This window comes from Streptosporangium vulgare (assembly GCF_042428775.1).
Taxonomy (GTDB): domain Bacteria; phylum Actinomycetota; class Actinomycetes; order Streptosporangiales; family Streptosporangiaceae; genus Streptosporangium; species Streptosporangium vulgare.
On record NZ_JBHMBS010000002.1, the window covers coordinates 337,762 to 453,104 of the forward strand.

Genomic DNA, 115,343 nt, shown 5'->3' on the forward strand with positions numbered 1-115,343 from the left:
CGAGCCAGTCGACCTCCGCGATCACGATGAACAGCAGCGCCGCGGCCGCGTTGACCAGCAGCGCGAGCACGTTCTTGGCCGCGTTGATCCGCTGCAGGCGGTCGTCGAGGAAGGTGCCCATCAGCCCGATGAGCAGCACGCCCTGGGCCGCGCCGAAGTAGCCGCCGTAGACGCCGGACGCGAGGATGCCGCCCCAGAGCCAGGGGCCACCGTGCGGGCGGGCGTGCTCCCGCCGGGCGCTCAGCCATCCGTTGAGCCTCGGCTGGATCACCACCAGCACGCACGCCACGCCGATCAGGACGGGCACGACGATGTCGAACGTCTCCGCGGGAAGGTAGAGCAGGAGCACCCCGCCGGCCAGCGCGCCGACCACCGCGGGGACCGCCAGCCTGAGCAGCCTCCGGCGCTGCCCTCTCAGCTCCACCCGGTAGCCGAGCGAGCCGGTGAGCGAGCCGGGGACCAGGCCGACGGTGTTGGAGACGTTGGCGACGACCGGCGGCATGCCCAGCGCGACCATCGTCGGGAACGTGATCAGAGACCCGGAACCGACGACGGCGTTGATGCCCCCGGCCCCGATGCCGGCCACGAAGATCGCGACCGCCTCCCACGGTGTCATGCACTTCCCCTCACTGGTAAGGCTCGCGCCCATGACAGGTGCACGGCACTCACCGGATGGTAGGAGGAGATCGACGGTCATCCGGTGGCCGGGGTGTCCTCAGCGGATGTCCCCGACAGGAGCGTCCCCGGCCGCGGACGCCTCTCTGACCGGGAATCCCTCCGTCTTGTCCGGCCTGTTCGTGGCCGGGGACCCGTCCTCGCCCGAGAATCGGCCCATGTCCGAGAGCCCACCCTCCCCCGGAGACCTCTCCGTACCCGAGGATCGGCCCATGGCCGGGGACCCGCCCTCGCCCGGAGACCCCTCCGTGCCCGAGAACCCGTCCTCGCCCGAGGACCGGCCCATGCCCGAGAGCTCGCCCTCCCCCGGAGACCCCTCCGTGCCCGAGGACCCCTCCTTGGCCGGGAGGAGGTCCGCCAGTCTTTCGAGGACCCGCCTCAGGTCCGGCGAGGCGCTCCCCGGTTCGCCGTCGTCCCCCTTGGCGATCTCGCGCAGGGCCCGCAGGTACTCGTGGACGAGAAGCTCCGAGTCGGGCCCGCCCTCGTGGACGGCGCGGAAGAGCATGTCGATCGCGTCGGCCTCCCCCCTGGCCCGCGTCGCCCTGGCCTCGGCGTCGGCCCGCGCCCTGAGCACCGTGGCCTCCGCCTCGCCGCGCGCCCTCAGCACGACGGCCTGCCGCTCGCCCTCGGCGGCGAGGATGGCCGCCTGTTTCCGCCCCTCGGCCGCGAGCACCGCGGCCCGCCTGTCGTGGTCGGCGCGGGCCCGCCGCTCCATGGACTCCTGGACGGAGACGGGCGGGTCGACCGCGGTGAGCTCGACCCGGCCGACGCGGAGGCCCCACGCGCCCGTGGCGGCGTCGAGCGCCGCGCGCAGCTCGGCTCCGATCTCCTCGCGGGAGGCCAGCACGCGGTCCACGCTCATCCCACCGGCCACGTCACGCAGCGTGGTCGCGACGAGCTGCTCGACGGCGACCAGGAAGTTGGCGATCTCGTAGGTCGCCGCGCGGGCGTCGACCACCTGGAAGGAGACGGCCGTGTCGACGGAGACGACGAGGTCGTCGGAGGTGACCACCGCCTGCGGCGGGAAGGCGACGACCTGCTCGCGGAGGTCGACCGTGTCCTTGATCCGGTCGATGAACGGCACCACGAGGTTCGGCCCGGGAGCGAGCGTCCTGTGGTAGCGCCCGAACCGCTCCACGACGCCCGCCGTGGCCTGCGGCACGACCTGGACCGTCCGGTAGGCGGCGAAAACCGCCACGGCCACGACGACGAGTGCGGCGACAAGCCATTCCATGAGCCATCCCGGGTGGTCGAGTCACGTGGAACTCTTGACCCGGCAGGATATTTGCTTTTCCCTTCACCGGCCTTTGAACGACCGAAACGATCTCGGAACCGCCTCGGAACCGGCGCGCGCCCGGAGTCTCGGAGTCAGAGCTGGTGCGCCCGTGCGTACCAGCGGCCGTCGCGCCCCCGGTCCAGGGTGAGCGGGACGCTGAAGGTGCGCGACAGGTTCTCCGCGGTCATCACCTGGTCGATCGGGCCCTGGGCCACCACGGAACCGTGCCGAAGCAGCAGCGCGTGGCTGAACCCGCTGGGCACCTCCTCCACGTGGTGGGTGACCAGCACCATGGTCGGCGCCTTCGGGTCGTGCGCGAACGTCGCCAGGCGGCGGACCAGGTCCTCGCGCCCGCCCAGGTCCAGGCCGGCGGCGGGCTCGTCCAGCAGCAGCAGCTCCGGGTTGGGCATGAGCGCGCGGGCGATCTGGACCCGCTTGCGCTCCCCCTCGGACAGCGTGTTGAACCGGCGCCGGATCAGGTGGGCGCAGCCGAGCTGGTCGATCAGCTCGACGGCGCGCGTGACGTCGTGGGAGTCGTACTCCTCCGTCCAGCGGCCGAGGATGGCGTACGAGGCCGTGAGCACCAGGTCGATGACCTTCTCCTCCGGCGGCACCTTCTCCGCCAGCGCGGCGCTCGCGAGCCCGATGCGGGGCCGGAGCTCGAAGACGTCGCTCTGACCGAGCCGCTCGCCAAGGATCTCGACGACGCCCTCGGTGGGGAACAGCATCGCCCCGACCACCTGCAGCAGCGTCGTCTTCCCGGCACCGTTGGGACCGATGACGACCCACCGCTCGTCCTCGTGAACGGTCCAGTCGATCTCCCGCAGCAGGGCCGCTCCGTCCCTGCGGACGGTGACGTCCTGTAGCCGAAGCACCTGACCGCCCATCCCTTATGCCTCCTTGTGAATCGCTGGAACAAAACCTATTGCAGGACAAGCGCATATCGTGGATCGGTGCACCCTGATTCACCGATCTCGGCCACCCTCGTCTGCTGGGGCAATGCCTGGCTCGCCGGACAGGTCGGCCTCGACGAGGCCGCCGACCGCGTGGAGCGGCAGGCAGGCCCCCAACTCGTCGCCGGTGAGACCGGCGACCTCCCCCTCCGAGCGTTCCTCGCCGACCTGCGGATCGAGGGCATGAAATCGCTGCGCCTCGCCCTCCCCATCGCGGGCGACCCGCTCGGGCTCACCGGACCGCCCCCCTTCAACTCCGCCGCCATCGAGGCCGGACAGGCGGCGACAGCCGTGCTTCCCAGCAGGTGCCTCGGCCTGGTCCCGGTAAACGACCGCCGCGGGTCATCGTACGCCGGGGTTCGCTGGACCGTGCTGGAGGCCCGTACCGCGGCCCCCGACCTGCCCTCCCTCGTCGAGGCCGAGCACGAGCTGACCCGCGCCATGCGCGTGGCCACCGACGCCCTGCTCGGTGTGGAGGGCCCAGCCCAGGGTCACCGGAGGCTGGAGATCGTGGACGACGGCCTGGCTCCCGGCTACCCCGCCAGGGCACACCGGGTCGCCGCCCTGGCCGCCCGCCTCGCCGCGGTGCTCCGGGTCGCCGACGACCGCGGGCTCACCTCGGGCCAGATCGCCGTACGCGGTGAGGCCCTGCGCGAGCTCGACCGCGCGGTGCGCCGGGCGCGGGTGGTCGCCCACCACGCCATCACGGAGCTGGTCTGACGGTCGCGGAACTCCGGAGGCGGGTCACCGGGCGGAGGTCAGCTTCCAGAGCTTGACCGCGCGGTCCCTGCCCGCCGAGACGGCCAGGGTACGGCCACCGACGGTGATGACGCCCACCGAGTAGACCCCGCCCTTGTGGGCCTTGACCGGCTTGCCGAGGGGCTTGCCCTCGGCCGGGTCCCAGAGCCGGACGGTCCCGTCCGTACTGCCCGACACCAGCACGGTGCGGCCGTCGACCTCGCCGAACGCCAGCGAGTAGACGTTGCCGCCGTGACCCCTGAGCGGCTTGCCGATGGTCTTGGACGTCTTGGGGTCCCAGATCCTGATCTTCTTGTCCTTGCCGCCCGAGGCGATCACGGTGCGGTCGCCCAGCTTGCCGAAGGCCACCGAGAAGACCGGCCCGCTGTGCCCCTTGTAGACCTTGCCGTACCGCTTCCTGGTGACGAGGTCCCAGATGCCCAGCGTCTCGTCGGCGCTGGCGGACACGACGACGGACCGCTTGCCGATCTTGCCGAAGGCGAGCCAGTTGACGTCGTTGCGGTGCGCGGAGATGGTCTTGAGCAGCCTGCGGCTCTTCAGGTTCCAGAAGTAGAGCGTGCCGTCGCCGTCCCCGGTGACGGCCAGCGGTGAGCCGTTCACGGTGCCGGCCGCGGCGGCGAAGACCGCGATGGGGTGGTGGCCCAGGGCCTTGCTCTTGCGGGACTTCAGGCTCCACAGGCGGACGGAGTGGTCGTAGCCGCCGCTCACCGCGTACGGCCGGCCGCCGAAGGTGACGGTGGCGACCGCGTAGACCTCGCCCCGGTGGCCGCGGAGCCGGTGGAGCCTCTTGTGTTTCGCCGGGTCCCAGAGCCCGAGCGAGCCGTCCTGGCTGCCCGAGACCACCGTCGGCCTCTTGCCGATCTTGATGACGGCGAGGGACTGGACGGCCTTGGTGTGCCCCTTGAGCGTCTTGCCGTCCTGGCCGTCGAAGGTCACCACCGTGGCCGGCGGGCTGGGCGGTTCGGACGGCCCGGAGGTGGGGGCGGTCGTGGGGCTCGCCGTGGGCGCGGGGGTCATGGCCTGCGTGACGGCGCTGGGAGCCTGCGTGACCTGCGCGGGAGGAGCCTGGGAGGCGGTCGCCGGGGACGGGGTGGAGGGGACCGGGGATGGCTTCCCCGTACCGTCGCCGGCCAGGGCCTCCCGGGTGGCCGGAGCGGCGCCGGGGGTCACGGTGTCGTCCCGCAGGTTCGGCACCGCCACCAGCGCGGCGGCGGCCAGGGTGAGGGCCCCCGAGAGCACCGCGGTCACCAGGACGGCCCGCCTGCGCCGCGCGCCGCGCTCGCCGGGCGCCGCGGGGGCCACGTCGGCGAAGAGGTCCGGGCGCTGCGGGGGCGGCGGGGGGTAGACCCCCTCGGGCGGTACGGGAGACGGAGCGGGCCGCCGGCCCACGGGCGTCAGGTTGCCGGGGTAGCGCACGGGACCCGCGGGGGAGGCGAAGGGGTTGACCACGGGCGCGGGACCGTCCGGCGCGCCCGGACGCCCCCGGGAGGCGTCGGGGGCGGCGCCGGGCCCGCCGGGCGGAGCGCCGCCGGGACGGTCCCCGGGAGTGCCCGCCCGGCCGCCCGGAGTACGGCCGGGGGTGGCGTCGGGCCTCCCGCTCCTCGGGTCCTCCCCCGACGGTCGCACCCACAACGTCTCGGGGGCGACCGGCCGCTCGTCGGCGACCGGCCCCTCGTCGGCGGACGACCGCTCACCGGAGGACGGTCGCTCGTCGGCGGACGACCGGTCGTCGGCGGGCGTCGGGGACACGGGCGGTACGACCGGTACGGCCGCTGGGGCCGCTGGGGCCGGTACGGCGGGAGCCTCGTCGGACTGGGTCTCCAGGAGCGCGAACAGCACCTCCGAGGCGCTGGGCCGCTCCCCGGCGTTCTTGCTGAGGCAGGAGGCGACGATCGGCCGCAGGGTGTCGGGGAGCGCGGACAGGTCCGGGCTCTCGTTCATCACCCTGTAGATGACCGCGGGCACGCTGTCCTGGCCGAACGCGGGCCGCCCGGTCGCGGCGAAGGTCATCGTCAGCGCCCAGCTGAACATGTCGGACGAGGGCTCGACGCGATGTCCCGAGACCTGTTCCGGCGACATGTAGGCGGGGGTGCCGACCACACCGCTCGTCACGGTCATCGCCGAGTCCAGGGCCCTGGCGATGCCGAAGTCGATCACGCGGGGTCCGTCGGGGCCGAGCAGCACGTTGCTGGGCTTGAAGTCGCGGTGCACGATGCCCGCCCGGTGGATGGCGGCGAGCGCGGTCACGGTGCCGACCGCGAGCCGGTGGAGCACGTTGCCGCGCCGGGGCCCCTCGGACTGCACGACCCGCTGCAGCGACACGCCCTCGACCAGCTCGCTCACGATGTAGGGGCGGTCACCGTCCATGTGGGCGCCCAGCACCTGGGCCGTGCAGAACGGCGCCACCCGGCGGGCGGCGGAGACCTCACGCAGGAACCGGTCGCCGTCCATGCCGGTGTCGCTCAGCCTGGGGTGGAGCAGCTTGATCGCGACCATCGCCCCGTCGGGTCCGCGGCCCGCGTAGACCACGCCCTGCGCCCCCTCGCCGAGGCGGCCGAGCAGCCGGTAGTCGCCCAGTGACTCGGGGTCCTCCCTGCGCAGCGGGTTCGTGTCCGGCACGTGAGCCTCCCCGTTGTCCAGCCGTGAGTCGCTGGTGTCCCCGAGTAACCAAAGATACGCAAACAAGTAATGTTCAGGTAGATCATTCACTATTCCGGCGAGTCCTGCTTACGCCATAATTCATGAAACAAATGGTGACTACGATCACCCCTAGCTCGTGCGGAGACGCCCATGCGCCGAAGCTTCGGCACGCTTCTAGGTCTCAGCCTCATCGCTCCGCTCGCGATCGTCCCCACCGCCTCGGCCGCCGCCGTGAACGCGCCGTCCCTGGCTCCCTCCGCGGCCGCGGCGGGCGCTCTGGCCGCCCCGGCCGGAGTACGGCAGGACAAGCCCTGGTCGGCGTTCAAGGTCTCGGTGAAGGCACCGAAACGGGTCAGGAACGGCCGCGAGTTCATGTACGAGGTCAAGGTCACCAACCGGGGACCGAGAGAGGCCGACTACTTCTACGTCGGCGGGACCGTCCTACCGAAAGGCATAAACGACACCGTTTACTACAAAGGCCCTAAAGGCACTGATTGCGACTTCTACGACGACGGCTTCTGGTGCGTGACGCCGTGGATCCTGGAGAAGGGCGAATCCGAGACGGTACGCATCTGGGTGAAGCTCAAGAAGCGGACCAAGGGCACCGCGGTCGCCAGGCTCGGCGCCGACACCTGGAACGTCCCGACCGGCGGCGGGGAGCTCGGCCGCTCGGAGTGGAAGCGGCTGGCCTTCCCCCACTGGTACCACCTCAAGACGGTCAAAACCAAGATCGTCCACCCCACGCCACCCAAACCCAAGTCCAAGGGCGGAGGGGGCGGCTACAATCCGCCACCCCCACCACCTCCGCCGCCCCCGCCCCCGCCGCCGCCGGACCGGCGCGAGGAGAAGAAGGACACCTGACGCCGTAGAGGTCCCACGCCGTCAGGCCAGGCCGTTCCGTACCGCGTAGAGGGCGGCCTGGGTCCTGTCCTGCACCCCCAGCTTCATCAGCACGTTGGAGACGTGGGTCTTCACCGTCTTCTCCGCCACCGCGAGCTGCCTGGCGATCTCCCGGTTGGAGCGGCCCGACGCGATCAGCGCGAGCACCTCGCGCTCCCGGTCGGTCAGCGCCGCCACGGGCCTGCCCTCACGACCGCCCTCCCCGGCGACGGGACCGGGACCGGGCCCCGACAGCATCGCCTCGGCGGCCTCGGGAGCGAGCAGCACCTGACCGCCGTGCACCGCCCGGATCGCCCGCACGAGCGCGGCCGGTTCGACGTCCTTGTAGAGGAAGCCCGCCGCGCCCGCCCGCATCGCCGGGGCCACGTCCCCCCTGTCGCTGACCGAGGTCAGCACGAGCACCCTCGGCGACAGCCCTCGTTCCCCCAGCAGGAGCAACGCGCCGAGCCCGTCGAGGACCGGCATCCTCAGGTCGAGCAGCAGCACGTCGGGGGCGAGAGAGCCGACCAAAGCGACCGCCTCGGCGCCGTCGGCGGCCTCGCCGACCACGTCGAGGTCCTCCTGCAGGTCCAGGAAGGTGCGAAGGCCCTGCCGGACGACCGGGTGGTCGTCGGCGATCAGGACGCGGATCATCCGGGCACCTCCATCCGGACGAGCGTGCCCCGCCCGGGTTCCGATTCCACCCGCACGCTCCCTCCGACGGACTCCGCCCTGTCGCCCATCGAGGCGATACCCAGTCCCCGTCCCGCCGCGGCGGTCACGTCGAACCCGGCTCCGTCGTCACTCACCTCAAGGAACACGCGCCCGCCCTCGCATCCCAGCCGGACCTCGACGGCACGCGCCGCCGAGTGCCTGGAGGCGTTGTGCAGCGCCTCCTGGGCCACCCGGAGGACGGCCACCTCGACCGCCGGTTCGAGCTCGCACACCGGCGACTCCTCGAACGAGAACGCGGCCGGGTGCAGCCGGTCGAGCAGTCGGACGTGCTTGCGGAGCGTCTCGGCCAGGCCGTGCCGGTCGAGCTCGGCCGGGCGGAGCTCCACGATCACCGCGCGCAGCTCGGCCAGCGCCTCCCCCGCCAGCCGCTCCACCCGGTCGAGTTCCCGCAGCGCCCGTACTGGATCGCCGACGACCAGCGACGCCGCGGCCTGCGCGGTGAGGCGCAGCGAGAACAGCTTCTGGGTCACCGCGTCGTGCAGCTCCCTCGCCATCCGGGTGCGCTCCTCGACCAGCGTGAGCTCCCGGCCCCGCTCGTACAGGCGGGCGTTGGTGAGGGCGATCGCGGCGTGCGCGGCGAACATGGTGAGCAGCCGCTGGTCGGCCTCGGTGAAGCCGCCGGGGGCCCGCTTGTTGGACAGGAAGATGATGCCGAGCACCTCGTCCCCGTCGCGGATCGGCACCCCGAGGAAGTCCTTGAGCACCGGATGGGCGCGCGGCCAGTACTCGAACCTGGAGTCCTTGCGGATGTCGGGCAGCCGGACCGCCGCGCCCTCGCGCAGCATGGCGCCGAGCATGCCGTGCTGGCGGGGCATCGGCCCGATCGCGTCCCACTGCTCGTCGGAGATGCCCTCGGCGACGAACTCGGCGAACGCCCCCTGGTCGTCGGGCACGCCCAGCGCGGCGTAGCGGGCGTCCAGCAGCCGCCGCGCCGACCGCACGATGACCTGGAGCACCTCCCGGACCGACAGGTGCCTGGTCACCGCGAGGACGGCCGAGCTCACCGCGTGCAGCACGGCGTCCCTGTCCTCCCCGCCCTCGCTGTCCTCCCTCTCGTGGCTCACGAACCGACTCTAGGCGGCGTCGGGCGCCCGCCGCGTACGCCATCGGTCCTAGGCCCATCAGCCCACCCCGGGCCCGGTCCGGCGGCCGATGTGCGGCGGGCGGGCGATTCCTAGCGTCGAGGCATGACGAAGACCGCACTCATCACCGGCGCCTCCCGCGGCCTCGGCCTGGCACTGGCCCGCTCTCTCGCCGCCGACGGCTGGCGGCTCATCCTCACCGCGCGGGGTGAGGACGCGCTGCGAGCCGCCGCGGCCGAACTCGGCGCCCTCGCCCTGCCCGGAGACGTCGCCGACCCCGCCCACCGCGACCGGCTGGCGCTGGCCGCGCAGGAACACGGCGGCCTGGACCTGCTGGTCAACAACGCGTCCGGGCTGGGCGCGGTCCCGCTGCCGCCGCTGGCCGGATACCCGGCCGACACGCTCGAGGAGCTGTTCCGGACCAACGTCCTGGCTCCGCTGGCGCTGATCCAGGCGAACCTGCGCGGGCTCAGGGAGCGGCGCGGCGCGATCGTGAACATCTCCTCCGACGCGGCGGTGGAGGCGTACGAGGGCTGGGGCGGGTACGGCGCGACCAAGGCGGCCCTGGAGCAGATCTCGCACGTGCTGGCCGTCGAGGAGCCGGACGTCGCGGTCTGGTGGGTCGATCCGGGGGAGATGTCCACCGCCATGCTCGCCGACGCGGTCGGCGCGGGGGAGGCGGCGGGGGCCCCGGGCCCGGAGACCGTCGTCCCCACCCTGCGGCGGCTGATCGCCGACCGCCCGGACAGCGGCCGGGTGAGGCACGAATGAGCGGGCGAGGAGAAGGCGTGAACGGGCGGGACGGGGGCGCGGGCGGGCTCGTGGCGGACGCCATGGCCGCGGACTTCGTGCTCCCGCGCGAGCTGGAGGCGCACGAGCCGCCGGAGGCCCGGGGGGTGGCCCGTGACGGGGTGCGCCTGCTGGTCTCGGACCGGGGCACCGGGGAGGTCGGCCACCACACGTTCGCCGAGCTTCCCGGCCTGCTCGGCCCCGGCGACCTGCTGGTGGTCAACAACTCCGGCACGCTCCCCGCCGCCGTCCGGCTCGACCGGCTCGCGGTGCACTTCTCCACCGAGCGCGAGGACGGGACGTGGCTGGTCGAGCTCCGGCGGCGCCGGGGGCCCGGAAGCGCGGGGCCCGGAAGCGCGGAGGCGGCCGGTGAGCCCTACCGGGGCGGCGCGGACGGGGAGTGGCTGCCGCTGCCGGGCGGGGCGACGCTGCGGCTGCTGGGGCGCGAGACGCCCCGCCTGTGGCGGGCGAGCCTGGACCGCGAGGTCACGGGCTACCTCCGCCGGTACGGCGTGCCGATCCGCTACTCGTACGTGGACAGGGACTGGCCGCTGGCCGACTACCAGACCGTGTTCGGGGTCCGGCCCGGCAGCGCGGAGATGCCCAGCGCGGGACGGCCGTTCACCACCGGGCTGGTGACCTCCCTGGTGTCGCGCGGGGTCGGGATCGCGCCGATCACCCTGCACACGGGGGTGGCGTCCCCCGAGAAGGACGAGCCGCCCTATCCGGAGCGGTTCGAGGTGCCCGAGGCCACCGCGCGGCAGGTGGAGCTCGCTCGCGCGTCCGGCGGCCGGGTGATCGCGGTCGGCACGACCGTGGTCCGGGCGCTGGAGACGGCCGCGCTGGCCACCGGCCGGGTCCGGGCCGCGGGCGGCTGGACCTCGCACATCGTGACCCCCGAGGTCGGGGTGCGGGCGGTGAGCGGCCTGCTCACCGGACTGCACGAGCCGCGCTCCAGCCACCTGCTGATGCTGTCGGCGATCGCCGGCCGCGACCTGCTCTCGCGGTCGTACGCGGAGGCACTCGGGGAGGGCTATCTCTGGCACGAGTTCGGCGACGTCCACCTGATCACCGGTTAGCCGGCCAGTCAGTCACAAGGGGTTTCCAAGTCGGGCCCCGCATGCTGGGCGCAGTAATCGACGGGGATCACCGAATTCCGACTGGAGTAAAGAAATGCGCCGGCACCTGACCGCCTTCGCCGCCATCGCCCTGGCGGGAGGCATGCTGCTCACCCCCGGAACCGCGAACGCCGCGGCTCCCCGGACCACCGCGACGCAGGGAGCCGCGGACCAGCCGCTCGCGCCGCTGAAGACGACCGTCTCCTACCCGCGCAGGGCCTGGGCGGGCGACTCGTACGTCTACACGCTCAGGATCAAGAACGTCGGCGAGTGGTACACCGACATCGCCTACGTCGGCGGATACCTTCCCTCGCAGGTGTCCAAGGTCCGCATCATCGGCAAGCCCTCCGGCTCGTACTGCGAGGTCTCGGGGCGCGAGGTGGGCTGCCTGCTCGACACCCTGAACCCCGGCAGGACGGCCACCCTCAAGGTCAGGGTCTGGCTGAAGAACAGCGCCCGGGGCACCGCGACCGCCGATTTCGGTTCGGCCTCGATCGACGTCCCCGCGGGCGGGCTGGGCACCCTCGACATCCACGGCATCGACGTCGGCACCGACGTCAAGTACGTGCGGGTGAAGACCCGGGTTCTCCGCTAGCCGCGCTTTTCACCTGCCGCCCTCGACCGGAGGCGATTACCGAAAGCACCTTTGACCAGGAGCGATTACCGAAAGCAATGGAGATTTCAACGCCGGGAAACGCCCTGGTCGGCGGCGGGGCGGCACACGCCGGGCGTGCGGGGCGGGGCCCGCGCCGTCCGGTAGGGCGCCACATCAGGCCGTTCCCTTCAATTCCTATAGCGGAATATAATTTCTCTCCACATCTTCATATGTGATAAAACGCTGAGACTTTATGGGACGTTCCACACGTCCCCTTGACTCTTCAGCTGGGAGACGTTTGATGCGCCACCCGATCTCCAAGATCGTTGCTTTTGCTCTGGTCACCCCGCTGGCCGGGGGCATGCTCCTCGCCGCCCCCTCCTCGGCCGCTTCGGCGCAGGCACCGGCAGTGGCCGTCAAGGCGGAGCCGTACTCCACCTTCGCCGTCACCGTCTCCGCGCCGAAGAAGGTCAAGGCGGGCGGGAAGATCACCTACAAGATCAAGTCCGTCAACAAGGGCCCCTACCAGGCCGACTACTTCTTCACGGGCGGCCTACTGCCCAAGGGCTCGAAGGTCGTCAAGATCGCCGCCCCCAAGGGCACCACGTGCGACAACTACGAGGACGGGTTCTGGTGCTGGACCCCTGACATCATCGAGGTCGACGACTACGAGGCCATCGCGATCACGGTGAAGCTCGGCAAGAAGTCGGGACGGACCGCGCAGGCCATCCTCGGCGTCGACAGCTACGACATCCCGACCGGGGCCGAGAACCTCTCCAGGGACGAGCTGGAGCGCATGGGCATCAAGAACTGGTTCTTCGTGAAGCGGGTCAAGACCAGCATCGTGCGCTGACCCCGTTTTCCGATGGATTCTCCGACGGGCCCCGTCCTGCCACAGGACGGGGCCCGCTCCTTTCCACGCTCCGGAGCCGTGTCCGGGGTCCAGGGTTACGCCCGGGGCCGCGTCCAGGGTCCAGGGTCACGTTTGGAACCATGACGCGGAACCACAGGGTGCGGGCAACCTCATATGCGCGGCGCCCGCGTACGGGGCAGGATCTCCCCATGCGAGTTCCGGGCGGTGCGCGATCCATGGCCGAGATCCATGACTGGGATCCATGGCCGAGATTCAGGGGTGGAATCCACGGCCGGGGTCCATGGCCGGGATTCAGGGCCGGGATTCAGGGCCGGGATTCAGGGCCGGGATTCAGGGCCGGGATTCAGGGCCGGGATCCATGGCTGAGCTGAGAGTCGTCCTGGCCGAGGACCACTACCTGGTGCGCGAGGGCACCCGCAGGCTCCTGGAGACCTCCGGCGAGATCGAGGTGGTGGCCGCCGTGGGCACCGCGGACGAGCTGCTCGACGCCGCCGGGCGGCTGCGCCCCGACGTGGTGGTCACCGACATCCGGATGCCGGGCTCGGCCGATCTCGTCCGCCCGGGGATGGAGGGCATCGACGCGGCACACCGCATCCGCGCCGCCTCGCGGGACATCGGGGTCGTGGTGCTCTCCCAGTTCTCCGACGCGATGTTCGCCCTCGACCTGTTCAGGGACGGCACCGAGGGCCGTGCGTACCTGCTCAAGGACCGGGTCGGTGACATCGACGAACTGCTCGGCGCGATCAGGTCGGTGGCCGCGGGCGGCTCGGTGATCGACCCCAAGGTGGTGGAGGGCCTGCTCGCCAAGCGCGGGGTGCGCGGCGGTCCCCCGCCCGCGGAGCTGACGCCCAGGGAGCTGGACGTGCTCAGGGAGATGGCGCATGGCCTGTCCAACGGAGGCATCGCCCGCGCCCTGCACCTGTCGGTCTCGGCCATCGAGAAGCACGTGAACTCGATCTTCATGAAGCTGGCGCTGGAGAACAGCCCCGACACCCACCGCCGGGTGGCGGCCGTCATCACCTATCTGGGCTCGGCCTGAGCCCCGTTCTCCGCTCCTCCCGGCTTCCGGGACGGGCCGCGTTTTCCGGGAGGGGCCGCGTTTTCCAGGACGGCCCTCGTTTTCCAGGACGGCCCTCGTTTTCCAGGACGGTCAGCGAGCCCGGTACCACGAGGCGGTGTACGCCCTTCGGAAGGGATCCGGAGTGTCAGGCGGCGACGGGGAGAGCGTGCGCGGCCCCGGCGACCACCACCGAGGCGACGGACGACTCGGCCGCCCAGGCCAGCTCCCTGCGGTCACGTCCCCACACCGCGGGCAGCATCGTCACCTCCACCCTCAGTCCCCGGACGGCCACCACGCGGCGGATCGAGGCCCAGAGGGGATCGTCGCCGACATAGGCGGGTCCGGTGGCCGGGACGTCCTCCCCCTCCAGATACCTGATCGCCACCGGCCTGACCGGGGCCCCCGCGTCCAGGGCCGCCTGGAACACCGCGGGCCTGAAGGAGCCCATCCCGCGTCCGCACCAGGTCGTCCCCTCGGGGAAGGCCGCCACCGGGTGACCGCCCGCGAGCGCGGCGGCCACACCGCCGACGGCCTCGGGCAGCGCGGAGAGCCGGTCCCTGTCGATGAACAGCGCGCCCGCGCCCGCCGCCAGCAGGCCGATCACCGGCCACACCTGTACCTCCCGCTTGGCGAGCGGGCGGCACGGCAGGACCGCCGCCATGACGAGCGGGTCCAGCCACGACACGTGGTTGGCCACGAACAGCGGGGCGGCCCCGGACGGCCCGTCGCCGGCCGGGCGGAGTCCGGAGACGGAGCCGGCCATGAACGCGAAGCCCTGTCGCACCTCGACCCGTACACCGACGGCCCGCAGTACCAGCCGGGACCAGGCTCTCGTGAGCCGGACCCTGCCCGCCGTGCCGAGCCCGCGGCCCGCGAGCGCGAGCACCGTCCCCGCCAGGACGGCCAGCGCGATCGCCACCAGCCGCAGCGCCCTGAGCGGCCAGGCGGCCCTCGACCCCGGTGGGAGGAGGCAGCCTGCGGGCCCGCACGGCGCCGTGGGCATCCACGGGTTCACGAGGTGGCTCCCAGGAAGTGGCGCAGGTAGCGGGGGTCGGCCTCGGTCATCGAGAGCAGCACGAAGAAGTCGGCCGTACCGAAGGCGGGGTCGTGGGCGGGCGGGCCGCAGACCCAGGCGCCCAGCCGCATGTAGCCGCGCAGCAGGGGCGGCAGCGCCCGGCCCGGCCTCGCGGCGGCCGCGGAGGCGTCCTCCCGTTGCGAGGGCACGGCGGAGACCGGATCCGCCTGCCAGGGGCGGCGCGGCGTGACGTGGTAGCCCGGCGGGGAGAGCGGCACCCGCTCCATGATCCCGGCGGCGTCGGCCACCGGCACCGAGCAGCACCCGGCCAGCCAGCCGTACCCCCCGGCCTCCATGTAGCGGGCGATTCCCGCCCACATCAGCCCGAGCACCGCACCACCCCGGTGGCCCGGGTGCACGCAGGCCCGGCCAGCCTCCACCATGTTCCCCCGGATGCCCGCCAGCGCGCCGAGGTCGAACTCGGAGTCGGAGTAGAGACGATCGGCCCGGCGGGGGGCGAGCAGCCGGTAGGTGCCGACGACCTCACCCGTGTCGTCGCACCTCACCAGGAGGTGATCGCAGTAGGCGTCGAGCGGATCGACGTCCAGGCCGGTGATGGGACTGTCCAGCCTGGCGCCCATCTCCTCGGCGAAGACCCGGTGGCGCAGGCGCTGGGCCTCGCGCATCTCGACGGCGGTGGCGGCCAGCCCGACGCTGTAGCGGGCGAGGCGCGGCTCCATGGGAAGGGTCGTCATGAGTTCATGAAGACAGTCGCAGGTGACGCGGGACCGGAGTGCCCCGCGAACTCCAGGCGTCCGGATGATGAACCACATTCACGGTCCGATCCCGAGCCAAGTACCGTAGGAACCGATGAACCAGCGCACGCTTCTGATCACGTTGAACGGCCCCGACCGACCGGGCGTGACCTCACGCCTCTTCTCGGTCCTGGCCGGCTTCCCCGTCATCGTCGCCGACGTGGAGCAGGTCGTCATCCGCGGCCGGCTCACCCTCGGCGTCCTCGTCTCGTACGCGGGCGACACGCCGACCGGCACCGGCGGCACCCTCGGCGCCCTCTGGACCGCCGTCGAGCGGACCGCGGAGGATCTCGGACTGCAGGTGGAGCTGTCCACCGGCTCCGACCCGAAGGAGAAGCGGCGCAGGGGGCGGCTCAACGTCACCGTGCTCGGCTCGCCGCTGCAGCCCGCCGCGATGGCGGGCATCGCGGGGCGGATCGCCGCGGCCGGTGCCAACATCGACCGGATCGAGCGCCTGTCCAGTTACCCGGTGACCTGCATCGAGCTCTCCCTCTCCGGCGCCGACCCCGACACCCTCAGGGCCGAGCTCGCCATCGAGGCGCACGCCCAGCAGGTCGACGTGGCCGTGCAGCGGACCGGCCTGCACCGCAGGGCCAAGCGGCTGATCGTGATGGACGTCGACTCGACGCTCATCCAGGCCGAGGTGATCGAGCTGCTGGCGGCGCACGCCGGCTGCCTGGAGGAGGTCGCCAGGGTCACCGAGGAGGCGATGCGCGGCGAGCTCGACTTCGCCGAGTCGCTGCGCCGCCGGGTCGCGCTGCTCAAGGGCCTCTCGGCGGAGGTCTTCGAGAAGGTGCGCAAGGAGCTCGTGCTGACTCCCGGCGCCCGGACGCTGGTACGGACGCTCAAGCGGCTCGACTACCGGTTCGCGATCGTCAGCGGCGGGTTCACGCAGCTCACCGACGCCCTCGTGGACGACCTCGGGATCGACTACTCCGCGGCCAACACCCTGGAGGTCGTCGACGGCGTGCTGACCGGGCGGGTGGTCGGCGAGATCGTCGACCGTCCGGGCAAGGCGCGGGCGCTGGAGCGCTTCGCCCGCGAGGCGGGGATCCCGATCAGCCAGACCGTGGCCATCGGCGACGGCGCCAACGACCTGGACATGATCGCGGCGGCCGGTCTGGGCATCGCGTTCAACGCCAAGCCTGTGGTCCGCCGCGCCGCCGACACCGCGGTCAACGTCCCCTACCTCGACTCGATCCTCTACCTGCTCGGCATCCCCCGCGCCGAGGTCGAGGACGCCGACGCCGAGGACGGTGTCACCACCACCGAACGTTGACCGGGATCGGGATCGATCTCGGGATCGGGGCCGTGACCGGGCCCCTGCCGGGCTCGTGATCGTGCCGGGCACGCGGGCGGTCGCGACCATCGGCGCCTCGGGCCGGTGAGCCACCGATTTCCCGCCCGGCGAGCCACCCGCGCCCCGGGCCGGTGAGCTACCGGCTTCTCGGGGTGGTGAGGGCGGCCAGCCGTACGGCCTCCGCGCCGAGACCTCGCAGGGCGGGCTGTGCGGCGGCGGCGTGCCTCACGCGCCGGCGCAGGCCGGTCATCCTGTCGGCCGCGTCCCCGTGCGGATCGGCCAGATCGGCGAGCTCGGCGAGTTCGTCCAGGCGACGGGCGGCCAGCGCGTCCACGTACGCGCCGACCTCGTCGAGCACGGCGTCGAGATCGTCGGGGGGCACCCCTACCTCCTCCGTCCTGACCGCCTCGGCGACCTTCTCCAGCCTGTCGGCGACGAGGTCGAGGACCGTCACCGTGGGTCCCGCCCCCTCCTCGGGCGGCGGTACCGCCAGCAGCGCGAGCGCGTTGTCCCGCAGCCGCCCGGCCGCCGTCAGCGACTCCCTGAGCCGCCGCGGCGCGCTGCCGCCCGGTTCCTTGTCCAGCAGGTCCAGGGAGTCGGCGAGCCGCCCCGCGGCGTCGGCCGCGGCGAAGCCCCGGACGTCCACCTGGACGGGGTCCCGGTCGATCAGCGACCGTACCAGCACCGCGTGGCTGTCGAGCATCTCCGCGATCCTGTTGGTCAGCCGGGCCCGGTGCCCCCTGGGCCACAGCAGCCGGGCGAAGACCAGTGCCAGCGCGCCGCCCGCGACCGTGAGCCCCACCCTGGCCGCCGCCGCGCCCCAGTCGAGCGGCAGGGAGAAGTCGGACAGCATCAGCGAGAGCGGCGTGGAGAAGATCGCCCAGTATCCGTAGCCGCACCCGCGCAGCGCGAAGCCCAGCGCCGCGCAGACGGAGATGAAAAGCGTCAGGTACAGGTGGCCCGGCGCGACCGCCAGCACCACCGCGGCGGCCACCGCGCCCACGGCCGTGCCCAGCACCCTCAGCAGCACCCGCTCCACCGTGTCGCGGTACGCGGGCCGGAGGCTGACCGCCACGGTCACCACGAACCACTTCGCGTAGTGCTGGTGGACCAGCACCATCAGCGTCATGGCCGTGATCACCGCCAGCCCCACCCGGACCGGGTGGTGACCCGCCGAGACCACCGGCCTGCGGGGCCGTACGAACCTCGGCAGGCGGGGGCCCACCTCGACGCCCTCGGCGGCCTGCCGCGCCACCGAGCGCACCGCCATCGCGATCCGGTCCACCCCCTGGCGGATCTGCCCCACCAGCACGGCCGCGGGCAGCGGCGCGCCGCCCGCGCGGGCGGTCGCGCGGATCTCGTCCACCCGGTCGGCGAACCGTCCGATGGCGGCCAGCGCCTCCGGGATCTCCGACGAACCGCCGAGCAGCGCCGCCTCCCGCACCGCGCGGGCCAGCGCCCCGACCGCCTCGTCCAGTTCCCGGACCCACTCCGTCCCGATGCCCGCCTCCACGGCCGCCGCGCGCAGGACGCGCAGCGCGATCGTCTGCTGGAAGACGCGGGTCAGCGTGGCGGGGAGCCGCTCCGGCGACCGGTCGTCCTCCACGGAGATCCGGTAGAGGGAGAGCGCCCGCTCCAGGTCCTTCAACGCGGTGACGGCCCGCTGGCGCAGCGGCTCCCAGCTCTCGTCCGCGAGCGGCGCCCGTCCCCCGGCCGCCAGGAGGTCGGCCAGCGCCGTACCGGCCTCCTCCACCGCCCTGCGGAGCGGCCGGAGACGCCGTACCGGCCAGGCCGCCACCACCACCAGCACGACCAGCAGGCCGCCGGCGGCCGTGGCCCCCATGTGGAGCGGCACCCCCATGCCGGGGAGCGCGAAGTACGCCAGGGTCACGGAGAGCACCGCGGGGGTGCCCAGCGCCGGCCAGTAGACGCCCGCCGCCGCGACCAGGCCGACCACCACGACGGCGACCGGCCAGGGACCGGCCTGGACGAGCGCTCCGAGACCGACACCGAGCGTGACCGCGGTCGTGGTGACGAGCAACCCGCGGACGCGATCACCGTACGGCTCTCCCGGGGCGTCGCCGAAGAGCGTGAGATAGCCGCCCAGGGCCACCGAGGCGCCCACCTGGAGGTGACCGAGGAGGACACCGACCAGCAGGGGAAGGCAGATGACGAGCGCGCACAGCAGGCCGTAGCCCCAGGCCGGACGACCGGAGAGCCGGAAGTCGGCGCGCAGCGCGCCGATGAGCCCTCGCATGCCACCCCCGATCACGCCTCTCGCGCCGTCCCTCCAGGAACCGCGCCGGATCCCGGTACGTCCGGGGATCTCGCCGGGGGACTCGTCTCAGTGCTTCTTGGGGTTCCAGTGGGCGATACCGCGACCGGTGTCGAGCCCGGACCACTCGCCGTCGACCTCGATGACGGCGAACGCGCCGGGCGGGAACCCGTCGTCGCCGTCGGCGGCGGTGAGCTCCGTGACCAGCTCCTGGACCCCGGGGTTGTGACCGACAAGGACCAGCGTGCCGACCTCCGGGTCGCTCCGCCGGATCAGGGTGAGCAGCTCGTCGGGGTAGGCCTCGTATATGGCCGGTTCGATCAGGATCTCCGCGTCGGGGAGTGCCAGGTCCGCGGTCTGCCGGGTCCGCACCGACGGCGAGCAGAGCACCAGGTCGGGGGTGAGGTCCATGCCGGCGAGGGCCGCGCCGACCTTGAGGGCGTCGCGCTCGCCGACCTCGGTGAGGGGCCGCTCGCGGTCGGCGAGGCCGGAGGTGTGGACCGCCTTGGCGTGGCGCAGGACGACGAGCGTGCGCGTCGTCATCGCGACGCCCACATGGCCAGGCCCACGATCACCGCGAACACCGCGACCATCGCCAGCAGGATGAGGACGAGTGTCTTGCCTCCGGAGGGCTGCTGTTCCATACCGGCCAGTTTCCCACTGGGGTGGCCCGCACACGCCGAAGGGGTGCACGCGGCCCGTGCACCCCTTCGTCAAACATTGCTCAGCTGGAGACCTGCTCCGGCTCCCGGTCGGAGTTGTTCTCCTCCATCGGGGCGATGCCCGCCGAACGACGCTTGGAGATGACGACCGCGGCGACGACGATGCCCACCGCCAGCACCGTGATGCCGATGCGCAGCACGGGGTTGTCGGCGTAGGTCACCACGGCCGGGGCGATCAGCAGCGCCACGAGGTTCATCACCTTGAGGAGCGGGTTGATCGCGGGTCCGGCGGTGTCCTTGAACGGGTCGCCGACGGTGTCACCGATGATGGTGGCCTCGTGGGCCGGCGAGCCCTTGCCGCCGTGATGGCCGTCCTCGACCAGCTTCTTGGCGTTGTCCCAGGCACCACCGGAGTTGGCCAGGAACACCGCCATGAGCGTGCCGCACGCGATGGCACCGGCCAGGAACGCGCCGAGCGGGGCGTACCCGAGGGCGAAGCCGACGGCGATCGGGGTCAGCACGGCCAGCAGGCCGGGCGTCGCCAGCTCCCGCAGCGAGTCGCGGGTGCAGATGTCGACGACCCTGCCGTAGTCGGGCAGCTCCGTCCCCGCCATGATCCCCGGCTTGGTACGGAACTGCTCGCGCACCTCGAAGACCACCCGTCCGGCCGCGCGGCCGACCGCCATGATCGCCAGGCCGGAGAACATGAACACCACCGCGGCGCCGATGATCAGACCGACCAGCACGTTCGGGGAGTCGACGCTCAGGCTGAACGAGCTGAACGAGCCCAGCGCCTCCTTCACGTTCGCCGTCGCGCTCGCCAGCTGGATCTCGACCGCCGTACGGAACGCGCCGAACAGCGCGGTCGCGGCGAGCACGGCCGTGGCGATCGCGATGCCCTTGGTGATCGCCTTGGTGGTGTTGCCGACGGCGTCCAGCGAGGTGAGGACCTGGGCGCCCTCGCCCTCGACGTCGCCGGACATCTCGGCGATGCCCTGGGCGTTGTCGGAGACCGGGCCGAAGGTGTCCATCGACACGATCACGCCGACCGTGGTCAGCAGGCCGGTGCCCGCCAGCGCCACGGCGAACAGGGCGATGGTGACGTTGCCGAAGCCCAGCAGGAAGGCCCCGTAGACGGCGGCTCCGATGATCAGCGCGGAGTAGACCGCCGACTCCAGGCCGACGCTGATGCCGGACAGGATGACCGTGGCGGGACCCGTACGGGAGCTCTCGCCGATGTCCCGCACCGGGCGGCGGTTCGTCTCGGTGAAGTAGCCGGTGAGGATCTGGATGGCGCTCGCCAGCACCAGGCCGATGAGCACCGCCCCGACCGCGATCAGGCGCGGGTCCGAGGTGACCGCGGCGATCTCCGGGCTCACACCGGTCAGCCCGGAGAAGGTGGCCGGCAGGTAGAGGTAGGCCGCGACGGCGACGAGGATCGCCGAGATGGCCGCCGAGATGAAGAAGCCCCGGTTGATCGCGGCCATCGCGTTGCGGTCGCCGGTGCGCGGGGCGGTGACGAAGATGCCGATGATCGCCGTGATCACACCGATCATGGGCACGATCAGCGGGAACACCAGTCCCTCGACGCCGAAGGCCACCTTGCCCAGGATCAGGCTGGCGACGAGCATGACCGCGTAGGACTCGAACAGGTCGGCGGCCATGCCCGCGCAGTCGCCCACGTTGTCACCGACGTTGTCGGCGATGGTGGCGGCGTTGCGCGGGTCGTCCTCGGGAATGCCCTGCTCGACCTTGCCGACCAGGTCGGCGCCGACGTCGGCGGCCTTGGTGAAGATGCCTCCGCCGACTCGCATGAACATGGCGAGCAGCGCGGCGCCGAAGCCGAAGCCCTCCAGCACGGCCGGGGCGTCGCCCCCGTAGGTGATCACCACCACGGCCGCGCCGAGGAGGCCGAGGCCAACGGTGATCATTCCGGCCACGCCACCGGTGCGGAAGGCGATCCGCATGGCGACCTTCTCACCGGACGCGCGGGCCGCGGCGGCGACGCGGACGTTGCCGCGCACCGCCAGCCACATGCCGATGAATCCGGTCAGCGCGGAGAACAGCGCGCCGACGACGAAGAAAGCCGATCTGCCGATCCTCACGCTGGTCGTCTCGGCAGGAAGGAGATACAGCAGGAACGGGATCAGAATGACGAACAACGCGAGCGTCCGGAACTGCCGCGTAAGGTACGCGGAAGCCCCTTCCTGGACGGCTCTCGCGATGTTCTGCATACGTTCGGTGCCCTGGTCGGCGGCCAGCACCTCACGCACCAGGGTGCCGGCGACGGCGAGTGCGAGCAGGGCGACGACGGCGACCACGATGATGATGGTGAAGTGGTGACCACTCAGGGATACCGCTGGCTCTGCAGCGGCGAGATGGAGCACAGACATCCGACTCTCCTTGGCAAGACGGGAACACGTCCTGCCCGGAGTGCGCTGCGATGAGATTAGGCGGCTGAAGCGGCGCACATCCGGGATGGTTGGCAGTGCCGCTTCCAGTTGCAGACCCCCACGGAGGGCGGCTCGCGTGCGGGCCGCTCCGAAGGATAAACCTTGGCCGGTTCCGGGAGTCTACGCAGCGATGACGCGGATATGAAGCCTCTGACCACGCCCATTTGACAACGCGACCGGCACCTCTTGGTGACCGACCTGCTTATGAGGTCATTTCACCCGTCACACCTGCCCCGCCCGCTCTGTTTCGCCTCAGTTTCAGACAAGAAACAGTCAAATTAAGTTTGGGCCGAAATTGAGATCCTCGCATCGGACGGCCGGTGCGGCCGGTGCGGCCATGTGTGTTCGCGTGGACGCCGGAGGCGACCCTCCAGCGGACCGGTCACCCGTCTTCTCGCCGATGCTTTCGCCCCCCTTCCGGGCGGCCGATCCTTGCGGGCGGCCGGACCTCCGGACGGGCGATCCCCGGGCGGCCAGATCTCCGGCCGGCCAGATATCGGGCGGCCGATCCCTCCGGGCGGCCGGATCTCCAAACCTCCGGACCTCCAAACCTCCAAACCTCCGGACCTCCGGACCTCCGGACGGCCGATGCTCGGGCGGCTGATCCCTCCGGGCGGCCGATCTCCGGGCGGACGTCACGGGTGAGTGAACGTCACGGGTGGGCACTCCTCATCCTGATCACGGCCTTCACCACGGACGGGCCGGACGTGTTCACATGGACGTCACAGGCGGATCCCCAGCCGGACAGCGCCCTTCGAGGACACCCGCTCTTTACAGACAGGCAGGACATATTCACCCGAACGTCACAGGTGAATCCTCAGCCGAACCGGCCCCTTCGCGGGCCATGCGCTCTTTCGGCCTTCAGGATCAGGTGCTCTTTCAGCCTTCAGGGCCATAGACCTCTCGGCCTTCAGGGCCACGTGCCCCTCCCAGCGTTCAGGGCCGTACGCCCTTTCAGCCTTCGGAACCACGCGCCCTTCCCGGCCTTCGGGATCATGCGCTCCTCCCGGCCTTCGGGGCCACGCGCCCCTCCCAACGAACAACCGGGCACGTCCACATGAACACACCCGGCTGCCGAAGTCTTCTTTGTCAGACCGGAGACATCCCGTTCGTCGCCGCCGGCCAGCTCATGCGAATGCACATGCCCTTCTGGCTCGGGTAGACCTGAACGTCGTCGGCCAGCCCCGCGATGACCGCGATGCCGAAACCGGCCATCAGGTCATCGGGAAGCTGCCCGAACGGATCGTCGAACCCCAGAAGGGCTCGATCATGCTCCAGCTCGTCACTGTCACTTGGGGCGGAGTCGGTGACCGTCACCTCGAAACGCCCCAAGTCATCGCGTAGCTCGATCCGGATCGGCTCCCCCGGACAGTGGAGGCGATGTGCCTCCACAGCCCGTGAGCACGCCTCACCGACAGCGAGCCTTACCTCGTCCAGCAGCGACTCCTGCACACCGGTGCGCCTGGCGATAGCCGTGGCGACCAGGCGTGCCGTCCGCACATGCGCGGGGAGAGCGCTGAACGTCAGCTCGACGGTAGCCACGACTACTTGTCTCGACCGTGAGCTTCCTTGGCCTCGTCGACCGAGGCGTAGATCCCGAAGACCTTTGTCAGTCCGGTGATCCGGAAAATCTTCAGGATGCGCTCCTGGGTGCAGACAAGCTCCAGTGAGCCATCGTGCGCCCTAACTCGCTTGAGCCCGCCGACCAGGACACCAAGGCCCGTGGAGTCAAGGAAGTCGACCTTCTCCATGTTGACGAGCAGGTGGAAATTCCCCTTGTTGACCAGGTCGATCAGGAGCTCACGCAATCTGGGCGCGGTGTAGACATCGATCTCACCCTCGACCTCAACGATGGTGAGACGGTCCTCGGAATGGTGGTCCAACTTCAGATCCACAGATCCTCCAGCGCCTTGCCTGCGAAAGTACCGATTCGGACGTGCCTTCCTGGGACCGGGTGGCCCTCGGACGACAAGCCCCGACGCGCGGCATTCAACCATGCGTACGCTCAGTGTCTATACGAAATCACGATTCCCGGCGACTCTGCCCACAGATGTGAGACTGGAAACCAGTGACCCCGCCCTCATCCTCGCCCCTCAGAGTGGGCACCGCCCTCAGCCGCCTTCTCGACGTTCCCGCACGTCATGGGCGCGTCACCCACGTTGAGCGCGTTCCCGCACGTCAGGCCGGTGAGACCCGATGGCCGGACTGGGTCGACCGGCGGCTGGTTACGCGCTGGGCGAACCACGGTATTTCCGGCCTGTGGCCACATCAGGCCGAGGCCGCGGACCTCATCCACCGTGGCCAAAACGTGATCATTTCCACAGGCACCGCGTCGGGCAAATCCCTTTCCTACCTGGTCCCGGCCCTCTCCTCGACGCTCGACGGCGGCACGGTCCTCTATCTGTCGCCCAGCAAGGCGCTCGCCGCCGACCAGCTCCGCGCGCTGCGCGAGCTCGATCCTCCCGGCCTCCGGGCCGCCACCTACGACGGCGACACCTCCTTCGAGGAGAGGGCCTGGGTGCGCAAGCACGCCAACTACGTCCTCACCAACCCGGACATGCTCCATCGCGGGCTGCTGCCCCGTCACGCCCAGTGGTCGCTCTTCTGGCGACGGCTCCGGATGGTCGTCGTGGACGAGTGCCACGGCTATCGGGGCGTGTTCGGCTCCCATGTCGCGCAGATCCTGCGCCGCCTGCGCCGGATCTGCGCCCGCTACGGCTCCAGCCCGGCCTTCCTGCTCTCCTCGGCGACGGCCAGCGAGCCCGGAATCTTCGCGAGGCGCCTGACGGGCCTCCAGATGGCCGAGGTGACCGCCGACGCCTCCCCCCGGGGTGCGACGACCTTCGCGCTGTGGGAACCACCCCTGACCGATCTGCGCGGCGAGGGCGGGGCTCCTGTCCGTCGCCCGGCGACCGCCGAGAGCGCGGACCTCCTGGCCGACCTCGTCGCCTCCGACGTGCGGACCCTGGCCTTCGTCCGCTCCCGCCGGGCCGCCGAGACCGTGGCCCTCACCACACGGGCCAAACTCCAGGACCTCGTCGTCGACGGGGAGGCGCCCGCGGATCTGCCCGGCAAGGTGGCGGCCTACCGGGCGGGATACCTGGCCGAAGATCGCAGAGGTTTGGAAAGGGCACTGCGCTCCGGCGAACTGCTCGGCCTCGCGACGACCAACGCGCTGGAACTCGGCGTCGACGTCTCCGGGCTGGACGCCGTGCTCATCGCGGGGTGGCCGGGAACCCGCGCCTCCCTCTGGCAGCAGGCGGGGAGGGCCGGGCGGGACGGCCAGGACGCGCTGGCGGTGCTGATCGCCAGGGACGACCCCTTGGACACCTATCTCGTCCACCATCCGGAAGCCCTGTTCGGCCGTCCCGTGGAGACGATCGTGCTCGACCCCGACAACCCGTACGTACTGGGACCCCACCTGTGCGCGGCGGCGGCCGAGATCCCGTTGACCCATGACGAGCTGGACATCTTCGGCCCGACCAGCAAGGAGGTGCTCGCGGGCCTGGTCGGAGACGGCCTGCTCAGGGAACGCGCCACGGGCTGGTTCTGGACCAGCCGGAGACGCGCCACCGACCTCGCCGACATCCGGGGGGCGGGCGCCGCGCCCGTTCAGGTCGTCGAGATGTCCACCGGGCGGCTGCTCGGCACCGTGGACGAGCCCTCGGCTCACTCGGCCGTGCACACCGGCGCCGTCTACGTGCACCAGGGCGAGACGTTTCTGGTGGCCGAACTCGACCTGGAGGCGGGGGTCGCGCTGGTCGAGGCCGGGACCCCCGACTACACGACCTTCGCCAGGGACGTCACCGACATCTCGGTCATCGAGTCTCTTCGCTCGCACCCTCTCGGACAGGGAGAGCTCCATTTCGGCGCGGTCGAGGTGACGAGCCAGGTGGTGGCCTATCTCAAGCGCCGAGCCCAGAGCGGCGAACTCATGGGGGACGAACCCCTCGACCTGCCTCCGCGCACGCTGCGGACCCGCGCCGTCTGGTGGACACTGCCCATCTCGGCGATCATCCCCCTGGCCGAGGAGGGCCTGGACCTCGGCGGTGCCGCGCACGCCGCCGAACACGCCTCCATCGGTCTGCTGCCGCTCTTCGCGACCTGCGACCGCTGGGACATCGGAGGTGTCTCCACAGAACTCCACCCCGACACCGGGCTGCTCACCGTCTTCGTCTACGACGGCCACGAGGGCGGCGCCGGTTTCGCCGAACGTGGTTACGCCCGCGCGCACGACTGGCTCACTGCCACCCGCGAGGCCATCGCCTCCTGCGAGTGCGAACGCGGCTGCCCCTCGTGCATCCAGTCTCCCAAGTGCGGCAACGGCAACGAACCCCTCGACAAGGCCGGAGCCCTTCGGCTCCTCGACGTCCTGCTCTCCCCGGACGAGCCGCGAACGTGACAGCCGGAAGGGTCCGGGTGAGAAAGCCACAGACGTGACAGATTTCGTCAGGCCGTCGTCTTTCGTCAGCCCGTCCTCTTTCGTCAGGCCGTCCTCTTTCACCAGGCCGTCGTCAAGGGCCGGGGTCAGTGATGTGCACGGGACCCGCACGTGCCCTGGCGGTGATCGCCACCGGTCCCCTCAGGGGCAGCGATACCTCCATGGTCACCTCGATGTCCGCGATGCCGCCGTCGCCGAGAGAACAGCGAGTGACCCTGGCCTCGTTGTCCGTGGCGAGCGAGGAGGCCCTCACGCAGCTTCGGCCGGGATCCGCGAAGGCCAGCCGGGCGGCGGCGAGCGCGCTCAGGTCGGCGGCGCTCTGCGCCCGGTGGCGCGCGACCCTGGCCATACCCGCGAACACGATCGCAGCCGCGACCGCGAAGACCAGTGCCATGAGCCCGACCGTCCAGATCGTCGCCGACCCTCGCTGCCCCTTCTCTCCCCTCACGCCCGCGCCGATCTCCCGCCTTATCGCAACCACGTCCCCTCTCCTCTCCCTCCTGGCCCGGTTTCCTGTCTCCTGGTCGACACATGGCTCTGGTCGACATATGACTCACTCCGCCGTCACGGGCGTGACCGTCACGGGCATGACCGGCGAAGGTGACCGTGATGGTGAACCCCTGTGAGTCCGGCACGAGCCATGACCTACCGCTCCAGTCCCGGCTCGGTGACGGACACGGCGGTCGCGTGAACGGTCACGCTCGGGAGCGAGGCGCCCCAGCGAGGCCTGATGTTCACGGACACCTCCACCCGCACCGTCTCCGCGCTCCGGGTCACCGCGACCACCGCGCCCGCCGGAGCCACCGACAGGACGCCCCCTCGGACCCGCTCAAGCGGCTCGCCGCGCGAGGCGGCCCGGGCCCCGGCCCGCGCGGCGTCCACGCACTCCAGCCGCGCCTCGACCGCCGCCACGGCCCACAGCCCCGCTCCCAGCACGACCATGAGGGCAGGTAGCGCGGCAGCCGTCTCCGCGGTCACCGAACCCCTCGACCGGCGAGAAGAGGGCACCGACGCCGGGAGGATCATCCGGCCACGGTGAGCGCTCGGTTGATCAAAGCCGTGATCATCTGCTGGACCTCGGAACTCGTCACCACCTTGAAGAGGAGGGCGGCGAAAGCGCAGGCGGCGATCGTTCCGACCGCGTATTCGGCAGTGGACATGCCTTGGTCACGGTGCGCGCCGGTGGTCAGCAGTGCCCACCGGGCACGCGTCCACCGCGACCACCGCGACCAGTCGCGCCGCGCATGAACAGCGCTGGGCCGCGTGTGGACAGCACTGGTTCGAGCCATCTGCTCCTCCTGGAGATCTCCACCGGACCCACCGTCCGGCATCGGTCCTGCCAGGGTTCTCCATACGCCCGTGGCCTCATTGGCCCGAACTGCATTCTGGGGAAAACCTCGGGTTATCCACAGCCGGGAAGCAGAGAATGTCGCTGGAAAGCACGAAACGGCCCCCTTCGAACGCGAGGAGCCGTTTCAGGAGCCAGATGAGGAAATTTCCAGAGCTCTATCCACAGGAATCATCGTTTTCCTGTGGATAACCCTGCCCTGTCGGGGAAAACCCTGTGGATAACTCAGGGAAGCAACACCTCACCGGCGAGACCGGCCACGACGGGGATGATTCCCAGAAAGACGAAAGCGGGCAGGAAACACAACCCCAGAGGAGCGACGACCTGGACCCCCACCCGCTGGGCGGCCGCCGAAGACGCGGCGCGAGCGGCACGGCGGGAGTCGTCGGACAACCTGGTGAGGACATCGGCCACCGGTGCGCCGCTCAGCGCGGCGCGGCTCATGGCCCGAGCCAGAGGGGCGAGCGCACGCTCGGAGTCGAGGGCCCGCCAGGCGCTCTCCGGCGCGGCTCCCAGCCTCAGCTGGCCACTCACCCAGGCCAGTCTCTCGCCCAGCGGCCCGCCGATCGCCTCCACCGTCACATCGATGGCTCCGGTGACCGGCTGGCCGGCGCGCAGGCAGGCGACCATGAGATCGGCCGCCAGTGGCAGATCCGCCGTCACCCTTCGGCGTTCCCCACGCAGTTCGGGGGACTCCCGCCTCCGCAGGACCGCCAGCGCGATCCCGAAACCGGCGACGCCGGCGACCGCCCCCGGCAGGCCCCCCACGGCCAGGAACGCCGCCAGCCCGGGAGCGAGGGCGACCGCGACCTCGCTCCGGCCCGGCCGCCGTCTTCCCCTTGTCTCACCGGCCTTCCCTCCGAACGCACCGTGGGCTTTCCCCCTGAAAGCACCGCGGGCCTTCCCTCCGAAAGCACCGCGAGCGTTCTCCTGCGACGCGCCGTGGACCTTCCTCTCGGCTGTGCCGCGAATCGTGCTCACGGACGTATCGCGGAACATGCACGATGGCGCGTCGCGAACCATGTGCGCGGACGGATCACGGGCCGCGCCCGCGGACGGAGAGAACGCGGGTGCTCCGACCTCCTGCGACATCTCCGGGAACCCGGCCGGACGAGGTGAGCACCGCACGCGGCGGAGCCGGTCGGCGGGCTCTCCCCGGGTGCTCCACAGCTGGGCGGCGACCCCGGCGAGCACCACGGCCAGCAAAATGATCACTGTCTCTCATCCTCTCGAAGCTGTCCTCTCAACCCTGTTTCTCTTGGGCCTGTCTTCTCAGACTCGATCCCCCGCCCGCCCCCTCGAACCTGACTCACCGGACCTGACTCATCGGACCTGCCCTCCAGCCCTGCTCTCTTGGACCTGTCCTCTCTCAGACCCGACCCCCACCCGATTCCCGGGCCTCGCCCCTCGGACCTGACCGCGCGGTCGTCAAACCTGCTGGGCACGAGTGACCAGACGGTGGGTCCACCACAACCCGCAGGCGTCGAGCGCGAGGCCGACGACCAGGCAGCCGACGCCTGCCGGGCCTCCGAACAGGAAGTGCAGCGGGCGCATGCCGAGACCGGCCGCCATCAGCAGACCGAGCACGGGGAGACCCGCGAGCAGCCGGGCCGTGGCCCGGGGACCGGCGAGCTGGGCGGCGACGTTGTGGCGATGAGCCTGGGCCTCTCGCAGGGAGTCGGCGACACGATCGACGAGAACGGACAATCCTGCCCCGGCGGTCACGCTCACCTTCCAGCAGGCGGCCAGCCCGCGGAATGCCTCACCTCCGTGTTCGGGTGCCACCGCCAGCAGAGCGGCGGGGACGTCACCTCCGTCTCTCGCGGCCGCGACCAGTGGACGCAGGGCGACGGGATCGGGAAAACCCGCCGCCCCCACGGCCCGCGCCAGCGCCTCACCCGCCGTCCGCCCCGCCGCGAGCTCCGCGGCGAGGCCCTGGCACAGCTCGATCGACGCGGCTCGCCAGGCGTCCACGCGCCTGGAAGGCCGTGACCGGGCGGTGAACCTCTCGCGGAGAGAACCCGAGACGACCAGGCTTCGACGCCTCATCCGGCGCAGGCGGGCGGTGCCGGGATCCGCTCCCGTCCACAACCAGGCCGTCAGAGCGGCGAGAACCAGGGCGGTCGCCATCATGACGCCGGCCGTGACATCGGCTGTGACACCGGCCGTGACACCAGTTGTGACACTGGCCGTGCCACCAGCTGTGACGCCGAGCGTGACAGTGGCGACGGCATCGGCTCGTCAGGGCTCGGGCGAGCAGGGACATCCGGTCGGGACTCCCGGTGGGGATCGGACGCGGACATCATCGGCCCTGAATCCGTGACGCTGTGAGAAGACTCTCGCGGAGGTGCGGGATACAGGCGAGTGGGATACGGGTGGGCGGGATGCGGGCGTGCGGGGTGAGGCAGAGGATCTCGGGCATCCGCAGACGGGACATCGGGAAACGGTGAGCCGACACCCCGGTAAGGGATGCCCCTGGAGGAGCCGACCGGCGTAGGAGCCTCGGCTCGGGATGTCACGGGTTGCTCGTAGGTCCCCGACAGAGCGGATGACTCGCAGGGCCCCGGTAGATGGAGCGATACGCGAGGCTCGCGCCGGGAAGTCGGCGAAGCGTGGACACCGGGTGCTCGGGCCGCGAGAGCGGGCAGGCCGGGACCGGGGATCACCCGACCGTCCGGGGTGAAGGTGAGGGCCGGTTCGGCCTCGACCAGCCCCGAGGGGCGGCGGACCATCATGCAGATCTCGGCGACCCGGCGACGGCCGTCGGCATGGTCGCGGACCAGGTGGACGACAACGTCCAGGGCGGCGGCGATCTGGCTGTGGACCGCCTCCCGGCTGAGGCCCGCCGCGCATCCCAGCGCCTCCAGGCGGGGCGGCACATCGGTCGCGGTGTTGGCGTGCAGGGTGCCACATCCCCCCTCGTGACCGGTGTTCAAAGCACTCAGGAGGTCAACGACCTCGGCCCCTCGGACCTCTCCGACGACAAGCCGGTCGGGACGCATCCGCAGGGCCTGGCGGACGAGGTCGCGCAGGCAGACACCACCGGCGCCCTCAAGGTTGGCCGGGCGCGACTCCAGGCGGACGACGTGGGGATGAAGCGGTCTCAGCTCCGCGGAATCCTCGACCAGCAGCAACCTCTCCCCGGGGTCGGCCAGGGAGAGCAGGGCGGAGAGCATGGTCGTCTTGCCCGTACCCGTGCCGCCCGTGACCAGGAAGGCGAGCCTCGACTCGATCACCGCGGTCAGAACGGGGACGCTGTCGGCCCTTATCGCGCCCGCTTCGACCAGGTCGGGAAGGGTGAAGGTGCGTCTGGGCGGGAGCCGCAGGGAAAGGCAGGTGCCGTTGGGCGCCACCGGCGGAAGGACGGCGTGGAGCCGGACGCCTCCGGCGAGGCGGGCGTCGACATACGGGCACGCGTCGTCGAGACGTCTGCCCGCCGCGGAGGCGAGCCGCTGCGCGAGCCGCCGGAGCGCGTCTTCGCCCGGGAAGACGACCGAGGTCAGGCGCAGCCCGCTGCCGTCGTCGACCCACACCTCGCGGGGACCGTTCACCAGCACGTCGGTGACCTCGGCCTCGGTCAGCAACGGCTCCAGCGGACCCGCCCCGATGAGATCCGCGCACAGGACCCGGGCCACCGCCAGGATCTCCGCGTCGCCGAGCATCGCCCGCTCGGCCCGCAGGGCGACCGTGACGTGCGCGGCACTGGGCTCGACGCCTGTCCTGGCCAGCCGTACGCGGACCGCCTCCACCAGCTCCGGCGAGACCGTCACGGCGCTCTCGGCCCGCTTCACGCGTCCGGCCCGAACAGCTCGTGCAGGAACGCGGCGCAGAACCGGCCGAGAGAGGTGCGGCGGCCGAGTGGCGGAACGTCACCCCGATCGAGCGCGGCGGCGAGACGGGGCTGGTCGGGAAGGCTGCCGCCGTGCGGGATGCCGAGCGAGGTCGCCACCACGTCGTCGTTCAGGACCCCGCTGCGCACGACGGCCCGTACCTCACCGGTGTGCCCGCGCAGCCCGGCGAGCACCTGGGCGGCGGCGAGCACGCCCCGCACGTCGGCGGTGACGACCAGGAGAGTCGTGGTGGCTCGTCCGAGCGCCTCGACAGCGGCCTGGTCGAGGTGGCGCGGCAGGTCGACGACCACCAGGTCGAAGCCCCTGCGGCCCGCCTCGAGGACCGAGCGCATCGCCTCGGCCGGGATCGGGTCGACCTCGCCCCGGTTGAAGGAGAGCAGCGTCAGCCCGGCGAAGGTCGGCAGGGCCGCCCGGAGCGCGGTGTGGCTGACCCTGCCCTCACGGGCGACCAGGTCGGACCAGCGCGCTCCGTCGGACTCCTCCTGCCCCAGCAGGAGATCCAGACCTCCACCGAGCGGGTCGGCGTCGACGAGAAGGGTGCGGACGCGCTGCCGGGACGCGGCCAGTGCCAGCGAACCCGCCAGGACGCTGGCTCCCGCCCCTCCCCGGCCGCCCGCGACACACACCACGGATCCGGATCTCGCGGACGGCTCGGCGGCGTCGGCGAACTCGTCGACCAACTGTCGCTCCGCCGCGGGCAACTCCAGCACGCCCTGGGCGCCGACCGCGACGCACTTGCGCCATGTGTCGGGATCCTCGGAGGTATGGGTGGCCAGGAAGACACGGGAGCGGGGTGGCGGACCGGTCGCGGCCAGGGCGTCGGCCACGTCGCCACCGACGACGACCAGCGGGGCCCGGTTCCAGTAGGGCCGGGCGTGCGCGGGCACGTGGGCGACATCGAGCTCGGCTCCGGCCGCGGCGGCGACACGGAGCAGGTCGTCGAGCAGATCGTGGTCTTCGGTGATGACCAGTGGGCGGTCCACGGATGCCTCCCTGAAGTGCGGGATCCCCACTCTCCGTGACGGCCTCCCCTCCCCGGGACACCGAACGCCGCACTGTGGAAAACCGGCCCGCCCACGGCCCACCCTGTGGAAAACCAGCGGCCGGGACCTGCGCATGAGTCCGTACGCGGGCCGGACCTGTGCACGAGTCCTGGCATACCTATGCACGAGTCCTTGCATAGGGGTGCACCGATACGGGAGGGGAGAGGGTCGTACCCGGCCGCCGAGGGGGCGGCACACGCGGACCTCGGCCGGGGTGGTGCACCGGTACGGGAGAGAGGGCCGTACACGGAAGGCGAAGGGACGCACCGAGGAGGCCGCCGCGCCACGGAGCCGCGCCACAAAGCCTTGCCACGAAGCCCCGCCACGAATGAGACAAGGCGTGAATGAGACAGGGAAGACGTGCCGTCTGACCGTAGGGCGGCTGGAAAAAGGGGCGACCCCCGCCGGGGGGGAGAGCGGGGGTCGCCAACCGGTCCGGCTCTGGGGGGGTAGAGCCGGTCCCGTTTCAGAAGAAAGCTTTCAACAGCTGCCAGAGCACGGCAGGAGGATTGCGATGCAACCCATGCGCAGTTACTCCGGTTTGGGGAGATACCACCTCATGCTGCCCGATCAACTCAAGTTTCGTCGAGGAGTAATCCTTGATTTCCACTACTTTTTTTAATGTAACGGTCCAGTGTCCGGATACGGCCCCGCCGAGATGCGCTCCACACACGGGCGGTCGGCGGTGACACTCAGTGATCATCATCGGGGTGCGGAACCGTCCGCCGGACGCCACACAGGCCAGGGCTTCCGGGCCATAGAACGGCATAAGAGAGTGTTCGTCCAGTAATGTCCCTCGATCTGTAAAGGTCTTGCTCCTAGGGGTTCCCATCAGCGCGGATCGGACGTACAAAGGTTTCACGGACCACTTGTCCGGGCACGGCCGCCGAGTACCCACGCGCCGCCAGCCGCGGGAGGCGCGCTGGAGTGGGCTTGTCCCGCTCCAGCGATTATCAGGTGCACGCTTGGTAACCCGGTAGGAACGTGTCGGCGACGGCGCCCCCCACCAGGGGCGCCGTCGGTTCGTGAGGACGGCCTCTCGGGATGTCCGTAATCAGTGACGTTCGGTGGTCAAACACGCCGTCGGTCGTCACTCAGCGGCATCAGCGAAGCCGGGCGAGCTTCAGGAAGCCAGGCAGCTTCAGAAGGAAGTCGGCCGAGCTTCAAGGCCGGGCAAAGCCGACCGCCGCTCAGAGCCGGAGCAAGCGGGTACGCGGGCGGGCCGGAGGCGCGGACAAGCGGGTACGGCAAGCGGGCACACGGACACGCCAGCGGCGTTCAAGGACGCGAGCGAGCGGCTCGGGCACGCGGCCGGGCGATGCCGGACGGGACCCGGCACAGGTGTCATCGCCGTCACCCGCCAAGACCCCGCCCGCCAGGACGAGCGGTGACCCACCCGAGGTCAGCCGCGTTGCAGGGCCTCGCAGATCGCGGTGGCCTCGCGCACGCCCAGCACGACCGCCGACGCGCAGTGCCGCACCCACGCGGCGACGCCGTCGGGGGTGCCGCTCAGATACGACCGCAACCCCTCCGCGTAGGCCGGGCCGAGTTCGAGGTGACCCACCTCGACGGCCACCAGCGACTTCGGGTCCAGGCCGAACTCCACCAGCGTCAGCCGTTCCGCCGCCCGCGCGACCACCCCGTCCGCCGTCCCGAACGGGCGCAGCACGGCCAGTTCCGCGTGTACGACGGCGGCGAGCACCAGCGCGGGGGCCTTCGAGGAGGCCGTCACCAGCTGGACCAGCCCGTCCACCCGCGCCACCGCCTCCCGCGGCCCGGGAGCGGCCCCCAGGCCGAGCGGGTCGGGGGCCACCGCGGTCGCCCTGGGGCGGCCGAGACCTCCCACGCCTCCACTGTCCCCGGCAAGACCTCTGCCGCCACCGCTGAGATCTCCACTCTCACCGGTGGGACCGCCGCCAGCGGTGGGACCTCCGCCGTCCCTGGTGAGACCTTCGCCGTCTCCGACGAGCCCCGAGGCGGCGAGCGTGTGCAGCCTGGCCAGCACCTGGCGGGGCGCCGTACGCCAGGTGGTGCCGAGCCGACCCAGTTCGGCCGAGACGCGCAGCGCGCCCTGCACCGTGGGATCGGTGACCTCGGGGATGACCTCCAGGGGCACGTCCACGCCCTCCAGGGCGGCTGACGCGCGGGCACCGCGCAGCGCGGATCTGGCCGACACCTCCGGGCTCTTGCGCCGCAGCACGCGGTGCCCGTAGAGCCGGTCGACGGCCTTGCGCGCGTCGGTGACCGCCTCGGACACTCCGGGCATTCCCGCGATGACAGCCAATGGGTCGTTCACGCTGCCTGACCCTATCGGGACCGCCCGGCGGGGCTCCGACCAGGCTGGAAGCGGCCGGGGAGAGGCCCTCAGACGGGAAATCGGGAAACCGGCCGAAAGATCGACTGCCGGAATCCGGCTTCGGCCGGCCCTCCCGGAAGTCCCCCCTCGGGGCACGACGGGCGAACCGTTCACCGAGCGCATGACACCGCCCGGCGCACCGCGCCGCCACTGCGCGTTGAATAACGCCGTCTACATTCCTACGGTGTCGAAAACGCAACGTTTCGAGGGTGATTATCCCCAACATTGGGGCGTTTCCCATGCATATGCTCCCCCATCACCGATTGGTACAGACCTGTCTAGACCTCTTGTGGCGGGCACGGGTGGCCTGGTGAAGTGGGACACGACCAGTCGATAGCAGTACGTGAGGAGTGCGTAGTGGCCCCGGAGACCCCTGGTTCCGAGTCGCGTGAGACCCAGGAGACGCTGTCGAACCTGCTGAACGAGACCCGGCGGTTCGCACCTCCTGCCGACCTGGCCGCGGCCGCGAACGTGACCGCCGACGCCTATGCGGAGGCCGAGCGGGACCGCCTCGCCTTCTGGGAACGGCAGGCCGACCGCCTGGCCTGGTCGAAGCGCTGGAACACCACCCTTGAGTGGAACCCGCCCTTCGCCAAGTGGTTCGTCGGCGGCGAGCTCAACATCGCCTACAACTGCGTCGACCGCCACGTCGAGGCGGGCCTCGGCGACAAGGTCGCCTACCACTGGGAGGGCGAGCCCGAGGGCGACACCCGTACGCTCACCTACTCCGACCTGCTGCGCGAGGTCTCCAAGGCCGCCAACGCGCTCCAGGAGCTGGGAGTCGGCAAGGGCGACCGCGTCGCGATCTACATGCCGATGATCCCCGAGCTGCCGATCACGATGCTGGCCTGCGCCCGCATCGGAGCGATCCACTCGGTGGTCTTCGGCGGTTTCTCCGCGAGCGCGCTCAGCGGCCGGATCAAGGACGCGGACGCCAAGCTCGTGGTCACCGCCGACGGCGGCTACCGCCGCGGCGCGCCCAGCGCCCTCAAGCCCACCGTGGACGAGGCGGTCGCGGAGTGCCCCGGCATCGAGCACGTCCTCGTCGTGAGGCGGACCGGCCAGGACGTCGAGCAGACCGACAAGGACGTCTGGTGGCACGACGTCGTGGACCGGCAGTCCGACGTCCACGAGGCGCGGCCGAACGACGCCGAGGACCCGCTCTACATCCTCTACACCAGCGGGACGACCGGCAGGCCCAAGGGCATCCTGCACACCACCGGCGGCTACCTCACCCAGGCCGCGTACACCCACAACGCGGTGTTCGACCTCAAGCCCGACACCGACGTCTACTGGTGCACCGCCGACATCGGCTGGGTGACCGGCCACTCCTACATCGTGTACGGCCCGCTGGCCAACGGCGCGACCAGCGTCATCTACGAGGGCACCCCCGACACCCCGCACCGCGGCCGGTTCTGGGAGATCGTGCAGAAGTACGGGGTCACGCTGCTCTACACGGCCCCGACGGCGATCCGTACGTTCATGAAGTGGGGCGACGACATCCCCGCCAAGTACGACCTGTCGTCCCTGCGGATCCTGGGCAGCGTCGGCGAGCCGATCAACCCCGAGGCGTACGTCTGGTACCGCGAGCACATCGGCGGCAACCGTACCCCGGTCGTCGACACCTGGTGGCAGACCGAGACCGGCGCCGTCATGATCAGCCCGCTGCCCGGCGTCACCGAGGGCAAGCCGGGTGCGGCCATGCGCCCGCTGCCGGGCATCACCGCCGACGTGGTCGACGACCAGGGCAAGAGCGTGGGCAACGGCGGTGGCGGCTACCTCGCGATCCGCGACCCGTGGCCGTCGATGCTCCGCACGATCTGGGGCGACGACCAGCGCTACATCGACACCTACTGGTCCCGCTTCGAGGGCATGTACTTCGCGGGCGACGGCGCCAAGAAGGACCAGGACGGTGACATCTGGCTGCTCGGCCGGGTGGACGACGTCATGCTCGTCTCCGGGCACAACATCTCCACCACCGAGGTCGAGTCGGCGCTGGTCTCGCACCCGAAGGTCGCCGAGGCGGCCGTGGTCGGCGCGACCGACCCGGTGACCGGGCAGGCCATCGTGTCGTTCGTGATCCTGCGCGGCAACGCCGAGGAGGGCGCGGACATCGCGGCCGAGTTGCGCGCCCACGTGGCCAAGGCGCTGGGCCCGATCGCGAAGCCGCGCCAGATCCTGGTCGTCCCCGAGCTGCCCAAGACCCGCTCCGGCAAGATCATGCGGCGTCTCCTGCGTGACGTGGCGGAGAACCGCAGCGTCGGCGACGTCACCACCCTGGCCGACAGTACGGTGATGAACCTCATCTCGGAGAAGCTGCCCAGCGCCAAGAGCGAAGACTGAGCGAGCCGCCGGGACACCCGGGTGGGCCGCCGAACGCCGCAAACGCCTCAGACGCCGAAACCACGGCAGACAGGGCTGATACGGCGGACACAGCGGACACGGCCCACCCGAAAAGGCCGACCCCCTCGATCACCCTGGGCCTCTGCCAGAACCTCCCCGCGAAAACCTCTCCGTGAGCTCCCCACGGGCTCCATGGACTCACGAGCTCCACGGACTCCCCACGAGCTCCGTGAGGTCCGTGGGCTCGCGGGAGTTCACGGGAGTTCTGGGAGGGCCTTCGACGGCCCTCCCAGAAGGCGGGACCTCCCCGAAGACGGGACCTCCGGCGGCGCCTCCAACGGCTCTCCGGAGACCTCGCCGCCGGCGTCTTCGACGAAGTCTCCGCTGACACCTCCGTTGACGTCTCCGACGAGTTGGCGTCTCCGATGAGTCGGCGTCTCCGATGAGGGGAAACGAGGGAAACTTCCGGCTCGAAAGGTCCTTCTCACGGCCCGGTCTCACCGGTCCGATGACGTTCAGCGGTCCGCCGCCGGGGTAGCCCTCGGCCCGTTGACACCTTCTTCGGGGCCGAAGGCCGCAGAAAACGGGAAACTCCCGCCCGCACGGGCCTGGAGTCGCCCCCGCGTTCGCCGTCCCGCCCCAGAACCCGGCCGTCCCGGCCAGGACCCCAACGCCCCCGCCCCGACCGGCCAGAGATCCAGAGGCTCCGCACAGGCTCCACGTCCCACCCGCCCGGTGGTGGGCCCGTGGTGCAGAATCTCACCACCGGACAGCCGAGACCTCACCAAACCGGTGCAGTCCCCCGCCCCCCTTCCCCCTCGGGACTAAAGTCTGAAGTCTTGATGACGCAGATATCTGATGACACGTACGCGATGACCACCGGCGTGCTCGCGAGGCCGGTTCCGGCGACGATTCCGCTGCGGGTGTGCGTGCGCGACCGCATCGACGCGCAGCATGATGTTCGACAAAGGCCCTCGATAGGAGATCGTCCATGACACATATCCCGCCCACGGAACCACAGGAGGAGTCACTGGGCACGCTGGTCGCCGCCGCCAGCGACCACATATCCACCCTGGTCCGTGCCGAGATCGAACTGGCCAAGGCCGAGTTCAGGTTCGACGCCAAGCGGATCGGCACGGCGGTGGGACTCTTCGGCGCGGCGGCGTTCATGGCCCACCTGTGCCTGATCCTCGCCTCGTTCACGATCGGCTACGCCCTGATCGGCGTGGGCCTGTGGCCCTGGGCCGCCTTCCTGATCGTCACCGTCCTCTACCTGATCACGGCCGGGCTGCTGGTCTTCATCGGCATGCGGCGGTTCAAGGGCCTGACCGGGATGAAGCGAACACTGCGTTCGCTCAAGACCATCAGGAGCGGCGAGCCGGAGGCCGCCCCCGGCACGGCTCCGGTCACCGCCGTTCAGCCCGACAGCCGTCGCGACCCGGCGAGACCAGGCCAGTGAGCAGGCCCGACGAATCCCTGGTCATGGTCGAGGGACCGTGGACCCACCGCTCCGTCCACGCCGGCGGCACCCGCTTCCATGTCGTGGAGGCCGGTACGGGCCCCCTCGTGCTGCTGCTCCACGGATTCCCGCAGTTCTGGTGGAGCTGGCGCAACCAGCTCGTCTCGCTTCCGGCGGCGGGCTACCGCGCCGTCGCCGTCGACCTGCGGGGCTATGGAGCCAGCGACAAGCCTCCGCGCGGCTACGACCTGCACACCCTGGCCGCCGACGCGGCCGGGCTGATCAGGGCGCTGGGCGAGACCGGTGCGATCGTCGTCGGCCACGACTGGGGCGGGCTGCTCGCCTGGACCATGGCCGTGACGGATCCCAAGGCCGTCCTGCGGCTGGTCCCGGTCTCGGCGCCGCACCCCCGGCGTCTCCGCACCACGCTGTTCACCGAGCCCTTCGGCCAGTTCAAGGCGGCCCGCTACGCGCTGGGCTTCCAGACGCCGCTGCTTCCCGAGTGGCGCCTGACCGCCAACTCCGGCGCCAAGGTGGGGCGGCTGCTCGACCAGTGGTCGGGTCCCGGCTGGCCCGAGGAGGACGTGTCGAGGACCTACCGCGACGCCTTCCGCATTCGCAACGTCTCGCACTGCGCGCTGGAGTACCACCGCTGGTTCGGCCGCTCCCAGCTCCGTCCGGACGGGTGGCGTTACGCGAGGACGATGCGTACCCAGATCAACGTGCCGACCCTGCAGCTGCACGGCGCGCTCGACGGGCACATCCTGCCGCGCACCGCCCAGGGCTCCGGCCGCTACGTCGCCGCCCCCTACCGATGGCGGCTGATCGAGGGCGTCGGGCACTTCCCCCACGAGGAGCGCCCCGCGGAGTTCGACGCCGAACTCGTCGCCTGGCTGTCGGACCCGGAGCCCGACCGATGAGCGGGCGGGACCGGGATCCCGACGGGAGACCGCGCAACCAGCGTCCCCGCGACGCGTTCGGGCGCCCGCTGCCGCACGGCGCCGAGGGCGTGGAGCGCATCCCGGACGACTACGCGCCGAGCGCCGAGGAGGCCCTCTCCGAAGCGCGCCGTCTGCTCGGCGAGGGACGGCCGTTCCACGCCCACGAGGTGCTGGAGGGCCGCTGGAAGACCTCCCCCGAGGAGGAACGCGAGCTGTGGCAGGGGCTCGCGCAGATCTGTGTCGGCCTCACCCACCTGCAACGGGGCAACCGCCGCGGGGCCGCGACGCTGTTCGCGCGGGGCGCCGACCGGATCAGCGGCTACGGCATGCCGTACGAGCGGATCGCCAGGACCGCCCACGAGCTCGACGACCTGGAGGCCGAGGCGGCCATCGCCAGGATCGGGGCCCTCCTGTGACCCTCGTCCCTCGCCGTCCGGACGCGGCGGCGAAGTCCCGGTGACGTACGCGGACGTCACGCGCGGGGTTCGCGGGACGTGAGCGCCGGGCGACCGTGACGAGCGCCACGGAAAAGACCGGGCACCACTGAGCGGGAACGGGCGGCACGGGGAGGGAACGGGCGGCACGGACGAAGGACGACGCCCTAGTTCTGGTCGCACTCCTGGGTGTCGACCTGGTTGAAGAGCCTGGAGCCGTCCTCGGCGTCCGGCGCGACCTCGGCGGCGGTGAGCACGTAGCCGGTCTCCTGCTGGTCGAGGGCGGCGGCGAAGACGACGCCGTAGACCTTGCCCTCGGGGGTGAGCAGCGGGCCGCCGGAGTTGCCCTGGCGGACCAGGCCGCGGATGGCGTACACGTCGCGGACGACGGTCTTGCGCTCGTAGATGTTGAATCCCTTGGCCTTCTGCTGCACCCGGATGCGGGCCACGTTCATGGTGTAGCCGTGACCGTGCGGGAACCCGGCGACGATCGCGTCGTCGCCCTTCTCGGCGGTGCCGTCGAAACGCAGGATCGGCATGTTGAGCCCGGCGACGTGGAGGATGGCGATGTCGCGGTCGGGGTTGTAGAGCACGACCTTCGCCGGATGGGTCTTGTTGAGGTAGTCGGTGACCTGCAGCCCCTGGTTGACCCCGGCGACCACGTGCGCGTTCGTCATGATCTTGTTCTGGGCGTAGACGAACCCGGTGCCCTCGATGTGCTTGCGGCAGCTCGTTGCCACGCCCTGGACCTTGACGATGCCCCGGCGCGCCCGGGTGAGCTGCCTGTTGCCCTTCGCCACGCTCTGGTCGGGCGGCGAGACGTCGACGAGCTGGCCGCCCCCGATGGCGTCGAACACCTTGGGGAAGCCGGAGGTGTCGATGAAGTTCTTGAACGGCTCCTGCAGCTCCTTGGCCGCGCTGGGCAGTGTCTGGTCGACCGTGCTCAGCAGCAGGGACCTGTTGACCTGCTCGCTGATCAGGGTGAACTGCGACGACGCCAGCAGCGAGCCGATCAGCCACGCGATGATCAGCACGGAGAAGGCGCTCGCGAAGGTGCCGCCGACCGCGTCGACGACCTTGGCGGGCTCCCAGGTGACGTGGCTGCGGACCACCGCGCCGATCGTGGACGACGCGAACTGCCCGACCGTGGCGGAGAGGAAGACGATGACGATCGCGAGCAGGGCGCGCTCGGTCTCACCGTCGACAACGGCTCCGGCGATGGGTGGGGCGATGAACATGCCCAGCAGCCCACCACCGACAAAACCGACAAAGCTCAGGGCACCGATGATGAACCCCTGGCGGTATCCCGACACCGCGAAGGCCACCATCAGGGCGATCAGGATGAGATCGAGGAGATCACCGCTCACTCCCTTACGGTATCCAGCCGTCGCCCCGCGCGTGCACACCTTCTGTGAGGTCTCTGCGGTTATCGTGGCCGGATGGCGATGATCGGAGGGGCGGCGACCGTGGAGTCTCTCATCGAGACCGCACTGCGAGAACGGGACCAGGAGGGCGCGGCCCGCTGGCGCGCGATCACCCAGCTGCAGGAACGCGGCGATCTGGAGACCTTCACCGCCGCACGAAGGCTGTGCTCGGGGAGGACCACCGCCGAGCGGATGCTCGGGGTCGACATCCTGGGGCGGCTCGGATTCGTCGACCGGACACTGCCGGTGCTCCGCACCCTGTCCGTCCAGGAGGACGACTGCCTGGTGCTCTACTCGGTGCTGATCGCCTTCGGCCACCTCAGGGACCGCCGCGCGCTGCCGTCGGTGATCGCCCTCGCCGAGCACGACGACCCCCGGATCAGGTACGGGGCCGCCTACGCGCTGCCGAACATCATGGGCAGCCCGCCCGACCCGACGGGCCTGGCCGCGCTGCGGCGGCTCATTCTCGACCCCGACGAGGACGTGGCCGACTGGGCCCGCCTCGGTCTCGCCCTGTCGACGGGACGCCGGGTCGAGGACGCCTGAAGGGACGCGGACGCCTCAACGGGACGCGGAGCAGAAGACGCGGAACCGGGAACGGGGAATCGAGAACGCGGGACCGAGGGCGCGGAACCACCGAGGACGCGGAACCACCGGAAACGCGGAGCAGAAGACGCGGAACCGAAGACGCAAGATCGAAAACGCGGGACCGAGAACTCGGAACGCGGGACCGAGGACGTCTCAGCGGGACGCGAGGTTGAGGACGTCGGGCGGGATGTCCTCGACCCGTGACCGGTCCCAGGGAAGCTCGAAACCCGAACCGCCCAGCACCCCGTCGAGCACTCCCGCGGTGAACCCCCACACCAGCAGCCCGCGCACCCGGAACGCCGGTCCGGTGTGACCGCTCGGGTGGCGCAGCCTGATCCGGTTGGCCGGGTCGACGAGCTCGCGGACCGGGACCCGCTCCACCGACTCCACCTCGTCGGGCGAGGCCGCGTGCACCACACAGGGCGTGTGCCACCAGCCCAGCACCGGGGTCACCCGGTTGTCGCTGTGGCTCAGGTACAGCTCGGGCATGGTCCCGAGCACCCGGACGCCCGCCGGGTCGAGACCGGTCTCCTCGCTCGCCTCGCGCAGCGCCGCGGCGATCGGGCCGTCGTCCTCGGGGTCCACCCCACCGCCGGGGAACGCGGGCTGTCCCGGGTGCGTGCGCCCGCGCGAGCTCCGCTGGATGAGCAGCACGTCGGGGCCGAGCGGTCCCTCGCCGAAGAGCAGGAGCACCGCGGCCCGCCGCCCCCCGGACACCGGAGGGCGGAACATCGGGGACACCGGTGCCCTCGCGGCCCGCTCCGCCAGCGTTTCCAACCACCCAGGGACCTCTTCCACGGGCACACCTCCGGCTCTCTGCAACACGGTGTCCCGTCCCGCGCTTCCCGGTGCCCGCGGATCCGTGAGACGCGGAAACACCGGCCGGACGGCCACCCTGCGACGATCAGGGGAAAATCACGAGAAGGGGCCGGGACGCACCAGCTTGGCGGCCTGGACCGGATCGACGGGACCGACGCCGTACGAGGGGCAGAGCGCGGCGAGCGGGCAGACGCCGCAGGCCGGCTTGCGGGCGTGACAGACGCGGCGACCGTGCCAGATCAGGCGGTGGGACATCATCGTCCAGTCGCGCTTCGGGATGAGCGCGGCGACGACGTGCTCGATCTTCACCGGATCGGTCTCGGAGGTCCAGCCGAAGCGGTGGGTGAGCCGCTGGAAGTGGGTGTCGACGGTGATGCCGGGCACCCCGAAGGCGTTCCCGAGCACGACGTTGGCCGTCTTGCGGCCGACTCCGGGCAGGGCGACCAGGTCCTTGAGCTTCCCCGGCACCTCGCCGCCGTGACGCTCGCACAGGGCCTGGGCCATGCCGATGATGCTGTTGGTCTTGGCGCGGAAGAAACCGGTGGGCCGGATGATCCCTTCCATCTCGGCCCGGTCGGCACCGGCATAGTCTTCCGCTGTGGGATATTTTGCAAAAAGGGTAGGAGTGACCGTATTAACCCTTTTGTCCGTGCATTGGGCGGACAGGATCGTCGCGACCAGCAGTTCGAGAGGATCGCGGAAGTCGAGCTCACAGTGGGCGTCAGGATAGGTTTCCACCAGAATCCGGTCCATTCGACGAGCTCGACGAACCAGGGCAAGCTGGGATTCACCACCGGGGCTGACGTTGCGAAGCACTCCGACAGCCTACGCTCAAGGCCCCCTGGAGAGCGGCACGGTGGGATGGGTCACAATGACTGCGTGAGCCGTGAAACAGGAGGCACTGTGAACTCCGACGACGTGCTGGGCAAGGCCCCTCTGTTCGCCGCGCTCGACCGTGAGAGCGCCGCCGCGCTGCGCACGAGCATCTCCGAGGTGGAACTGTCCAAGGGACAGACCCTCTTCAGCGAGAACGAGACCGGAGACCGCCTCTACGTGGTGCTCGAAGGCAAGATCAAACTCTCCCGGACCTCGCCAGACGGCCGGGAGAACCTGCTCAGCGTGCTCGGTCCGAGCGAGATGTTCGGCGAACTGTCCCTGTTCGACCCCCGTCCCCGTACGGCGTCGGCCACCGCGCTGACCGACGTCCGCCTGGCCGGGCTCGGACACGACGACCTGCGGCCCTGGCTGACCGGCCGGCCCGAGGTCGCCCTCCACCTGCTGCGGGCCCTGGCCCAGCGCCTCCGCCGTACGAACGACGTGCTGGCCGACCTGGTCTTCACCGACGTGCCGGGCCGGGTGGCGAAGGCCCTGCTCGACCTGGCCGAGCGCTTCGGCCAGCGGATCGACGACGGCGTACGGGTCCACCACGACCTCACCCAGGAGGAGCTGGCCCAGCTGGTCGGCGCCTCCCGGGAGACGGTGAACAAGGCGCTGGCCGACTTCGCCCAGCGAGGCTGGCTGCGCATCGAGGCCAAGGCCGTGGTCATCATGGACCTGGAGCGGCTGCACAACCGCTCGCGCTGACCCGGGAGGGCCCCGGAACCCCGGGGGGACGCTCCGTCGGAAAAGGACCGTTCCGAGGGCCGTCCCGGGCGGTCCGCTCCAGGAGAGCGGGCCCTCGAAGGGGTCTAACCGTCGAGATAGGCGAGCTGCGCGCGGACCGACATCTCGGCGGCGGGCCAGAGCGCCCTGTCCACGTCCGCGTAGACGATCTCGACGACCTCCCGGGGCGTCGCCGCCCCCCGCCGCCGGGCCTCCCGGATCTGGTCGAGCCTGCGCCGCCGGTGCGCGATGTAGCCGTCGAGGGCGCCGATCGGGTCGGGCAGCACCGGACCGTGGCCGGGCAGCAGCGCCTCGGCCCCGACCCGCTCGGCCCTCGCCCGCAGCAGGTCGAGAGAGCGCAGATAGTCGGCCAGGTCGCCGTCCGGGGCGATCATGGTGGTACCGCGGCCGAGCACCGTGTCGCCGGTGAGGATCGCCCGGTCCCGCGGCAGCCAGAAGCAGAGCGAGTCGAACGAGTGACCGGGCGTGCCCACGACGTGCAGCTCCAGGTCCCCGGCCGTGATCACGTCGCCGTCCCCGAGCCCCTCCTCGCCCAGCCGGTGCGCGGGATCCAGGGCCCTGACGGGCGCGCCGACCAGTCCGGCGAACTTCGCGGCGCCGCCGCTGTGGTCGTGGTGACCGTGGGTGAGCAGGACCGCGACGACCCGGCGGCCCTCCAGCCGCCCGGCGACCCGCGCCAGGTGCTCGTCGTCGTCCGGCCCCGGGTCGACGACCAGCACCTCCTCCCCGAACTCCCCGAACTCCCCGACCTCCCCGACCTCTTCGAGCAGCCCGAACTCAACGGACCCGGCTCTGCCGGACCCCACTCTGCTGGCCCCCGCGGCCTCCCTGAGGCCGATCACCCACGTGTTGGTGCCGTCCAGGGTCATCTCGGAGGGGTTCGGGGCGAGGAGGTTGAGCGTGTGGTCCGTACCGGCCCCGTCCGGCCCCTCCAGGGGGATCCGCAGCCCGCTCACCGCGCGCCGAACCGGTAGTCGTCGTCGAGCACGATGCGCATCTCCCCGTCCACCTCCGCGAGCTTCGGCATGAAGGTCACGATCTCACGCTCGGCCGCGAGCGCCTCGGGCACCTTCTCGTAGGCGCTCAGCTCGGTGAGAGTGCGGTGCGTCGGGGGCATCAGGAAGATCTGGCCCGTCCCGCCCTGGTCGAGCGCGTCGGCGGGCCTGATCCAGACGACCTGGTCGGCCTCGCCACCGACGTCGCGGGTGAGCTGCCCCGCCGGGAGCGCCGCGACGAAGAACCGGGTGTCGAAGCGCCTCGTCTCGACCTCGGGGGTGATCCAGTGCGCCCAGGGACGGAGCAGGTCGGAGCGGAGGACCAGGCCGCGCCTGCCGAGGAAGTCGGCGAAGGACAGGGTCTTGCCGATCAGGGCGAGCCGGTCGGCCTCCCAGTCGTCGCCGGTGGTGTCGGACACCACGGACTCCGCGGACGGACCGGCCAGCAACACCCCCGACTCCTCGAACGTCTCCCGTACGGCGGCGCACACCAGGCCCCGGGCGGTCCGCTCGTCCGCGCGGAAGATCTCGCCCCACGCCGCGGGCGGGGGACCCGCCCAGTCGATCACCTGGTCGGTGTCGCGCGGGTCGACCGACCCGCCGGGGAAGACGTAGGCCCCCGCGGCGAAGGCCATGCTCGCCTTGCGCCGCAGCAGGTAGACCTCCAGCCCGTCGGCCTCCTCACGGAGGACGACCACGGTGGCGGCGTCCCGGGCCGGGACCGGGGCGACCCGCCCGGCCAGGATGTCGCGTGCGCGCACGCCCGACTCACCGGGAAGCGGGATACCGCCCATTGAGACCCTCCACCAGAACACTGCTCGGTTTCAGGTCCATCATGTGGCACGGCACCGCCCCGGACAATCACGGGGCCGCACCGGCGTCCTGAAGCGTGACGTGCGGCACGACGCTCCCGTACGGCCCCTGACGAGCCCCTACGGCACCCGTACGGCCCCGGCGGGCTTCGCCCCACCTGCCGGGACCTCGGCCACCGCCGGCGGGCCTCAACGGCCACCAGGGGCCTTCCGCCCCCGGTGGCCCCGTGGCCCCCGGGGCCGTCAGGGCTTCACCTGTCCGCCGAACCTGTCCGCCGACCCACCGGTCCACCGGCTCCACCGGGGTCCCGGCGACCTCAGCGGACCTCGGCGATCACCTCGACCTCGACCGGCGCGTCCAGCGGGAGGACGGCGACGCCGACCGCGCTGCGGGCATGCTTGCCAGCGTCGCCGAGCACCGCGGCGAGCAGGTCGCTGGCGCCGTTGACGACCTGCGGCTGGCCGGTGAAGGCCGGGGCGCTGGCCACGAAGCCGACGACCTTGACGATGCGGACGACGTTCGAAAGCCCTCCGGCCACCGACGCGACGGCGGCGAGGGCGTTGAGCGCGCACACCCTCGCGAGCTCGTAGGCGTCCTCGACGTCCACCTCCGCGCCGACCTTGCCCGCGGTCACCAGCTTGCCGTCCACGATCGGGAGCTGCCCCGAGGTGTAGACATGATCACCGGAACGCACCGCCGGGACGTACGCCGCCAGCGGCGGCACCACCTCCGGCAGGGTCAGGCCCAGCTCCGCCAATCTCTCCTCGGCCGTCACTGCCGCGGCCGCTTCAGGTAGGCGACCAGCTGCTCGGGGTTGGGACCCGGCACGACCTGGACGAGCTCCCAGCCGTCCTGGCCCCAGTTGTCAAGAATCTGCTTCGTCGCGTGGACCAGCAGCGGCACCGTCGAGTACTCCCATTTCGTCATGCGGGACACATTAGCGAGACCGCCCCCGGTGAGCGGCCCACCCAGAACCGTCGAACGCCGGGCCCGGCCCCGGAGCGCCCCCCGAGAGGCCCCGGGACCGGCCCGAAAGCGGCCAGGCGGCGACCGGGGAGCGGCAGAGATGAGACCGGGAGAGGCCGGGAGATGCCGGGAAAACCGACCCGGAGAGCCCGGGGCGACCCTTGAGCGATCACGAAGGTGCGCCGGTGCGAGTCCCCGCCCTCCGACCGGCGTCACCCCCGGAGGTGACCGGAGGTCGCCGGAGGTCGCCGGAGACGAGCCGACGATCAGGCGGGGGATCGGGACGGCCCGCTGTGAGAATCTGTGAGAATCTGCATATTTACTTTCCTGGCCCGATCGTTTAGCGACACGACCACCTACGGTCTCCCGGGCCGCACGCCGGGTCCCCGGCCCGTCCGGTCCCGGCGATCACGGCCCCCACGACCGTGCTGAACAGGGCTGTCAGTGGCGAAGGCGGCCGCGGGAGGCATCTCGGCCGCCCTCCGGACGGGTGCCCGTGAAGGGGTCCGGTAGGGCCCCTCCCATCGAGGGGCCGTACCGGTGCGCACTCTCCGGAGGAAGGCGACGAGGAGTTGTCAAGTAGCCGTTGGGTAGCCTTCGAAGGGTGAGAGCTCGCGACACCGATTGGGACGGCGTACGCCTTCACGTCGTCACCGGCAAGGGCGGCACCGGCAAGACCACGGTGGCCGCCGCACTCGCGCTCGCCCTCGCGGCGGGTGGCAGAAAGGTCCTGCTGGTCGAGGTCGAGGGCCGCCAAGGGATCTCCCGGGTCTTCGACCTGCCGCCGCTGCCGTACGAGGAGCGCAAGATCGCCGTCGCGCCCGACGGCGGGGACGTCTACGCGCTGGCCATCGACGCCGAGGAGGCCATGCTCGAATACCTTGAGATGTTCTACGGCATGCGCAGGGCGGGCAGGGCGCTCAGCAAGATCGGAGTCGTCGACTTCGCCACCACCATCGCCCCCGGCTTCCGCGACGTCCTGGTCACCGGCAAGACGAGCGAGGCCGTCCGGCGCAAGGGCAAGGACGGCAAGAGGGTCTACGACGCGGTCGTGCTGGACGCGCCGCCGACCGGCAGGATCGCGCGCTTCCTCAACGTCACCAACGAGGTCGCCGGGCTGGCCAGGGTCGGCCCGATCAAGAACCACGCCGACCTGGTGAACGGCGTCGTCTCCTCCCCCGAGACCGCCGTGCACTTCGTCACGCTCCTGGAGGAGATGCCGGTCCAGGAGACCCTCGACGGCCTGCGCGAGCTCCGCGCCGCCGGGCTCCCACCCGGCGGGATCTTCATCAACATGATCCGCGAGTCGCTGCTGCCCGCCTCCGTCCTGGACGCCGCCGCCGAGGACAGGCTCGACCCGACCGAGCTGATGCTCGGCCTCAAGGCCGCGGGGCTCACCGACGACGGTCGCGCCGCGGCCTCGGTGGCCGAGGCCCTGACCGAGGAGATCGCCGAACACGCCCGCCGCACCGAACTGGAACGGCATGAGAGGCGGTCGCTGGACAAGGCCGCCCGCCCCCGCTACGACCTGCCGTTGCTGGCCGACGGGGTGGATCTGTCGGGGCTGTACGAGCTGGCGGAATCGATCCGCACCCAGGGAGCAGCGTGAAGACCCCCCCGTTCCTCGACCTCGACGCGATCATCGACGATCCGGACACCCGGATCGTCGTCTGCTGCGGCTCCGGCGGTGTCGGGAAGACCACCACCGCCGCGGCGCTGGGGCTGCGCGCGGCCGAGCGCGGCCGTTCCGCCGTGGTGCTCACGGTCGACCCCGCGCGGCGGCTGGCGCAGTCGATGGGGCTCACCGAACTCGACAACACCCCCAGGCCCGTCGTGGGCGTCGAGGGTGAGGGCCGGCTGCACGCCATGATGCTCGACATGAAGCGGACCTTCGACGAGATCATCGAGGCGCACGCCGACCCCGAGCGAGCCCGCCAGATCCTGACGAACCCCTTCTACCAGTCCCTGTCGTCCAGCTTCTCCGGCACGCAGGAGTACATGGCGATGGAGAAGCTGGGCCAGCTCAGGCGGTCGGACGAATGGGATCTGATCATCGTCGACACCCCGCCGTCCCGCTCCGCGCTCGACTTCCTCGACGCTCCCGAGCGGCTCGGCCGCTTCCTCGACGGCAAGCTGATCCGGGTGCTCATGCTTCCCGCCAAGGCCGGGGGACGCAGCGCGTTCAAGCTGTTCAACGCGGGTTTCGGCATCGTCGCCGGAGCGCTGACCAAGCTGCTGGGCGCGCAGGTGCTCAAGGACCTGCAGACGTTCGTGTCCGCGCTGGACGCCGTCTTCGGCGGTTTCAGGGCGCGGGCGGACCAGACCTACCGGCTCCTGCAGGCCCCGGGGACGGCGTTCGTCGTCGTGGCCTCGCCCGAGCGCGACGCGATGCGCGAGGCTTCCTACTTCGTGGAGAGGCTGGCCGAGGAGCGCATGCCCCTGGCGGGTCTCGTGGTCAACCGGGTGCACCGCTCGCCCGCGTCCATGCTGTCCGGGGCGCGGAGCACCGCCGCCGCGGAGGACCTGGAGTCACGCGGCGAGCACGAGCTCACCTCCGCCGTGCTGCGGCTGCACGCCGACAGGATGCAGCTGGCCGCTCGCGAGCGACGCGAGGAGGAGCACTTCGTCTCCGCCCATCCCACGGTGCCCGTGGCACGGGTCCCCGCCATGGCGCAGGACGTGCACGACCTGGAGGGACTGCGCGAGGTGGGCGACCTCCTGGCCGCCCGCTGACCGTACGGCGCGGCGGTGTGACCCCGCCGGGGTCAGGCGCCGCCGTCGGACGAACCCGGAGAAGCCGTCAGGCGAACCCGGAGAAGGAGAGAAGCGGACCCGGAGAACACGCGTGGCGGCGCGCGCTCTCCGGCCCGTGACATGCGTGTACGGCTGGCGCCCGGCGCCAGCCGTACGGGATGGGCGCGAACTCAGCCGGCGATCAGCTCGTTAGTCCGCTCGTATTCCTCTTTGGCCAACTCCAGCAGGTCCCGCCAGGAGTCGACATCCGGTCGCCGGCGCAACAGCGCTCGGCGTTCGCGCTCGGTCATCCCGCCCCACACCCCGAACTCGATGCGGTTGTCCAGCGCATCGGCGAGGCACTCGGTCCGGACCGGGCATCCTCGGCAGATCAGCTTCGCTCGGTTCTGGGCAGCACCCTGAACGAACAAAGCGTCAGGATCCGCACCCTTACAGGCCGCACGGGAGGTCCAATCCGTGATCCACATTCGACCCCACTCCCCTTTAGGTGGTCAGTCGTGACTTGGGCCGACGGGCGCGGGCGTCGGGCCTCGGTATTCAATTGCTGCAGAAAGAGAACGTACGCAACCAGACGTTCGGGCCGACAGACCCCGCCGGGACCAAATTCTCACATGGTCATCCACGGCCATCTGGCCGGGAATGACTAGTCACCTGCTTGAGATAACGGGACAAAGCCGAGCTAAGATGGCGTTCCGTTACCGTTTGCGGCATCCGTCCGACGTACCCTGGGACTCGTGCAAGCTCAAGGCAAAGACCAGCGGTCTGTGATCGGCGCGGTCGGTAATGTGCTGAAGTTGACCGGCGCGGCCGCTGTCACAGGTGTGCTTGTCGCCGCCGTGGCGCTTCCGGCCGTGGGCGGCGCGGGGATGACGGTGAACGCGGCGGCCGACGAGCTTCGTCTCCTCCCCGAGGAGCTCAAGGAGCCCCCTCTCGCCGAGAAGACCACCCTGCTCGACGCCGACGGCAAGCAGTTCGCCCAGTTCTACTTCGAGAACCGCGAGTCGGTGAAACTGGACGAGGTCGCCGACGTCATGAAGACGGCGATCGTGGCGATCGAGGACTACCGCTTCTACGAGCACGGCGCGATCGACCTTGAGGGCACCTTCCGCGCGGCCGTGAAGAACGTCTCGGGCGGCGGCGTCGTCCAGGGCGGTTCCTCCATCACGCAGCAGTACGTCAAGCTCGTGCTCGTCAACGCCGCGGAGACCAAGGAGGAGCAGGACGCCGCGATCGCGCCGACCCTCCCGCGGAAGCTCAACGAGCTGCGCTACGCGCTGGCCATCGAGGAGAAGTACACCAAGTCGGAGATCCTTGAGCGCTACCTGAACATCTCCTACTACGGCGCGGGCGCCTACGGCATCCAGGCCGCCTCCCGGCGGTTCTTCAACAAGCCGGCCTCGAAGCTCGCCCTGTGGGAGGCGGCCACCCTCGCCGGGGCCGTGCAGAACCCGAGCGTGACCGACCCGAGCGCGGGCAAGGCCTCCCGCGACCGGCTTCTGGTTCGGCGCAACACCGTGCTGAACCGGATGGCCGAGCTCGGCAAGATCACGCCGCAGGAGGCCGAGGAGGCCAAGAAGAAGAAGCTCGGCTTCAAGAACATCGAGGCCCCCGGCGGCTGCGAGGAGAGCGCCTACCCGTACTTCTGCCTCTACGTGCGGCAGGAGATCGCGACCAACGAGGACTTCGGCAAGACCCGCAAGCAGCGCGAGAGGCTGCTGCAGCGCGGCGGACTGGTCATCAAGACGACGCTCACCCCGAAGGCCCAGAAGGCCTCGGAGAAGGCGATCAAGGAATACGTCAAGACCAGCGACAAGCCGGTCGCCGCGCAGGCGATGGTCGTTCCCGGCACCGGCGCCGTGAAGGCGATGGCCGCCAGCCGCAACTTCGGCAGGAACAAGAAGAAGAACGAGATCAGCTACAACCTCGTCGGTGACCGGGAGCACGGCGGCGGAGCGGGTTTCCAGGCGGGCTCCACGTTCAAGCCCTTCACCCTGCTGACCGCCCTGGACCAGGGCATGAAGCTGAACGACGGCTTCACCACCGGCTCCGGCTACCGGGCCCCCAGCCACAGCGCGTTCCGTAACTGCAAGGGCAAGGCGGTCGGCGAGCCCGACCACGAGGTCAAGAACTCCAGCGAGGGCGGCGGCGGCTTCAAGACCCTGACCACCGGCACCCTGGGCTCGGTGAACACCTTCTTCATGCGCCTGGAGCAGGAGGTCGGCCTCTGCGAGACGGTCAAGATGGCCAAGAACCTGGGCATCAAGCGCGCCGACGGCACGGGGCTGAAGGAGTTCGAGACCTTCACGCTCGGCATCAACGAGATGGACCCGGTGACGGTCTCCGCCGCCTACGCGACGATCGCCGCCCGGGGCACCTACTGCAGCCCGATGGTGATCACCGAGAGCACCGACCGCGACGGCAAGAAGACCTCCTACAAGCCGAAGTGCAAGCAGGTCCTGGACGAGGAGGTCGCCGACGCGGCCAGCCACATCATGTCCGGGGTCTTCACCAAGGGCACGATGACCGAGGTCGGCGGCATCGGCCGTCCGGCGGCGGGCAAGACCGGCACCACCGACGCCTACACCGCCGCCTGGTTCGCCGGGTTCACCCCCGACCTCGCCTCCGCGGTGAGCCTCGGCGACCCGCGCGGCGCCTTCAAGTACGACCTGACCGGCGTGACCATCGGCGGGCGCTACTACAGCTACGTCTACGGCGCCTCGATCTCCGGGCGGATCTGGAAGGACTCCATGCTCGGCGCGCTCAAGGGCGTGGAGGCGACCCCCTTCACCCCGGTGAACATGGAGCGCTTCGGTGGCTGCTCCGCCGGCCGGTGCGCGCCCAAGCCTCCGCCGAAGCGCGACAACGGCGACGGCCCCCACGACGACCGGGGTAACGACCGCGGCGACCGCGGTGACAACGGCGACGGCCCGTTCGGCCCGCCGGACGGCGGCGACCGGGAGGTCAACGGCGGCTTCCCGTTCGGCCCGAACGGCGGCGCCCCGATCGCCCCGCCCGTCCCGTAGCGACACAGGAGTCCCGGGAACGCACAGCCCCCGGAACGCCAGACCCGGAACACCGGGCCCAGGAACGCCAGAGCCCTCCTCGCCGGACCTTCGAAGGTCCGGCGAGGAGGGCTCTCACCTCAGAGGGCTCCCGCCTCGGAAGGACGTCAGGCGGGCCGCCTCAGGAGGACGCCAGGCGGGCCCGTACGGCCTGCGCGACGCGACCGCCCTCGGCGCGTCCGGCGACCTTCGGGTTCACGATCTTCATGACCTGGCCCATCGCCTGCGGCCCGGTGGCACCGCTCTCGGCGACGGCCTCGTCCACGATCCCGGCGAGCTCCTCGTCGGACAGCTGCGCGGGCAGGTACGCCTCCAGCACGGCCTGCTCGTCGACCTCCGCCTGAGCCTGCTCCACCCGGCCGGCCCCGCTGAACGCCTCGGCCGCCTCGCGGCGCTTCTTGGCCTCCTTGGCCAGCACCTTGACGACCTCGTCGTCGCTGAGCTCGCGTGCGGTCTTGCCCGAGACCTCCTCGACGTTCACGGCCGCGAGGGCCATGCGAATCGTGCGGGTGCGGATCTCGTCCCTGCTCTTCATGGAGGCCGTGAGATCGGCCTTCAGCTTGTCCTTCAATGCGCTCATGCCGTCCATCTTGCCGCCTCACCAGCCCCGCTGTATCCCGAGTTTCCGTTCGAGGGCCCGATCTCGGGCATGATGAGAAGGTGAGGAAAGCAGCCGCGGTGCCCCTGTCCCTGTTCGGCGTCGGCCTGGCCGGCCTCGCGTACGCCTCGGTCGTCGAGCGCAACGCGTTCCGGCTGCGCCGTTTCGACGTGCCCGTGCTGGAGCCGGGGCAGCGGCCCGTACGCATCCTCCACCTGTCCGACCTGCACCTCACCCCCGGCAGGCGGAGGCTGATCGACTGGGTGCGCTCGCTGGGGGCCCTCAACCCCGACCTGGTGGTCAACACCGGCGACTCCATCTCGCACCCCGACGCGATCGCGCCCCTCATGCACGCCCTGGAGCCCCTGCTGTCCCGGCCGGGCCTGTTCGTCTACGGCTCCAACGACATGTACGAGCCGCGGCCGAAGAACCCGGCACGTTACCTCTGGCGCACGTCCAAGGCCGACTACGGCCAGAAGATCCCCACCCTCCCCTGGGAGGAGCTGGGCGCCGCCATGGCCGCCGAGGGCTGGCTGGACATGAACAACACCACCGCCCGCCTCAAGGTCGGCGACCTCGACGTGGCCGTGGGCGGCATCCACGACTCCCACATCAACCTCGATCGCTACGACCTGATCGCCGGCCCCGCCCCGACCGCGGCCGACCTTCGCCTGGGCGTGATGCACTCGCCGGAGCCCCGCAACCTGACCCGCTTCGCCGCCGACGGCTACCAGCTGCTGCTCGCCGGGCACACCCACGGCGGCCAGCTCTGCGTCCCCTTCTACGGCGCCCTGGTCACCAACTGCGGCATCGACCGGGCCCGCGTCAAGGGCATGAGCCGCCACGACTCCGCCTATCTCCACGTCTCCGCCGGCCTCGGCACCAGCCCCTACGCTCCGGTCCGCTTCGCCTGCTACCCCGAGGCCAGCCTCCTGACCCTGATGCCCCGCCGTCGCGGCGACGCAAGCACCCACGAAGTCCGCTAGACTTTTCCAAGCACGAGCAAGACCGGGCGTGTGACCGGGGTGTGGCGCAGCTTGGTAGCGCGCTTCGTTCGGGACGAAGAGGCCGCAGGTTCAAATCCTGTCACCCCGACGTCGAAGTAAAGTCCCGAGGTAAAGGGCCAGTTCCGAGAAATCGGAGCTGGCCTTTTGCGTTGTCCGAGTGTCTAAGTGCGTGACTACGGGTCCTGGTCAAGGGGCCACAGAAGCATTTCTGAGATCTTCATGGGTCCTGGGGTGCTGGCCGGATCCCGGACCGTGAGCACCAGAATGACCATGTTCGTGCTTCCTGATTGGGGAAGGTCTCGGTTCGAGTCCGTGGCTTCCTCAGATAGGGATCGTCGCTGCTGCGTCTCTGTTGTTGGTTCCGGAACTCCGTGGCCTTTGGAAGAGGTGCAGGCAAATGGTCTCTAAGTGCTTGAAGTCCAAGACGCTCTTGTCCCTTCGAGTTCCGCTGGTGGTTGCTGGTGTAGTTGGCAGCACATTCCCTGATCAGGGAGCACGAGCACGCACAGAAAACGGGGCCTCACCCGAGAGTCGGTGAGGCCCCGTTCGTGTCTTCCCACTCCCGCCGGAAGATCCGACCCATAGCCACGGCACCCCCTGGAAGAACAGGCCGGATCTGCTTGCGGTAGACAGCCTCGGTCACAGCCGTGCTGTTGTGACCGACGAGTCGAGAGATTGAACCGCGCCGGGATTGCTGAGGCCGCCACGGCGCCTCCCGCGTGGCCAAGGCCGTGCTGCTCGGCGCGGTGCCGCCGCTGATGCTCAGGACCGACCCCAACCCGGAGGGTCAGCCCATCCTGCGCGGTCTCATCTCCGGCTCAACGGCTGGGCCTCGTCGCGACCAGAAGCCGCTCAACTCCGGCAGCCGCGCCGACTACGAGGCGTGGCGCGACGCGGCCGCTCGTCTGAGAACTCCCGGCAGAGAGCTCCGCCGCACCCACCTGACGCCGTGCGCGGGCGCGGGTTGGAGGCCTGAGACGGTTGGGCGCGCCCGGCCCCCATGGGAGCCGGGCGCGCGATCTCTTCATGTGAACGGTGAGGCCGAGTCAGTACTCGGTTGCCGGCCGGCGGTCAGGCGTAGGACCGGCCGTGCCGTGTCCGTCACTGAGTGACCGGATCGAAGGCCCACAGGTCCACCGGGAGACCGGGTGTGCGTGCGCTGAGCGTCAACGGCAGGTTCTCGCCGTGAGCGTCCAGGTACAGGCGCTCGTCGGGGGCCGTGTGATTGCTCAGGAACATCGCCGTCCCGTTGAACGTCGCACACCACAGGTAGCCGTCGTCGTTGGGGCGGAAGGTGTTCAGCGTGACCTTGTTGCCGTCCTGCGGCAGTGTCCGAGTCGCCGTCGCATTGACATATTTCCCGCCGTAGGCCAGGTAGTAGCAGTGATCATCGCCAGTTTTGTCCGCGTAGATCGTGATAAACCCTTCGTTGCCCGCTTCGGTGTCGTAGCGCACCTCCACCGAGGTGCCCTCCTCGGTACGGCCGTCCGCGACGGTGACCGTCAAAGGCGGGGTGAACTCTTCGAGCAGGATCTCGTCGACTCTCGGTGCCTCGGTGACGGGGTCCTGGAGGAACCAGCGCTGGGCGGCCGAGTTGTCGAAGTCGCGAGCCGCCAGCGCCTCACCGCTGCCGAGAGACGTGAGCAACTGGTGGCTGACCATGTTCTCCAGGGTCCATGTGCCATCGCCCTGATCGACGGGGAGCCAGAGCTGGTTGGTCTCCTCGTTCGGGTTCAGCACCATCCGCGCGTCGCGGGCGCCGTCTCGCTGACCCAGATAACTGTTGCCGTCGATAGCGATCAGGCGATAGTAGCCGGGGAACTCGGGCACGACGTCCAGTCTGAACGTCTGCATCGGTACATCGGCCCGGTTGAGCGGCTCGTCGGTGACCTGGGAGGTGTAGCCGCCGTAGGTGGCCACATTGGTGGTTTCGGCGTTGCGGAGCACAGCCTGCGGCGGCAGCTTCTTCACCGGCCGCGACCTCCCCTTCGGGGGTTCCGGCAGGTTGCCGAGCTCGAACAGGACGGGATAGTGGTCCGACCTTACTTCCTCGTCGACCCGCGCTATTCCTGTGGCGCGGGGCGCGTTGTCGCCGGTCGGGGCGACCGCGTAGTCGAGGATTCTCGGCGTGACGGTCTGCGGCTGCTCGGGCTCGGGATCCAGGGGGTCCGGAATATAGGGTTCGGGGTCCGGCCGGGTCGGATGGGTCGGCTGCCCCAGGGACGGGGCCATCACCTGCCACTGCCCAGGTTCGTCCCGGGCGAGTCGGTCGTACAGCGAATTCTGTGCGCCCGGATAGGGGAGGCGGTTGTAGTCGCCGAGCGCCACCCAGGGCAGTGGCGTGTTATCGGGGCCTGCGGTGGCCATCCGGGTCCGGATGTTGCGCAGCAGTTGGGGATCGTCGTTGCCGCTCCCCGACCACCCGTGCACCGTGAAGTAGACGACGCCGTCGACGCGGACACCGAGCGCGGGCCGGCTCGTGGCGATTCCGTTCTCGTCGACAAATCCCGGGACGACGTACACATCCTCCGGGGCGACCTGCCTGGCGGTTGCTATGGCTAAGTTGACGCGGTTGACCCCGTTGGGGGAAGTGTCCGTGTTCAGCCAGTACAGATATGCCGCCGGTCGGCTCTGAGTCCCGCTGATACGGTACTGCCGGACCGGGGGGCGTATGGGGTTACCCACGTAGTCCAGCCCCCGGGTATAGGCCGTCTGCTGGATGTCCTGCCCTAGCCACCTGTTGCCTGTTTCGCCTCCGGGCGGAGAGCCGGCCTCTTGCAGGAGCATGATGTCGGCCTCGTATCGCGTCATCATGTCGAGCACTCCCTCGTCGTACTTGGATTCGTACTCGCCGGCACCGTTGGTGGTCCTCGCGCCCTGCATGTTCCAGGTGATCACCTTGCGGCTGTAGTTCGGGCGGGGGTCGATCTCACCGCCGGTGTCGCGCAGGAACAGCGAGTGCCGTTTGCCGACGTCGAGGGCCACCAGCCCCTGCCCGCTGTAGTCGAGTCTCTCCTGTCCGGTCCAGTCCGCGATCGCCTGCCCGCCCTGGCTCAGTGGCCGGAACCGGCTCGGGTCGGTGCTGTCGGAGCCGAACTGGAAGGCGGTGCCGGTTCGCGTGCCGTACGGCGCGTACGGTTCGAACGGTCCGCCCTCGGTCTTCTGCTTGATCAGGGTGTTGTCGTAGAAGACGTTCTGCGGACCCGAGGAGCCGGCCCACTTGCCGGCCTTGGGGCCGGCCGCCCACCAGATCGGATACCAGGTGCCCTCGTCTGTCTCGCCGCCCTCGCCGCCGCAGTTGGCGGCGCAGCTCGCCGAGCGGTGCTCATAGGGAACTCTCACCGTGTTCTGCTCGAAGAGGTTGTGGTGCTCCCAGCCGCCGTGGAGGTTCAGGTCCGCGTCGAGGTCGTTGCGGAAGGCGACGTTGCCGCTGGCGGACCACTGGAAGGTGAGGTGACGCAGATCGCGGACGAGGTTGTGGGCCCACAGTGAGTCCCACACGCGACTGCCGCGCAGGTAGCCGTTGCCGCCCTTGCCCTTGTTCCAGGCGCCGTCGAAGCTGTTGCGCTCGATCTGCAGGTTGCGCGCCACCTCGGTGACGATCGAGTGCGAGCCGGTCATCGTGGCCTTCAGCCCGCGTGCCCAGCTGTTGGCGGCCCACTTGAAGACGATGCCGTGCATCGCGTACTCGGGGGCCAGGTTGCCGTAGTTGTTCTTGGCCTGCTCGGGCGTGAGCGAGTAGTGTTCCTGGCCGCCGATCTTCGGCAGGCCGTTCATGTCCTGGGTGAAGGCGAAGTTCTCGAAGCCGACCCCCTCGACGACCTTCAGCGGAGTGACCTTGCTGGCATACGGCGTGCCGTTGCCGTTCAGAGGTTCCGAGCCGTCCGATTCGGAGTTGACCGGCAGGTCCCACTCCAGCGACCGGTCCAGCGTGATCGTCTTGGCCGTGACATCGATACGGGTGATCCGGAACATCTCCTGGCGCATGTGGAGCGCCTCGATCATGCTCGGTTCGGTGATGCCCTGCTGCGCGTAGAACTTCTTGCTGTTGGCCGCGCCGACCCAGGCGTAGCCGCCCAGTTTGAACTTGGTCATGTCGGCTTTCGCATCGAGCCGCACGACGTTGCCGCCCTCGCGGGCCGAGAACCCCGGATCGCCGGTGGCGGCGGCGAGCTTGAAGCCGGAGGCCCAGTGCTGGTTGATGCTGCCCTCGAAGAGGTCCTTGCGACCGGGGAGGGGCGGGAGCAGCTCCCAGTCGTCCTTGTACCGGGTCGCCATTTCCCGGGTCTGGACCCGGAACATGCCACGGCCAGGCCATATCCAGCCGCCGTTGCCGATGTCGGGGGCGGTGCCGGCCGTCATGCTCTCCTGGTCCCAGCGGCCGTTGATCGTCTGGTCGTAACGGGTGCTGAGATCGGGTCGGAACACCAGTCGGGTTCCGCCTTCGCCGGAGCCCCTGCCCTTGATGGTCAGGAAACTGGCGTCAACGTAGATCTGCTTGGATATGTCGATCCGCCCGTACGGCAACTCGATGAGCGAGAGCCGGTGGAAGTTCGCGTTCGGGGAGCAGTCGCTCTTGATGTGGTCGATCGCCCTCTGCAGGCCGACGGTGTCATCGACCCCATCGTCCCCGATCACCTCGTACTCGGAGGCGAGCTTGACCGAGGAGATACGGCAGGAGGCGTCACTGGTCAGGTCCGAGTTGCCGGGAAGCTCGTGACCACCCCGGTATCCCGCACGCGACCAGTCCGGCAGACCGGCGGGCGGGGTCCCGCGGTTGGCGTAACTCAGATCCGGTCCGGACGCCCCCGGTCCGGCCGACGGCGAGTCTTCTGCCGCGGCGGGTGCGTTCACAGGCGCCGCGGGAGCGAACGCCGACGCTGCCGGGGTGATCCCCGGCGCCAGTAATGAGAGCAGCAGGCCGGACACAACGGCCGCCGCTGGTGGAACCAGTCTTATTCGAGTCATTGTTTCGTCCGTACGCATAGGGCGAGGGGCGGTCGGAGAGCGACCGCAGGTTTTTGTGGCGCGGAACGCGACTTGATTTCGGGGTAGTCGAGCGCGCCTGGCGACCGAGGTTCGTCGTCAGCAAGAAGGACGGTCCTGACGCCGACGCCGGGCGTCGGCGTCAGGACCGGATGGCTGAGGTGGGGTGCGCCGACCAGACGCGGGCGACCATACCCGCCACGCTTTGAGGTCCTGGCAGGAACGGCGGCCAATCGTGGCGGCGTCGTCCGAATAAGCGTCTATCGGCTCACCACTGCGGGGCCGACGGGGTGGGCATCACCGCGAAGTCGTAGACCTTCTTCCACAGCACGCCGCTCTTGCCGCCGCCCGAACCGTTGATGACGTAGTAGAGATCGGTACCGGCTATCACGGCCAGCGGGGTTTTTCCGGGGGAGAGTGCGAAGCTGTTCTCTTCGTAATATCCACTCCACCCTCCGTCGCGCGAAATGATGTAGCTGCCGATGGTGTTGTCGCGGTCCTCGGTGATGGTGATGACGCCGTAGCCGTTTCGGGAGAGCGCGACGGACGGGCCATTTCTCGTGTAGCCAGGGGTGCCCGTGGCATAAACCCGGAACGGATTCGTCCAGTTGCCGGTCCCGTACCGCTGCCGCGACATGTACACGTAGTTGTCGGTGCCCGTGAAGGCGAGAACGACCTGATTCCAGGGAGCGGGGTCGTTGTTGGTGTCCACCTGGGCGGCCAGTCCCGGCGCGTCCTTACTCTGCGCGCCCGGAACCACGCTTGGAGAGCTGTAGGTACCGGTTTCGCCGTTGTAGTACATCGTCCAGATGTCGTCGTTGGACTGGCTGTTCCAGGCGAGCATGAAGGAGTTGCCGGGGAGCGCGGCAGCCGCCACGGGCTCGGTGTCGGTGGTACGCGTGTCGCTGGGGATCCTGGTCCAGTTGGGCAAGGTACCGGGCAGTTGGTAGCTCGCGCTGAGTTGGACGCGGTGCTGGTAGACGTGGCCCTCGGTACCGGTGTGGAAGATCCGGAAGTTTCCACGCCCCCCGTCGTCGGTCCAGATCACCCTCGGAGGTGTCCACGTCTGCGCGTTGGGCAGCGAGTACGCGGGCCCGTTGTTCAACGAGATCCAGATGGAGTCGTTGTCCGCGCCGCGCCAGGCGTGAAGGATGTTGCCGCGGTTGTCGCGTGCCTCTCCCGGAGTGGACCTGCTGGTGATCGGTCCGCCTGCATAGGTCACCGGCTGCCAATTGGCTCCCTCACCGGGAAAACCCCAGGAACTGGTCGAAGCGCCACCGTCATCGGCCGGGGGGCTGATGATTTCGGTCGAGGGGGCATCGGCCGAAGCCGGTGCCGTGATTCCACCAAGAGCAGTGGTGGCGGCGATCAGCGCCACCGCCGTCGTCCGGAACAACCTCTTCTTGTTGACCATTTTTTCTCCCGAACTCGTCTTCCGAATCGACTTCCATCGGGCCCTTGGATGCGGAGGCAGCTGATGGACCGTCACCATAAAGACAAGTCCGGCATGTCGCGTGTGACATGACGCTCGTCACATCACGTAAATCACAGGGGTCTTGGGCAACTCGACGAGGTGTCCTCGCTCGAAGCGGACGGTGGCGAAGGCAGACTCAGTGGGGTTGGTGCCCGGCATGAACACGAGACCCGCGTAATTGGAAGTGCCGAATGGCGCAGATCAAGGATGGGGCGTTGAGTTCAAACGTCACATGATCGAGAAGAGACAAGCGTCTTCGGCCCTCCTCAGGACCGCTGTGGCGTACAACCGTCTCCACGATCCCGGAGGATTGACATTGATAAGACGTACGTCACACCCAGCTTCCTGTCACACATAGCCGGGCTACCCGGTCAACCATGTGTAGAACCTCGACCTCGTCGCCGTCATCAACGCCTGCACCGCATCGATGTCATCAACCGGCGACCTTGAGCACTACCAGCCTGGCCGGTTCGGCTTGAACCAGATCGCCCGGACACGGCCTACGACAGACCCGCCATCCCGCATGAGACCAGCTTGGCGAGCCACAGCGATCCGGCGTGGCCCGTGAGGCCCTTTCCCTCCGCTTCGCCGCCGCGACCTGAAGGAGAAGACACATGTCCCGACCTCTCCCGTTCGTCATCGATCCCACCGGTGCCGACCGGCATGCCGAATACCAGGCCCTGCGGGCTCGTGGCCCGGCCACCCCCGTGGACATCCTCGGCCTGCGAGTCTGGGCGGTCACCGACCCTGCCCTCCTCAAGGCTCTGCTCACCAGCCCCGATGTCTCCAAGAACGGCCGCGCTCACTACCCGGCCTTTCAGCGGACGATCAGCACGTGGCCGCTCGCCCTGTGGATCGAGGTGCAGAGCATGCTCACCGCATACGGCGCCGACCACCGCAGGTTACGGCGGATGGTCGCCCCCGCTTTCAGCGCACGCCGCATCGCCGAGCTGAAGCCGATCGTCCAATCCCTGGTCACCGAGTTGATCGACGACCTCGCCACGGCGCCCCCCGGCCAGGTGGTGAACCTGCGCGAGCGACTGGCCTATCCGCTGCCCATAGCCGTGATCGGCCACCTGATGGGCGTACCGGAAGACCAGCGTGACGATTTCCGGCAGCTCGTCGACAACGTCTTCGACAGCACGCTCACGCCTGAGCAGGCCCAGGCCAACACCGCGCGTCTTTTTGAGACGACCGACCAGTTGATCGCCACCAAGCGCGGCAAACCCGGCGACGACATGACCTCGCTCCTCATCGAGGCACGCGATGAGGAGTCGGACGGCAGCGGCTTCACCGATGTCGAACTGCGCGACACGATGATTCTGATGATCAACGCCGGCTACGAAACGACCGTCAATGTCATCGACCAGGCCGTCTTCGCGATGCTGACGTCCCCCGACCAGCTCCACCTCGTCCGCACCGGCCAGGCGACTTGGGAGGACGTGGTGGAAGAGACCCTTCGCGCCGAACCCGCCATCAAGTACTTGCCGCTGCGCTTCGCCGTGACCGACATCAGGTTGCCTGACGGGCAGGTCATCGCCGCGGGAGACCCCATCCTCGCCGCGTATGGAGCTGCCAACCGTCACCCGGACTGGCACGGGCCGGACGCCGACTCCTTCGACGTCACCCGCAAGGTGAAGGACCACCTGGCGTTCGGCTACGGCGTTCACTTCTGCCTTGGGGCTCCCCTGGCCCGCCTCGAAGTCGCGGAGGTCCTGCGTCAGCTCTTCGAACGGTTCCCCACCATGTCACTCGCGGCACCGGCCGACGCGTTGCGGCCGGTACCCACTCTCATCAGCAACGGTCACCAGGAACTCCCCGTGTACCTGCGCGCCGTCGAGTAGCGTGGCCGGGCCGCCGACGACGGCAGGCCACGGATCCTCAGGCCGTGAGCGCTGCGCCTTCGAGCAGCATGGTGCGGATCTGTTTGCGTGACGCGATGCCGAGCTTCGCGAAGACCTTCCGCAGGTGCCATTCGACGGTGTGCGGGCTGATGAAGAGCTGAGCGCCGATCTCCGGGTTCGTCAGCCCGTCGCCGGCCAGGCGCGCTATCTGCGCTTCCTGGGCGGTGAGAGTGGCGCGTGCCTCGACGGTGCGCTTGCGCACCGTCTCGCCGGTGGCCTGGAGCTCGCGCCGGGCGCGTTCCGCGAACGCCTCGGCCCCCATGTCGCTGAGCATCTCGTACGCGATGCCCAGTTGCTCGCGTGCGTCGAGGCGGCGGTTCTCCCGGCGCAGCCACTCGCCGTAGAGCAGCCGGGTGCGGGCGAGCGTCGTCCGGACCTCGGTGCGGCCGAGCCGCTCGATCGCCTCGCGGTAGAGAGCGTCGGCGTCCGATCCGTCGCTCACCTGGGCACGCACGCACGCCGAGGTGCCGAGGGCCCAGTCGGTGCCACTGGCTCGTGCCATCTCGTCGAGTCGCCAGGCGACTTCGGCGGCTCGGGCCGGCCTTCCGCTCCGGACGGCGGCCTCGACGAGTTCGACCGTGGACCTGATGGCCGTCCCGCCGAGTTCCTGCGGGTGCTCGAAGGCTCGCTCGGCCGCGACGTACGCCTCCTCATAGCGACCGAGGCCGTTGCAGAGCACCGCGCTCGCCCATTGGGTGGCGGTCAGCACCTTGCCTTCCCCCTGGATGGCCGTGTCCCGCATGACCGCTTCGCTCACCTGACGTGTCGCGGCTTCCCGGCCTCTCCACGGCTCGAGTATCAGGGCCGCGTACTGGGCCAGGAAGCGGCTGCCCGTCACCTCACCGATCGTCACCGCCTCGGTGACCAGCGCGTCGGCCAGGGCGAACTCGCCGGCGAGGACCCTGTTCGACACGAGCATGTGGAGAGCCGAGGGCAGTACCGACAACGCACCCGTCTCGCGTGCCAGGTCGACCAGCCTCGCGGAGAGCACGAACCAATTGTCGAAGTCCCAGACGTTATGGGCCATGCGGGACGCAAACGGGAGCCAGCCAAGGCCCTCTTCCCTGGAGACCCCTTCGGCGCGGAAGGCGCCCAGGGCCTGCAGCACCATCGGCGCGCCCGCAGCGTACCCCTCGGTGAGCGCCACGGCCACGCCGTTCAGGAGCAGATTATTACGCTCCGGTGGCGGCCCCGGCGGTGCGGCGAGCGTCGCCTCGGCGATGTCCACCACCCGAGCGCCGCCCGGCAGACGGCCCGCGTTCATAGCCGCGTTCAACGCGTCACGATAGGTCTCCCTGGCCAGCCCGGCGTCCAGCGGCGTCAGGCGCTTACCGGCTTTGAGCAGCAGCGGGAAGGCGGCGCCGGCGCTTCTGGAGGCGAACGCGATCTGACCGCGCAGCAGGCCGGCCTGGGCGAGTTCGCGTTCGTTCAGAGGGCTGAGTTCGACCGCGTCCAGCAGTTCGAGCGCGGCGTCGTACCCGCCGGCCCGATACTTGGCCCGTGCCGCCGCCAACGCCCTGGCACCGCGGCGCGCGGGATCGGGGGTCAGCTCGGCCGCCCGCTCGTGGAACGCGGCCGCCGCGGCGACTCCGCCGCGCGCCTGCGCCCGATCGGCCGAGCGCTCCAACTCGGCGGCCACCGTCTCGTCGGGGCCGGCCGTCGCGTTGGCGAGATGCCACGCCCGGCGATCGGGATCCGACTCGGGATCGGTCGCGTCGGCCAGCGCGCGGTGGACGTCCTGCCGGTCTTGCGGGGCCGCGACGCGGTAGGCCGCCGAGCGCAGGAGGGGATGGCGGAAACGCACCCGGGTCCCGATGGCGATCAGCCCCGCCGCTTCGGCCGGCGCCGCGGCGGCCGCTTCGATACCCAGCAACTCCGCCGCGTGAGTCAACAAGGTCACATCGCCGACTGGCTCGGCCGCCGCGATGAGCAGTAGCCGCTGCGTCTCGGCCGGCAACGACTGGACCCGCCGCAGGAAGCTCTGCTCGATCTGCCTCGTCAGCGGCCGCGCGTCGGGCCGCCCGAATCCACCCGCCAGCTCGGCCGGCGTCATTCCCCGGGGCAGTTCGAGCAGGGCCAGCGGGTTTCCCTGCGTCTCAGCGACGATCCGGTCCCGGACCCGCTCGTCGAGTCGTCCAGGAGTCACGGAGTCCAGCAGAGCGCGGGCGTCGCTGTCGCTCAACCGTCCCACTTCGAGCTGCGGCAGCCCCGTCAACTCGTGTTCGAGGCCGGGCTCGCGCACCGCGAGCACCAGCCCGATCGGCTCCGCGAACAGGCGTCGCGCGACGAAGGCGAAGGTCTGCGCGGAGACTTCGTCCAGCCACTGGGCGTCATCGACGAGGCAGACCAACGGCCCTTTCCCGGCCACGTCGGCGAGCAGACTGAGCACCGCGAGCCCGACCAGGAAGCGGTCCGGCGGAGGTCCCGCGCTCAGGCCGAACACCGTACCGAGCGCGTCGCGTTGCGGGCCCGGCAGGCGACCGAGGTGATCCAGGAACGGGGCGCACAGCTGATGCAGACCACCGAAGGCCAGCTCCATCTCGGACTCGACGCCCGCCGCTCTGACCGTCCGGCAGCCGGACGCGGCGCCTCGCGCGTACTCCAGCAGCGCCGTCTTGCCGATGCCGGCCTCGCCGCGCAGAACCAGGACCGAGCTGTGGCCGCCCTGCACCGTCGCCACGAGTTGGTCCAGCGTCTCGCACTCGATCTGCCGCCCACGAAGCTGCGACCCGGGACTTCTGCTTGCCATGGGCGCCGCCCCCCGCCGACCGTTTGCCCGCTGACCCTTGACTGTCGAACGTAGGAGAATACCGGCGCTACGCCTTAGATAGACGGGGAGCCTACCGTTCTGCCGTCAAGCCGGGCAATTTGCCGCTGACACCGGCCGCGGGGCCGGTGCACAGATCGTCGATCAGGTAGAAGACGATCAAACAGGTGATCGCTTCCTATCCTTCGGCAACGTCGCCCACGGCCGGAACCATCGTCACGACTTCGACAGGCTCGGCGGACAGCGTGATCACGGAGACGATGACGTCAGTCTCTGAACGGCGGCACGACCGACTGCCCGCCGAGGTCCCCGGTGGCACCACCGAGGACCTCACTGTTCGAAGGGCCTCTCCTGCCCCCGGTACCTACCACGGGGCCCAGTGGGCACCCGTAACCCCGGGGCCAGGGTACCGACCACGGTGTCCCCAGGGCGCGATGGAGGGGCCCGAGAAGCGACCGTGATCGCAGTGGCATCGCCGGATGCCAGGGGCGAACGGAGCCGGGACCGTGACCATGAACCTGTTGGAGTCGCACAGAGACCACGCGGAGCAGACCGATGACCGGTCGATCACAGGATGGGACGGAGACGCTTCGGCGTTCGTCAGCGCCGCGCCCCGGCTTTTCGCGATCGGTCTGCGCGTCCTGCGGGACGTGGGCGAGGCCGAGGACGTGGTGCAGGAGACATGGCTGCGTTGGGCCCGCGCCGACCGGTCGGTCGTCATCAGGCCGCCCGCGTTCCTCGCGCTGATCACCACGAGGCTCGCGATCAACGGCGCCCAGTCCGCCCGCAGGCGCCGCGAGACCTCCGTCGGCCCATGGCTTCCCGAGACGACGGACCTCTCCGTCGGTCCCGAGACGGCAGCCGAACGACGCGAGGCGGTCGACACCGCGATCCGGCTGCTGCTGGAGAGACTGACCCCCGCCGAACGGGCGGTCTATCTCCTGCGCATAGCCTTCGACTACCCCCACCGCCAGATCTCCGAGATCCTCCACCTGGGCGAAGACCACACGCGGCAACTCCTGCGACGCGCCCGCGACCGCCTTGCCACCGAGCGACGCCACCAGGTGAGCACCACCGCGCACCGGCGCCTCGTACGGACGTTCGTCGCCGCCGCGCAGTCCGGCGACCTCGCCGGACTGGAAGAACTGCTCGCCGCCGACGTCGCCCACTAGATCAGCATCGGGCTACGGCCCGTTCGCGGATCATGGAGGCGGCCATGTTCTGCGCGGCGGCCCGTGTCGTGGGGTCCGTGTTGTGGCCGGCCGGCTCGGTGGCGACGAAGCCGGGCTCGACGACCACGACACGCACACCCCGGGTGGTGACCTCCTGCCGCGGCGATTCGGAGAAGGCGGTGACGCCGAACTTCGTCGCGGCGTAGACACCGGCGTTGGCCGACGCGATCCGGCCCGAGGTCGAGGAGTGGCCTCCCGGCTTGTGACGACCACCGCGACGATCTGTCACAGATCCCGACGCCGTCCGGTCTTTATTGGCGAACCGGACGCCGCAAGAGCGACAGGAGCGTGAGCGTGCCCTCAACCAGGACCAGCATCCGGATCCGGGTCAGGATGAGCTCGCGGCCCATCGACGAGCCGCATCGCGCGTCGAGCCAGCTCGAACTCCTCTTCGATCTCACCTTCGTGGTCGCGGTCGCGGCCATCACGGCGCAGTTCGCGCACGCCATCGCCGAAGGTCATGGCCTGACCGGGCTGGTCCCGTTCCTCCAGGTGTTCTTCGCGATCTGGTGGGCGTGGATGAACTTCACCTGGTTCGCTTCGTCCTACGACACCGACGACGTCCTCTACCGGCTGCTGACCATGGTGCAGATGGCGGGCGTGCTGGTCCTTGCCACCGGAGTGCCCGCCGCGGTCGGCCACGCCGACCTCGGGATCATCACGCTGGGGTACCTCATCATGAGGATCGGGCTTGTCGCCCAATGGCTGAGGGCCGCGTTCGAAGACCCGGCGAGCCGCCGTACGGGGCTCCGCTACGCCGCGGGCATAGGGCTGGTCGAGTTGGGCTGGTTGCTCCAGCTCGCTCTCGTGGAGGCGGGCCTCCTGCCGACGTCACTCCGGCTGCCGTTCTTCGCCTGCCTGGTCGTCCTGGAGCTGGCGGTGCCGTGGTGGGCGGAGCGGGTCAGGGCAACCACCTGGCATCCGCACCACATCGCCGAGCGCTACGGCCTGTTCACGATCATCCTGCTGGGCGAAAGTGTCCTGGCCGCGAGCAGAGGGGTTGAAGGGGCGCTCGAAGCGGGTCCCCTCGCCGTCATCGCCGGATCCGGTCTCGTCCTGCTGTTCGCCCTGTGGTGGCTGTACTTCCTGGTCAAGGCAGGGGAGGGGCTCAGCGACCGGCGTCATCGGTCGTACTGGTGGGGGTACGGCCACTTCGGCATCTTCGCCGCGCTGGCGGCTTTTGGCGCCGGGCTCGAGGTGGCGGTGGAGCAGAGCGGGCGCCAGGTGGCGGCATCGCCGATGGCGATCGGCTACGCGGTCGCCATCCCGGTCGGGGTGTATCTCATCCTGCTCTGGGCGGTGCACGCGCTGGTCGACGCGGACTCCGTCATCCCCCGCACCGCCGTAGCGGGGTGCGTCGGCGCCGTCGTGTTGTCGCCGCTCGCGGCGCCGTGGATCGGGGTGGCCGCCGTGGTCGCGCTGATCGCGGCCGCCTGCGTCGCGCTGGTCGCCGTCGCCATCCGGGCGGCACCTGGCTGAAGGAGCATCATGCACGCATCAGAGAACAGAATCGCCACGTCCGTCCTGGTCATGCGGTGCTCATGCGCGAGGTCTCGGCCGTGGGAAAGCTCGTCGAGTAGCCGGATCTTGTCACAAGTGCCGGGGCTGTCCTGTCTCAGCCAGTGATCGGGCCACATCACTGAACGGGGGAAGTCGTTGTGACCGCGTTGGCGATGGTCGCCGAGTTCGACGATGTCGTGGGCTGGACCGCCGACGCCGTCGAACTGCTCGGGGAGCGGCATGCCGTACCGGCTGCCCGCCAGGGCGAGCGCTCCGCCCGCCTGTTCGCCACCGGCCGGATCGCCGTCCGTCTTGTTCACGCGGTCAGCAGGCCGGCCCTACAACCCATGGAGGAGACATGAGTAAGGACGAGTTCCTGTACAAGCTCCACGTCGAGATCGAGGAGGAGCTGATCATCGCCGAGGCCGGCCACCCGGAGGAGGAGATGGGGCGTCCGGTCACCGAGTGGCTGTACGACCCGACGGACGTCGAGCGCGAGAAGATCGCTCTGCGGGTGCTGCGCGACGCGGTCGAGGTGCTGGAGGACGGCTCGCGGCCGGGTGGCGACGTTGCCTGAGCCGCGGATCGACACGCTCGCCAGCCTCCGCGAGCACCTGCAGTGGGCGATCGAACTGGAGCACGCGACGCTGCCGCCGTACCTGACCGCGCTGTACTCCCTCGACCCGGAGCGCAACCCGGCGGCCGTCGAGGTGGTGAGCGGCGTCTTCGTGGAGGAGATGCTGCACTTGGCGCTGACGGCGAACCTGCTCAACGCCGTCGGCGGCACCCCGCGGCTCGACACGCCCGAGATGCTGCCGCCTCACCCCCGCAAGCTGCCCCACGGCGACCTCGAACTGTCGCTGGTGCCGTTCGGCCCGGAAGCGCTGGAGATGTTCCTGCGCCTGGAACAGCCCGCACCGCCCGGCGCCCCGCCGGAGGACGACGACTACGAGACCATCGGGCAGTTCTACGCGGCGATCGAGCAGGGGCTGCACTACCTGTGCGACACGCTCGGCGAGAAGGAGGTCTTCTCCGGTGACCCGGCCCGGCAGGTGAGCGGCGCCCACTTCCGCCATACCGGCGGCAGGCTGGTCGCCGTCACCGACCTCGCCTCCGCGCTGGACGCGCTTGAGGAGATCGTCGAACAGGGGGAGGGCACCGCCCGCAGCGAGGTCTGGGACGGCGACCAGGACGAGGTCGCCCACTACTACCGCTTCATGGAGCTGAAGCTCGGCCGCCGCTACCGCCGCGGGGACTCCCCTGAGTCCGGGCCCACCGGCGAGAAGCTCTCGGTGGATCTCACCGGGGTGTTCCTCCCGACATCCAACCCTGCGGACCGCGCCGCGCAGGAGGAGTTCAACCACACCTACTGCGCGATCCTGCACCTGCTGGAGGTCGCCTTCAACGGCAACCCGAAAATGCTCGCCGTCGCTACCGGGGAGATGTACGCACTCAAGGCCCAGGCGCAGGAGCTGATGCGGCTGGGCGGCCCCACCTTCGAGTACGTCCCGCCCGAGCTGCGCCGCTGGAGCGCGGGCGACCACCAGCGGATCGTCGTGCTCCGCAACGGGCCATACGTCGTGTACGGCCGCATCCCCCTGCGGCGCAAGCGGAAGATCGTCTCCGCCGAGCAGAAGAACGCGCTCACCTGGAAGACCGGCGAGCCGCTGGAGACCGAGGAGACCTACGCGCTGTGCCGCTGCGGCCATTCGGGCGCCAAGCCGTTCTGCGACGGCACCCACGCCGTGATCGGCTTCGACGGCACCGAGGCCGCGCCGATGCGGTCCTACCGGGAGCTACAGCACGTGCACGACGGCGTCGGCATCTCCGCGCAGCGGGTGGGCGAGCTGTGCATCCACGCCGCCTTCTGCATCAGCCGCGCCAGGCCCATCGCCAAGATGCTCGACGACACCGCCGACAGCGACGTGCGCTCGAACATCATGGGCCGCATCGACCACTGCCCCTCCGGCTCCTACGGTTACGCCCTCGAACGCGGCGGAGAGACGATCGAAGCCGACCTCCCGCGCGCCATCTCGGTGCTGGAGGAGGAGGACGGCCTGGCCAGCGCGCTGTGGGTGACCGGCGGCTTACCCGTCACCCGGTCGGACGGCCGGCCCCTGGAGACCAGGAACCGGATGACGCTGTGCCGCTGCGGCCACTCCGGCAACAAACCGCTGTGCGACGGCACCCACCGCGAGGTCGGCTTCCACGAATGAACGACCGGAAAGGCAATCCCATGAAGCAGCCTGTCATCCTTCTCGTCCACGGCGCCTTCGCCGAGTCGGCCGGCTGGAACCGCGTCATCCAGCGCCTGCACAGCAACCGACTCGCCCGGTCGCCGTGGCCAACCCGCCGCGCAGCGTCGAGGGCGACGCCGCCTACCTGCGCGACGTGATCGCCGGCATCGGCGCTCCCGTGGTACTGGTCGGCCACTCCTGTGGCGGCATGGTGATCAGCCAGGCGGCGGCGACCCAGCGGCCGGTGACCGAGCGGCCCTGCCTGACGGCCTCGCCGTCGACCAGGCGCTAGGCTGACGCATCCCTCCATGCCAGCGGGTGAATCGATATGGGGCACATGAACGAGGAATCCCCGGAACAGGCGGACGTCCTCGACCGGGCGGCGTCCGCCTTCGTCGAGCTGCGCCCGCGGCTGTTCGGCATCGCCTACCGGATGCTCGGCAGCGTGGCCGAGGCCGAGGACATCGTCCAGGAGGTGTGGCTGCGCTGGCAGGACACCGACCGCGAGACCATCGAGAACCCGCAGGCATTCCTGGCGCTTGTCACCACCCGGCTGTCCATCAACCTGGCCCAGTCGGCGCGCATGCGGCGCGAATCCTACATCGGCCCCTGGCTGCCGGAACCCGTCGACACCAGCTTCGACCCCACCGTCGGCGCGGAACGCGGCGAAGCGCTGGAGCTGGCCGTCCTGCTGCTGATGGAGCGGCTCAATCCCACCGAGCGCGCCGCGTACGTCCTGCGCGAGGCCTTCGACTACCCCTACCCGCAGATCGCGGAGATCCTCCGGCTCACCCCGGTCAACGTCAGGCAGATCGTGAGCCGCGCCCGCAAGCGCCTGACCGCTGTACGGCACGAGCCCATCGACAGGGTTGAGCACCGACACCTGCTGGAGACCTTCCTCGACGCCGCCCAGACGGGAAACGTCGGCGCCCTGGAGAGGCTCTTCGCCGCCGACGTCGTCAGCTCCTCCGACGGCGACGGCATCAGGGGGTCGTCGAAGTTCCCCGTGCTGGGCAGCGAGCGGGTGGCCAGGTTCGTGACCGCGTTCTCGCCGTGGTTCTGGTCGGGCGCCGCCATCACGTGGGTCGAGATGAACGGCCTGCCAGGTGTGCTCGTCAGCCGGGACGGAAGCGGCGTCGCCCTGCTCGCCATCGAGACCTCCAGGGAGGGAATCCACCACCTGCTGTGGATACTCAACCCGATCAAGATCGAGGCCTTCGAGCGGTCTCGTAGCCGCTTTGTCACAACGTAACGGGCTATCTGGTCTTACCTGCCAACTCTGAAGGAGGCGGCAGACCATGACCGAGGCGGGCGCCGAGTCGCTGGCGGAGATGCTCGACGAACGGCAGCACCTGCTCGAGATCGCCCTGTGGATGTTCGGCTCGGACATCACGGCCGACCAGATCGTCCGGGAGACCTATCGCCGCTGGTACGCCCTCGACCAGGAGGAACGCGTCGCCATCGCGACGCCGCGCGCCTGGCTGGCGCGGACAGCGGGAAGCGTCTGCCTGGAGCTCCTCGCCGCCCCCGAAACCGACCTTGATCACATGCCCCGCGGCCCGGTGACCCCGTCCCAACCCGTGCCGGGTCCGGCCTCGCACCAGGTCGGGTATGGCCAGGCGATGGTCGCCAGGCACGACCGGGTGGCTCGCAGGTTCGCCGCGGCCTGCCAGGCGGGTGACACCGAGGCGCTGCAGGAGGTCCTGGCCGCCGACGCGATCGTCGTCAGCGATGGCGGCGGCAAGGTGCGCGTCGCGGTACGGCCGTCCTACGGCGTGGACGCGGTCGCGCAGGTTGTCACGGCGCTGCTGATCGACCAGCCCGGAACCGATCTGGCGATCGGATCGGTGAACGGCAGGGCAGGGCTCGTGCTGCGGCGGGCGGGCAAGGTCGTGGCGGTGGTCAGCGTGAGCGTGGCCGGAGCCGAGGTCACGGCGGTGTGGATCATCCTCAACCCCGACAAACTCCAGCGTTGGCACTGAAGGGCATGCCGGTGGACGACCAGATCCTTTCCATGGACCACGACTACAGCGGGGCGGAGTTCACAAGCCGCGCTACTCCACGCGCGTCGCCGTGACCGGCGGCAGCTCCTCCACGGGCGGGCCGGCGTCCCGCCCGTGGAGCCCACCAGGCTCGTCCTCGGACACGAGGCCACCTGTCACAACTGAGGGGGCTGCCTTGTCTTAGCTGACGACGGGGGCGCACCACAGCGCCCAGAAAGCCAGAAAGGTGACAACAATGAAAATCGTGGTGATCGGCGGGACCGGGCTCATCGGGTCGAAGCTGGTGAAGAAGCTGGGCGAGCACGGCCACGAGGCCGTGGCCGCGTCGCCGAACACCGGCGTCAACACGCTGACCGGCGAGGGCCTGGCCGAGGTGCTGAAGGGCGCCCAGGTCGTGATCGACGTGTCGAACTCGCCCTCGTTCGAGCGCGAGGCCGTCATGAAGTTCTTCCAGACCTCCACCGGCAACCTGCTGGCGGCCGAGGCGGCCGAGGGCGTGGGTCACCACGTGGCGGTGTCGATCGTGGGGACCGAGCGGATGCCCGAGAACGGCTACTTCGCGGCGAAGATCGCCCAGGAGAAGCTGATCGAGAAGTCGGGAATCCCGTTCTCGCTGGTGCACTCCACCCAGTTCTTCGAGTTCGCCCGCGGCATCGCCGACGAGGGCGCGGTCGACGGCAAAGTGCACATCGCGCCGGTGTTGTTCCAGCCGATCGCGGGCGACGACGTGGCCCAGGCGGTTGGCAGGACCGCGGTGGGGACACCGCTGAACGGCCGGATCGAGATCGCCGGACCGACCCAGTACAAGATGGACGAGTTCTTCCGCGAAGCGCTGGCCGCCTGGGGCGACACCCGAGAGGTTGTCACCGACCCGCTGGCGCGCTACTTCGGCAGCGTGCTCGGCGAGCGGTCGCTGGTGCCCGGTGAGGGCGCGCAGCTCGGCACCATCACCTACAAAGACTGGCTCGACCAGTCCACCGCGAAGTAGGGCCGGGCGATGGACAAGCCGCGATCGACCGCGTGGCAGACGGCGCTGACCGTGCTGCAGGAGGCGCGGCCTCCGTTCATTCCCGAGTGCGCGCACGCGATGACCGTGGTCATCGAGTACCCGCCCGGAGACCCGGGCGCGCCGCCGCATCGCCACCCGGGTCCCGCCTTCGGCGTCGTCCTCGAAGGCGAGATGCTGATGGAGCTGGAAGGCGAGCCGGAGCGGGTGATCCGCGCCGGCGAGGCGTTCTGGGAGCCGGGCGGGGACGTCATCCACTACCAGGACGGCAACAATCGCGACGATGTTCCAGTACGGTTCACGGTCACCATGCTGTGCGAGCCGGGCAAGCCGATGTTCACGCTGGTGGAAGAGGCCGAACTGGCCCAGCGTAAGGACCGCCGCGCGCCACGCCCGTCCTGAGCCCCGGCGAAGTACCCGCAGCGTGACGGCACCGGCTGCCGTCATCGCTGCCTGATCGCAGGATCGAACCAGGCAGCCGGCCCACCGGCCGGCTGTCCGATCCGCCATGCCAACAACCCGAGGTATGACACGAATGAACCACGAACGACCGGTTCGGATCGACACGCTCGCCAGCCTCCGCGAGCACCTGCAGTGGGCGATCGAACTGGAGCACGCGACGCTGCCGCCGTACCTGACCGCGCTGTACTCCCTCGACCCGGAGCGCAACCCGGCGGCCGTCGAGGTGGTGAGCGGCGTCTTCGTGGAGGAGATGCTGCACTTGGCGCTGACGGCGAACCTGCTCAACGCCGTCGGCGGCACTCCGCGGCTCGACACGCCCGAGATGCTGCCGCCTCACCCCCGCAAGCTGCCCCACGGCGACCTCGAACTGTCGCTGGTGCCGTTCGGCCCGGAAGCGCTGGAGATGTTCCTGCGCCTGGAACAGCCCGCACCGCCCGGCGCCCCGCCGGAGGACGACGACTACGAGACCATCGGGCAGTTCTACGCGGCGATCGAGCAGGGGCTGCACTACCTGTGCGACACGCTCGGCGAGAAGGAGGTCTTCTCCGGTGACCCGGCCCGGCAGGTGAGCGGCGCCCACTTCCGTCACACTGCCGGATCGCTGTTCGCCGTCGAGGATCTGGAGTCCGCGCTCGGCGCGCTGAAGGAGATCGTCGAGCAGGGGGAGGGCAACGCCCGCGGCGAGGTCTGGGACGGCGACCAGAACGTCCTCCACCCCGAGCGGTACGAGGTCGCCCACTACTACCGCTTCCAGGAGCTCAAGCTCGGCCGCCGTTACCAGCGGGGCGACACCCCGAAGACCGGCCCGACCGGCGAGAAGGTCGGCGTCGATCCGGACGGCGTGCTCCCGATGACACCCAACCCGCGGCCCGCCGCGCAGGGCAGTGCCGTACGGGCGGCGCAGGATCTGTTCGACACCACCTACAGCACCCTGCTGAACCTGCTGGAGCAGGCATTCAACGGCGACCCGAAGCGGCTTACGGACGCCACCCGCACCATGTTCACGCTCAGGGCCCAGGCGCAGGCCCTGATGGCGCTGCCCGGCGACGCCGGTCCCACCTTCGCCTACGTGCCGCGCGAAGCACGTAGCTGATCTCCATAGCGAAAGACGGATGCCCCCGCCTTCCTCGCCCCGCCGGTGCCGGTGCTTCCGAACACCGGCGTGGCGACGAACGCGAAGGCCCGTCCCTGGGCCGGAGCGTTTCGGGGCTCCGGGAGTCCGGAGGTCACCGAAGCGCGTCGTCCGTGATCCCCTCCGGGGTGAAGCCTTCCGGCATGTCCCGGAGATGCCGGTCGCCTGCCGTGACGTGCACCGAGCCTCCGACGGCGAACATGATCTGGTGAGCGCTGCGGACCAGCACCCGCCCGACGGCGGAGTCGATCGCGCCCGCGAGGTGGGGAACGCTCGTGCTGTAGTCCACGTCGAACACGACCTCGCAGCCGTCAGGAAGGTCCGTGCTCGTCCACGCCCCCTTGAGATGCTGGAAATCCCCGCTGACCTGCTCGAATTCGATGCGGTACGGTTGCGGGCCGCTTCCGGTCCCCCGGCTGCGCTGCGTCCACCTCGCCGTGCCGCCGCGAAAGGCCAGCACCCACTGGCGGAGCCCGTCGCCGGTGTCGGAGACGGAGACGATGTCACGGGCGTACGCGGGGAATGCCGGCTCGTCGCCGAGCCGCTCGATCACCTCGGCGGCCGTCGCCGGCACCGTGGCCTTCAGGGTACGAGATGTCATGACGGGTGCTCCTTGTCAGTCCGCCGTTGGTCCGCCGTCGGTTCGCGCCAGTCCGTATCAGTTCGTATCAGTCCGTATCGCGGCAGTCAGTCCGTGTCGCGTCAGGCCGCCGGGCGGATGACGCTGACGCCCTGCAGATGGGTGGTGCGCAGCATGGGGTGACTCGCCTCGCCGAAGGCGCCACCGGTGAGACCGGGGCCGCCCTGGTTGGGCAGGAAGGGGAGGAAGGCGGTGTGCGAATCGTTGATCTTCAGATTGCCGCCGTTGGTGACCCCCTCCAGGACTCGCTCGATCGTCGAGTTCCCGGTCGACCAGAAGGAGTTGCGCAGGCCGTAGGCGTTGCCGTTCACGAAGGTCAGCACCTCCTCCAGCAGGGCGTCGTCCGCGGTGCCGGCCTCGGGGACGATGATCGGCAGCAGCGGGAAGAACGTCTCGTCGCGGACCACCGACAGCGACCTGGCGTCTCGGAGGCCGTCGATCCGGACGATGCTCGGCTCGACGAAGAAGCCGGTGTCAGAGGGTGAGCCGTCGACTTCGAGACGACGGCCGCCGTGGACGAGTTTCGCGCCCTTGGCGAGCGCCTCCCCCAGGCAGCCGAAGAACCAGTCGACCCCGAGGACCGGGGTGAGCACCACATCGGTTTCGTCCGGGTGTCCGGGCCGGATCCTCCTGGTGGCCGTGACCAGTCGCTCGATGAGCTCGTCCGCGATCTCCGGATGGACGATCACCTGGTTGGGCACGTTGCAGATCTGGCCGGAGTTCATGAAGAACTCGGTGAGGGTCTCCACCGTGGCGTCCAGGTCGGCGTCGTGCCACACCACGCAGCAGTCGTTGCCCGCGAGCTCCAGGATCGGCTTCTTGCCCGCGGCGATGCAGTCGGTCTCGAACTCGAGCCCCTTCCTGCTGCCCCCGAAGTAGAGGACGTCGTCGACGTGCTCGCTGGCCATCCAGGCGTCGAGCATGGGCGGCCCGCAGAGGACGTTGAGGGCCCCCGGTGGCGCTCCCGCCTCTTCGAGCACCGGCGCCGCGATCTCCCGCATCGCGTACATGCAGCTGAGCGCGACCCCGCGGGGTGCCCGTACCACCACGGCGTTGCCGGCCAGGAGAGCGGTGAGGCCGTTCAGCGCGTTGACCGCCGCGGCGTTCTGGGGAGGGTTGATGCAGACGACGCCGTCGGGAACGCGGCGCAGGATCATCTCGCGGTCGCCGTCCCACCGGCGGAACTCCATCTGCCCGGCGCACCATTCGAGTGTCTCCCGGCTCCAGCTGGTGAACGGGAGCCCACCGATCATGCCTTTGGCCGCGGAGTGCGGCGTGCCCTCGGCGACGAGGATCTCGACGAGGGTGTCGAGGTGATCGAGGATTCGTTCCGCGATGCGACGCCCGATCTCGATCCGCTCGGTGAGCGGGACGCGGCGCCATTCGGGGGCGGCGCGGGCGGCCGATTCGAGGGCCATGGCCGTCATGCTCTCGTCGGCGACGACGCACGCCCCTACGACACGTTCTCCCGCCGTGTGCGGATCGGCGATTCCCAGATCGAGGTCGCGCTTGAGCCGCAGGCTGGGGAAGGTGTCCTCCATGAGGGCCCGGGCGGTGAGTGTGTGGACGAACTGGGCGTTGTCACCGGTGACGTCTCGGCCGCCAATATAGGCAGGATATATTCCGAATTTCACGTTTCCTCCTCCGCTCGGTCCGGCCACGACTCATATTTACGCTAGGTGTGGTAATACCGCTGGGACAACGGATACGCCATAAGGGTTGCTTATCGGGCCCGAGAACCATTCCTTATTGGGATCGGGGCTGTTTTCTCCGGCACGAGCCGGGAAACGCCGGTGGGACGTCGCCGGTGACGAGCGGTGCCGGACCACGCGTCGGCCCCGAGCGGGATCAGCGCTCTGAGCAGGCCGATCGGACTCCTTCGGGGGGCGCTACGGGGACGTGCGCGAAGACCCAGGCCGATGTGAACCCGGCCGGGCGGATCTCGTCTCGGAATGCTGTTTGAATCACTTGACTTAACCGCTTCGGCCGCTTCGACGAAATCGAGCCGGACGGTTTATGGATGACGTCACCGCGGCTCGGGAGGTATGAGGTATAACGTGCGTGACCTCGCGCCGGAGTGTCCGTTCGCGAACCCGGCCGCGCTGGAGCCGTCACCGGACGGCCAGGCGGGGTTCGGTGAAGACCGGCCAGGCGGGGTTCGGTGAAGACCGGCCAGGCGGGGTTCGGTGAAGACCGGCCGGGCGGAGGCCCGGTGAAGGCCGGGCGAGGGCCAGGCGGAGACTCGGTGAAAGCCAGGCGGGGGCCAGGCGGAGACTCGGTGAAGGTCAGCTCGCCTGGGGCGGATGGCCGGGAGCGGCGTACCGCAGCCAGACGTAGTCGACCGGCTGGGGAACATTCCACTCCGCCGCCAGGTGAGCGTCGACCGTCAGGAAGCCGGCTCCCCGGTAGCACCGCAGGGCCCGGTCGTTGTCCGGGTGCACGCGCATGAAGATGTTCGCGTAGCCGGCGTCCCGAGCCAGCGCGGCCAGTCCTCGCACCAGTTCCCGCCCGATCCCCCTGCCCCGGGCGCCGGGGGCCACGATGATCCGGGCGAGCTCGATCTCCTCCTCCTCGGGATCGACCCACAGCTCCCCGTAGCCGAGCGGGTCCCCGTCCGCGAAGAGCATGTGGGAGCGGACGTCCTCCCCCCGCTGCCAGTCGGCGACGACCCGCGCGGGCAGGGGGAACTCGTGCCGGCCGCACCACATCGCGACCTCCCGCGACGAGGCGGGCCAGCCCGCGACCGTGGGCGCGTGCACCGTGGCGAAGGGCAGCAGATCCATATCCGATCCATTCGTTCCGGCGTTCGGTGGACGCGGCGGTGCGAAATGACATCATCCACCGGCGGGCCGCCGTCGCCCAGGCCCCCCTCCGCATGGCCCCCGGCCACCCGGCCGCGCCTTTCACTCACCGTCACACCTCGGCGGACGCGGCACGGGCATGGTTCACTTGCGGTTCGCGCCATGCCATCGCAGATGCCATGGCCATATGGAGATATATGACGTGTCTGCCAGTAAGTCTCTTCTTCTCAGACGAATGTGCGAGGTATGGTGACTGTGCCCGGCGACGTCCGGGTCGGCACGGTGAGTCAGTAAGGAGCCCTCGTTGTTCAGGCGTCTTTCCCGGCGGGCCGTCACGGTCCCCCTCGCCCTCACACTGGCCGCCGTCCTGTCCGGCTGCGGCACCGGAGATCCGGCCCCCGCCGCCTCCGCCCCGGCCCCGGCCGCCTCCGGAGGCGGTGCCACGACGCTGACGGTGCTCGCCGCCGCGTCGCTGACCGGTACGTTCACCGAGCTGGGCAAGACCTTCGAGGCCGCGCACCCCGGCACGACGGTACGGTTCAGCTTCGGCTCCAGCGCCACCCTGGCCCAGCAGATCGTCCAGGGCGCCCCCGCCGACGTCTTCGCCGCCGCGAGCCCCGCCACCATGAAGACCGTCACCGACGCCTCCCTGGCCACCGGCCCGACCACCTTCGTGCGCAACGCCCTGCAGATCGCCGTCCCGGCCGACAACCCCGCCAAGGTCGACGACCTCAGGGACCTGGCCGACCCCAAGATCAAGGTCGCCCTGTGCGCCGAGCAGGTGCCCTGTGGCGCCGCCGCGGTCAAGGCACTGGACGCGGCCGGGCTCAAGATCACCCCCGTCACCCTGGAACAGGACGTCAAGGCCACCCTGACCAAGGTCGAACTCGGCGAGGTCGACGCCGCCCTGGTTTACAAAACGGACGTCATCGCCTCCGGCGGCAAGGTGCGGGGGATCGACTTCCCCGAGGCCGAGAAAGCGATCAACGACTATCCGATCGCGGTCCTGTCCGACGCGCCCGCCCCGGAGGCGGCCAGGCGGTTCGTCGACCTCGTGCTCTCCCAGCAGGGCAGGGACGTGCTGGCCAAGGCCGGTTTCCAGACCCCCTGAGCGGCCGTGACGCCCGCCGGGCGCCCTCGGCGGTGCCGGGCCCGCCCCTCAGCGGTGCCGAGCGCCCTCATGGTCCGCGTGACCGGCGGGCTCCAGTTGCAGGGTGGAGTGCTCGACGTCGAAGTGACCGGCCAGGCACTCGTGCAGCCGGTCCAGCACCGGGCCGAACGAGCCGTCGACCAGGACGCCGTCCGCCATCACGACGTGGGCGGACATGACGGGAAGCCCCGAGGTGATGGTCCAGGCGTGCAGGTCGTGGACGTCGATGACACCCGGCGTCTCCAGCAGGTGCCTGCGGACCTCCTCCAGGTCGACGCCCCTGGGAACCGCTTCGAGCAGGATGTCCACGGCCTCGCGCAGCAGGCTCCAGCTGCGCGGCACGATCAGCAGGGCGATGACGACGGAGACGATCGGGTCCGCCGTCGTCCAGCCGGTGAGCGCGATGACGACCGCGGCGACGATCACCGCGACCGAGGCCAGCAGGTCACCGAGGACCTCCAGGTAGGCGCCCCTCAGGTTGAGGCTTTCCGCCTGGCCTGGGCGCAGCAGCCACAGCCCGACCGCGTTGGCGGCCAGGCCGACCGCTGCGGCCACGAGCATCACCGTTCCGCCGACCGGCTCGGGGTCGGCGAAGCGGCGGACGGCCTCGTAGATGATGTAGAGGCTCAGCGCGAGAAGGACGACCGCGTTGATCGCGGCGGCGAGGATCTCCGCCCGCTGGTAGCCGAAGGTCCGCCGGGCACTGGCCGGTTTGCCGGCCATCCAGACGGCGAACAGCGCCAGCGCGATGCCCGCGGCGTCGGTGGCCATGTGCCCGGCGTCGGCGAGCAGTGCCAGGCTGCCCGACAGCGCCGCGCCGATGACCTCGACGACGAGCACGCCGATGGTGAGCAGGAGCACGACGACCAGGCGCCCGCGGTGTGCCGCGGCCGCCGTCGGCGTCGTGTGCCCGTGCCCGTGCCCGTGTCCCATGGCGCTCCATCTCCGTCGGTACAGTCCTCAGTGTTTATACAGCAGTCACTGTATATACAGCAAGCGATGTATTGTGATAACCATGCTCACCGCCGCGACACGCCTTGACGCGATGGCCCGTCTCGGAAGGGCACTGGCCGACCCCAACCGCTGCCGGATGCTCATCGCCCTCCTCCGGGGCCCCACCTATCCGGCACGGCTCGCCGACGAGCTCGGGCTGACGCGCCAGAACGTGTCCAACCATCTGTCATGCCTGCGCGGCTGCGGCCTGGTGGTCGCGGTGCCCGAGGGGCGCCAGACCCGGTACGAACTGTCCGACCAGCGCCTCGCCCATGCCATCGAGGACCTGCTCCATGTCGTGCTCGCCGTCGATCCCGACCACCGGGACGCGCACGAGGCGGACCCGGCGGAATAGCCCTATACCGGTATCACCCGGTTCCCCGGCCTCATAACTGCCTGCCCAGCGCTTTTTGACCGCGTTAAGCGACCTGGTGGGATCGGTCGAGGACAGACGGCCCGAACGTTCGCGGTCACGGCCGTGCCGACGCGGCGGGTCGCGCGGCGCCGGGTGACCCGCCCGCCGGGCAGGGCCTGGATCCGGGCGCGCGGACCGGTTCCGCCGCACCCACCGCACCCGCTGGACCCCGGACCCCGCCGCCCCCGCCGGTCGTCAGGGGCGGCGCGCGGCGGCGACGAACAGCGGCACGGCGAGGAAGAGCCGTCCGGTACGCGCGCGTCCGGCCTGTTCCGCGATCCACCTGTCCGCGTCGTCCTCGGTGATGGCACCCGCGTCACGGGCGGCGACGGCGGTCCTCGCGAGCATGGGCAGCATCAGCGGACCGGTGAGAACGCTGGTGTGGACCTCCACGGTGACCTCGTCGAATCCGGCGTCCAGCAGGAGGGCGCGATAGGCGCGGGCGGCGCGGGGCGCGGGGACGAGGTCGGCGCGGGCGTGCACGATGGTCCGGGTGAGGGCCGGGGTGTCGGAGTCGATGACGAAGGTGTCCCAGTCCTGCCCGACCAGGACGACCCGCCCGTCAGGGGCGAGCACCCGCCGCGCCTCGCCGAGCGCCCCGGCCGGATCGTCGAGCTCGTGGTAGAGCTTCTCGGCGCGGTACCCGGCCAGCTCACCGTCCTGGAACGGCAGCTCGCGGGCGTCGCCGACGCGGAGATCCGCGCCCGGCTCGCGCCGGAGCCCCTCGGCGACCATCCGCTCGCCGAGGTCGACACCGGTCGCCCGCGCGCCACGCCCGGCCAGCTCGGCGACGGCGAGGCCGGTCCCGCAGCCGACGTCGACCACGGGCGCCCCCGGTGTGAGGTGGAGCAGGTCGTAGGAGCGGGCGCGCAGCCGGACGGAGTCGGGGAGGGCGTCGAGCGCGTCGAGCAGCCGGACCAGCTCGGGGACGGTGTCCCCCTCCGGCTCTCCCCGGTCCGCCCGGTCTCCCCGCTCTGCCTGGACTTTCCGATCTCCCTGGTCTCCCTGGTCTCCCTGGTCTCCCTGGTCTTCCTGGTCTTCCTGGTCTTCCTGGCCTCCCCGATCGGCGCGGTCTTTTCGGTCGGCGCGGTCCTGTCGGCCTGTCGTGGCTGCTCGGCCCTGGCGGTCTTCTCGATCTGTTCGGTCTGTGGTGGTGTCGTTGGACATGTGATCGAGGATGCGACTTAATGCCGACATGAAGTCAAGCGACGGTGACGCGACGATGAGCATCGGCGAGATCGCCCGGAGGTTCGGCCTGCCGGCCCACGTCCTGCGGCACTGGGAGGCCATGGGGCTTCTGACCCCCACCAGGGTGAGGGCCGACCGGCGCCGCTATGACCGCGACCATCTCTATCGTGTCGCGGTGATCCTGCGCGCCAAGGAGGCCGGGTTCTCCCTCACCGACATCCGGGAAATGATCGCCACCGGCGATCCGGAGGCGCGGCGCGACGTCCTGCGCCGCAGGCACGCGGACCTGACGCGACGCGTCGCCCAGGCACGGTCGTCACTCCACATGATCGAATGCGCCCTGGCCTGCGACCACGAGGACTTCACCGGTTGCGCCCACTTCCAGCGCAACCTGGAGGAGAAGGTCGACGCGTGAACCGCCCGCGACGGACCCGGTGACGGCGACGCCCGTCGCGACGCGCCCAGGAGACGCGTTCGAGGGACACGTTCAGGAGACGCGTTCAGGAACGGACGAGCCTGGCGATGGCGTCGGACGCCTCCTTGACCTTCTCCTCCGCCTCGGCGCCGCCCTTGGCGGTGGCCTCGGCCACGCAGTGCGCCAGGTGCTCCTCCAGCAAGGACAGGGCGAAGGACTGCAGGGCCCGGTTGGCCGCCGACACCTGCGTGAGGATGTCGATGCAGTATTTGTCCTCCTCGACCATCCGCTGCAGCCCTCGCGCCTGCCCCTCGATCCGGCGCAACCGCCGCAGGTGGTCCTGCTTGTTGGTGGTGTATCCGTGCATCTCTCCCCCTCCGCTCGGCCTCCCCTGTTGAAGGATACCCCCCGACAGTATTTGAGGCCGCCTCGCGAACCGGGTTCCCGCTACACGCCCCCGGCCACCTCGGCGGGCGGCGACGCGAACTCCCAGCCGCGTAGCAACCCCTGGGTGACGACCGTGACCGCGCAGCGCTGTGCGGCGTACGTGAGGGCCATGGTGTGGTGTTCCAGGGAGAAGTCGGCGACGGCGTCGGCGACGAGGAACGGCTGGAGGTCCTGCATGAAGGCGTCGCAGACGGTCATGAGGCAGCCGATGTGCGCGTAGACGCCGCAGACGATGATCTGGTCGCGCCCCATGGCCTCCATCCGGGCGCGCAGGTCGGTCCTGCAGAAGGCGCTGTAGCGCCACTTGGTGAGCAGGATGTCGGTCTCCGCGGGAAGAAGGCTCGCGACGATCTCACTCTCCCGGAGGCCGGGGACCCCCGGACCCCAGAAGTCCTGGAGCAGGCCGCGCTCGCGTTCGCTCTGCCCTCCGGGCTGCACCGAGTAGACGACGGGGATCCCCAGCGCGGCGCAGGCCTCGCGCAGGAGACCGATGTTGGCGATGAGCCCGGTCAGCGGCGAGACACCGGCGGCGAAGGGGGCCAGGAAGTAGTTCTGCATGTCGTGGACCAGCAGGATGGCGCGGCGCGGATCGGGGCGCCAGCTCACCCGGTTCTCGGGAAGATCGTCCTCCCCCGGCAGCGGGTAGGGGGCGATCTGGGGAAGGGCCACGGGCACTGTCTCCTTTCCTGCGGTTTTCCTGAGGTCTTCCAGCGGTGGCGGGTCTTTCCGGCGGTGATGGGTCTTTCCAGCGGTGGCGAGGTTTTCTCACGGTGGCGGGTCCCCCGCGGTCGCGAGTCGCCGACCACGGGCACACGTCCTCTCCCGTACCGGCGCGTCGGCTTCCGCGGTGGCGGGTCAGCGGTCCTGGTGCAGGCCGACGGCGCGGAGCATGGTCTGGAACTTGGCGGTGGTCTCGGCGAGCTCGCTCTCCGGCACCGACCCCGCGACGATCCCCGCGCCCGCGAACAGCCTCAGGGTCTGGTCGGCGACCTCGGCGCAGCGGATGGTCACGACCCACTCGCCGTCGCCCGTCGCGTCGCCCCACCCGACCAGGCCCGCGTACAGGCCGCGGTCGAACGACTCGATCTCCTCGATGGCCTCGCGCGCGGCGCCCGCCGGCGTACCGCAGACGGCGGGGGTGGGGTGCAGCACCGTGGCCAGCTCCAGCGACGTGACCGACGGGTCGTCCAGCACGCCGGTGATCCGGGTCGACAGGTGCCACATGGAGGCGGTGGACAGCGGCGAGGGCCCGGCGGGAACCGACAGCCTGCGGCAGTACGGGCGCAGCGCCTCCACGATGCTCTCGATCACCAGGGCGTGCTCGCGCAGGTCCTTGTCCGAGGCGAGCAGGGCGCGGGCCCGTTCGCTGTCGACGACGGGGTCCGGGTGGCGGGGCGCGGACCCCGCGAGCGGGTTCGTCGTGATCCGGCGGCCAGAGCGGGAGACGAGCAGCTCGGGGCTCGCTCCCAGGAGGGTACGGGCCGTGTCACCGCTCGACGGCAGGTCGACCGCGTAGCCGTAGGCCTGCGGATCGCACCGGATGAGGTTGCGCAGGACGCGGCCGACGTCGACGGGGGCACCCAGGGTGATGTCCAGGGTGCGGGCCAGCACGATCTTCTGCAGCTCTCCCGCGGTCAGCTTCGCCAGCGCCTTCTCCACACCGCGCACGTAGTCGCCGGGGTCGGAGACCGGACCGCATCCGGTGAACGTCTCGGTGATCCGCTCGGGGGTGGTGGAGGGACCGGCCGGCGGGCTCGTCCAGCAGACGGCGGCGGGCACCAGCAGGCGCGCGGGGCGGTCGTCGCGGAAGGGGATCGCGCCCACCACGACGGGGTTGGGGTGACCGGAGTCCCGGGCGTCGCGCAGGGTCGAGGCGACACGTCCGTGCAGACTCGCCGTCCCGGAATCGGGGACCTCATGGACCACCCCTCTGGCGAGCAGGGTTCGGGTCGGCGAGGTGAAGAAGAAGGTGCCGGGCTCGTAGTCTCCCAGAAGGTCGGGCATCCGGGACATGGTGAGGGTGTCGTTCGACGGCATGGCGAAGAGGTCTCCTGTCGGGAGGGATCCAGGAACGGGGGGAGGGGGCGACACTACGACCGGAGCGTGGCGCCCCCGTCGACGTACAGGTCCTGCATGGTGATGTGCCGGGCACGGTCGGAGGCGAGGAAGAGGACGGCGTCCGCGATGTCGGCGGGATCGGCCAGCCTGCCCAGGGGGATGCCCACGCGGAAGGTGGCCGGCGATCCCTCGATGGCCGTGCGGGCGTCGTGGTCGCCGGTCCACAGGGCACGCTGCATGGGCGTGTCGGTGGAGCCGGGCGAGACCACGTTGCAGCGGATGCCGTACGGCGCCAGCTCCAGGCCGAGACACTTGGTGAACTGCGCGGCGGCGGCCTTGGAGGCGGCGTAGGCCGACATGTTCATCCGGGGCACGCCCGCGGCGTTGGAGCCCACGGTGACGATCGCCCCGGATCTGCGGGGGATCATCCGGCGGGCGACCGCGCGGGACAGGTGGAAGACGCCGCCGGTGTTGACGGCGAAGGTGCGGGCCCAGTCGTCGTCGCTGATGGCGACGGCCGGTCCTGAGCAGAGCACTCCGGCGACGTTGACGAGCAGCCCGATCGGGCCGAGATCGGCCTCGACCCGCGCGACCACGTCGTCGACGGCGGCGCTGTCGGTGACCTGGCACGGATAGGCGACCGCGACGCCGAGCCCCGCGGCGACGCGCTCGACCCGCTCCGCGTTCACGTCGAGCGCGGCGACGCGCGTGCCCGTCGCGGCCAGGGCTCGCGCCACCGCCTCGCCGATGCCCTGTGCCGCACCGGTGACCATGGCCACCGCGCCTTCCGTCACCATGTCCTCGCCGCCCCGCCGTTCTCGCCGTCAGCCTGTGCCGGTAGGCAGGCTAGCCCCATCACTTTGGGTTGCGCAGCAAAAACTTATAGTTACTTTTCACAGATCAGGAGGACATCAGGGAAGTTAGTGGGACCACTCCGGCTCATGGGACACGGCGATCGGGGAGATGCCGGGTGGCCGGGGAGGCCCTTCGGTGACGGTCCCGGAGACGGGGCCACCCCTCGGACTCCTCCCCAGTTGGGGGCGCGAATTGACACGTTTATCCGCAATCAACATCGTGTCAACCGCTATGTCTTAACATCATCCCTCGTGACAAGTCAGGATATTTCAGAGCAACACACATATGTTCCCCCGGCGCCCCCCGCCGAACCTCGCGCGCGGGCCGAATCTCCCCTGGGAGCCGAACCTCCCGTGGAGGAGGAGAACAGCGGCGTCCTGGCGATGATCGAGCGCATCGGCTCGATCATCGTCCCGATCGGTGTCGCGCTCTACGCCGTCCTCTACCTCGGCGTGGAGCAGATGTACGGAGTGTTCAACATCAGCCCGCAGCAGGCGGGCATCGACCAGTCCGTCCTGCTCGGCAGGTTGATGGGGACGCTGATCCTGCTCCTGCTGGTCGTCGTGCCGCTTCTCGGCCTCGTCGTCGGGCTCGGCTGGCTGGCCGACAAGGTGACCCGCGGCGCGCTCGGAAAACTCACGGCGGCCGTACGGCGACGTCCCTGGATCGCCGCCCTGATCGCCGCGCTGTGGTGCGGCGCGACCTACTGGGGCCTGTTGAACCTCGTGGGCGATCTCGACGTCGCCGTCATGGTCGTCGTGGCGGTGGGGCTGGGCGTACTGACGTTCCTGGTGCCGTTCCGCCTGCTGCGCCGCAAGCCCGTCGGCCGCGCCGGCATGAAGGTGCTCACCGGCGCTCTCACGGGCATCGGCCTGGGGTTCCTGCTGATCCTGCAGATGATCACGGGAGCGATCAAGGTTCAGGAGACGGGACAGGCCAACGACCTCCTGCCCTTCGTCGGGTTCCAGGACCAGTGGGCCGTCATCAAGAACGCCGAGGACGACAAGCCCCTCTACGAGGGCCGGTGGATGATGCTGCTCGGCGAGAGTGAGGGCACGTACGTCTTCTACGACTGCGACAAACTGGACACCTTCCGGCGTCCGATCGAGACCACGAACCTCGGCAGCATCCAGCTCCAGCCCGAGCGGGAGGCGGGCTACAAGTGCGGCACGCTCGCCGAGCAGGAGCAGGGCGAGCAGGCTCAGGCGGGCGAGGGCGAAAGCCAGTAGGGGGTTCGGGCCTCCCCTGCGGGCTTCCTCTGCGGACTTCCCCCCCTGTTCGGGCTCTCCCTGTCCGCCCTTCTCATTGTCCGCCTCTCTCGCTGTTCGCCCCTCTCATCGTTCGCCCCTCTCGCTGTTCGAGCTCTCCCCTTTCGAGTTCTCGAACCTCCCCGCGACGCCCACCGGCGGCGGAACCCGATGCTCCGGGTCCCGCCGCCGGGGACGGCACGGGGGATCGGCACAGGAGATCGACACGAGGGTCGGCTCCCGCACCGGTGCCGTCGAACGAGGTGCCGGATCGGCACACCGCCGTCAGGACGAGACGCCGGGCCGGCACACCGTTGTCAGGACGGGGTGCGAATCCGGCACTCCGGCGTCAGGACGGGGTGCCGTCCGCGCCGCACTTGATGACCGGGCGGATGCAGTCGCGCACGCGACGCTCCATCTCGGCCACCGGCCAGGCGTTGAAGAAGTCGCCGTGCATCGTGTATCCGGGACCTGACGCCAACCGGAAGTTGGCCGGATTCCCGTTCACCGGGTAGCGCAGCACCTGGCGCAGCTTCGGCACAGGCACCGGGTGCGAGGCCGGGCAGGCCTGGCCGACCGGGTAGGCCATGTGACTCTTGTGGTCGGCCGAGTCCAGGTCCCTGCCGTTCCAGCACTGCGGGAAGTCCAGGTAGGACTCCATCATGGTGCCCGCCGGACAGGTCACGAAGTCCTTGGACGGCGGGACGTGGCCGGCGTGCAGGCACGACCAGCGGGCGTTGCTGCTCGGGTCGTTGGGGCTGGTCGCCTTGGCGTTGCCCGCGACGATCCGCAGGCCCAGCGGGAGCGGCTGGGTCCTGGCGACGATGTCGTCGCGCACGCCCTCACCCAGGTAGTAGAACGTGGTGATGGTCGGCTCCACCGGGGTGTTGCCGTTGTAGAGGGTCGGCACCCAGTACGACGACAGGTCGGTGCGCGGGTTGCAGTTGCTGGGAGAGCTCTGCAGGGACGCGAGGGTCGTGTTGGCGTTGGTCGTGGTGCTGCCGAAGAAGCTGTGCATGTGCGACGCGCCGGGCATGTTCGGGAAGATGATCGGGTCGTCGGGCAGCCGGTGGCTGAACGGGCAGTCGGCGAGGAACTCCGCCACCCGTACGACCGCGGCGGACGAACTCCCCGCCTGGGCCTTCGACGTCGCGCTTGCCTGGGTGGTGTGGATGACGAGGGACGTGCCCAGGAGCGCCACTATCGCGGTCACCAGGGTCAGCGGGCGTAACCGGCGTCGTAGGCGGGCTGGGAAGAGTGCCGGGTGCATGGATGGACTCCTTTTTGGGGGGACTCCGGCCGTGAGGGCTCCGGTTCTGGGGAGGCCCCGGCACGGCCCGGGTGAGCCGTGCCGGAGCGGAGGGGGTTCTTGCAGGAGGGGGTTCTTGCAGGAGGGTTACGTGCGGGAGGGGATTACGTGCGCGAGGGGGTTACTTGTAGACGCGCACGTAGTCGACGAGCATCTGCTTGGGGAAGCCGGTGCTGGCGTCCGGCGGGCCGGGCCAGTCGCCGCCCACCGCGAGGTTGAGGATGATGTAGAACGGGTGGTCGAAGACCCACGGTCCACGCGTCGCCTCGACCTGCGCCTTGCTCAGGGTGAAGACCGTCCGCCCGTCCAGGGTGTAGACGATGCCCTTGCTGTCCCAGGTGGCGGCCCAGACGTGGAAGTCGTCGGAGAAGTCCGCGCCGTTGGGCAGCGTGTACGGGGTGCCGATGCCGCCGCCGCCGTTGTAGGCGGGGGCGTGGACGGTCGAGTAGGAGGTCTTGACGTCCTTGCCGAGCACCTCGAGGATGTCGATCTCCCCGTTGTACGGCCAGGGCCTGCCGGTGAGGAAGTCGGCGCCCATCATCCAGAACGCCGGCCACAGGCCGTTGCCCTTCGGGACCTTGACGCGGGCCTCGACCTTGCCGTAGGTGAAGGTGAACTTGCCGCCGGTGTTGATGCGCCCGGAGGTGTACTGGCAGGGGCCGCCGGGGCAGGACGATCCGGCGGTGGTCTCCTGCCGCGCCGTGATGACGAGGTTGCCGTTGCCGTCCATCGCGGTGTTCTCGGGCTTGTAGTACTCAAGCTCGTTGTTCGGGCCGGTTCCCGGGTCCTGGGTCCACTTGGCCGAGTCGGGCCTGGTGCCCGCGCCGCCGTTGAACTCGTCGCTCCAGACGAGCGTCGTCGGCGGGTTGGCCGGGTCCTGCGGGAGCGGCGGCGGCGTGATCGGGGCGCCACCGGTGCCCCAGACCTGGAACTCCCACAGCGAGTAGCCGTACGGGGTGGCACGCTGGGTGCCGTACATGCGCACGTAGCGGCCGGTGCCGTTGACGGTCAGCGTCTGCTTGAAGCCGGTGCCGGTGGTCGTGGAGTAGATCGGCGTCCAGGTGGTGTTGTTGTCCGAGACCTGGATCTGGAACGCCCTGGCGTAGGCCGGGTCCCACTGGAGGACGACCTGCTTGATCTGCGCGGTCGCGCCGAGGTCGACGGAGATCCAGCCCGGGTCGACCCAGCCGGTGGTGGAGCTGGTCGCCCAGCGGGAGGCGGGGTCGCGGTCGAACGCCCTGGCCGGGGTGCACTCCCAGCAGTTCCCGTCACTCTGGGAGGTGGAGGCCGCGCCGGGCCTGCCGTAGGACAGCAGCTTGAGCACGCCGGGGTCGGGATCGGGGGTGGGCGTCGGGGTCGGGGTCGGGGTGGGGTTGGTGTCCCCGATGGTCCCGTAGACCTGGAACTCCCAGAGCGAGTAGCCGTACTGGGTGGCGCGCTGGGTGCCGTACACGCGCACGTAGCGGCCGGTGCCGCTGACGGCCAGTGTCTGGTTGCCGCCGGTGGCGGTGGTCGTGGAGTGGATCGGCGTCCAGGTGGTGCCATTGGGCGAGGTCTGGATCTGGAAGGCCCTGCCGTAGGCGGCCTCCCAGTTCAGCGTCACCTGCGTGATGGTCGCGCTGGCGCCGAGGTCGACCTGGATCCACTGCGGGTCGCTGAACGCGCTGGACCAGCGGGTGCCCGCGTTGCCGTCGACGGCCGCGGACGCCGGGAAGGCCACGGTGCTCTCCGAGGACGAGGCGGTCGCCGTCTTGCCCTGGGAGAGGAGTGCGTCGGCGGCGGCCGCGGGCATGATCGCGAGACAGGACGTGACGAGGGTGACGGCCGCGGCTATCAGCAGGGCCATGCGGCGGCCGGGACTTCGGGACGAGGGCATCGCGTCTCCTCGGGGGTGGGGGGTGCGTACCGGTATCGAGTCGGGGAGCGCTCTCTCAACCAGAGATTGCTCTTGTCCGACAGGAGCTGTCAAGTGTCCGTTTAACCAGGACGAAACGGCCTACACATGATCCGGCAATCAACCGCACATCTCAGGGAGCGCTCCCGGACAATCGCTTGCATCGTTACAACGAGCTGTGAGCTGGGGCTAAGAAGATCCTCTCCAGGGAGCGCTTTCCCGGCTTTCTCCCGCCGATCGGCGCGGGGGAAAATCCGGCTCGGTTCCGGGCATTGACAGAAACCTCCCTTCCGGTCACCCTTTGTGAGGGAGCGCTCTCTTCATGATCACCGACTAAGCTTGGGAAAGGGTGGGACCGCACGTTCAGGCACCACCGGTCAGGCGGCGGCACGAACTGCGGGAGAACCACATGAGACGACCCACCCTGGAGGCTGTCGCCACCCGGGCCGGCGTGTCCAAGTCAACGGTCTCCAGGGTGGTGAACGGCGAGCCGACGGTCGCCTCCGACATCCGCGACCTCGTCATGCGGGCGGTGAACGACCTGGGCTACACCCCCAACCCCGCGGCGCGCAGCCTGGTGACCCGGCGCACCGACTCCATCGCGGTCATCGTCTCCGACCCGTCGTCCGGACTCGTCTCCGACGACCCGATGTTCTCCACCGTCGTACGCGCGGCCAGCCGCGAGTTCGAGGCGGCGGGCAAGCAGGTCGTGCTCGTGCTCGCGGGCTCCGACGACGCCCGCGTGCGGGCCCGGCAGTTCGTGGCCGCCCGCCACGTGGACGGGGTCATGCTCGTGTCGATGCACGGCGCCGACCCCCTGCCGTCGGCGCTCGCCGCCACGGGCGTCCCCCTCGTCTCCCACGGCAGGCCCGCCTTCCGGCTGGACGTGCCGTGGGTCGACAACGACAACACCGGCGGGGCCGCCCAGGCGGTGCGGCACCTGCTGGAACGGGGGCGGCGCCGGATCGCCACGATCTCCGGCCCGCTGGACATGTCCGCCGCCCAGGACAGGATCGGCGCCTACCGCGAGGTTTTGAGCGAGACCGGCCGTCGCTCGATCGTGGCCATCGGCGACTTCACCCGGATCTCCGGGGCCGAGGCCATGGCGCAGCTGCTCGAGGACGATCCCGCGCTGGACGCGGTGTTCGCCGCCAACGACCTGATGGCGATCGGCGCCATGCGGGCACTGCGCCGGGCGGGCCGGCGGGTGCCCGACGACGTGGCGGTGGTGGGGTACGACGACATCGAGGCGGCCCTCTACACCGACCCCCCGCTCACCACGGTACGCAGCCCCATGGGCGAGCAGGCCGCCGCCTCGGCCCGCCTGCTGCTCGGCCTGCTGAGAGGCGAGCCCGCGCCCCCGGTGATCCTCCCGACCCAGCTCGTGGTGCGGGAGTCCAGCTAGCCGGTAGTGCGGGCGGAGAACGCGGCGGGCGGCCGGTTCGGTCCCGGCGGCGCGAGAGCACCGGAAGGCGTCGGATGACGCATCGAAAAAGAGCAATAAAAACCGCATGACCCGCATGTGGTCAATTTTTCGAGCAATCACTCAAAAGAATCCGGACAGACAAAAAACAGCCCTTGTCTCGAATGCGTGAACCCAGGGGACGATCACTCACGGAGAACACGTGGCGAGAAAACCAATTAATTTGGACATGTTCCCCTAATTGACGAATCCGTTTAACCCTCGTTAACGGGAGTCGTGCTTTGCCGTGTCGATCATCGGGTAACTCCTGCTTGCCGCCACTATCGCGGTTCGAGCAATCCACCTCCCTTGAATCACAAAAGACATGGAATGCGATGACTTCTAGCGGTAGAAGTCGGGCTCAAATTACCAGTTCCGGCAAACGCGTTCGAAACCGGTCCGCCGCGACAACGATCAGCGCTGTTCTGGCTTTTTCCTGTCAGACTCCGGCTGACGCCGTCCCCGACATCACGGGAATTCCTTTCCTCAACGCGAGGATCGTCGGCGACGAGACCGCACCTGTTCGCGAGGTGACCGGAAGGTGCGACCGTTCGCGCGTCCATGGGGTGGGAGCCGCCAAGCGGAAGAAGTGCGGGTGCGGGAGAAGTCGCTGCTGTTGCCGTGACGGTCGTGATGGCCGCGACGGTGAGGACGGCCTGCCGGGAATCGGGCTGCGCGGCCCCGCCGGTCCGGCCCCGCAGGGCCGACAGGACCAGCGGGCCCTGCTGGGGCCACGGGAGCCACGAGACCGGCAGGAGCGGACGGCGCTACCGGACCAGCAGGGCCGACAGGACCAGCAGGGCCGACAGGACCAGCAGGGCCGACAGGACCAGCAGGGCCGACAGGACCTATCGGCTTGACCGGGGCTACCGGACCCGCGGGGCCGAGCACCCTGGTCACCAGGCAGGTCTCCGCGGGGACGCCGACTCCCGTTCCGGCCGACACGACGGTGACCGTTCTCGGCGGCATATGCCCCGTGGGCACGCTCGCCGTCGCCGGGGAATGGAGTGGCAGTGCCCTGGGGGTCAACATAACGGCCTCCGAGTCGGTGGTCGGCAACCGGTGGAGCGTCACATTCGCCAACGGCGGAGCGCTCGAACCCACCGTTCACACCAAAGTCCTCGCGGCACCCGAGAAGCCTAAATTGTGACCATTTACTACAGGGCAACAGATCCCTGGAGAACACGGTTTTCGAGCTCGACAACCTGGACAGATCCCCGCCGTTGACGAATCCGTTTAACCCTCGTTAACGGCGGTTGCGCTTTGCCGTGTCGATCATCGGGTAACTCCTGCTTGCCGCCACCGTCGCGGTTCAAGCAATCCGATTCCCTGGAATCACAAAAGACATGGAATGCGATGACTTCTAGCGGTAGAAGACGGGCTCAAATTATTAATTCCGGCAAACGTGCTCGAAACTGGTCCGTAGCGACAACAGCAATCGGTGCCGTCCTGGCGCTTTCCTGCCAGCCACCGGCCAACGCCGTAACCGACACCACAGGCATCATTCCCCTCAACGCGCGGGACACCGGCGGCGAGACCCTTCCGGCTTGGAGGGTGACCGGCCCGCTGGACGATGCGCGCGTGTCCCTGATGAGACCTCTCAGGCGGGGAGACTGCAAGTGCCAGGGGAAGAACTGCGCGTGTGATCGTGACCGTCCCGGCAAGCACAACCGTGCCGGCGGAAAGAGCAGGGAAGGCCGCGACAGCGGAAGGAAATCGCCGAATCCCGGACTGTCGGCGGAGTCCGCAGACCCGGCGAACCGGGCGAATCCAGCAAATGCGGCGGATCCGGCGAAACCGGCCGAGACGAGCCTTCCGGACGGCCCGCTCGAGTTGATGGGACCGGCGGGCCCCGAAGGACCGGCAGGCCCGCCGGGTCCCATGGGGGCGGCGGGTCCGGCCGGACCGATGGGAGCGACGGGACCGAAGGGTGACACCGGTGCCCCCGGCGCACCGGGGGCACCGGGTCCTGCGGGCGCGCTGGGCCCCATGGGCGCCACAGGCGCCACGGGCCCGATCGGGCCGATCGGGCCCGTCGGCCCGATCGGACCGACCGGAGCCGACGGACTCACAGGACCGATCGGGCCGGAAGGACCGGCAGGACCGATCGGCCCCGCGGGACCGGCAGGACCGATCGGACCGGAGGGACCGGCAGGACCCGCCGGTCCCGCGGGCCCCACCGGTGGCCCCGGGCCCGCGGGCGCGGACGGCGCGGCGGGACCCGCCGGTCCCGCGGGCGAACCCGGCGCCACCGGACCGGTGGGACCGACCGGCGCCACGGGAGCCGCGGGCGCGCCTGGCGCACCCGGTCCGGCGGGACCCGTCGGCCCCGCGGGCCCCGCGGCGCCGACATCCGCCGTGTCCGTGGCGTACCTGCATCTCGAACCGATCACCGCGTCGGTTCGGAGCGACGGGACGACACGGATCCGCGACCCGCGAACGAGTCCACGCTGGCACGACCTTTCGACGATTCCCAGCCATCCCGTCAATGTGGTGGACGTCGCGGCGACGGTCCTTCAGGACGGCGCCCTTCCGTACCTTCACCTCACGGTTCAGAACTCGGCCGGCCAGGTCTCCTGGACGAAGTGCCTGCTTGGCCGCCCGGTTCCGGTGACGGGGGGCTTCTACGCTCCGGGAACGCCTCTCGGGCCTCCCGCGTACCCCGCCAACTGCGACAAATTCACCAGCGAGACACCGCCGACCCAAATTCGCGCGAAGCCTGACCGGACAGCCCTGACCTGACAGCGGAGAATGCCGTGCCCGGCTCCGGCCGGGCACGGCAGGGGAACCGTTCCGGAGGGCGGTCGCGGATCATGTGGACCACACACCCCTCGGAACGTGCGGTGCGTGTCAGTGTGGACCACAGGCCCCTCGGACCGTGTGGTGCGTGTCAGTTCCGGACGAGGACCAGCCGCGAGGGGTCTTCTCCGGCCAACGGGACGCGGAGCCTGCGTCTGGCGGCGACCGCCCGGTACGCGGCGGCGCACGCGTTCGCGCCCAGCGCGACGACGACGAGCAGGCCGAGGCGGAGCAGGTCCGGTCTGCCGAAGCTGAGCTCCCCGGCACCGTTGACCAGGAATCCGGTGCAGAAGAACCACGCCATGACGGCCGTGGCCAGCGCGACCCCGGCGCGGACCCCGCAGGCGGCGTAGGCGCACACCGCGATCGCCATGATCAGCACACGGCCGGTGACCTCCGCCGGGGCGAGGAACAGCGAGGCGGTCGCGGCCGTGGCGACGACGGTGACGAACCCTCCGGTGAGCGAGAATCCCACCGGTTCGGTGCCGAACACCGCGACCACCCCTTTCGCAAAGCTGACATCTGTTGCGGAGCAGACATTTGCCGGGGCAGATCTCTGCCCCTCCATGAAACCCCGGGAAACGCTCGCGGGCCAATGTCGATATGTTTTCTTCACCCTTTCCCTACGCTCATTTACGCCGTTCTCACCCGCCGCCGACCTCCTACAGGCCCACGTCGCGGCGCATCAGGTCCTGCTCCATCTCCCTGCGGACGAGCAGCCTCGCCCGGCCGTCGCGCACGGCGACGACCGGGGGCCGGCCCATGAGGTTGTAGGTCGACGCCATCGAGTGGTGGTACGCCCCGGTGGCCGCCAGCGCGACGAGGTCGCCCGGCCGCAGGTCGGCGGGGAGCGGGACGTCCTCCGCGATCGTGTCACCCGTCTCGCAGTGGTGGCCGACGACCGTGAACGGGCGCGGCCCCTCGCGGGAAACGCGCCCGGCGAGCCGTACGGTGTAGCGCGACCCGTACAGGGCCGGGCGAGGGTTGTCGCTCATCCCGCCGTCGACGGCGACGAACGTCCGCGAGCCCCCGCGCTTGACCGCGACGACACGGTAGAGCGTGGTCCCGGCGGTACCGGCGATCGCCCGGCCGGGTTCCACGATGAGCCGGGGCACGGGCAGGCCGAACCCGGCGGCCCGCTCCGTGATCGCGGTGACGACCGCGTCCGCGAAACGCTCCAGGCCGAGTCCCTCCGTACCCGGCAGGTAGGCGATGCCGTGCCCGCCGCCCAGGTCGAGCTCGGGCAGGACCACGCGGTGGGTGTCGCGGATCCGGGCCATCTCGCCGACCAGGATCCTGGCCGCCCGCTCGTACGGCTCGACGTCGTCGATCTGCGAGCCCAGGTGGCAGTGGAGCCCGGCCAGTTCGAGCCGGGGCTGGTTCAGGACCCTGGCCACGGCGTCCCCCGCGGCACCGCTCAGGACGGACAGGCCGAACTTCTGGTCCTCGCCCGCGGTACGGATCTTGGGGTGGGCGCCCGCCTCTATGTCGGGCGTCACCCGGACCAGCACCTTCTGGCGACGGTCGATCGGGACGAGCGCGGCGAGCCTGTTGATCTCGCCGACGTTGTCCACCACGATCCTGCCGACGCCCTCGTCCACCGCCCTGCGCAGCTCGGCCGGTGTCTTCGCGTTGCCGTGCATGATGATCCGCCTCGCGGGGAATCCGGCGGACCTGGCGACCGCCAGCTCGCCTCCCGAGCAGACGTCGAGGCTCACCCCCTCGGTCCGCATCCAGTCGGCCATCGCGCGGCAGAGGAACGCCTTGGCCGCGTACGCGATCTCGGCGTCCGGGAGCGCGGCCCGGTAGGCGCGGCAGCGCAGGCGCACGTCCGTCTCGTCGATCACGTAGCTGGGAGTGCCGAACCGGTGGGCGATCTCGGTGAGGGACACCCCGCCGATCGTGACGTCTCCCGTGGCCGTGACACGTGTGGTCGCCGACCACGGGGAGCCGGCGGCCTCGCCGGGCGAGGTCGCCCTTGGCCCGGGAGAAGCGGTCGTCCTTGGGCCGGGAGAAGTCCTTGGGCCGGGAGAAGCGATCGCCCCTCGTCCGGGAGAAGCGATCGCCCCTCGTCCGGGAGAAGCGGCCGCCCCTCGCCCCGGGAGTCCGGTGGCGGGGGCCGGGACCTCGGGACCCCGGCGGACGGGTAGCGGCAACGGGGTTTCACCCGCGTGCGAGACGCCCATGCTTCCTCCTGCTTTCGCGGCCCGGCCGGATGGCCGGACACAGGGGACGCTAGGTCGGCGAGGGGCGGATCGAACGGTTCGGGACGAGACCCTGACGCTCCCCCGCCCTAACCTGACACCTCCTTGACGGCCGGGCACGGAGCGTGAGGCCGGGAACGCGGAACGTCCCCCCGGCGCGACGAACCGGCCGAAGGGACGTTCGGGGCACTCGCCGACGGATCGGCGGGGGCCTGCGGAACCCGGTGCGCGACGGGCGCCCAACGGATCGGCGGATGCCCGACGGACCGGCGGGCGCCCGACGGACCGGCGGATGCCCGAGGGACCGGCCGATGCCCGAGGGGACGCCTGCGGGTGCCTAGCGGGCACTCTCCAGGAGCTTCTCGGTGGCGACGAGGCGCACGCAGGTGGCGAGGCCGGAGATGGCCAGCTCCAGCTCGTCGAGCTCGGGGTAGGTGGGGGCGATGCGGATGGTGCTGTCACGGGGATCCGTCGCGTACGGATGGGTGGCGCCCGCGGGGGTGAGGGCGATGCCCGCCTCTCCCGCCCGCCGCACCACCTCGCGCGCGCAGCCCTCCAGCACGTCGAGGCTGACGAAGTAGCCGCCCTCGGGGCTGGACCAGGTCGCCAGGCCGCTGCCGCCCAGCTCCTTCGTGAGGATCGTCTCGACCGCGTCGAACTTCGGCCGCAGCAGCTCCCGGTGGCGGCGCATGTGCTCGGCCAGGCCGTTCGCGTCGCGCAGGAACTCCACGTGGCGGAGATGGTTGAGCTTGTCGGGACCGATGGTGCCCTTGGCGGTGTTTCCGAGCAGCCAGGCCACGTTGGCGGGGGACGACCCGAAGAAGGAGACGCCGGAGCCGGCGAAGGTGATCTTCGAGGTGGAGCCGAAGACGAAGACGCGGTCGGGGTTGCCGTTCTCCGCGCACAGCGCCAGGACGTCGGCGATCTCCACGGGCGTGTCGGTCAGGTGGTGCACGGCGTAGGCGTTGTCCCAGAAGATCCGGAAGTCCGGGGCGGCGGCCGGCATCGCGGCCAGGCGCCGCACCGTCTCGTCACCGTAGGAGACACCGCTGGGGTTGCTGTACTTGGGCACGCACCAGATGCCCTTGACCTGGGGGTCGTCGAGCACGAGACGCTCCACGACGTCCATGTCCGGCCCCTCGGCGTTCATCGGCACCGGGATCAGCTCGATGCCGAACCGCTCGCACAGGGCGAAGTGGCGGTCGTACCCGGGGACCGGGCACAGGAACGCGATCCGCGGCTCGTCGGCCCAGCGGCGCTCGGCGCCGGGCAGCGTCCCGAGCAGGGCGTGGACGATCGAGTCGTGCATCAGCGAGAGGCTGGAGTTGCCGGCGGCGACGAGCTGGGCGGCGGGCACCTGCAGCGGGCCGCTGAAGATCTCCCTGAGCTCGGCCAGACCCTGGAGCCCGCCGTAGTTTCGGCAGTCGGTGCCATCCGCGGCGGTGTGACCGCCGGGCAGGTCCAGCAGTGCCTCGGAGAGGTCGAGCTGCCGCGCCGACGGCTTGCCCCGCGTCAGGTCGAGGGACAGACCGCGCCGGACGAGCGCGTCGTAGTCACGCTGGGCATCGTCTCGCCGGGCGGTCAGTTCGTCGATGGTGAGGGCCGGAGAGGTCACGGGAGTTCCTTCGCCTGCTGGTGATCGGCTCCGGAGGCGGTCGGCGACCGGCTGGGAAGACGGTTGTGGAGCGGCTCCGAAGGTGGCCTGGTCGACTTCGAAGAATAGAAGACCGCGCCGCCCGATCGGAAGCCGGGCCGTTCGCGTCGCGCCGCCCCTGACGATTCGACACCCGATCATGCGCGTCACGCGACCGGCTCACCATACGATCACCGTATGGCGGAGGTCATGGTGCGTGACGGAACCTGGACGTTCGACGGCGAGATCCTGCGGATCGTTCCCGGCCGCGACCGGAGCGTGAAGAAACTGCGGCAGTTGCTGGGCGAGGTGCGGGTGCCGCTGGAGGCGGTGGCCGGAATCGCCTACGAGCCCGGCCGGAAGGGCGGCAGGCTGCGGCTGCGGCTGCGCGAGGGCGCCGACCCGTTCAACCAGGCGGCGCTCGGGCGGATCGCCGACACCTCCGACCCCTACCAGCTGGTCGTGGACGCCGACCGCACCGGTGCCGCCGAGTACTTCGTCGACGAGGTGCGCAACGCGCTGGTGATCGAGCAGGTGCCGGACGGTCCCTCGGAGCGTTATCTCATGCCGGGCCCGGCGCTGCCCGTGGTGGTCCCGGCGGGTGACGGCACGGCGACGTTCGACGGCGAGTCGATCCGCCTCGAATGGAGCTGGTCGACGGAGGAGGGCAAGAAGTCGGCCGGTCCCCAGCGGATCGCGCTGAAGGACCTGAACGGCGTGGAGTGGTTCCCGACCTCGGGCCTGGAGAACGGCTATCTCCGCTTCCACGTGAAGGGCGCGGCACCGCACAAGCTCGCTCCCAAGCACGACCCGCACTGCCTGGTCCTGTGGGGCTTCGACAAGGAGACCCGCACGACGGCGCTGCTCGTCGCCGCGATCCTCGCCAGGCTGCCGCACCCCTCGGGCCCCCGGCTGTCCTCCGCCGCGGAGCCTCCAGCGATCGAGGCCACCGCGACATCCGCGGCACCCGCGGCACCCGCACCGTCCTCCGGCCACGACCCCGACTCGCTGCTGCGCCGCCTGCGCGAGCTCGGTGACCTGCACAAGGACGGCATCCTCACCGACGAGGAGTTCACCACCGCCAAACAGGCCCTGCTCCGCCGCTTCTGAGCGACACCCGCCTCCGACCGCGTCCCGCCTTCGTACGGCCCCGCCTTCGTACGGCCCCGCCTTCGAGCGGTCGTGCGCGTGCGAATGTCACCGGCACTGGGCGAGCATGACTCTCTTGTCCGCGCGGGTGACCGGCAGGTTGTATTTCAGGGCCACCTGGGCGAAGCGGACGACGTAGGCACAGCGGACCCTCCGTACGGGCGGGAGCCAGGACGCCGGTCCCGAGCCACCCTTGGCCTCGTTGGCGTCGCCGTACACCGGGAGGAGGTTGAGCGGGTCGTTGGCGATGCGCTTCCGCTTGGACAGCGGCCAGCGGGAGGCCCCCATCCGCCACTCGTAGGACAGCGGGACCACGTGGTCGACCTGGATCTCGTCGGAGCGCTTCTTGGTCCAGCGGACGATCCGGCCGGTGTAGGGATCGCGCAACTTCATGGAGACCACCACGCAGTCGGAGCCGCGGCGGTAGCGCACGTCCTCGCCGTCGCGGGCCAGCAGGTCGTCGCGGGTACGGCAGCCGTTGCGCGCGTACGGCACTCCCTTGGCGGTGTCGGCCCAGTTCTCGCCGAACCTGGTCCGGCTGTAGCCGGCCTTGGAACCCATCGGCCTGACCCGGAGCCTCCCGATCAGCCTGACGGCGGTGCCCCGGTCCCCGGTCGACCTGACGGGCGCCAGACCGGGACCCACGCCATCTGGATTGTCCAGCGGCGCGACCCGGGCCGGCGCGGCCCTCGCACGCGTGTCGTCGTGCGTCGACAGTGAGAAGAGCACCGCGGCGCCGAGCATCACGGTGACCACCCCCCGCGTGCTCACCCATGCCTCCAGAAGGGTCTACAGGCTCATGCTTGACCGATTCCCGGTAATCCCCTGGTTGACACGGGGGTGTCCGCTGGTTGAGACCGTACCCGGAGGGCGGCCGGTCAGGACGAAGGGTCCGGGGCGGGAAGCGGTCAGGACGGGAAGGTTCCAGGGCGGGAAGGGTTCAGGGCGGAAAGCGGCCAGGGCGGGAAGGGTTCAGGGCTGGAAGCGGTAGCCCATGCCCGGCTCGGTGAGCAGGTGGACCGGGTGGGCGGGGTCGCGCTCCAGTTTCTTGCGCATCTGGGCCATGTACTGGCGAAGGTAGTTGGTCTCCTTGCTGTAGGCGGCGCCCCAGACCTCGTTCAGCAGGCGGCGCTGGGTGATCAGCTTGCCGGGGTTGCGGACCAGGATCTCCAGCAGGCGCCACTCGGTGGGGGTGAGCCGCACGCCCCCGGAGACGGTCTTGCCCGCCAGGTCCACCTCGTGCTCGCCGATCACGAACCGGGCCGGTTCCTCCTCGGTGACCGAGGCGCGACGCGACACCGCGCGGATCCTGGCGAGCAGCTCGTCGACGCCGAACGGCTTGATGACGTAGTCGTCCGCGCCCGCGTCCAGGGCCTCCACCTTGTCGCGGCCCTCGGCCCGGCCGGACAGCACGATGATCGGGACGGTGGTCCAGCCGCGCAGCCCGTGGATGACGTCCACCCCGTCCATGTCGGGCAGGCCGAGGTCGAGCACGACCAGGTCGGGGTGCCGGTCGGCGGCCTGGCGCAGGGCGGCGGCTCCGTCGGCGGCCACGGCCACCTCGTACCCGCGGGCGGCCAGGTTGATCCGCAGCGCCCGCAGGAGCTGGGGTTCGTCGTCGACGACGAGGATGCGCGTCACGGGTCCTCCACGGGTACGGGCGCGGCCCGGTGCCGCGGGAAGACGGGCAGCGTCAGGACCATGGTGAGACCCCCGCCCGGTGTCTCGTCCGGTACGAGGGTGCCGCCCATCGCCTCCGCCAGCCCCCGGGAGAGCGCGAGGCCGAGACCGACACCGGTGGCGTTGTCACGGTCGCCCAGCCGCTGGAAGGGCATGAAGACCCGGTCTCGCGACTCCTCGGGGATGCCCGGCCCCCGGTCGACGACCCTGATCTCCACATGTTCGCCGCCGTCACCGTCACCGTCACCGCCGTCGCCTCCGTCTCCCATGCTCGCGCCGACCAGCACGGCGACGCCCGGCGGGCTGTAGCGGACGGCGTTGGAGACGAGGTTGACCAGTACGCGTTCGAGCAGCGCGGGGTCGGCGGCGATCTCGGGGAGATCCTCGGGCAGGCGGTTCAGCACCCGGTCGTACGGCGGCCCCAGCTCGTCGACGACCCGAGGGACGATGTCCTCAAGCGCCGTCGGCTGGAGCGTCAGCCCGAGCACTCCCGCCTGCAGGCGGCTCATGTCGAGTAGGTTCGCGACGAGGCGGTCCAGCTTGACCAGGGACTCGTCGGCCGTGGCGAGCAGTTCCGCCCTGTCCTCCGGCGACCAGTCGACGTCGGTGGCGCGCAGGCCCTCCACGGCGGCCTTCGCGGAGGCGAGCGGGGTGCGCAGGTCATGGCTGACGGCGGCGAGCAGCGCGGTGCGCATCCTGTCGGCCTCGGCGAGCGGGCGCAGCCGCTCCGCCTGCTCGGCGAGGCGCTGGTGGCGCAGCGCCACCGCCGCCTCCGCGGCGAACGCCTCCAGCACCCGGCGTCCGGACGTGCCGGGCAGCCACCCGCGTACGGCCAGGACCAGGTCGTCGTCGACGACCACGTCGGTGTCGGCGACGCCGGGACGGGTGGACGGCTCCCCACCCCCGGTCGCCACGATCCGCCAGCCGTCCGAACCATCCGAGCCGTCCAGACTTTCCGGGCCACCCGGACCGCCCGGACCAGACGCGCCGGACGAACCGGAGGAGCCGGAGGAGCCGCCCGGACCAGGCGGGGCGGGGGAGCCGTCGGGGCGGCGTTCCAGCAGGGTGACGGAGGCGAGCCCGAAGACCTCCCTGAGCCTGGAGAGCAGGGACGGCAGCGCCGCCTCGCCCCGCAGCACGTATCCGGCGAGGGTCGCCAGCACCTCGGCCTCCGCGCCCGCGAGGGCGGCCTCCCTCGCGCGGCGGGCCGCCAGGTCGACGACCGCGCTCACCATGACCGCTACCAGCACGTAGACGACCAGGGCGAGCAGGTTCTCCGGCCGGGTCACGGCCAGCGAGTGGAACGGCGGCGTGAAGTACCAGTTGAGGAGGGCGAAACCGGCCACCGCGGCGGTGATCGCGGGCCACATGCCACCGGCCAGCGCGACGCAGACCACCATCAGCAGGAACAGCAGTATCACGCTCGGCAGCGTCGCGTGACTCAACCCCAGGAGGACGGCGGTGAGCAGGGGGAGCCCGAGCAGCGCCGTCCCCCAACCGGCGAGCCTGCGGGAGCGGGTGAGCGCGGCGCGCGACGGGCCGCGTCCGCCGGGCCTCCCCGCCTCCTCGTGGGTGATCATGTGCACGTCGACGGTTCCCGAGGACGCGGCGGTGGTCACCCCGACCCCTCGGGAGAGGGTCCGCGCGAGCCACCCGCGCCGGGAGACCCCCAGCACCAGCTGCGTGGCGTTCACCCGCCGGGAGAAGTCCAGCAGCGCCCTCGGCACGTCGTCGCCCACCACCTGGTGGTAGCCGCCGCCCAGGCTCTCCACCAGCGCGCGCTGCCTGGCCAGGCGCGCCGGATCGGCGTTCGCCGGCCCGTCGGCCCTCGTCACGTGCACCGCCAGCAGGTCCGCCCGCGGGGACCTGGCCGCGATCCGCGCCGCCCGGCGCACCAGGGTCTCCCCCTCCGGGCCCCCCGCCAGCGCCACCACCACCCGCTCCCGGGTCTCCCACACCCCCGCGACACGGTGTTCCGAGCGGTAGTGACCGAGGCTGTCGCCGACCTCTCCCGCCACCCACAGCAGCGCGAGCTCGCGCAGCGCCGTCAGGTTGCCGAGCCGGAAGTACTTCGACAGGGCCGCGTCCACCCGCTCCGGCGCGTACACGTTGCCGTGCGCCATCCGGCGGCGCAACGCCTCCGGGGCCATGTCCACCAGCTCCACCTGCCCGTCCCGCCGCACCACCTCGTCGGGCAGCGTCTCGCGCTGGGCCACCCCGGTGATCTCCTCGACCGCGTCCGCGAGCGACTCCAGGTGCTGCACGTTGAGAGTGGAGACCACGTCGATCCCGGCCTCCAGGATCTCCTCCACGTCCTGCCAGCGCTTGGCGTTGCGCGAGCCCGGCACGTTGGTGTGGGCCAGCTCGTCGACCAGGACGACCTCCGGCCTCCTCGCGACGACGGCGTCCACGTCCAGCTCGCCGAACACGGCCCCCCGGTGCTCAACCGCCACCCGAGGGACGATCTCCATCCCCTCCAGCAGCCTCTCGACGCGCTCGCGGCCGTGTGTCTCCACCAGCCCGACCACCACGTCGGTGCCGCGCTCCCCGCGCCTGCGCCCCTCGGCCAGCATCGCGAAGGTCTTGCCCACCCCGGGGGCCGCCCCCAGGTAGACGCGCAGCCGTCCGCGTGCCATGTAGCTCGTCCCTCACCGATCGCCGATCCCTGCCGGATGCCGGGCAGGACCCGGCCGTTCTCCCCTGAGGCCAGGCTACGGCGGGCGGTCTCCCGGCCGATCAGGTGACCCGGCGGGCGGGGGACGGCGGGCGGTCTCCCAGCTGATCAGGTGACCGCGGGCAGGCTACGGCGGGCGGCCTTCCGGCCGATCAGGTGACCCGGCGGGCGGGGACGGCGACCGGGTCAGAGCCAGTTGCGCTTCTTGAACGCCCGGTAGAGCAGCACCGTGCCCACGATGATCAGGATCGTGGACGTCCAGAACCCGACCGACTGGGCGAACCCGGGGTAGGGCACGTTCTGCCCGTAGAAACCGGTGATCATCGTGGGCACCGCGATGATGGCCGCCCAGCTGGTGATCTTCTTCATGATGTCGTTGAGCCGGAACCCCTGCTGGTTCATGTGGGCCTCGCGGACGTTGCTCACCAGGTCCTGCAGGGACTCGCTCCACTCCGCGGTGCGCAGGGTGTGGTCGTAGATGTCCTGGTAGTACGGGATCAGCCTGGGATCCAGGACGTCCTCCCTGCGCAGCAGGCTGCCCACGACCTCGCGCGTCGGCACCGCCAGCCGCCGGAAGCGCACCAGCTTCTTGTGCATCTCGAAGGTCCGGCGCTGGATGTGCGGCATGTCCCCGGGATTGTCCTGGAAGAGATCGTCCTCCAGCTCCTCGACCCGGTCGTCCACCCCCTGCAGCACGTCGAAGTAGCCGTCCACGATGTAGTCGAGCAGGCCGTGCAGCAGGTACGGAACCCCGAACCTCACCATGGCGGCGTTGGCGTCCCAGCGCCTGATCACCTCGTCGATGTCGAACTCGGGGTTCTCCCGCACGGTGACCAGGGCGTTCTTGGTCGCGAAGATCGAGACCTCGATGAAGTCGATCCCGCTGTCCGCCAGCCTCGCCGCGTAGGTGGTGATGAACAGGTGGCTGTCGTAGGTGTCGAGCTTGGGGCGCTGGTGGCTGTGGAGCGCGTCCTCGACGGCGAGGGGGTGCAGGCCCAGCTCCTCGCTGATCTTCGCCAGGTCCGCCTGCGTGGGTGAGCAGAGGTCGAACCAGACGACGGCGGACTCGTCTCCCACGTGTTCGGAGATGTCGTCGATGGGAAAGCCCTCGGCCTCCAGGACGCCGTTGCGATACAGGCGGGTACGGTCCATGGGCGTCAACCCTAGACCTGCCGCGACAGGCCGGGAATCTCCGGGAGATCCCCATTTCCGCCCCCGAGACGACCGTAATCCCTCACGCCGCCGCGGAGGGGACCGGCCGCCCGGAACCGGCGGGCTCGGCGAGCAGACGGCGGATGTGCCGTACGGCGGTACGGCCCGCGCGGTTGGCGCCGACGGTGCTGGCGGAGGGGCCGTAGCCGACCAGGTGGACGCGGGGGTCGAGGACGGCCCGGGTGTCCTCGACCCGGATGCCGCCGCCGGGCTCGCGCAGGCGCAGCGGGGCGAGGTGGCCGATGACGGGCCGGAACCCGGTCGCCCAGAGGATCACGTCCGCCCTGACCAGACGGGCGGGCCCGCCGGGCCCCGCGTCCCAGGCCACGCCCTCGGGAGTGATCCTGTCGAACATCGGCAGCCGGTCGAGGAGACCCGACGCCATGGCGGCCTCCACCTGGGGGGTCAGCGGATAGCCGGTGGCCCCGACCACGCTGCCCGGTGTGAGCCCCGCCCGGACGCGGGCGTCGACCCTGGCGACGGCCTCGCGGCCGAGGTTCTCGTCGAACGGCCCCGTCCTGAAGGCGGGAGGGCGCCGGGTGACCCAGGTGGTCGTCGCCACCTCCGCGATCTCCATCAGGAGCTGGATGCCCGACGCCCCGGCGCCGACCACCACCACGCGCATGCCCGCGAACTCCTCGCGGCCCACGTAGTCGGCGGTGTGGAGCTGACGCCCCCGGAACGTCTCCTGGCCCGGATAGCGGGGCCAGAACGGGCGGTCCCAGGTGCCGGTGGCGTTCACCAGCGCGCGGGCCGACCAGTCACCGGCCCCGGTCTCCACCAGCAGCCGTCCTTCCGCGCCCTCCCGTACGGCCCGCACCTCGACCGGGCGGCGCACCGGCAGCTCGAAGGCCCGCTCGTAGGCGGCGAAGTATTCGGAGACGACCTCGGCCGAGGGCCGGGTCGTGTCGGCGGCGCCCATCGGCAGCCCTGGCAGGTCGTGCACGTGGTGGGTGGCGCCGAGGGTGAGGGACGGCCAGCGGAACTGCCACGCGCCGCCGGGCCGGGGGGAGCGGTCGAGCACCGTGAAGTCCAGTCCGGCCCGTCTCAGGAAGTAGGCGCTGGAGAGGCCCGCCTGCCCCGCTCCGATGACGACGACGTCGATGTTCGTGGCGTCCCGCGGCAGCTCGTCCTTCACATTCCCTGGCAACCATGGGGATCCGATGAATAATCCCGCTCGCCGAGGGCAGCAGTGACTGTCACAACAGCCAAAGCCTGAGGTGGTAGCCACATGATAGTGCTGGGACTTCTCTTGATCGTACTCGCGGGTGCGACCGTGATCGCGGTTTCCTGGGACGAGACCGCGGCATCGACCACCACCGCTTCGTTCACCGTGTTCGACCGCCTGTTCCAGTTCACCCAGCTGGAGCTCTTCTTCGCGGGTGTGGCCACCGGAGCGGTCTTCCTGCTCGGCCTGGGCGTGATGTTCTCCGGCATGCGGCGCTCGGCCGCGAACCGTCGCAGGCTCCGCGCCTCGCGGATGGAGGCGCGTGACCGCGTCACCCGCCTGGAGGAGGAGAAGCGGGAGCTGGAGCGCAAGCTCGAAACGGCTCCCGGCGCCCCTGCCGCCCCCGTCGCCCCTGCGGCTCCCGCGACCGCGACCGCCACGACCCCCGTGGTCGACCGCGACCGCGACGGCGTCGACGACCGTGTCGAGGACACCGCGCCCCACCCCCGGGTCGAGGTGCCCCGCCAGTCCTCCACCGACCAGCTCGTGGCCGGTCGCCACGGCCGCTCGGACCACCGCTAGCTCGGACCAGCGCTGGTTCGGACCACCGCTGGTCACGCCCGCTCTCAGCTCTCAGCCGGTGCGCCCCGCAGGCCGCACCGGCTGAGGCGTGTCCGGGCCTCCCGCGCCCACTCCGGGACCTCCCCCGTCCGAGCCCGAGCCTCCCTCGCCCGGGTCTTCCCTGTCCGAGCCCGGACCTCCCCCGCACACGCTTCGACCTCCCCCATCCGAGCCCGGACCTTCCTCCCCCGAGCCCAGAGCTTTCTCTCCCGAGCCGGGATCCGACACGGTCTCGCCCACCGGGGCCTCGCCGGCCGGGGTTCGGGGGGATGGTTTCCCGCGACGGTGCAGAAGTGTCATGAGACCGCCCGCGACGAGCCCCCAGAAGGCGGCGCCCACGCCCAGGAGTGTCAGTCCCGACGCGGTGACCACGAAGGTGACGGCCGCGGCCTCCCTGCCCTCGGGGTCGGCGACGGCGGAGGCGACGGCCGAGGCGAGCGCCCCGAGCAGGGCGAGACCGGCGACGGCCTCGACGAGCAGCGGCGGGGAGAGCAGGACGAGCGCGGTGGCCAGTCCCGAGCCGACCCCCAGGACGATCATCGCGACGCCCGAGGAGACCGAGGCGATCCACCGGCGGGCCGGATCGGGGTCGGCGTCGGGTCCGGCGGACAGCGCGGCGCTGATCGCCGCCAGGTTCACCGCGTGGCCGCCCAGCGGAGCGCCCAGCGTGCTCGCCAGGCCGGTGGAGACGAGGATCCCGCGCAGCGGGGGACGGTAGCCGTACCCGGCGAGGACCGCCATGCCCGGCACGTTCTGCGAGGCCATGGTGACCAGGAAGAGCGGGAGCGCGACGCTGACCATCGCCTGGGCGCTCCAGGACGGGACGGTCACCTCCAGTACCGGCCGCACGTCCACCGCGGCCGGCCCGGGACCGGTCAGCGCGATGGCCGCGACGGCGACTAGGAGGGCCACCGGGATCGCCCACTTGCGGGCGAACCTGCTCAGCAGCGCCCAGGTGAGCACGACCGGACCCGCCATCAGCGGTATCTCGGCGAGCGCCCTGACCGGCGCGACGCACAGGTCGAGCAGGACCCCGGCGAGCATGGCACCGGCGATCGACGTGGGGATGGCCGCGATCCACCGGCCCAGGACGGGGAAGAGACCGGCGGCGGTGAGGAGAAGTCCCGAGACCACGAACGCCCCGACCGCGACGGGGAAACCGCCCTCCACGGCGCCGGTCGCGACCAGCAGCGCCGCCCCCGGGGTGGACCAGGCGCCGACGATCGGGACGCGCTGCCGCAGGCCCAGCCAGACGGCCACCACGCCGCTGGCCACGCAGAGGGCGAGCAGCCCCGAGGCCGCCTGCCGCTGGTCGGCGCCCACCGCCCTGAGCCCCGCCAGGACCACGGCGAAGGAGCTGGCGAAACCGACCACCGCGGCCACCACTCCGGCCAGTACGGGTTGAAGCAGACGTGTCATTTCCGTTCCTCAGGCGTTGACGGCGACGCCGGCGCGTCGCGACGAGGGCGCTCGGACCCGGTGACCTCCCTTCGTTCCTCGCTCCTCTTCGCTTCTCGCCCCGGTCACCGGCGCGTCCTCATGGGGGGAGGGCCAGTCGTTCCGTAAACGGAACGGCTCTCGTGCTGCACGATAGCCCCATGGACTCCGGAGCACAAAGCCCCAGGCCCGCCCAGGAAACCGGCGCACCCGGCCGGCCGTCCGCCGACACCGGCACGCCAGATAGACCGGCCGCCGGCACCGGCACACCCGGTCGACCGGCGTCGGACAGCGGCACGCCCGATCGGCCGGCCTCCGACACCGGCACACCCGACAGGCAGGCCACGGACGGCGGCACACCCGGCAGGCCGGAGGCGGACAGCGGCACGCCCGGCATCGGGCGGCGGATTCGCGGGCTGCGCGAGGAGCGCGGCATCTCCCTGTCCGCCCTCGCCCGCGCCGCCGGTGTCGGCAAGGCCACGCTCTCCGGCCTGGAGAACGGCACCCGCAACCCCACCCTGGACACCCTCTGGGCGATCACCACCGAGCTCGGCGTCCCCCTGGCGATGGCCGTCGGCACCCCGCCGCCGGTGGACGCGGGCGGGAGCGGGCGGACCGGGGGAATCCCCGTCGTCCACGGGACGGCCGTCGAGGGGACGCTGCTCCAGGTCTTCGAGGACGAGGGGGTCACGTACGAGCTCTACCGGCTGGTGATCCGGGCGGGGACGCCGCAGGTCTCGCCCGCCCACCACGAGGGCGTCACCGAGCACGTGACCGTCTTCGCCGGGACGCTCAGCGCCGGACCGGCCGGGGCTCCGCTGCGGGCCGGTCCCGGCGAGCACATCTCCTGGCGGTCGGACGTCCCGCATTCGTACGCCGTCCTCGGTGACCAGGACGTCCACGCCAGCCTGCTCATCCGCTACCCGCGCCGTTGATCCCGGCGTACCCGCGGACCCGATCGCATTCGTAAAACACGTAAAAAGTAATATTTCCCCCATGACACCACGGTCCATGGCGATCCTCTTCTGGGCCACGGGTGTGGTTGCCTACGTCGTCGCCGTCTTCCACCGGCAGTCGCTGGGCGTGGCGGGCATCGAGGCGGCGGCGAGGCTCGACGTCGGCGCGGCGGGACTCTCGGTCCTGGCCATGTGCCAGCTGCTGGTCTACGCGGGCATGCAGGTGCCCGTCGGGATACTGGTCGACCGGCTCGGTTCCAAACGCATGCTGGTCCTGGGGGCCGTGGTGATGGCCTGCGGCGAGCTCGTCTTCGCCCTGGCCGGAGGGCTGCTGCCGGGGATCGCCGGGCGGGCGCTGATCGGGTGCGGGGACGCGATGACGTTCATCAGCGTGATCAGGCTGGTCGGCCTCTCCTTCCCCGCCCGCCGCAACCCGCTGATGGTCCAGCTCACCGGCCTGCTCGGCCAGCTCGGCGCGATCGCCTCCGCGGTGCCCCTCATCTACTCCCTGCACACCTACGGATGGACGCCCACCTTCCTGGGTGCCGCCGTCCTGGGCGTGGTCGCCGCGTTCCTGCTGGTCGCGGTGCTGCGCGACCCCCGCCCCAAGCGTACGGGGGAGCCACCGAGCCTGAAGGCCGCCTGGGCCGAGCCGGGCACCCGGCTGGGCATGTGGACCCACGCGGCCACCCAGTGCTCGGCCGCGGCGTTCCTGATGCTGTGGGGATATCCGTTCCTCGTCCAGGGCCAGGGGCTGGCCCCCGCGACGGCGGGCGTGCTGCTGACCACGCTGACCCTGTGCGGCATGGTGTGCGGGCCGCTGCTCGGCTATCTCGCCGGCCGCTTCCCCTTCCACCGCTCCCGGATGGTGCTCATCGTGATCGGCACCACCGCCGGGGCGTGGACCGCCGTGCTGCTCTGGCCCGGCCGGGCACCGCTCTGGCTGCTGGTGGCGCTCGTGGTGGTGCTGGCGGCGAACGGCCCCGGCTCGATGATCGGCTTCGACTACGCCAGGACCTTCAACCCGGCCACCCGGATCGGCGCGGCCACCGGCATCGTGAACGGCGGCGGCTTCGTCGCGTCCGTGGCGGTGATCGCCCTGATCGGCGTCACCCTCGACCTCCTGGGCGGCACCGGCCTGGACGCCTTCCGGTGGGCGTTCGCCACCCAGTACCCGATCTGGGCGCTGGGCGCCGTCCAGGTCGTCCGCTACCGGGGCAAGGCGCGCCGGCGCCTGATCCCGGCCACCGCCGCCGCCCAGGCGAACTCGTAGCGCCCCCCGATTCGCTCGATCCCCGCCGCCGCCCGGGCGAACTCATGACGCCCCCGATTCGCTCGATCCCGGCCGCCGCCCGGGCGAACTCATGACGTCCCCGGTTCGGACGGGCCTCGCCGAGGGTCCCGGGGCACCTCACGGAGGACCCCGGGTCACCTCGTGCGGGATCGCGGCTCAGACGAGCCTGGTGAAGGGCTCGGCGAAGTGGGCGGTGCCGATCGTCCCGCCCTCCGCCCTGACCCGGTCGAGCAGCTCCACGCGCGTGGCGGCGGCCAGCTCGGGGTCGGCGTCGTAGAGGTAGGGCACCCGCGGGTCCTCCAGCTGCACCGGATGCAGCACCACGTCGCCGGTCAGCACCAGATCGCCGACCTGGACGACCTGGTGACCCGGGGTGTGTCCCGGGGCGAGCAGCACCCGGATGCCGGGCAGCACCTCCGCCCCGCCGTCCACCGCCTGCACCCGCTCGCCCAGCGGCCGGACGACCTGGTCGAGGACCGCCTCGCCCGCCGCGTCGATCTCGGCGCGCTGCAGGACGTGCCGGGCGTTGGCGAAGACCGGCGCCCCCGCGACCACCGCACCGCTCGCGTGGTCGCTGTGCAGGTGCGTGATGACCACCGCGTCCACCTCCTCGGGAGCCGTCCCCACCCGGGCCAGCTCCGCCCCCAGAGCCCCGGGCACCGGTGCCCAGCTCGCCGCGGGCGAGTCGCGGGGGCCGATGCCGGTGTCGACCAGCACCGTACGGCCCGCCGCGTCGCGCAGCAGGTAGCAGTGGAAGTGCAGGATCCACTCGTCCGACTCGCCGTGGCGGCCACCGGGGAACATCTGCGGCATCGGGCGCCGGATCGCGTCGCCCATCGGCCCCACCGCGTCGCACAGCGGGAACACCTCGACCCCGGCGACCGTTATGGGTTGATGTAGCATCCGCTCTCCTGTTCGGGATGAGTCAACGGTGCTACCGTGATACCGGGCGTGACGCACCGCTGGCTAGGCCGCGTGCGACGATCCGCCCCCGTTTCTCGCTTCTTCTCTCGGCACCGCCCCTGTCTCAGGCGTGCGGTCCTCGTCTCCGGATCTCCCGAGATCCCGATCTCCCCTGAAAGGTCACCCATGACCGCCGAACCCGTTTTCAAAGAACCCACCGTAGAAAAAATCATCGCCAAGAAGGTCCCGCGTCCTCGCCGAAGCGACGCGAACACCACCGGGAAGGCCCCTCGCCGGGACGGCGCGGCCACGACCAGCAGGTCCCCCGGGCGCGACACCCCCGCCGAGACCGTGACCGGCCTGCTCGACGTCCGTGACCGGACCGGATACATCCGGACCGCCGGTTACCTGCCGTCCCCGCGCGACGTCCGGGTGCCCCACTCCCAGATCTCCGAGTACGGCCTGCGCCCCGGCGACCACGTCGTGGCCACCGCACGCGCCCCGTACGAGAGGCTGGAGGGAGTGGAGAGCGTGAACGGCGCCGCCGCCTGGCGGCACCGGCCCGACTTCGCGGACATGACCCCGATCCACCCGCGCGACCGGCTCCGCCTGGAGACCGGGTCGCTGACCGGCAGGGTCGTCGACCTGTTCACCCCGGTCGGCAAGGGCCAGCGCGGGCTGATCGTCGCCCCGCCCAAGGCGGGCAAGACGATGGTCCTGCAGGACCTGGCCGCCGCGATCACCGCCAACCACCCGGACTGCCACCTCATGGTCGTGCTCGTCGGCGAGCGCCCCGAGGAGGTCACCGAGATGCGCGAGTCCATCCACGGCGAGGTCGCCGCGTCCACGTTCGACCGTCCCGACCGCGACCACACCGCCGTCGCCGAACTCGCCGTCGAGCGCGCCAAGCGCCTCGCCGAGGCCGGGCACGACGTCGTCCTCCTGCTCGACTCCCTCACCCGGCTCGCCCGCGCGTACAACAACCTCGCCCCCGGTGGCGGGCGCACGCTCGCCGGAGGCATCGACGCCACGGCCCTGCTCCCCCCGCGCCGCTTCTTCGGCGCCGCCCGCAACCTGCGCGACGGCGGCTCGCTCACCATCCTCGCCACCGCGCTGGTCGAGACCGGCTCGCGGATGGACGACAGCCTCTTCGAGGAGTTCAAGGGCACCGGCAACATGGAGCTGCGTCTCAGCCGCGCCCTCGCCGACAAGCGCCTCTTCCCCGCCGTCGACCTCGACGCCTCCAGCACCCGCCGCGAGGAGATCCTCCTCGACCCCCAGGAGCGGCAGCTCACCTGGCGGCTGCGCCGCACGCTGGGCGGCCTGGAGCGGCAGCAGGCCCTGGAGCTCCTCACCGGCAGGCTCGGCGAGACCCCCTCCAACGCCGCCTTCCTCCAGCAGATCCAGCAGACCGCCTGAGCCGCCGTCCTCGCTCCCCGTCCCCGTCCCCCGCTCAGCACGGCCGCTCAGCACGACGGTTCGGCCTCGGCGGGACGCGAGATGATGGGGAGATGCTGGACGATGTCGTCGAACACCTCGCCTGCCCGGTCTGCCGCGGCTCCCTGGAGCTCGGGGAGCGGGTCCTGCGGTGCGCCCAGGGGCACGGCTTCGACGTGGCCAGGCAGGGATACGTCAGCCTGCTGACCGGGTCCCGGGTGCCGGGAACGGCCGACAGCGCGGCCATGGTGGCGGCCAGGGACGCGTTCCTCGCCGCCGGGCACTACGCCCCGCTGGCGGAGGCGGTCGCGGGCGCCTGCCGTACCGGCGCGAAGGTGGTGGCGGACGCCGGTGCCGGGACGGGCCACTATCTCGCGCGGGCGCTCGACGGGCTGCCGGGGGCCACCGGGGTGGCGCTGGACGTCTCCAAGCACGCGATCAGGCGGGCCGCGCGGGCCCATCCCCGGCTGGGGGCGGTGGTGGCCGACGTGTGGAGACCACTACCGCTGGGAGATGACACGATAGACGTGCTTCTCAATGTGTTCGCCCCTAGAAATGGGGCAGAGTTCGCACGAGTGCTTAAGGGGGATGGTGAGCTCGTAGTGGTCACCCCCACCTCGCGGCACCTATCGCCACTGGTGGAGCGGCTGGGGCTCCTGTCGGTGGACGACTCGAAGGAGCGGCGCGTGGCGGAGAGCCTGAACGAACACTTCGTCGAGACCGGCCGGAACACTCTCGCGTTCGAGATGGCCCTGAGGCATGATGCGGTCGAGGCGGTCGTGGAAATGGGGCCCAGCGCCTGGCACACGGATACGGCAGTTATGCGAAGAAGGATCGAAAAACTCCCGGAAATGTGCCTTGTGGAAGCTTCTTTCCGTATGTCTATCTTTAAGCACCGTCCCTGAGCAAGCTGTGTGCTTGACAGCCTCCTTCGAGGCACCTGTTACTGATGTGACTTTTAGTCCGAAATTCCCCGACATTACTCAAGCAATTAGCCGGTGAAGACGACATACTGGACCGCAATCCGGCGAGCCCGCGCCTGGACGCGTGTAGCTGATGCCTTGACGGAGGGAAGCGCCATATGAAGGCGGAGGAGCGCTGGCAGGCCAGGTTCCGCGCGCCGCGCGCGACGTTGCCCGTGTGGGCGGGTCAGGCTCCCAGCCGGTCCGTCTACCGCAGCAACGCCTCGGGGGCGTGGGAGGTCTACGCCTGGGACCGCGCGGGTGGCTCCACCCGCCAGGCGACCTCCAGGCCCAAGGGCACCTCGCACGGCGCGATCGATCCCACCGGCCAGTGGATCTGGTGGTTCGACGACACCGACGGCGACGAGTGGGGCCGGTGGATGCGCCAGCCCTTCTACGGCGGCCCCGACCAGCCGATCGACCTCGCCCCCGGCTTCCCCGCCGGGCTCGGGCTCTCGGCGACGGGCGACGCGGTCATCGGCATGGCCAGGCCGGGACAGGGCTTCACCATCCATCTCGTACGGCCGGGCGAGCCCGCGCGGACGATCTACGAGCACACCGAGGCGGCCGCCGTCTCCGCGGTCTCCCTCGACGGCTCGCTGATCGCGATCAGCCACAGCGAGCGCGGCGACGCCCGCCACCCCGGGCTGCGCGTGCTCAGGCGCAACGGCGACGTCGTCGGCGACCTGCACGACGAGCCCGGCAAGGGGGTCATCGGCCTGCGCTTCGCGCCGGTGTCGGGAGACCGCCGCCTGCTCACCCTGCACGAGCGCAGGGGCCGCCGCGAGCCCCTCGTCTGGGACCCCGAGACCGGCGA

General features: G+C 70.5%; 100 protein-coding genes, 1 tRNA gene and 1 pseudogene (2 of these 102 only partly in view). 46 read left to right on the plus strand and 56 right to left on the minus strand.

Features of this window, described 5'->3' with window-relative positions; translation table 11 throughout:
- The 3 genes from ACFFRH_RS05565 to ACFFRH_RS05575 form a co-directional block, all read right to left on the minus strand.
- Positions 1-616, minus strand: the 5' portion of a protein-coding gene (locus tag ACFFRH_RS05565; protein ID WP_344747015.1) for a sulfite exporter TauE/SafE family protein. It extends 140 nt beyond the left edge of the window; only the first 616 of its 756 coding nucleotides appear in the window; its start codon is at positions 614-616; its stop codon lies off the left edge, out of view.
- A 99-nt stretch (positions 617-715) separates the two neighbouring features.
- Complete coding sequence (locus tag ACFFRH_RS05570; RefSeq protein ID WP_344747014.1) at positions 716-1,909, minus strand: SPFH domain-containing protein; 1,194 nt, start codon at positions 1,907-1,909, stop codon at positions 716-718.
- A 134-nt stretch (positions 1,910-2,043) separates the two neighbouring features.
- Positions 2,044-2,838 carry an ABC transporter ATP-binding protein gene (locus tag ACFFRH_RS05575; RefSeq protein WP_386154716.1) on the minus strand — a complete coding sequence of 265 codons (795 nt, stop codon included), beginning with the start codon at positions 2,836-2,838 and terminating at the stop codon, positions 2,044-2,046.
- 66 nt (positions 2,839-2,904) lie between these two features.
- On the opposite strand from ACFFRH_RS05575, the gene ACFFRH_RS05580 reads away from it, so the two are divergent.
- Entirely contained in the window at positions 2,905-3,624 is a 720-nt protein-coding gene (locus ACFFRH_RS05580) for an Rv1486c family protein (protein ID WP_386154719.1), read from the plus strand.
- A 24-nt stretch (positions 3,625-3,648) separates the two neighbouring features.
- Here ACFFRH_RS05580 and ACFFRH_RS05585 read toward each other — a convergent pair whose 3' ends face one another.
- Positions 3,649-6,282: a protein kinase domain-containing protein gene (locus ACFFRH_RS05585; RefSeq protein ID WP_386154722.1), complete on the minus strand. Its 2,634-nt coding sequence runs from the start codon at positions 6,280-6,282 to the stop codon at positions 3,649-3,651.
- Positions 6,283-6,453: 171 nt separating this feature from the next.
- Here ACFFRH_RS05585 and ACFFRH_RS05590 point away from each other — a divergent pair, with 171 nt between their 5' ends.
- Positions 6,454-7,164: a hypothetical protein gene (locus ACFFRH_RS05590; RefSeq protein WP_344747011.1), complete on the plus strand. Its 711-nt coding sequence runs from the start codon at positions 6,454-6,456 to the stop codon at positions 7,162-7,164.
- A gap of 21 nt (positions 7,165-7,185) precedes the next feature.
- On the opposite strand, the gene ACFFRH_RS05595 is transcribed toward ACFFRH_RS05590, so the two are convergent.
- A complete protein-coding gene (locus tag ACFFRH_RS05595) occupies positions 7,186-7,836 on the minus strand; it encodes a response regulator (protein WP_344747010.1) in 651 nt (216 codons plus the stop codon).
- Positions 7,833-8,981, minus strand: coding sequence for a GAF domain-containing sensor histidine kinase (locus ACFFRH_RS05600; RefSeq protein ID WP_344747009.1), 1,149 nt, complete (start codon positions 8,979-8,981; stop codon positions 7,833-7,835). Before ACFFRH_RS05600 ends, ACFFRH_RS05595 begins: the two co-directional genes overlap by 4 nt.
- A gap of 123 nt (positions 8,982-9,104) precedes the next feature.
- Here ACFFRH_RS05600 and ACFFRH_RS05605 point away from each other — a divergent pair, with 123 nt between their 5' ends.
- The 5 genes from ACFFRH_RS05605 to ACFFRH_RS05625 all read left to right on the plus strand — a co-directional run bounded on the left by ACFFRH_RS05605 (position 9,105) and on the right by ACFFRH_RS05625 (position 13,414).
- Positions 9,105-9,770: an SDR family NAD(P)-dependent oxidoreductase gene (locus tag ACFFRH_RS05605; RefSeq protein ID WP_344747008.1), complete on the plus strand. Its 666-nt coding sequence runs from the start codon at positions 9,105-9,107 to the stop codon at positions 9,768-9,770.
- Between the two features lie 17 nt (positions 9,771-9,787).
- Positions 9,788-10,867 carry an S-adenosylmethionine:tRNA ribosyltransferase-isomerase gene (locus tag ACFFRH_RS05610; RefSeq protein ID WP_344747007.1) on the plus strand — a complete coding sequence of 360 codons (1,080 nt, stop codon included), beginning with the start codon at positions 9,788-9,790 and terminating at the stop codon, positions 10,865-10,867.
- A 94-nt stretch (positions 10,868-10,961) separates the two neighbouring features.
- Positions 10,962-11,501, plus strand: coding sequence for a hypothetical protein (locus ACFFRH_RS05615; RefSeq protein WP_344747006.1), 540 nt, complete (start codon positions 10,962-10,964; stop codon positions 11,499-11,501).
- A 301-nt stretch (positions 11,502-11,802) separates the two neighbouring features.
- The gene (locus ACFFRH_RS05620; RefSeq protein ID WP_344747005.1) at positions 11,803-12,354 is read left to right on the plus strand and encodes a hypothetical protein; all 552 of its coding nucleotides are present in this window, start codon (positions 11,803-11,805) and stop codon (positions 12,352-12,354) included.
- 379 nt (positions 12,355-12,733) lie between these two features.
- Positions 12,734-13,414, plus strand: coding sequence for a response regulator transcription factor (locus ACFFRH_RS05625; RefSeq protein WP_344747004.1), 681 nt, complete (start codon positions 12,734-12,736; stop codon positions 13,412-13,414).
- Positions 13,415-13,580: 166 nt separating this feature from the next.
- Here the strand turns inward: ACFFRH_RS05625 and ACFFRH_RS05630 are convergent, their stop codons facing one another.
- Both ACFFRH_RS05630 and ACFFRH_RS05635 read right to left on the minus strand, forming a co-directional pair.
- On the minus strand, positions 13,581-14,450 hold the full coding sequence (locus tag ACFFRH_RS05630) for a lysophospholipid acyltransferase family protein (protein WP_386154730.1): 870 nt from the start codon (positions 14,448-14,450) through the stop codon (positions 13,581-13,583).
- Complete coding sequence (locus ACFFRH_RS05635) at positions 14,447-15,205, minus strand: GNAT family N-acetyltransferase (RefSeq protein WP_344747002.1); 759 nt, start codon at positions 15,203-15,205, stop codon at positions 14,447-14,449. Before ACFFRH_RS05635 ends, ACFFRH_RS05630 begins: the two co-directional genes overlap by 4 nt.
- A 115-nt stretch (positions 15,206-15,320) precedes the next feature.
- Here ACFFRH_RS05635 and serB point away from each other — a divergent pair, with 115 nt between their 5' ends.
- Positions 15,321-16,544 (plus strand): phosphoserine phosphatase SerB, encoded by a 1,224-nt coding sequence (gene serB / locus ACFFRH_RS05640; RefSeq protein WP_344747001.1) that lies wholly within the window; start codon positions 15,321-15,323, stop codon positions 16,542-16,544.
- 157 nt (positions 16,545-16,701) lie between these two features.
- Here the strand turns inward: serB and ACFFRH_RS05645 are convergent, their stop codons facing one another.
- From ACFFRH_RS05645 to ACFFRH_RS05665, 5 genes are all read right to left on the minus strand, one after another.
- Entirely contained in the window at positions 16,702-18,822 is a 2,121-nt protein-coding gene (locus tag ACFFRH_RS05645; protein WP_386154734.1) for an FUSC family protein, read from the minus strand.
- Positions 18,823-18,909: 87 nt separating this feature from the next.
- Positions 18,910-19,383, minus strand: coding sequence for a SixA phosphatase family protein (locus tag ACFFRH_RS05650; protein WP_386154736.1), 474 nt, complete (start codon positions 19,381-19,383; stop codon positions 18,910-18,912).
- Positions 19,384-19,564: 181 nt separating this feature from the next.
- Positions 19,565-21,895 carry a sodium-translocating pyrophosphatase gene (locus ACFFRH_RS05655; RefSeq protein WP_386154739.1) on the minus strand — a complete coding sequence of 777 codons (2,331 nt, stop codon included), beginning with the start codon at positions 21,893-21,895 and terminating at the stop codon, positions 19,565-19,567.
- Positions 21,896-23,044: 1,149 nt separating this feature from the next.
- Positions 23,045-23,497, minus strand: a complete 453-nt coding sequence (locus ACFFRH_RS05660; protein ID WP_329088933.1) for an ATP-binding protein — start codon at positions 23,495-23,497, stop codon at positions 23,045-23,047.
- Positions 23,498-23,499: 2 nt separating this feature from the next.
- On the minus strand, positions 23,500-23,850 hold the full coding sequence (locus ACFFRH_RS05665; RefSeq protein WP_030916965.1) for an STAS domain-containing protein: 351 nt from the start codon (positions 23,848-23,850) through the stop codon (positions 23,500-23,502).
- Between the two features lie 203 nt (positions 23,851-24,053).
- Between ACFFRH_RS05665 and ACFFRH_RS05670 the strand changes: the two genes are divergently transcribed.
- Positions 24,054-26,357, plus strand: coding sequence for a DNA 3'-5' helicase SftH (locus ACFFRH_RS05670; protein ID WP_386155064.1), 2,304 nt, complete (start codon positions 24,054-24,056; stop codon positions 26,355-26,357).
- A gap of 112 nt (positions 26,358-26,469) precedes the next feature.
- Here the strand turns inward: ACFFRH_RS05670 and ACFFRH_RS05675 are convergent, their stop codons facing one another.
- From ACFFRH_RS05675 to ACFFRH_RS05715, 9 genes and pseudogenes are all read right to left on the minus strand, one after another.
- On the minus strand, positions 26,470-26,877 hold the full coding sequence (locus ACFFRH_RS05675) for an Rv3654c family TadE-like protein (protein ID WP_344742768.1): 408 nt from the start codon (positions 26,875-26,877) through the stop codon (positions 26,470-26,472).
- Positions 26,878-27,041: 164 nt separating this feature from the next.
- Positions 27,042-27,374: a TadE family type IV pilus minor pilin gene (locus ACFFRH_RS05680; RefSeq protein ID WP_344742767.1), complete on the minus strand. Its 333-nt coding sequence runs from the start codon at positions 27,372-27,374 to the stop codon at positions 27,042-27,044.
- Between the two features lie 44 nt (positions 27,375-27,418).
- Complete coding sequence (locus tag ACFFRH_RS05685; RefSeq protein ID WP_386154744.1) at positions 27,419-27,556, minus strand: DUF4244 domain-containing protein; 138 nt, start codon at positions 27,554-27,556, stop codon at positions 27,419-27,421.
- A gap of 413 nt (positions 27,557-27,969) precedes the next feature.
- Positions 27,970-28,959 (minus strand): type II secretion system F family protein, encoded by a 990-nt coding sequence (locus tag ACFFRH_RS05690; protein ID WP_386154747.1) that lies wholly within the window; start codon positions 28,957-28,959, stop codon positions 27,970-27,972.
- A 213-nt stretch (positions 28,960-29,172) separates the two neighbouring features.
- Positions 29,173-29,877, minus strand: a complete 705-nt coding sequence (locus ACFFRH_RS05695; protein ID WP_344742763.1) for a type II secretion system F family protein — start codon at positions 29,875-29,877, stop codon at positions 29,173-29,175.
- Between the two features lie 485 nt (positions 29,878-30,362).
- A pseudogene (locus ACFFRH_RS05700) lies at positions 30,363-31,535 on the minus strand (TadA family conjugal transfer-associated ATPase); the annotation flags it as partial.
- The gene (gene ssd / locus ACFFRH_RS05705) at positions 31,532-32,578 is read right to left on the minus strand and encodes a septum site-determining protein Ssd (protein WP_344742762.1); all 1,047 of its coding nucleotides are present in this window, start codon (positions 32,576-32,578) and stop codon (positions 31,532-31,534) included. The gene ssd and the pseudogene ACFFRH_RS05700, both read right to left, overlap by 4 nt.
- Positions 32,579-33,104: 526 nt before the next feature.
- The gene (locus tag ACFFRH_RS05710; protein ID WP_344742761.1) at positions 33,105-33,407 is read right to left on the minus strand and encodes a hypothetical protein; all 303 of its coding nucleotides are present in this window, start codon (positions 33,405-33,407) and stop codon (positions 33,105-33,107) included.
- A gap of 633 nt (positions 33,408-34,040) precedes the next feature.
- A complete protein-coding gene (locus ACFFRH_RS05715) occupies positions 34,041-34,934 on the minus strand; it encodes a Fic family protein (RefSeq protein WP_344742760.1) in 894 nt (297 codons plus the stop codon).
- Positions 34,935-35,351: 417 nt separating this feature from the next.
- Between ACFFRH_RS05715 and acs the strand changes: the two genes are divergently transcribed.
- The 4 genes from acs (at position 35,352) to ACFFRH_RS05735 (ending at position 40,153) form a co-directional block, all read left to right on the plus strand.
- On the plus strand, positions 35,352-37,337 hold the full coding sequence (gene acs / locus ACFFRH_RS05720) for an acetate--CoA ligase (protein WP_344742758.1): 1,986 nt from the start codon (positions 35,352-35,354) through the stop codon (positions 37,335-37,337).
- A gap of 991 nt (positions 37,338-38,328) precedes the next feature.
- Positions 38,329-38,796 carry a phage holin family protein gene (locus tag ACFFRH_RS05725; protein ID WP_344742757.1) on the plus strand — a complete coding sequence of 156 codons (468 nt, stop codon included), beginning with the start codon at positions 38,329-38,331 and terminating at the stop codon, positions 38,794-38,796.
- Positions 38,793-39,716: an alpha/beta fold hydrolase gene (locus ACFFRH_RS05730; RefSeq protein ID WP_344742756.1), complete on the plus strand. Its 924-nt coding sequence runs from the start codon at positions 38,793-38,795 to the stop codon at positions 39,714-39,716. Before ACFFRH_RS05725 ends, ACFFRH_RS05730 begins: the two co-directional genes overlap by 4 nt.
- Entirely contained in the window at positions 39,713-40,153 is a 441-nt protein-coding gene (locus ACFFRH_RS05735; protein ID WP_344742754.1) for a DUF309 domain-containing protein, read from the plus strand. Before ACFFRH_RS05730 ends, ACFFRH_RS05735 begins: the two co-directional genes overlap by 4 nt.
- A gap of 185 nt (positions 40,154-40,338) precedes the next feature.
- Here the strand turns inward: ACFFRH_RS05735 and ACFFRH_RS05740 are convergent, their stop codons facing one another.
- Positions 40,339-41,538 (minus strand): MarP family serine protease, encoded by a 1,200-nt coding sequence (locus ACFFRH_RS05740; protein ID WP_344742753.1) that lies wholly within the window; start codon positions 41,536-41,538, stop codon positions 40,339-40,341.
- A gap of 72 nt (positions 41,539-41,610) precedes the next feature.
- Here ACFFRH_RS05740 and ACFFRH_RS05745 point away from each other — a divergent pair, with 72 nt between their 5' ends.
- Positions 41,611-42,141 (plus strand): HEAT repeat domain-containing protein, encoded by a 531-nt coding sequence (locus ACFFRH_RS05745; RefSeq protein ID WP_344742751.1) that lies wholly within the window; start codon positions 41,611-41,613, stop codon positions 42,139-42,141.
- A gap of 195 nt (positions 42,142-42,336) precedes the next feature.
- Here the strand turns inward: ACFFRH_RS05745 and ACFFRH_RS05750 are convergent, their stop codons facing one another.
- Both ACFFRH_RS05750 and nth read right to left on the minus strand, forming a co-directional pair.
- The gene (locus ACFFRH_RS05750) at positions 42,337-42,981 is read right to left on the minus strand and encodes an NUDIX hydrolase (RefSeq protein WP_344742750.1); all 645 of its coding nucleotides are present in this window, start codon (positions 42,979-42,981) and stop codon (positions 42,337-42,339) included.
- A gap of 117 nt (positions 42,982-43,098) precedes the next feature.
- On the minus strand, positions 43,099-43,818 hold the full coding sequence (nth, locus tag ACFFRH_RS05755; protein WP_344742749.1) for an endonuclease III: 720 nt from the start codon (positions 43,816-43,818) through the stop codon (positions 43,099-43,101).
- Between the two features lie 45 nt (positions 43,819-43,863).
- Here nth and ACFFRH_RS05760 point away from each other — a divergent pair, with 45 nt between their 5' ends.
- Positions 43,864-44,586 carry a Crp/Fnr family transcriptional regulator gene (locus ACFFRH_RS05760; protein WP_386154759.1) on the plus strand — a complete coding sequence of 241 codons (723 nt, stop codon included), beginning with the start codon at positions 43,864-43,866 and terminating at the stop codon, positions 44,584-44,586.
- Between the two features lie 104 nt (positions 44,587-44,690).
- On the opposite strand, the gene ACFFRH_RS05765 is transcribed toward ACFFRH_RS05760, so the two are convergent.
- The 4 genes from ACFFRH_RS05765 to sp36 form a co-directional block, all read right to left on the minus strand.
- On the minus strand, positions 44,691-45,581 hold the full coding sequence (locus tag ACFFRH_RS05765; protein ID WP_344742747.1) for an MBL fold metallo-hydrolase: 891 nt from the start codon (positions 45,579-45,581) through the stop codon (positions 44,691-44,693).
- Positions 45,578-46,414 carry an NUDIX hydrolase gene (locus tag ACFFRH_RS05770; RefSeq protein ID WP_344742746.1) on the minus strand — a complete coding sequence of 279 codons (837 nt, stop codon included), beginning with the start codon at positions 46,412-46,414 and terminating at the stop codon, positions 45,578-45,580. The genes ACFFRH_RS05765 and ACFFRH_RS05770 overlap by 4 nt, the downstream gene beginning before the upstream one ends.
- Positions 46,415-46,749: 335 nt before the next feature.
- Entirely contained in the window at positions 46,750-47,208 is a 459-nt protein-coding gene (locus tag ACFFRH_RS05775) for a RidA family protein (RefSeq protein ID WP_386154764.1), read from the minus strand.
- A complete protein-coding gene (sp36, locus tag ACFFRH_RS05780; RefSeq protein WP_344742745.1) occupies positions 47,205-47,360 on the minus strand; it encodes a Sp36 family protein in 156 nt (51 codons plus the stop codon). The genes ACFFRH_RS05775 and sp36 overlap by 4 nt, the downstream gene beginning before the upstream one ends.
- A 643-nt stretch (positions 47,361-48,003) precedes the next feature.
- On the opposite strand from sp36, the gene bagA reads away from it, so the two are divergent.
- The gene (bagA, locus tag ACFFRH_RS05785) at positions 48,004-49,008 is read left to right on the plus strand and encodes an ATPase BagA (protein ID WP_344742743.1); all 1,005 of its coding nucleotides are present in this window, start codon (positions 48,004-48,006) and stop codon (positions 49,006-49,008) included.
- Complete coding sequence (bagB, locus tag ACFFRH_RS05790; RefSeq protein WP_344742741.1) at positions 49,005-50,132, plus strand: ATPase BagB; 1,128 nt, start codon at positions 49,005-49,007, stop codon at positions 50,130-50,132. Before bagA ends, bagB begins: the two co-directional genes overlap by 4 nt.
- Before the next feature lie 191 nt (positions 50,133-50,323).
- On the opposite strand, the gene ACFFRH_RS05795 is transcribed toward bagB, so the two are convergent.
- Complete coding sequence (locus ACFFRH_RS05795) at positions 50,324-50,620, minus strand: WhiB family transcriptional regulator (RefSeq protein WP_012887233.1); 297 nt, start codon at positions 50,618-50,620, stop codon at positions 50,324-50,326.
- Positions 50,621-50,938: 318 nt separating this feature from the next.
- Between ACFFRH_RS05795 and ACFFRH_RS05800 the strand changes: the two genes are divergently transcribed.
- The gene (locus ACFFRH_RS05800) at positions 50,939-53,176 is read left to right on the plus strand and encodes a transglycosylase domain-containing protein (RefSeq protein ID WP_386154770.1); all 2,238 of its coding nucleotides are present in this window, start codon (positions 50,939-50,941) and stop codon (positions 53,174-53,176) included.
- Positions 53,177-53,336: 160 nt separating this feature from the next.
- Here the strand turns inward: ACFFRH_RS05800 and ACFFRH_RS05805 are convergent, their stop codons facing one another.
- Entirely contained in the window at positions 53,337-53,795 is a 459-nt protein-coding gene (locus ACFFRH_RS05805; protein WP_386154773.1) for a GatB/YqeY domain-containing protein, read from the minus strand.
- 80 nt (positions 53,796-53,875) lie between these two features.
- Here ACFFRH_RS05805 and ACFFRH_RS05810 point away from each other — a divergent pair, with 80 nt between their 5' ends.
- Together ACFFRH_RS05810 and ACFFRH_RS05815 are read left to right on the plus strand one after the other, a co-directional pair.
- Positions 53,876-54,799: a metallophosphoesterase gene (locus tag ACFFRH_RS05810; protein WP_386154776.1), complete on the plus strand. Its 924-nt coding sequence runs from the start codon at positions 53,876-53,878 to the stop codon at positions 54,797-54,799.
- Positions 54,800-54,834: 35 nt separating this feature from the next.
- Positions 54,835-54,908 (plus strand) — tRNA-Pro (locus ACFFRH_RS05815).
- Positions 54,909-55,921: 1,013 nt separating this feature from the next.
- On the opposite strand, the gene ACFFRH_RS05820 is transcribed toward ACFFRH_RS05815, so the two are convergent.
- Together ACFFRH_RS05820 and ACFFRH_RS05825 are read right to left on the minus strand one after the other, a co-directional pair.
- Positions 55,922-59,674, minus strand: a complete 3,753-nt coding sequence (locus tag ACFFRH_RS05820) for an endonuclease/exonuclease/phosphatase family protein (RefSeq protein ID WP_386154779.1) — start codon at positions 59,672-59,674, stop codon at positions 55,922-55,924.
- Positions 59,675-60,074: 400 nt separating this feature from the next.
- Positions 60,075-61,220 carry a hypothetical protein gene (locus tag ACFFRH_RS05825; protein WP_344742732.1) on the minus strand — a complete coding sequence of 382 codons (1,146 nt, stop codon included), beginning with the start codon at positions 61,218-61,220 and terminating at the stop codon, positions 60,075-60,077.
- 674 nt (positions 61,221-61,894) lie between these two features.
- Here ACFFRH_RS05825 and ACFFRH_RS05830 point away from each other — a divergent pair.
- Positions 61,895-63,124, plus strand: a complete 1,230-nt coding sequence (locus tag ACFFRH_RS05830) for a cytochrome P450 family protein (RefSeq protein ID WP_386154782.1) — start codon at positions 61,895-61,897, stop codon at positions 63,122-63,124.
- 37 nt (positions 63,125-63,161) lie between these two features.
- Here ACFFRH_RS05830 and ACFFRH_RS05835 read toward each other — a convergent pair whose 3' ends face one another.
- Positions 63,162-65,993 carry a helix-turn-helix transcriptional regulator gene (locus ACFFRH_RS05835; protein WP_386155067.1) on the minus strand — a complete coding sequence of 944 codons (2,832 nt, stop codon included), beginning with the start codon at positions 65,991-65,993 and terminating at the stop codon, positions 63,162-63,164.
- A gap of 470 nt (positions 65,994-66,463) precedes the next feature.
- Between ACFFRH_RS05835 and ACFFRH_RS05840 the strand changes: the two genes are divergently transcribed.
- Positions 66,464-67,123: a sigma-70 family RNA polymerase sigma factor gene (locus ACFFRH_RS05840; RefSeq protein ID WP_386155070.1), complete on the plus strand. Its 660-nt coding sequence runs from the start codon at positions 66,464-66,466 to the stop codon at positions 67,121-67,123.
- A 1-nt stretch (position 67,124) separates the two neighbouring features.
- Here the strand turns inward: ACFFRH_RS05840 and ACFFRH_RS05845 are convergent, their stop codons facing one another.
- Positions 67,125-67,412, minus strand: a complete 288-nt coding sequence (locus ACFFRH_RS05845) for an SDR family NAD(P)-dependent oxidoreductase (RefSeq protein WP_386154785.1) — start codon at positions 67,410-67,412, stop codon at positions 67,125-67,127.
- A 65-nt stretch (positions 67,413-67,477) separates the two neighbouring features.
- On the opposite strand from ACFFRH_RS05845, the gene ACFFRH_RS05850 reads away from it, so the two are divergent.
- The 10 genes from ACFFRH_RS05850 to ACFFRH_RS05895 all read left to right on the plus strand — a co-directional run bounded on the left by ACFFRH_RS05850 (position 67,478) and on the right by ACFFRH_RS05895 (position 75,484).
- Positions 67,478-68,662 (plus strand): low temperature requirement protein A, encoded by a 1,185-nt coding sequence (locus tag ACFFRH_RS05850; protein ID WP_386154788.1) that lies wholly within the window; start codon positions 67,478-67,480, stop codon positions 68,660-68,662.
- Positions 68,663-68,841: 179 nt separating this feature from the next.
- Positions 68,842-69,045 (plus strand): hypothetical protein, encoded by a 204-nt coding sequence (locus tag ACFFRH_RS05855; protein ID WP_386154791.1) that lies wholly within the window; start codon positions 68,842-68,844, stop codon positions 69,043-69,045.
- Positions 69,042-69,260: a hypothetical protein gene (locus ACFFRH_RS05860; protein WP_386154794.1), complete on the plus strand. Its 219-nt coding sequence runs from the start codon at positions 69,042-69,044 to the stop codon at positions 69,258-69,260. The genes ACFFRH_RS05855 and ACFFRH_RS05860 overlap by 4 nt, the downstream gene beginning before the upstream one ends.
- Positions 69,253-70,899, plus strand: a complete 1,647-nt coding sequence (locus ACFFRH_RS05865) for a ferritin-like domain-containing protein (RefSeq protein ID WP_386154797.1) — start codon at positions 69,253-69,255, stop codon at positions 70,897-70,899. The genes ACFFRH_RS05860 and ACFFRH_RS05865 overlap by 8 nt, the downstream gene beginning before the upstream one ends.
- Before the next feature lie 124 nt (positions 70,900-71,023).
- On the plus strand, positions 71,024-71,212 hold the full coding sequence (locus ACFFRH_RS05870; RefSeq protein WP_386154800.1) for an alpha/beta fold hydrolase: 189 nt from the start codon (positions 71,024-71,026) through the stop codon (positions 71,210-71,212).
- A gap of 45 nt (positions 71,213-71,257) precedes the next feature.
- Positions 71,258-72,172, plus strand: a complete 915-nt coding sequence (locus tag ACFFRH_RS05875) for an RNA polymerase sigma-70 factor (RefSeq protein WP_386154802.1) — start codon at positions 71,258-71,260, stop codon at positions 72,170-72,172.
- A 46-nt stretch (positions 72,173-72,218) separates the two neighbouring features.
- Positions 72,219-72,902: a sigma-70 family RNA polymerase sigma factor family protein gene (locus ACFFRH_RS05880; protein ID WP_386154805.1), complete on the plus strand. Its 684-nt coding sequence runs from the start codon at positions 72,219-72,221 to the stop codon at positions 72,900-72,902.
- Positions 72,903-73,158: 256 nt separating this feature from the next.
- Positions 73,159-73,911 carry an SDR family oxidoreductase gene (locus tag ACFFRH_RS05885; RefSeq protein WP_386154808.1) on the plus strand — a complete coding sequence of 251 codons (753 nt, stop codon included), beginning with the start codon at positions 73,159-73,161 and terminating at the stop codon, positions 73,909-73,911.
- A 9-nt stretch (positions 73,912-73,920) separates the two neighbouring features.
- A complete protein-coding gene (locus tag ACFFRH_RS05890) occupies positions 73,921-74,331 on the plus strand; it encodes a cupin domain-containing protein (protein ID WP_386154811.1) in 411 nt (136 codons plus the stop codon).
- Positions 74,332-74,464: 133 nt separating this feature from the next.
- Positions 74,465-75,484 (plus strand): ferritin-like domain-containing protein, encoded by a 1,020-nt coding sequence (locus ACFFRH_RS05895; RefSeq protein ID WP_386154814.1) that lies wholly within the window; start codon positions 74,465-74,467, stop codon positions 75,482-75,484.
- Positions 75,485-75,617: 133 nt separating this feature from the next.
- On the opposite strand, the gene ACFFRH_RS05900 is transcribed toward ACFFRH_RS05895, so the two are convergent.
- The 3 genes from ACFFRH_RS05900 to ACFFRH_RS05910 form a co-directional block, all read right to left on the minus strand.
- Positions 75,618-76,124, minus strand: a complete 507-nt coding sequence (locus tag ACFFRH_RS05900; RefSeq protein ID WP_386154817.1) for a type II toxin-antitoxin system RatA family toxin — start codon at positions 76,122-76,124, stop codon at positions 75,618-75,620.
- Positions 76,125-76,225: 101 nt separating this feature from the next.
- Complete coding sequence (locus tag ACFFRH_RS05905) at positions 76,226-77,797, minus strand: aldehyde dehydrogenase family protein (protein WP_386154820.1); 1,572 nt, start codon at positions 77,795-77,797, stop codon at positions 76,226-76,228.
- Positions 77,798-78,448: 651 nt separating this feature from the next.
- Positions 78,449-78,946: a GNAT family N-acetyltransferase gene (locus tag ACFFRH_RS05910; protein ID WP_386154823.1), complete on the minus strand. Its 498-nt coding sequence runs from the start codon at positions 78,944-78,946 to the stop codon at positions 78,449-78,451.
- Between the two features lie 322 nt (positions 78,947-79,268).
- On the opposite strand from ACFFRH_RS05910, the gene modA reads away from it, so the two are divergent.
- Complete coding sequence (gene modA, locus ACFFRH_RS05915) at positions 79,269-80,075, plus strand: molybdate ABC transporter substrate-binding protein (protein ID WP_386154826.1); 807 nt, start codon at positions 79,269-79,271, stop codon at positions 80,073-80,075.
- Between the two features lie 48 nt (positions 80,076-80,123).
- Here the strand turns inward: modA and ACFFRH_RS05920 are convergent, their stop codons facing one another.
- Positions 80,124-81,047 (minus strand): cation diffusion facilitator family transporter, encoded by a 924-nt coding sequence (locus ACFFRH_RS05920; RefSeq protein WP_386154829.1) that lies wholly within the window; start codon positions 81,045-81,047, stop codon positions 80,124-80,126.
- Between the two features lie 82 nt (positions 81,048-81,129).
- Here ACFFRH_RS05920 and cmtR point away from each other — a divergent pair, with 82 nt between their 5' ends.
- Positions 81,130-81,462 (plus strand): Cd(II)/Pb(II)-sensing metalloregulatory transcriptional regulator CmtR, encoded by a 333-nt coding sequence (cmtR, locus tag ACFFRH_RS05925; protein ID WP_386154832.1) that lies wholly within the window; start codon positions 81,130-81,132, stop codon positions 81,460-81,462.
- 255 nt (positions 81,463-81,717) lie between these two features.
- On the opposite strand, the gene ACFFRH_RS05930 is transcribed toward cmtR, so the two are convergent.
- A complete protein-coding gene (locus ACFFRH_RS05930) occupies positions 81,718-82,443 on the minus strand; it encodes a methyltransferase domain-containing protein (protein ID WP_386155081.1) in 726 nt (241 codons plus the stop codon).
- On the opposite strand from ACFFRH_RS05930, the gene ACFFRH_RS05935 reads away from it, so the two are divergent.
- Both ACFFRH_RS05935 and ACFFRH_RS05940 read left to right on the plus strand, forming a co-directional pair.
- Positions 82,366-82,710: a hypothetical protein gene (locus ACFFRH_RS05935; RefSeq protein WP_386155096.1), complete on the plus strand. Its 345-nt coding sequence runs from the start codon at positions 82,366-82,368 to the stop codon at positions 82,708-82,710. The genes ACFFRH_RS05930 and ACFFRH_RS05935 overlap by 78 nt on opposite strands.
- A 7-nt stretch (positions 82,711-82,717) precedes the next feature.
- Positions 82,718-83,125: a MerR family transcriptional regulator gene (locus tag ACFFRH_RS05940; protein ID WP_386154835.1), complete on the plus strand. Its 408-nt coding sequence runs from the start codon at positions 82,718-82,720 to the stop codon at positions 83,123-83,125.
- An 85-nt stretch (positions 83,126-83,210) separates the two neighbouring features.
- Here ACFFRH_RS05940 and ACFFRH_RS05945 read toward each other — a convergent pair whose 3' ends face one another.
- From ACFFRH_RS05945 to ACFFRH_RS05960, 4 genes are all read right to left on the minus strand, one after another.
- Entirely contained in the window at positions 83,211-83,492 is a 282-nt protein-coding gene (locus ACFFRH_RS05945; RefSeq protein WP_386154837.1) for a metal-sensitive transcriptional regulator, read from the minus strand.
- Positions 83,493-83,572: 80 nt separating this feature from the next.
- A complete protein-coding gene (locus ACFFRH_RS05950; RefSeq protein ID WP_386154840.1) occupies positions 83,573-84,241 on the minus strand; it encodes an isochorismatase family protein in 669 nt (222 codons plus the stop codon).
- A gap of 186 nt (positions 84,242-84,427) precedes the next feature.
- Entirely contained in the window at positions 84,428-85,609 is a 1,182-nt protein-coding gene (gene dhbC / locus ACFFRH_RS05955; protein WP_386154843.1) for an isochorismate synthase DhbC, read from the minus strand.
- A 53-nt stretch (positions 85,610-85,662) separates the two neighbouring features.
- Entirely contained in the window at positions 85,663-86,427 is a 765-nt protein-coding gene (locus ACFFRH_RS05960; protein ID WP_344749780.1) for a 2,3-dihydro-2,3-dihydroxybenzoate dehydrogenase, read from the minus strand.
- 411 nt (positions 86,428-86,838) lie between these two features.
- On the opposite strand from ACFFRH_RS05960, the gene ACFFRH_RS05965 reads away from it, so the two are divergent.
- Positions 86,839-87,714, plus strand: coding sequence for a hypothetical protein (locus tag ACFFRH_RS05965; RefSeq protein WP_344749781.1), 876 nt, complete (start codon positions 86,839-86,841; stop codon positions 87,712-87,714).
- Positions 87,715-88,081: 367 nt separating this feature from the next.
- On the opposite strand, the gene ACFFRH_RS05970 is transcribed toward ACFFRH_RS05965, so the two are convergent.
- Positions 88,082-89,002: a DUF1996 domain-containing protein gene (locus tag ACFFRH_RS05970; RefSeq protein ID WP_344749782.1), complete on the minus strand. Its 921-nt coding sequence runs from the start codon at positions 89,000-89,002 to the stop codon at positions 88,082-88,084.
- A 160-nt stretch (positions 89,003-89,162) separates the two neighbouring features.
- Positions 89,163-90,917, minus strand: coding sequence for a discoidin domain-containing protein (locus ACFFRH_RS05975; protein ID WP_386154848.1), 1,755 nt, complete (start codon positions 90,915-90,917; stop codon positions 89,163-89,165).
- Between the two features lie 427 nt (positions 90,918-91,344).
- Between ACFFRH_RS05975 and ACFFRH_RS05980 the strand changes: the two genes are divergently transcribed.
- Positions 91,345-92,340: a LacI family DNA-binding transcriptional regulator gene (locus ACFFRH_RS05980; protein ID WP_344749784.1), complete on the plus strand. Its 996-nt coding sequence runs from the start codon at positions 91,345-91,347 to the stop codon at positions 92,338-92,340.
- A gap of 913 nt (positions 92,341-93,253) precedes the next feature.
- Complete coding sequence (locus ACFFRH_RS05985) at positions 93,254-93,547, plus strand: hypothetical protein (protein ID WP_344749785.1); 294 nt, start codon at positions 93,254-93,256, stop codon at positions 93,545-93,547.
- Between the two features lie 1,740 nt (positions 93,548-95,287).
- Here ACFFRH_RS05985 and ACFFRH_RS05990 read toward each other — a convergent pair.
- The 3 genes from ACFFRH_RS05990 to ACFFRH_RS06000 form a co-directional block, all read right to left on the minus strand.
- The gene (locus tag ACFFRH_RS05990) at positions 95,288-95,689 is read right to left on the minus strand and encodes a hypothetical protein (protein WP_344749786.1); all 402 of its coding nucleotides are present in this window, start codon (positions 95,687-95,689) and stop codon (positions 95,288-95,290) included.
- Positions 95,690-95,858: 169 nt separating this feature from the next.
- Complete coding sequence (gene lysA, locus ACFFRH_RS05995) at positions 95,859-97,382, minus strand: diaminopimelate decarboxylase (RefSeq protein ID WP_344749787.1); 1,524 nt, start codon at positions 97,380-97,382, stop codon at positions 95,859-95,861.
- A 355-nt stretch (positions 97,383-97,737) separates the two neighbouring features.
- Complete coding sequence (locus ACFFRH_RS06000) at positions 97,738-99,015, minus strand: aspartate aminotransferase type Ic (protein WP_344749788.1); 1,278 nt, start codon at positions 99,013-99,015, stop codon at positions 97,738-97,740.
- A gap of 216 nt (positions 99,016-99,231) precedes the next feature.
- On the opposite strand from ACFFRH_RS06000, the gene ACFFRH_RS06005 reads away from it, so the two are divergent.
- Positions 99,232-100,143 (plus strand): DUF4429 domain-containing protein, encoded by a 912-nt coding sequence (locus tag ACFFRH_RS06005; protein WP_344749789.1) that lies wholly within the window; start codon positions 99,232-99,234, stop codon positions 100,141-100,143.
- Positions 100,144-100,230: 87 nt separating this feature from the next.
- On the opposite strand, the gene ACFFRH_RS06010 is transcribed toward ACFFRH_RS06005, so the two are convergent.
- The 5 genes from ACFFRH_RS06010 to ACFFRH_RS06030 form a co-directional block, all read right to left on the minus strand.
- Positions 100,231-100,953 carry an HNH endonuclease family protein gene (locus ACFFRH_RS06010; protein WP_344749790.1) on the minus strand — a complete coding sequence of 241 codons (723 nt, stop codon included), beginning with the start codon at positions 100,951-100,953 and terminating at the stop codon, positions 100,231-100,233.
- Positions 100,954-101,154: 201 nt separating this feature from the next.
- Entirely contained in the window at positions 101,155-101,823 is a 669-nt protein-coding gene (locus ACFFRH_RS06015) for a response regulator (protein ID WP_344749791.1), read from the minus strand.
- On the minus strand, positions 101,820-104,498 hold the full coding sequence (locus tag ACFFRH_RS06020) for a sensor histidine kinase (protein ID WP_386154855.1): 2,679 nt from the start codon (positions 104,496-104,498) through the stop codon (positions 101,820-101,822). The genes ACFFRH_RS06015 and ACFFRH_RS06020 overlap by 4 nt, the downstream gene beginning before the upstream one ends.
- Positions 104,499-104,722: 224 nt before the next feature.
- Positions 104,723-105,688, minus strand: a complete 966-nt coding sequence (locus ACFFRH_RS06025) for a magnesium transporter CorA family protein (RefSeq protein ID WP_344749792.1) — start codon at positions 105,686-105,688, stop codon at positions 104,723-104,725.
- 82 nt (positions 105,689-105,770) lie between these two features.
- A complete protein-coding gene (locus tag ACFFRH_RS06030; protein WP_344749793.1) occupies positions 105,771-106,886 on the minus strand; it encodes an FAD-dependent oxidoreductase in 1,116 nt (371 codons plus the stop codon).
- Positions 106,887-107,024: 138 nt separating this feature from the next.
- Here ACFFRH_RS06030 and ACFFRH_RS06035 point away from each other — a divergent pair, with 138 nt between their 5' ends.
- Positions 107,025-107,498, plus strand: coding sequence for a hypothetical protein (locus ACFFRH_RS06035; RefSeq protein WP_344749795.1), 474 nt, complete (start codon positions 107,025-107,027; stop codon positions 107,496-107,498).
- Between the two features lie 51 nt (positions 107,499-107,549).
- On the opposite strand, the gene ACFFRH_RS06040 is transcribed toward ACFFRH_RS06035, so the two are convergent.
- The gene (locus ACFFRH_RS06040; protein WP_344749796.1) at positions 107,550-108,956 is read right to left on the minus strand and encodes a benzoate/H(+) symporter BenE family transporter; all 1,407 of its coding nucleotides are present in this window, start codon (positions 108,954-108,956) and stop codon (positions 107,550-107,552) included.
- A gap of 179 nt (positions 108,957-109,135) precedes the next feature.
- Here ACFFRH_RS06040 and ACFFRH_RS06045 point away from each other — a divergent pair, with 179 nt between their 5' ends.
- Together ACFFRH_RS06045 and ACFFRH_RS06050 are read left to right on the plus strand one after the other, a co-directional pair.
- On the plus strand, positions 109,136-109,909 hold the full coding sequence (locus ACFFRH_RS06045; protein ID WP_344749700.1) for a helix-turn-helix domain-containing protein: 774 nt from the start codon (positions 109,136-109,138) through the stop codon (positions 109,907-109,909).
- A gap of 61 nt (positions 109,910-109,970) precedes the next feature.
- Positions 109,971-111,203 carry an MFS transporter gene (locus tag ACFFRH_RS06050; RefSeq protein WP_344749702.1) on the plus strand — a complete coding sequence of 411 codons (1,233 nt, stop codon included), beginning with the start codon at positions 109,971-109,973 and terminating at the stop codon, positions 111,201-111,203.
- A gap of 177 nt (positions 111,204-111,380) precedes the next feature.
- Here the strand turns inward: ACFFRH_RS06050 and ACFFRH_RS06055 are convergent, their stop codons facing one another.
- Complete coding sequence (locus ACFFRH_RS06055; protein ID WP_344749703.1) at positions 111,381-112,127, minus strand: MBL fold metallo-hydrolase; 747 nt, start codon at positions 112,125-112,127, stop codon at positions 111,381-111,383.
- Positions 112,128-112,313: 186 nt separating this feature from the next.
- Here ACFFRH_RS06055 and rho point away from each other — a divergent pair, with 186 nt between their 5' ends.
- The 3 genes from rho to ACFFRH_RS06070 all read left to right on the plus strand — a co-directional run.
- Positions 112,314-113,546: a transcription termination factor Rho gene (gene rho / locus ACFFRH_RS06060; protein WP_386154863.1), complete on the plus strand. Its 1,233-nt coding sequence runs from the start codon at positions 112,314-112,316 to the stop codon at positions 113,544-113,546.
- Positions 113,547-113,638: 92 nt separating this feature from the next.
- Positions 113,639-114,469 (plus strand): putative RNA methyltransferase, encoded by an 831-nt coding sequence (locus tag ACFFRH_RS06065; RefSeq protein WP_344749705.1) that lies wholly within the window; start codon positions 113,639-113,641, stop codon positions 114,467-114,469.
- Between the two features lie 176 nt (positions 114,470-114,645).
- Positions 114,646-115,343: the 5' end (the start) of a S9 family peptidase gene (locus ACFFRH_RS06070; RefSeq protein ID WP_386154867.1), read on the plus strand. Its footprint extends 1,069 nt past the window's final position; the window shows 698 of its 1,767 coding nt (coding positions 1-698); it begins with the start codon at positions 114,646-114,648; its stop codon lies beyond the right edge, outside the window.

What these genes read in the sequence shown, in the direction of transcription:
- ACFFRH_RS05615 (WP_344747006.1), top strand. Translation starts at nt 10,962, where the DNA reads ATGCGCCGGCACCTGACCGCCTTCGCCGCCATCGCCCTGGCGGGAGGC.
- ACFFRH_RS05805 (WP_386154773.1), bottom strand. Translation starts at nt 53,795, where the DNA reads ATGAGCGCATTGAAGGACAAGCTGAAGGCCGATCTCACGGCCTCCATG.
- ACFFRH_RS05975 (WP_386154848.1), bottom strand. Translation starts at nt 90,917, where the DNA reads ATGCCCTCGTCCCGAAGTCCCGGCCGCCGCATGGCCCTGCTGATAGCC.
- ACFFRH_RS06025 (WP_344749792.1), bottom strand. Translation starts at nt 105,688, where the DNA reads ATGGACCGTACCCGCCTGTATCGCAACGGCGTCCTGGAGGCCGAGGGC.
- ACFFRH_RS05575 (WP_386154716.1), bottom strand. Translation starts at nt 2,838, where the DNA reads ATGGGCGGTCAGGTGCTTCGGCTACAGGACGTCACCGTCCGCAGGGAC.
- cmtR (WP_386154832.1), top strand. Translation starts at nt 81,130, where the DNA reads ATGCTCACCGCCGCGACACGCCTTGACGCGATGGCCCGTCTCGGAAGG.
- ACFFRH_RS05650 (WP_386154736.1), bottom strand. Translation starts at nt 19,383, where the DNA reads ATGACGACGCGCACGCTCGTCGTCCTGCGCCACGCCAAGGCGGTCCAC.
- ACFFRH_RS05945 (WP_386154837.1), bottom strand. Translation starts at nt 83,492, where the DNA reads ATGCACGGATACACCACCAACAAGCAGGACCACCTGCGGCGGTTGCGC.
- ACFFRH_RS06045 (WP_344749700.1), top strand. Translation starts at nt 109,136, where the DNA reads ATGGACTCCGGAGCACAAAGCCCCAGGCCCGCCCAGGAAACCGGCGCA.
- ACFFRH_RS05760 (WP_386154759.1), top strand. Translation starts at nt 43,864, where the DNA reads ATGGGTCACAATGACTGCGTGAGCCGTGAAACAGGAGGCACTGTGAAC.
- ACFFRH_RS05885 (WP_386154808.1), top strand. Translation starts at nt 73,159, where the DNA reads ATGAAAATCGTGGTGATCGGCGGGACCGGGCTCATCGGGTCGAAGCTG.
- ACFFRH_RS05595 (WP_344747010.1), bottom strand. Translation starts at nt 7,836, where the DNA reads ATGATCCGCGTCCTGATCGCCGACGACCACCCGGTCGTCCGGCAGGGC.
- ACFFRH_RS05710 (WP_344742761.1), bottom strand. Translation starts at nt 33,407, where the DNA reads ATGCCGTTCTATGGCCCGGAAGCCCTGGCCTGTGTGGCGTCCGGCGGA.
- ACFFRH_RS05860 (WP_386154794.1), top strand. Translation starts at nt 69,042, where the DNA reads ATGAGTAAGGACGAGTTCCTGTACAAGCTCCACGTCGAGATCGAGGAG.
- ACFFRH_RS05880 (WP_386154805.1), top strand. Translation starts at nt 72,219, where the DNA reads ATGACCGAGGCGGGCGCCGAGTCGCTGGCGGAGATGCTCGACGAACGG.
- ACFFRH_RS05695 (WP_344742763.1), bottom strand. Translation starts at nt 29,877, where the DNA reads ATGATGGCGACCGCCCTGGTTCTCGCCGCTCTGACGGCCTGGTTGTGG.
- ACFFRH_RS05825 (WP_344742732.1), bottom strand. Translation starts at nt 61,220, where the DNA reads ATGGTCAACAAGAAGAGGTTGTTCCGGACGACGGCGGTGGCGCTGATC.
- rho (WP_386154863.1), top strand. Translation starts at nt 112,314, where the DNA reads ATGACCGCCGAACCCGTTTTCAAAGAACCCACCGTAGAAAAAATCATC.
- sp36 (WP_344742745.1), bottom strand. Translation starts at nt 47,360, where the DNA reads ATGACGAAATGGGAGTACTCGACGGTGCCGCTGCTGGTCCACGCGACG.
- dhbC (WP_386154843.1), bottom strand. Translation starts at nt 85,609, where the DNA reads ATGCCGTCGAACGACACCCTCACCATGTCCCGGATGCCCGACCTTCTG.
- ACFFRH_RS05745 (WP_344742751.1), top strand. Translation starts at nt 41,611, where the DNA reads ATGGCGATGATCGGAGGGGCGGCGACCGTGGAGTCTCTCATCGAGACC.
- ACFFRH_RS06040 (WP_344749796.1), bottom strand. Translation starts at nt 108,956, where the DNA reads ATGACACGTCTGCTTCAACCCGTACTGGCCGGAGTGGTGGCCGCGGTG.
- ACFFRH_RS05910 (WP_386154823.1), bottom strand. Translation starts at nt 78,946, where the DNA reads ATGGATCTGCTGCCCTTCGCCACGGTGCACGCGCCCACGGTCGCGGGC.
- ACFFRH_RS05685 (WP_386154744.1), bottom strand. Translation starts at nt 27,556, where the DNA reads ATGTCCACTGCCGAATACGCGGTCGGAACGATCGCCGCCTGCGCTTTC.
- ACFFRH_RS05830 (WP_386154782.1), top strand. Translation starts at nt 61,895, where the DNA reads ATGTCCCGACCTCTCCCGTTCGTCATCGATCCCACCGGTGCCGACCGG.
- ACFFRH_RS05635 (WP_344747002.1), bottom strand. Translation starts at nt 15,205, where the DNA reads ATGACGACCCTTCCCATGGAGCCGCGCCTCGCCCGCTACAGCGTCGGG.
- ACFFRH_RS05980 (WP_344749784.1), top strand. Translation starts at nt 91,345, where the DNA reads ATGAGACGACCCACCCTGGAGGCTGTCGCCACCCGGGCCGGCGTGTCC.
- ACFFRH_RS05940 (WP_386154835.1), top strand. Translation starts at nt 82,718, where the DNA reads ATGAAGTCAAGCGACGGTGACGCGACGATGAGCATCGGCGAGATCGCC.
- ACFFRH_RS05795 (WP_012887233.1), bottom strand. Translation starts at nt 50,620, where the DNA reads ATGTGGATCACGGATTGGACCTCCCGTGCGGCCTGTAAGGGTGCGGAT.
- ACFFRH_RS05970 (WP_344749782.1), bottom strand. Translation starts at nt 89,002, where the DNA reads ATGCACCCGGCACTCTTCCCAGCCCGCCTACGACGCCGGTTACGCCCG.
- ACFFRH_RS05900 (WP_386154817.1), bottom strand. Translation starts at nt 76,124, where the DNA reads ATGACATCTCGTACCCTGAAGGCCACGGTGCCGGCGACGGCCGCCGAG.
- ACFFRH_RS05770 (WP_344742746.1), bottom strand. Translation starts at nt 46,414, where the DNA reads ATGGGCGGTATCCCGCTTCCCGGTGAGTCGGGCGTGCGCGCACGCGAC.
- ACFFRH_RS05625 (WP_344747004.1), top strand. Translation starts at nt 12,734, where the DNA reads ATGGCTGAGCTGAGAGTCGTCCTGGCCGAGGACCACTACCTGGTGCGC.
- ACFFRH_RS06020 (WP_386154855.1), bottom strand. Translation starts at nt 104,498, where the DNA reads ATGGCACGCGGACGGCTGCGCGTCTACCTGGGGGCGGCCCCCGGGGTG.
- lysA (WP_344749787.1), bottom strand. Translation starts at nt 97,382, where the DNA reads ATGGGCGTCTCGCACGCGGGTGAAACCCCGTTGCCGCTACCCGTCCGC.
- ACFFRH_RS05875 (WP_386154802.1), top strand. Translation starts at nt 71,258, where the DNA reads ATGAACGAGGAATCCCCGGAACAGGCGGACGTCCTCGACCGGGCGGCG.
- ACFFRH_RS05960 (WP_344749780.1), bottom strand. Translation starts at nt 86,427, where the DNA reads ATGGTGACGGAAGGCGCGGTGGCCATGGTCACCGGTGCGGCACAGGGC.
- ACFFRH_RS05895 (WP_386154814.1), top strand. Translation starts at nt 74,465, where the DNA reads ATGAACCACGAACGACCGGTTCGGATCGACACGCTCGCCAGCCTCCGC.
- ACFFRH_RS06050 (WP_344749702.1), top strand. Translation starts at nt 109,971, where the DNA reads ATGACACCACGGTCCATGGCGATCCTCTTCTGGGCCACGGGTGTGGTT.
- ACFFRH_RS06055 (WP_344749703.1), bottom strand. Translation starts at nt 112,127, where the DNA reads ATGCTACATCAACCCATAACGGTCGCCGGGGTCGAGGTGTTCCCGCTG.
- ACFFRH_RS05735 (WP_344742754.1), top strand. Translation starts at nt 39,713, where the DNA reads ATGAGCGGGCGGGACCGGGATCCCGACGGGAGACCGCGCAACCAGCGT.
- ACFFRH_RS06065 (WP_344749705.1), top strand. Translation starts at nt 113,639, where the DNA reads ATGCTGGACGATGTCGTCGAACACCTCGCCTGCCCGGTCTGCCGCGGC.
- ACFFRH_RS05590 (WP_344747011.1), top strand. Translation starts at nt 6,454, where the DNA reads ATGCGCCGAAGCTTCGGCACGCTTCTAGGTCTCAGCCTCATCGCTCCG.
- ACFFRH_RS05840 (WP_386155070.1), top strand. Translation starts at nt 66,464, where the DNA reads ATGAACCTGTTGGAGTCGCACAGAGACCACGCGGAGCAGACCGATGAC.
- ACFFRH_RS05645 (WP_386154734.1), bottom strand. Translation starts at nt 18,822, where the DNA reads ATGCGAGGGCTCATCGGCGCGCTGCGCGCCGACTTCCGGCTCTCCGGT.
- ACFFRH_RS05620 (WP_344747005.1), top strand. Translation starts at nt 11,803, where the DNA reads ATGCGCCACCCGATCTCCAAGATCGTTGCTTTTGCTCTGGTCACCCCG.
- serB (WP_344747001.1), top strand. Translation starts at nt 15,321, where the DNA reads ATGAACCAGCGCACGCTTCTGATCACGTTGAACGGCCCCGACCGACCG.
- ACFFRH_RS05890 (WP_386154811.1), top strand. Translation starts at nt 73,921, where the DNA reads ATGGACAAGCCGCGATCGACCGCGTGGCAGACGGCGCTGACCGTGCTG.
- ACFFRH_RS05725 (WP_344742757.1), top strand. Translation starts at nt 38,329, where the DNA reads ATGACACATATCCCGCCCACGGAACCACAGGAGGAGTCACTGGGCACG.
- ACFFRH_RS05920 (WP_386154829.1), bottom strand. Translation starts at nt 81,047, where the DNA reads ATGGGACACGGGCACGGGCACGGGCACACGACGCCGACGGCGGCCGCG.
- ACFFRH_RS06005 (WP_344749789.1), top strand. Translation starts at nt 99,232, where the DNA reads ATGGCGGAGGTCATGGTGCGTGACGGAACCTGGACGTTCGACGGCGAG.
- ACFFRH_RS05570 (WP_344747014.1), bottom strand. Translation starts at nt 1,909, where the DNA reads ATGGAATGGCTTGTCGCCGCACTCGTCGTCGTGGCCGTGGCGGTTTTC.
- ACFFRH_RS05655 (WP_386154739.1), bottom strand. Translation starts at nt 21,895, where the DNA reads ATGTCTGTGCTCCATCTCGCCGCTGCAGAGCCAGCGGTATCCCTGAGT.
- ACFFRH_RS05605 (WP_344747008.1), top strand. Translation starts at nt 9,105, where the DNA reads ATGACGAAGACCGCACTCATCACCGGCGCCTCCCGCGGCCTCGGCCTG.